Genomic DNA, 111,754 nt, shown 5'->3' with positions numbered 1-111,754 from the left:
GATAAAATTAGCCATGGGTACTGCCTTCCTTAAAGAGGGGTTGTATTCATTTGCGTCGCCAAGATGAGAGTTTGGTTGAGATCCACTCTTGTCTTGGTGACCCTTTCTCCGCTCCAGATAGAGAAGAGAAATTTAAATTACGCGAGGGCAATTTCAACCCCCGCGTCCGTGAAGGCCTCGATGAATTCTCCCGGGGTTGTGACATTCGTCACCAGCCGATCGAAATCTTCAAAATTGGCAAACCTAGCCGGATAACTGGATCCGAACTTTCCAGCATCCGCGAGCAAAAAACGCTCAATCGAATTTTTCATCATGGTCTTTTTCACCATCGCCTCATCCGTATCAAAGGCCGTAACTCCGCCTTGAATAGATATCCCGTTGGTTCCGATAAAACTGGCTACGGCATTGAGTTCAGATAAATCGGACACCGTCTTAGCGCCCACCGAGCTTAGGGTGGCGGGTCTGATTTGGCCTCCGAGAATCTTTACCTTGGTGGAGGTGCCGGAAATTTTATGAGCCAATGTGATGCTATTGGTCACAACCAAAAGATTTGGCCTATCCCTCAGGTGAGGCGCTAGGCACTCGGTTGTGGTTCCACCATCAACAAAGATGCAACCTTCTTTGGGGATGTATGCCGCTGCGACATCAGCTAGGGCCTGCTTTTCTTTCGGGTTGCGGTCATACCGCTCGGGAATCGTGTATTCCTTTGTGAAACGCTCTAAAGCGATAGCTCCGCCGTGCACTCTGCGCACTACCCCCCTGCGCTGAAGGACATCCAAATCGCGACGAACAGTTTCCACGGCCACTGAAAGTTTCGTAGCGGCATCGGTGGCGTCAAGCCGACCCTCTGATCGAGTCCACTCAATCAGCTTGAGTCTTCTCTCTTCCGCCAACATTCTCGAAAACCTCCAGGTTTGCCTGAAACTGCCCGTTTTTATCGGGATTTAGCTCAAGTTAGCAGGGATTTCTCATAAATCTCCACCTAAACGGGCAAAAACTCACATTTTCAAATAACGATTCTATAAACCTAGTTCTCTATTGCGCTCATCCATAACCATTCGGCCCCACAGGTAAAACGCAGCAAGCGCAAAAAATGCCCACTCGAGGGCGTAAAACAGGGTGAGCCAGTTGATCTCAATCCCCTGCTGCCTGATTCCAATTGAAATCTGTTCGAGCCCAACGTCAATACCATCTTGCACAATCAGGTAGATGGGATAAGAGGCAAATGGTTCATTGGAATAGAAATTCACTAGTTGGGCCAAGGACAAAGATCCCAGAGTCTGAGCATCATCGGACACCGCCGGGGCCTCGGATGGCTGGATGTAGCCAGATATTTCTAGTGCCCCAGCTGATAGCTGGGACTTTGCCAGGAGCGCGGCCTCTAGATTTGGAGCAAACCCCAAGGCCAGAGTCAGGCTCACCGGCTCGTTGTCGACCTGGGTAATCGAATTCGCAACCAGCCAGTAGCCAGAAACACTTTCCTCACCCACCAGCTGAAGGCGCTGCTGCACGATGTAAACGTGTTCTTCGTCAACGTCGGTTGTGACAAAGGCCTGGCGATCAAATATAAAAGGCTGCAGGGTTCCTGGTTGCACCAAATCATTCAACGGCACCGGGTCATTTTCCTCGATAACCACCCCAACCACGTTGAAGGTTCTTGAGAGTTGCCACTGCATCAATAGCGAAAACACGACGGCAACCAGCAAGGCCACAAAAAGACCCCCGATCCACTTGGGCCGTTTCGCAACTTGCCAAAAGCTAAGTTTTTTCACTTAGTCGTGCGGGTTCAAGATGATGTCAACGCGCTGGAATTCCTTAACATCCGAATAACCGGTGGTGGCCATCGAGCGCTTCAGCGCGCCAATGAGATTGGCGTGCCCATCGGGGGCATCGGCCGGGCCCAACAAAATGTTTTCAAGCGGGGCGTGAGTGCCTACTCTGACCCTTGCACCGCGCGGTAATTGTTTGCTAACCGCCTCTTGACCCCAGTGCCAACCCCGACCCGGGGCTTCGGCTGCTCTGGCCAAAACAGTCCCAAGCATCACCGCATCTGCACCACAAGCAATGGCCTTTGCTATATCCCCGGAGGTCCCGAGCCCGCCATCGGCAATCACGTGGACATAGCGCCCACCAGATTCATCCATATAGTCTCGTCTTGCAGCTGCGACATCTGCCACAGCGGTGGCCATCGGTGCGTGAATACCCAGCACTTTTCTAGTGGAGCTAGCCGCTCCACCACCAAAGCCGACTAGAACGCCTGCGGCCCCGGTTCGCATTAGGTGAAGTGCGGCTGTGTATGTCACAGCGCCTCCGACCATAACCGGAACATCCAACTGGTAAATGAACTCTTTTAGGTTTAGCGGCTCGACGGTCTTAGAGACGTGCTCAGCGGAAACCGTATTTCCGCGAATCACAAACATCTCGACTCCGGCTTTTAGGACCACAGCGGATAATTCGGCGGTGCGCTGAGGTGAGAGGGCTCCGGCTACCGTCACTCCGGCGGCTCGAATCTCGGCGAGTCTTTCGGTGATTAGTTCAGGCTTGATCGCAGCGGAATAGGCCCTTTGCAAAACAGCCGTCGAGTCCTCTTGTTTGGCGTTAGCAATCAACTCAAGCTGAGCGGTTGGATCCTCATAGCGAGTCCAAAGACCCTCCAGGTCTAGGACTCCTAGCCCACCGAGCTTGCCGAGAGCGATGACTGTGGCCGGGGACATGGCGGAGTCCATGGGTGCTGCAACCACTGGTAACTCAAACTTATAAGCGTCAATCGACCATGAGGTGGAAACATCCTCCGGGTCACGAGTGCGCCTGGTTGGCACGACTGATATGTCGTCAAAGGAGTAGGCGGCTCGAGCGCTCTTAGCGCGACCTATTTCAACTTGATTCATTCTGTTGGCCTCCTAGCGAGTGCCGTAGTTCGGTGCCTCGATGGTCATTTGAATATCGTGCGGGTGGGACTCTCTTAGCCCTGCAGAGGTGATTCTCACAAACTTGCCTTTTTGCTGAAGCTCAGGGATTGTGGCTCCGCCAACATAACCCATGGCAGCTCTAAGGCCTCCGGTTAGTTGGTGCACCACAGAGGCCACGTTGCCGCGGTAGGGCACCCTGCCCTCGATGCCCTCGGGAACCAATTTGTCCTCGCGTAAAACATCGTCTTGGAAATATCGATCTTTGGAAAAAGAGCGGGATTGCATGGCACCTAAAGAACCCATGCCGCGGTAGGTCTTGAACTGTTTACCCCCAACGTATGTGACATCCCCCGGGGATTCATCTGTCCCGGCCAAAAGCGAACCGAGCATTACCGAATTCGCACCTGCGACTAAAGCCTTTGGAATATCTCCCGAATACTGCAAGCCGCCATCGGCGATTACTGGAACTCCCGCAGGCTTAGCGGCCAATGATGCCAAATAAACGGCGGTGATCTGCGGCACTCCCACCCCAGCAACCACTCGGGTTGTGCAAATCGAACCCGGGCCCACTCCAACTTTTACGCCGTCGGCTCCGGCATCCACTATTGCCTGCGCACCCTCACGGGTGGCAACATTGCCGCCGACGATGTCGGCGTGCTTTGCAAAGTGTTCGTTCTTGAGTCTTCTAATCATGTCTAAAACAGCAGAGTTGTGGCCGTGGGCGGTATCCACCACCAACATGTCCACCCCGGTTTCAACTAGCGCCATGGCTCGCTCCCAGGCATCTGGTCCGACACCAATTGCGGCACCTACTAGCAGTCTTCCGGCGCCGTCTTTTGAGGCGTTCGGGTATTTTTCGCTCTTATCAAAATCTTTTACCGTGATTAGGCCGCGGAGCTTGCCGTTGTTATCCACCAGCGGTAGCTTCTCGATGCGGTGCTGAGCCAGCATGGCCATTGCCTCATCGGGGTTAATGCCAACCTTGCCAACAATTAGTGGCATTGGAGTCATCACGTCTTTCACCAAAGTGGTTGTGCGCTGCACCTCTAACACAAAGCGCATATCTCGATTTGTCACTATTCCTACCAGGAGGCCATCTTCATCTATGACTGGAAGGCCGGATACTCGGTACTTGCCGCATAAATCATCCACCTCTTGGATGGTCTTATAGGGGGTTGTGGTGACCGGGTGCGAGATCATTCCCGCTTCGCTTCTTTTTACTAGGTCAACCTGAGTGGCTTGATCCTCGATGGAAAGATTGCGGTGCAAAATACCCAAGCCCCCCTGCCTGGCCATAGAGATGGCCATCCTGGCCTCGGTGACAGTGTCCATTGCAGAGGAAATTAGTGGCACTGCGATTGAAATATTTCTAGAGACCTGGGTTGTGGTGTTCACCCCAGATGGGATGACGTCTGATTGCCCTGGCAACAGGAGCACATCGTCGTAAGTGAGGCCTATCAGGGAGAAGGGATCTTGGTTTTCCAACGACGGCCTCGCTTTTTGATGGGGGATAATTCGCTAACTCAATCCTACCTAGAGCTCAGATTGATTTGTCAGCTCCTTCGGGCCTTTGCGAGGAAGGGTGAAAAGGTTTCGAAAAGATTTCAATTCGGTGACATATTTTTATTTTTCCGCAACACTGCTAAGTTTTTCCAATACTCTTTTTAGAGTCCACAGGGCAAAGTTGCCCTAATGATTTGGAGGACCAGTGCAATTCCTCGACACAACTACGTCGTCACGATTTATGAAATTTAGTCTCGTAATGTTCACGATGTTAATGCTGGGTCTTGGCCTACCCTCAGGCTCGGCGCACGCTGACTCAGTAGGTGAAGAGCTACCCTTTGGAATAAGCGGAAACGTCAAGGTTGATGGCACGGGCGTAGAGGGGGTTGGGTTATTGGTAACTGGAGATGGCTACAGCGCCGACGTCAAAACTGACGCAAATGGCCAGTGGTTTGTTGGGGTGCCAGAACGCACAAATTATTCAGTGACTCTGGATGAGTCCACGCTTCCTGAGGGCATCGCCGTATTAGATGGCGAACCGGTTAGGGAAGTTGAAATCGGTGCCGGTGGCAGAACCGTAATGAACTTTTTTATCGGAGAGGGCGAGCGAAATACGACCTCTTTTACTGACCAACTCATTGCCAGGCTGATATACGGAATCAACTTTGGTCTGATGCTCGGTTTGGCTGCGGTTGGTCTTTCTTTAGTCTTTGGAACCACCGGACTGTCCAATTTTGCCCACGGTGAAATGGTTACCTTCGGTGCTGTCGCGGCCTTGCTGTTTGGGGTAATCCTTGAAATTCCCATATGGGCGGCAATTCCCCTGGCGGTGGCAATGTCAGCGGGCTTTGGCTGGGCACTGGACGCTGGTCTTTGGCGACCCTTGAGGAAACGCGGAATCGGAATCGTGCAGTTGATGATTGTGTCGATTGGACTCTCGCTAACCGTTCGTTACCTGATTCAATTTTTTATTGGTGGAGGCACCGAGCAGCTACCTGGATTTGATGCACCAAAAATTCAGCTATTCGGCTCAGTTTCACTCAGTGCCACCGACCTGATTTCGATGGCAATATCAATCACTGTGATTCTGGCCTTTGCCCTTTGGTTACTGAAGACCAAAACCGGAAAGGCCACCCGGGCAATCTCGGACAATCCCGATTTGGCTGCCGCTTCCGGTATTGATGTTGACAAAGTGATTCGAACGGTTTGGATATTGTCCGCCAGCATGGCAGGTCTATCGGGAGTGCTTTGGGCTTACTTCCGTCCGGGCATCAAGTGGGACATGGGAACGCAGATTTTGCTTTTGATTTTTGCGGCTGTAACTCTCGGCGGGCTAGGAACGGCCTTTGGGGCATTCCTCGGTGCGCTGATAGTAGGAATATTGGTGGAGACTTCGAGCTTGTTCATTCCGGCCGATCTCAAATACGTCGGTGCACTCGTGGTTTTAATTGTGATATTGCTGGTCAGGCCGCAGGGTTTGCTCGGTCGAAAACAACGGATAGGTTAGGCGGTCATCATGGACTGGGGATCAATTCTCAACAACACGCTGGCCGCAATACTCACCCCCACTACCCTGGCGTTTGCGCTTGCGGCCTTGGGGTTGGCTATGCACTTTGGATTTGCTGGACTGTTGAACTTCGGTATCGCAGGCTTCATGGCAATTGGCGCTTACAGCTACGCAATCGCAGTGCTGACATTCGGCTTCCCTTGGTGGTTGGCCATGCTTATGGGCATTGTTGGTTCGATAGCCTTCGCAGTCTTACTTGGAATTCCAACCCTTCGCTTGCGCGGTGACTACCTCGCGATTGCGACTATTGCCGCTGCCGAGATTGCAAGATTGCTCTTTCTCACCACCACATTTACCGATGTCACTGGAAGCGCAGATGGGTTATTCGGCTATAACAACACTGGAGGATTCAATGAGGCGAATCCTTTCCCACCCGGAAGTTACGGGTTCGGCCCTTGGACGTATAACAGGGAAACTCTCTGGGTGGTTGTCTTCGGCCTAGTTATTTTGGCGCTCTGCGTTTGGTTGCTCTGGGCACTCATGAGATCGCCTTGGGGCCGAGTTATCAAGGGTATTCGTGAAGACGAAGACGCCATTAGGGCTCTTGGAAAAAATGTCTTCGCTTATAAGATGCAGGCACTAATTATTGGTGGCGTGTTTGGCGGGCTAGGTGGAATTGTCTACGCTGCATTTGCAAACGTATCTCCCGGGGTCTACGTGACCTCGCTCACCTTTTTCATCTGGACTGCCCTTTTGCTCGGAGGGGCCGCTACGGTCTTTGGTCCAGTAATCGGCTCTATTCTCTTCTGGGTTTTGCAGGCGTTCTTATCGAACGTCCTACCCGCTCTAGCTACCGCTGGAATTCTGCCGGTGAACGGCACCCAGGCATCAACCCTGCGCTTTGTGCTGGTAGGAATCGGCCTGATGCTGCTGGTGATATTTAGACCGCAAGGTATTTTTGGCGATAAGAAGGAGCTGACCTTTGTCAAATAATGAAACTCCGGATAAATCAACCGGACTGCACATTGGAGAGGCCAAGCCAGGCTGTGGCAAAGTTGATCCGATATTGGTGATCGATAATGTCACCAAAAGCTTCGGAGGTCTCACCGCGGTAACGGTTGACCATTTGGAAATTCCGCGCGGAGTTATCACAGCTCTAATTGGTCCAAATGGCGCCGGTAAAACGACATTGTTTAACCTATTGACTGGGTTTGACTCACCAGACACTGGGGCGTGGAGCTTTCTTGGCACATCATTGGCTGGCGTCCCATCTTTTAAAGTGGCTCAAATGGGACAGGTGCGAACCTTTCAGCTCACTAAAGCCCTAAGCCTGCTCACCGTCATGGAAAACATGAAGCTGGGAGCCAAAAATCAAAAGGGTGAATCTCTGCTGCGCTCTTTGGTCCCCGCTCTCTGGCGGAAACAAGATGCCGAAATCGAGCTGAAGGCTCGCAAGTTACTAGAGCGTTTCAAGCTGGATGGCAAGGAAAAAGACTTTGCTGCATCACTCTCAGGTGGTCAGCGAAAGTTGCTAGAGATGGCAAGAGCGCTAATGACCGACCCGGTTCTAGTGATGCTAGATGAGCCGATGGCCGGGGTTAACCCGGCCCTGACCCAGTCTTTATTGGACCACGTGCTAAACCTCAAAAAAGAGGGGATGACCGTTTTATTTGTGGAGCACGACATGCACATGGTCCGTCACATCGCCGACTGGGTGGTAGTGATGGCTGAGGGCAAAGTTGTGGCCGAGGGGCCACCAGAAAGCGTCATGAGAGAGCAGGCCGTGATTGACGCCTACCTCGGTGCCCACCAAGACACCGATCTAGGTGTCGTGACTGGTCGAATCAACATCATTACTGAAGAGGACGAAAAATGACTCTGGTTGTGGAAGTAAAAGACCTTTATGCCGGATACCTTCCCGGAGTCAACATCTTGAATGGCACAAACTTTTATGCTGATAAGGGTGAGCTGATTGGAATCATCGGTCCCAATGGTGCCGGGAAATCAACCCTTCTGAAAGCCATCTTCGGGCTCGTAAAAGTTCGCGAAGGTGAAATCAATCTCAATGGCGAGAGCATCATTGGCCTGAAAGCGAATCAACTGGTCTCAAAAGGTGTCGGGTTCATCCCGCAGTCCAATAACGTCTTTCCCTCGCTGAGCATTGAAGAGAACCTGCAAATGGGTATCTACCAGGATCCCAGCCACTATAAAGAGCGCTTGGAATTCGTAGTCTCCATTTTTGCTGAACTCGGCAAGCGATTGAAGCAACGAGCTGGCTCCCTATCTGGCGGGGAGCGCCAGATGGTTGCTATGGGGCGGGCGCTCATGATGAACCCTGCAGTGTTGCTTTTGGACGAACCTTCAGCCGGTCTGAGCCCAGTTCGTCAGGACGAGGCTTTTTTGAGAGTTTCAGATATCAATAAGGCCGGGGTCACCTGCATCATGGTCGAGCAGAACGCTAGACGCTGCCTACAAATTTCTGACCGGGCTTATGTGCTTGATCAAGGTAAAGACGCCGTCACAGGCACCGGTAGGGAGCTACTGAATGACCCTGCAGTGATCGGTCTCTACCTGGGTACTCTTGGCGCCTAGAAGAAGAGCTTTTGGCACCAGATTCGCCCTTGCCACCACGTTTGGTATTGCGGTGGGGATCATAATCGGCAACCTAGCAATTGGGATAGGCCTTGGTGCTCTAGTGGGATTGGGCCTAGAAATCTTGGGTAAGAAAAAAAGATAGCCGTCCACTTAAAGACTTAGCCCCTCAAGGAAATCCTTGAGGGGCTAAGTTGCTTCGAGGCTAGTTACTAGCCGCGGATGGTTACTGGAACGTTGTTGCCGTCGAACTGCTGGATCAAGATGTTGCCCTTAGTTGGGTCTCCAACATCATTGAACTCGATGGCACCGGATGGTCCATCGTAATCAGCAGTACCGCCACCGTTGATGATGTCGGCACACTCAGCAAAGCTGGTGCACTTGGTTCCCATGCCGGAGCCACCTGAAACCTCCTGGAGCTTGAGAGCCACGTTTGCACCTTCGGTGCTGCGGGCCTCAAGAGCTGCAAGGGCTAGAAGGATGACAGCGTCATAAGACTCTGGACCATAGGCATTGAGCGCTAGGGCTGCATTGCCTGCTGCCTGCCAGTTCTCGTCCATCAGGGTGATGAAGTCGCCGATTGTGGATTCGTTAACACCAGGGTAGGTTCCCTTTGCGTCCATCAAGGTGCCAGGAGCAAAGTCTGCTGAGTAGTCGGTTAGGTTACCGTCCACGAAGTAGAGCTTGTCCGCTGGGAACTGCGATACCAACTCGGGAACGATTGTCTTTGCCTCGTCGAAGGTGATCAGAACGATAGCATCTGGGTCGCCAGCAAGAGCCTCAGCAATCTGAGCGGTGAAGTTAGTGTCTCCGGTGTTGTAGGTCGGGGCTGCAATTACCTCGCCGCCAGCTGCCTCAAAAGCAGTGGTAACGTAGCTCGCAAGTCCGGTTCCATAGGAGTCATTTAGAACGATCAATGAGATCCTCTGGTGACCATCTTCTGCGATTAGGTTTCCTAGAACTTCACCCTGAAGAACGTCTGAGGGGGCGGTACGGAAGTAAAGTCCCTTGTCCTCGTAGTCGGTGAATGCTGCGGAGGTGTTGGCCGGTGAGAACTGAATAACACATTCAGCAATGACTCGGTCGATGAACTGAAGCGAAGTGCCTGAAGACGCAGCTCCAACAATTGCCTGGACTCCGGCGCCTAATAGGCGAGGAATCTCGGTGTCGTAAGCCTTGTTATCGGTGTCACCCGAGTCACCAAGAGTCATGTCAATGGTGATTCCCTTGCCGGCCGCGTTGACTTCGTCAACAGCTAGTGCAACTCCAGCCTCTTCCGGTGGGCCTAGGAATGCCAAGTTACCGGTCAATGGAAGTGCGGTACCCATTTTGAATACTAGGTCGCCATCTTGCTCTGGAGCTAGCTCACAGCCACCTGGAGATATTGTGGCAGGTGCCGAAGTCTCCTCAGCAGCTGTCTCGGTGGTTTCGGGTTCTGCGGTGGCGCAACCGGCTAGGACTACGGCGCCCACCATTGCGATCGATGCAGCGGACAGTGCCCTTCTGGTGAAGGATGACCTCTTGAACTTTGTTGTCATTTTGCTCCTTGAAATAGCAATAGGAAAAACGGATGCGCGCACGAATTTACGCGATCTGAGAAAATCATAACTAGTGCTGAATCAGCCCGCACTGTTGTTTCGCACGATATTCTGCCAATAAACAGTTTCGCACTGCGAAATAGCCCTTATAAACCACACAAACAACGGAATCCGAAGTTATTAAGGCTTGTAGATACGTATTCCGAAGACCCTAAGGGCTTATAAGGAGTGCGTAACAATTATGTTTCAGATTTAGCACTAGGAGTTGGGAACAAGCGGGATCGCAGGCCTTTTGCGAAGCAAGGCGTCTGAAGTTAGCACCACCAAGGAGAGCCAGACCAATGAAAATCCAATCCAGCGAACCGGCGGCATCTCTTCACCCAGAATGAAGTAAGCAGTCGAAAACTGCAACACCGGGGTGAGGTACTGAATAAAGCCAATCATCGACAGCGGAATTCTAGAAGCTGCAGAACCAAACAGAATCAAGGGAATTGCAGTCAGAATCCCGAATCCGATAAGAACGCTTGCCTCAAGGGGGCCCTTGGTGATTTGGATTTCAAGGGTGTTGGCTACCAGCAAAAACTGAAGCACTGCCACCGGCACCAATACTGCGGATTCGATGGTGAAGGACTGCAGTGCACCGATCTTGCCGCCGACTTTATTTTTGGCAAGTGAGTAGGTGGCGAAGCTAATAGCGAGAATGAAGGCGATCCAGGGCGGACGCCCATAATCAAACGTGAGAATCACAACTGCTACAAAGCCAATACCAAGTGCCGCCCACTGGGTGGTTCGCAGCCTTTCTTTGAGCAGTAAAACCGCGAAAAGTATCGTTATCAAAGGGTTTATGAAATAACCGAGAGAGCTCTCAATAGTGTTGCCAGTCGCGACGGCAATTACGTAGACCTCCCAATTAATAAATATAAATAGCGCAGCCACAGCTATCCAGCCCAATTTTTTCGGAGATCTCATAATCAGAATAATCTCGCGCCACTTGCGAGTGATGGTCACCAAAAGGGCTGCGAATAAAAAACCAAAGATGACTCGCCAGGTAACAATTTCCAGTGGGTCGGCGAAATTTGCCGCCACAATAATCAAAGGAAATGAGCCCCAGATTAGATACGCACTAAAGCCAAAAATCAACCCGGTAGTTTTTTTGCTTCTCGCCATCACCATAAAAGCTTAGGGGCTAGAACTTAAAGCAAAACGCCCCGGTCACCCGGGGCGTTTTGATTACGAATTTTATTTAGCGAACCACAATCGCAAGAACGTCGCGAGCTGAAAGTACTAGGTACTCCTGGCCGTCATACTTGAGCTCTGTGCCGCCATACTTCGAGAAGATCACCAAGTCGCCGACTGCAACATCAACTGGGATGCGATCGCCAGACTCATTGAAGCGGCCTGGGCCAACTGCAACTACCTCAGCCTCTTGGGGCTTCTCTTTTGCGGTGTCTGGGATTACCAGACCAGATGCGGTCTTCTGCTCAGCCTCAACTGGGCGAACAACGATTCGATCTTCTAGTGGCTTGATTGAAACCGACACTGAAACCTCTTCTATATCTAAAGTTTTGATTAGCAGTCTCACCTCGTGAGTGCTAACCCAACTTTAGGCCCTAAGAAGCAAGCAGTCAAGATGAGCGCCACCGTCAAACCCGATAGCGTTTGAGGTGTGGAATCAAATATTGCAGAACTACTAACGCCCGAGGCCTTGGCGTTATTGAACAAACTCGGGCCACTGGATTCCAAGGCGGATGTGCTGTCGCTGATCACTAGGCTTCGCAACCAGGGCCACGAGGCTGTATTGGTAACCGCAGTTGTAAACCAGGCTCGGCTTAGGCATCGAGCAAAGGCCAAGTTCGGTGAGTTTGCAAACCACATGCTTTATTCAGAAGCCGGGCTCGAGCAGGCCACTAGATTGCCTGTAGCCGCACTTCACGCCGAACGCTTTAGGCAGGCTGGCATCAAGCGGGTTGCCGACCTGGGTTGTGGGATTGGCGCGGATGCCATGAGCCTTGCGGCCCTAGACATAACTGTTTTGGCAGTTGAACAAGATGAGCAAACCGCCGCTTTGGCAACTTTTAATCTTGCGAGTTTTCCAAATGCAAAGGTGATTCAAGCAGACGCCAAATCACAAGACACTCAGGATATGGGAGTTTTTATCGACCCTGCCAGAAGAGAGATTAATCGAAAAGGCAGAACTCATATTCGTTTGACTCCAAGTGATTTCAGCCCATCACTTGACTGGGTTTTCGAAAAGGCAAAGACCGCACCCACCGCCGTAAAGCTCGGCCCCGCCACAGATCACGAGCTAATCCCTGAGCACTGCGAAGCCCAATGGGTTTCTCATAATGGTGACCTGGTCGAGCTAATGCTCTACTTCGGAAAACTCTCTCGTGGCAACATGCGCTCAGCCTTGCTAATCAAAAATGGTGAGCGAAAAGTATTTGATGGAGTCGGTGAGATCCAGGGTGCAGTGCGCGAACTGAGCGAATTTATTTACGAACCGGACAACTCGCTTATTCGCTCCCACCTGCTCGGTGAGTTTGCCGCTCAATACTCATTGGGGTTGGTCTCTCCAGCGATTGCCTATCTAACCGGTGATCAGAAGCTCACAACTCCATGGCTCAGAGGTTTTCAGGTCAAAGAGATATTGCCACTAGACCCAAAGGCCATAAATAAATATGTGATCGAAAATCAGATTGGGATTCTTGAAATCAAGAAGCGGGGTGTCGACATAACACCCGAAGAGCTTCGCAAGAAGCTCAGGTTAAAGGGTTCGGGCACCGCAACCCTGATTATGACCAAGGTTTTAGGTGCCCGAAAAGCAATTATCGCTAATCCGATCTAGCCCCAATCAAAGCGCATTCCATTTCGCATATCTACGAAATTCATCCAGCTGCCCGGTTCGGAGCCGAGTAGGGAGAAAAGCGCAACCTGAGCAATCACGGCCAAGATGCTGAATAAGAGAATTACTACCAACTGCACGTAGCCCAGCACCACACCTATTAGGGCAAGCTTGCGACCACTTTCCCCGCTGATCTTTAGCTGCGCTAGCGCAATGTGGCCGGTAATCACCGCTACCAAAGATCCGACACCACTAAGCGCAGAAGCAAATGAAACCGCCGATAAAGAGTTGAGTGAGGTCCAATCAAACCCCGGTTTTGAGGGCTCAGCTAAGGCTGCTGGAGTGGCCTTAGGTTTCGAATTCGTAGTTTTCTCCGCGGTTACTTTTTCGTTCTCTGCCATGATTCCTCCTGAATGTTTGGCGAATACCTAACTCAATCATCTCTTATTGAGAGTTAGTCTCACAAATGCTGAGAGTGCCCTGGAGGCTAGTTAGTCTGAACCCGGGTGACCTCGAGGGTTGACTCCGCGCCAAATCCAAGACTCGATGGTGGCTTGCCGGCCATTACCAGCTGGGCTCCCAGTGAAGCAATCATTGCGCCGTTATCGGTGCAAAGGCTAAAACGCGGAATGCGAAGTTCAATCCCAGCTCGATCACAGCGCTCAAGCGCAACCTCGCGAAGCCGAGCGTTGGCCGTCACCCCACCGCCAAGCAGCAGCCTCTTCACCCCGTAAGCCTCGCAAGCATTTAGCGCTTTGGTGAGTAAAACATCCACCACCGCCTCGCGGAAGCTAGCTGCTACATCGGCCTTGGAATATTCTTCGCCAGCGGCATCGAGTTTCTCAACGTGCCTAGCCACGGCAGTTTTTAAACCTGAGAAAGAAAAGTTATAGCGGTTTTTCTCCATGTCTTTTGGAAGCGATAAACCCCTGGGGAAGCGCACCGCTTTGGGATCGCCCGATAGGGCCAATTTGTCAATCTGGGGGCCACCGGGATATGGCAGCCCTAACACCCTGGCAACCTTGTCAAAAGCCTCACCAGCCGCGTCATCGATGGTTTCACCTAAAAGCTCGACATCTTCTAAAAGGTCCCTGACCAAAAGCAAAGAGGTGTGGCCCCCGGAAACCAAAAGCGCAATTGTTGGAAGCTCGACATAGCCGCGTTCCAGAACATCCGCACCAACGTGACCAACCAGGTGATTTACCGCGTAGATCGGCAAATTATGCGCTATCGCTAAGCCCTTGGCTGCGCCGATGCCAACCATTAACGCTCCGGCCAAACCTGGGCCATTGGCCACCGCAATCGCATCCACCTCTTGCATCGTTATGCCGGCTTCTAATAAAGCTTTTTCTAGAGTCGGGGTCAATGCTTCCAGGTGTGCCCTTGCCGCAACCTCGGGCACCACCCCACCATATTTGGCGTGCTCATCCATCGAGCTGTGCAGAGCGTTGGCCAAAAGTCGATTACCCCGCACAATTCCAATGCCCGTCTCATCGCAGGTTGATTCAACTCCCAAAATAATTGGCTGCTTGATTTCAAGGCGCATAATCAAAGCGTCAACGTTATCCGGCTGGTAGTAGCGCTTTCGAAGATCTACCGGCAAGAAACCAAGGGATTCATAAAGCGAAATAGCTATTGGGTTATCACTTCGCACCTCGAGCATGACCTGCTCCGAACCTAGCTTTTTAGCGTAAGCCAGCAGCTCCAGCATGAGTTTTTTGCCCAAGCCTTTGCCGCGCTCACTCAGCGCGATGCCAATTGTTTGAATATCACTAGAAAAAGACCCGGCCACAGTGCTGAGGCCCCCATAACCCAGAAGGTCATGATCAAAATAGCCCAGGTAGTAGCTGTGCTCAAAACCAAGTTCGGTTCGCATGGAGCGCTCTGACCAAGCGTCATTGGCAAATAGCTCTAGCTCCAGAATCATCACCTGGGCAATATCCGCCGGGGTTAGCCTTCTGGAGATCATCAGCCACTCACCTTTTTACCCGGAGATGGCGCAACATCCGGAGATCTTAGATAAAGCGCCGAGACATCACTCAGATCGATGCCTAGACCAAGGGCTTGGTGAGCGTAAAGGCCAACTAGCCTGGCATCGCAAGGCATGGTGACTGCCTCATAATCACTAAAACGCTCGAGCTCTGTCGGCTGAATAACTTCTGGGCCGATTGTCCTAACGCCCAATTCATAAGCGGCCAGAAACAATTCTTTACGCTTGGCATCTGCAACCACGTAGAACTTCTTGCTTGATTGGCTAAGAGCAATCGCATCTAAAACCATGACGCCGTAAAAAGGTATTCCTCGGCTCATCGCGAAGGCAGTTCCGGTCGCCATGCCGACTCGCAGCCCGGTATAAGGAGCTGGCCCCCTGCCAACAGCAACCGCAGTCACATCGCTAGCCAAGATACCCGCTTGACTCAGAGCCTGCATAATTGCCAACCCGATGTTTTCCGCATGCCCAAAGGGGTCTTCGAAGAGGCTAAAACCTAAAAGCTTTCCATCTTCTAAAATCGCGGCTGATGTGCCGGCTGAGGTGTCAATCGCCAAAAGCAATGGTTACTCCTTCATAGCGAGCGCCGTGGGGCAAAAGCGTAACCAGTCTTGAGTCGTCTTCACTCTCACGATTGATCTGAATCTCTAGCCAGGATTCGGCAATGCCATCCACATAGTCCCGAGCCCACTCCACGACAACAATGCTGTTCGCAAAATCTATATCGAGGTCATCCAGCTCTAGAGCTGAACCCAAGCGATAAGCGTCCACATGAACAAGTTTCGGCCCGGTCGTAGTTTTATGAGTTCTAGCCAAAACAAAGGTTGGCGATTGAACTGTTCCCAGAGCCCCAAGGCCCTCGCCAATCCCTCTGGTCAAAGTTGTCTTACCGGCTCCTAAAGGACCATTGAGCAAGACCATGTCACCGGCCCGGAGGTGCCGGGCAAGTTGGATGCCGAACTCGTGCATCTTTTCAGGAGACTCGATTAGAAAATGCATACTCAGATTTTATAAACCCTTGGCGCGCGGCCACCGATTCTGGTAACCACCTCGTAGTTGATGCTTCCCGAAGACTCCCCCAGACTCTGCGCCGTTGGCTCTCCTTTTTGGCCATCACCAAAAATCACCACTTCATCGCCGATTCGGATTTTGGCATCAGAGACATCGACAATAAATTGATCCATTGCCACACGCCCGACCACCGGGTAAAGCTTGCCCTGAATCAAAACCTCATGATTCTCTGAGATTCTTGGCATCCCCTCCGCATAACCGAAGGGCACCAAGACCAAAGTGGTCTCCATCTTGGTCACATACCGATACCCGTAAGAGACCCCTTGCCCCTTGGGCACGCGCTTCACGTTCACCACATTGGCCACAACTCGCATCGCCGGCTGAAGTAAACCGGGGTCGACCGGCTCGTCCTCAAAAGGACTCAGCCCATAGACCGCTATGCCGCAACGAACCATGTCGAAGTGCATTTGCGGGTGCTTGAGGGTCGCCGCAGAAGCGGCCAAATGCCTCAGTTTGAAATTAACGCCCTTTTGCAAAGCCATCACATTCGCTTTTTCGAATAGCTCAAGCTGGGCCAAATCATCACCCTCGGAGGCATTCGAAAGGTGTGAAAAAAGCCCCTCCGGATAAAGCTTTGACTCGGCCAAAAACTCAAGTGCTTTCCCAAAATCTCCCTGTGTGAATCCGTTTCTACCGAGACCGGTGTCTACCTTGAGGTGTACTTTCGCGCCTTCGGGTAGCCCTTCCAAAACCTCCAAACTTGAAACTCCAAGCTCAATGTTTTGAGAAACAGCTAACTCAAAGTCATCCTCGGGACTCAAAATCCAGCACAGGATATTGGTCTTAATGCCCGCCATTCGAAGCTCGAGTGCCTCGTTTAGATCTGCCACACCTAGATAGTCGACTCCGGCGTCATCCAGCGCCTCGGCTACTTCGTGCATACCGTGCCCATAGGCATTGGCCTTTACAACCGCCATCACAAGTGAGCCACTCGCCAGCTCTTTTAGTTTGCGATAGTTCTTTAGGATGACAGCTAAATCGATTTGAATCTCTCGCACTTAGCCGCCCTCCAAAATCACGGTTGCAAAGGCAATGCCGCCGTCATGACTAAGGCTCAAATGAATCCTTTGAACCCCGAGCCCATCCAGCACATCCCTTGACTTACCAGACACTTGCATCTGAGGTTTCCCCAAGTGGTCATTGAGAATCTCCACATCTTGAAAGCTCAGCAGGCCCGGGTTTCCGACGGCTTTGGCAAGTGCCTCTTTGGCGGCAAATCTAACGGCTAGCGACTGATGACCGAGAGCCGATTCGGCCGAGGTAAAGAGTCTTTCCCTGAGCTTCGGCGAGCGCTCGATTGACTCCGAAAAGCGCTCGATTGAGCAAACATCCACACCCAACCCGATAATCACCTATTCGACCGTCACGCTCTTGGCTAAGTTTCTCGGTTGATCAACATCTAATCCCTTCGCATTTGCCAATTCCATCGCAAAGATTTGCAAAGGAATGACAGCCAACACCGCGCTCATTATTGGGTTGGTGGGCGCTATTTCAAAGACCTCATCGGCAGATTCCGCGACCAACCGATCTTCTTTTTCTGCGATTGCAATCACCACTGCTCCACGGGCCTTGATCTCTTGGATATTGGATATCACTTTGGGGTGCAGCGAGTGGTTGCCCTTTGGAGAAGGGACCACGACTATGACGGCCTGGCCCTGTTCAATTAGAGCTATCGGGCCGTGCTTTAGCTCGCCCGCTGCGAAACCCTCCGCATGAATGTACGCCAGCTCTTTGAGCTTTAGCGCACCCTCAAGAGCAATGGGGTACCCAACGTTTCTTCCCAAGAACAGAATCGACTTGGCTCCAGAAAGCCTCTTGCCCAAGAACCGCATTCGTTCCACCGATTCCAATACCTCCTTGACATGCCGCGGTAACTTTAAAAGCTCCAAGCCGAGTTCTCTCAGTTCTACCGCGCCCATCGATTTGCGCATAGACGCCAAAGCCAGTGCTACCAGAAAACCAGCGGTGAGTTGAGCCGTGAAGGCCTTAGTCGATGCCACCGCTACCTCTGGGCCAGCATGGGTGTAAATGGTGGCATCAGATTCTCTTGCCAAAGTAGCGCCCTGGGTGTTACAAATGCTTAAGACTTTGGCGCCCAACTCCTTCGCGTGGCGAACCGCCATCAAGGTATCCATCGTCTCGCCAGATTGGCTGATTGCTAAAACAAGCGTTTGCGAATCTAGCACCGGGTCGCGATAACGGAATTCGTGAGCGAGCTCTACGCTCACAGGAATCTTGGCCCACTTCTCAATTGCGTACTTAGCTACTTCACCAGCGTAAGCCGCCGTGCCGCAGGCGATGATGATGATGCGATTCATCTCCGTCAAGCTAGACAGACCCGAGAATTCGGAGAGCTTCACCGAACCGTCGGAAGAAAGCCGCCCCATCAAAGTGTCACCCACTGCTTGCGGCTGGTCTGCAATCTCTTTGGCCATAAATGATGGCCAACCTCCTTTGGACGCGGCAGATGCATCCCAGCTGACCTCAAAAGTCTCCGGGATTATTTCAGCACCCTCGAAGCTGGTAATTCGAACGCTATCCGCTCTGAGTTCGACAATCTGATCCTGGCCGACCGCGACGGCCTTTTTGGTGAACTCGACAAAGGCCGCCACGTCCGATCCCAAGAAGTTCTCACCCACGCCAAGCCCGATAACTAGCGGTGAGTTTCTCCGTGCGGCCAAAATTAGATCCTCGTAATCCTCGTGGATGCACAAAAGAGTGAAGGCCCCCTGTAGCCGGCGGACAACATTTCTAAAAGCCTGGGTTAGGTCATTGACCGTCTCATATTCGCGAGCCACTAGATGAGCGGCGACTTCTGAGTCGGTTTCTGAGGAAAACTTGACTCCAAAGTCAATCAACTCTTTTTTTAGTTCCGAGAAATTCTCGATTATGCCGTTGTGGATGAGAGAAAGTTTTAGGTGCTCGCCACCCAAGTGAGGGTGCGCATTTATGTCGTTTGGAGCACCGTGAGTTGCCCAGCGGGTGTGCCCAATGCCAATGTGGGTGTCAGGCAGTGGGGACAGCGCGAGGTCATCCACCAAAACCTTTAGCTTGCCGGCTCGTTTTCTAGTTTGCAGGCCTTTTTCTTGATCAATAACGGAAATTCCCGCAGAATCATAGCCCCGATATTCAAGGCGTTTTAGACCAGAAAGTAGAACATCCAGGGATGACCCTGGGCCCACATATCCCACGATTCCACACATGCTCACTAATCTACGGCAGAATAGCCAATTGTGAGCGAAGCCAAGGCCCAGGAGGGCATCTCCCCGTATTTGGCCATTGAGCGCGCCGACTGGGCCGAATTGGGAAACGCATCAGATTTGCCGTTGACCGAAAAAGAAATCCAAAACATCACCGGACTGGGCGATGTTTTGGACATCAAAGAGGTCACCGAGGTCTATCTGCCGATTAGTCAACTGCTGAGTCTTTATGCCTCGGGCGCTCAGGGGCTGCATCGCACAACCTCTGATTTTTTTGGCGATCGAGCCGCGAGAACGCCGTTTATCATCGGCATCGCAGGCTCGGTGGCCGTGGGTAAATCAACCGCCGCAAGGCTGCTGCGTGAACTCATGAAGCGTTGGAGTGGAACGCCAAAAGTTGAGCTAGTCACCACCGATGGTTTTTTATACCCGAACGCAGAACTCGAGCGGCGTGGCATCATGCACCGTAAGGGTTTTCCTGAAAGCTACGACCGCAAGAGGCTGTTGCAATTTGTCTCTGACATTAAATCAGGCCAATCAAATGTCGAAGCCCCGGTCTACTCACACCTGAGTTATGACATCGTCGAAGGTGAGGTTGCAAGGGTCACCACTCCAGATGTGCTAATTCTGGAGGGTCTGAATGTCTTACAGCCACCAAGTGCCGGGCAGGAATTAGCACTGAGTGACTTCTTTGATTTCACGATTTACATTGATGCCAATGTAGAAACCATAAAAAGCTGGTACCTATCGAGGTTTGAACAGCTATTTGATTCGGCATTCACTGACCCGCGCTCCTATTTCCACACGCTAACCACCGAACTAACCAAGGACCAGGCGCTTGAGCGGGCCGAAGGTTTTTGGCGAGACATCAACCTTCCTAATTTAGAAGAGAACATTGAGCCGACTAGGTCAAGGGCAACTTTGGTGATGCAAAAAGGTGATGGTCACCGCGTAAGTCAAGTTCTGCTCCGCAAGCTCTAATCAATCCATAAACTTCTCTCATGCGCATTAAAGTTATTGACCATCCCATCCTCAGGCAAAAAATGAGCTTGATGCGGGAGATCAAAACCCCACCACCGCTCTTCCGCCAGCTGGTCAGGGAGATCTCCGGCCTTTTGGCCTACGAGGCCGCACAGGAAATTGCTTTCACAAAAATTCAACTCGAAACCCCGATGGGCAAGACTGAGGGTCTTGCGATAGCCAAGCCCTACCCGCTTGTGGTGCCGATTCTGCGCGCAGGACTCGGAATGCTGGAAGGCGTATTGGATGTTGTGCCGGTGGCTGAGGTCGGTTTTTTAGGCATTGCACGCGACGAAGAGACCTTGATGCCGGTGACCTATGCGAATCGGCTGCCGGATTCACTAGCTGGTCGCCACGTGATTTTAATTGATCCAATGCTTGCCACCGGTGGAACGCTGAACGATTCGATTGATTATGTCAAAAGCCGAGGGGCTCAGAAGGTGACCTGCATTTGCATGCTCGGTGCTCCAGAGGGTATCAAAAAAGTGCAAGATCACATCACAAAAAACTGGGACCCCCAAGACTTCAGCATCTACCTCGGTGCGCTCGATGAAAAACTAAATGAGGTTGGCTACATTGTCCCCGGCCTGGGCGATGCCGGTGACCGAATGTATGGTTTGGCTAAATAAGCTCCGAGACAAAGCTCACATGTTTTTGAACGATGCAGTCTGGGTAGGTTTCGAAAGCCTTATTCCGAATCGCCGAAGCATCGTATTCGGCTTGAATCGCTAAAAAACCCGCCTCGTCGGTGGGCAGCGAAACTGCCCAAATGAATTCATTCTTCTCAACATCGATGTAGCGCCATTCGGCCTCAAAGCCAAAGGAGTACCGGACCGGCATTAGATCTTGATCGATCCAATGCAGAAATTCGCTCATCTTCCCGGGGGTAATTTCGTACCTTCTAAGCTGGATGGTTTTCAATCTTTACCAAGCTTTCGAGTTACCGTGTTTGCAATTCGCTCTGCCCAAGACTGCGCGGTGCCCTGGTCCTTGGCCTCCACCATAACCCGAACCAGTGACTCGGTGCCAGAAGCTCGCAATAAAACCCTGCCTTGATTACCAAGGTCGGCCTGGGCCAACTGCACCATCGACTGAACATCCTGATCGGAATCGACCAGATGTTTATTAACCTCTGGAACGTTTATCAAAACCTGAGGGAAATTAGGCATCACGGCTACCAGCTCTCTGAGCGTTTTGGAAGAAGAAACCATTCTGGCTGCAATCTGCAATCCGGTGAGAAGACCGTCCCCAGTGGTAGCGAATTGGCTAAAGATAATGTGACCGGATTGCTCGCCACCCAGTGAGTAGCCACCCTCACGCATCGCCTCAAGAACATATCGATCCCCAACCTTGGTCTCGATAAATTTAATGCCGGCGGCTTCAAGGGCAACCCTGAGTCCCAGATTGCTCATCACGGTCGTGACTAAAGTATCGCGGGCTAGGGTGCCCGCCTGCTTCATGGCAATGGCCAAAACCACCATCAGGTGATCCCCGTCAACTATTGAGCCCTCGTGATCAACAGCCAAACAGCGATCAGCGTCACCATCGTGGGCAATGCCAATATCCGCCTTATGTTCCAAAACTGCCGACTGCAAGGCAGATAAGTGAGTGGACCCATATCCCAGGTTAATGTTGTTGCCGTCGGGATCGGCGCCGATGACGATTACCTTGGCTCCCGCATCCACAAAGGCCTGGGGAGAAATAGCGCTTGCCGCGCCGTTAGCGCAGTCAACAACTACCTTTAGCCCATCCAGCCGGTTCGGCAAAGTGCCAAGCATATGAAGCAGGTAGCGGTCCTCAGCATCCGCGAAGCGAATTACTCGGCCAACTGCCGAACCCAAGGGAGTGAGCGCCTGCCCCATGGCAGCCTCTATCTCATCCTCAACAATGTCTGGCAGCTTATGCCCGCCCCGCGAAAAAAACTTAATGCCGTTATCGGGAGCAGAGTTGTGGCTAGCCGAAATCATCACGCCAAAATCTGCATCAAGGTCGGCGGTTAGATAAGCTGCTGCCGGAGTTGGCACCACGCCCGCATCAAAGACATCCACGCCCGAAGAGGCGAGTCCTGCCGAGACGGCGGCTGAAATAAAATCCGATGAGATTCTGGGGTCATGGGCGATTACCGCCCTTGGACGATCTCCTCGTTCTCGAGCCTGGCTGCCTAATACCCAAGCCGCAGCCTGCGCCAAATTAAGTGAGAATTCAGCCGTGATTTCTTTATTCGCGGTTCCGCGAACTCCATCGGTTCCGAAGAGCCTGCCCATCGGCTAAGCCTAGGGTTAGCGCTTAGAGAACTGAGAAGCCTTGCGGGCCTTTTTCAAACCGGCCTTTTTGGACTCGATAATGCGAGAGTCGCGACGCAAGAAACCAGCCTTTTTTAGCGGGGCACGGTTGTTCTCTTCATCGATCTGGTTCAAGGAACGGGCGATGCCTAGGCGAAGTGCGCCAGCCTGACCGGCAACTCCGCCACCAGTGATTTTCGCAATAACGTCGTATGCGTTCTGCAGCTCAAGCACGGTGAATGGGTCGGTGATTAGCTGCTGGTGCAGCTTATTTGGGAAGTAGTCCTCCAGGGTGCGGCCGTTCACGACGATCTTGCCAGTTCCTGGCATGATGCGTACCTGAGCGATGGCCTCCTTGCGGCGACCGGTGCCAGCACCTGGCTGGGTTAGGTTGCCACGTGAGCGCACAGCCTTTGCAGGGGCTGACTCGGTGGAGTAAGTGGTCTCTTCAACTACCTCGGTAGTTTCGGTGGTTGTTTCTTCTGCCAAGGTCCTGGTCCTTTACTGGGAAATCTGATCGATTAGGAAAGTCTTAGGCTGCTGCGCCTCGTGAGGGTGAACCGCACCCTTATAAACCTTTAGCTTGGACAGCTGCTGAGCACCCAGGGAGTTCTTTGGCAACATCCCTCGGATTGCCTTTTCTACTGCGCGCTCTGGGTTCTTTTCCAATAGCTCGGAGTAGGTGGTAGCGGTTAGGCCACCCTGGTACCCGGAGTGGCGGTAGGCCTTCTTCTGAGCAAGCTTTGACCCTGTTAGGGCAACCTTCTCAGCGTTAATAATGATGACGAAATCTCCGTTGTCCATGTGGGCTGCGAAGGTTGGCTTGTGCTTGCCACGTAGCAAGACCGCTACGTGAGATGCAAGGCGGCCTAGGACCACATCGGTGGCGTCAATGACAAACCACTCATGGCTCAGCTCACTGGCCTTTGGCGAATAAGTACGCACGCTAAATTACCTCATAGTTTCGTGTTGTGTGATTCCGTGGAATACCACGGCTTCAAACGCATTCGGCAATGCCGAACCAAGGGTTGAGTCTAGGGGAAGATAGCCCCAATGGTCAAACAGAAATTTCCCCCAAATCCCTTCTTTTTCTGGCATTTTGCGCTTGAAAGCCCATTTTTTTATCAGGCGGGTAGGAAACCGACTCCAAAGACAACCCGCGAGGGGCGACAACTCGGAATTTTGAGGTCCGTTTGGCCCCTTTCTGGACACGCTCCAGCTCCTCCACGCTAAGCCTTTGTTCCGCCACTGAAACAATCGCACCGACTATTGCCCGCACCATGTTGTGGCAAAAGGCGTCGGCCTCGAGAGTGATTTGAATCAAGCCGTCCCTGTGTCTCACAACCTCAAGTTTTTTCAAATTTCGAATCGTCGTTGCCTTGGCTCTTGGCTTACAAAAAGCCCCGAAGTCTTTGAGCCCCACGAGCTTGGCTGCAGCCTCGGCCATAACTTTCTCATCTACCACTCGAGGAAGAGTGAGTACAAAGCGGTTGCGCTTTGGGTCAGGCTTGGCACTTTGATCTGCAATCAAATAGTGGTATCTGCGTCCCGTTGCAGAAAAGCGAGCGTCAAAGCCATCCGGAGCCAAGGCCACGGACAGTATCGCTATCTCAGGAACCAAAAGGCTGTTCAGGCGCTTAGTGCTAAGCGGTGTTCTGCCCAGGCGCTTAAGCTGAGCACTTGTGATGTCGATGTGGCAAACCTGATGACCCGCGTGAACACCGGCATCGGTTCGACCCGCCACTCGCATCCCAAAGCCATCTTGAGACTCACCGAATAACTTGGTGAGCGCGACCTCTAAGTCGCCCTGAATGGTCCTATGACCCGGCTGCTTAGCCCAGCCGGAAAAGTCAGTGCCGTCATAAGCCAAATCAACCCGGAAACGAGAAAACCCGCCGGGTACACCAGCGGGTTCACTCATGAAATTACTTACTCAGCCTTTGGGGCAGCCTCTTCAGCAGCGGCTTCAGCTACTGCTTCGGTTGCCTCTGTTTCAGCAGACTCAACTGCCACAACATCCTCGGCCTGAACTGCAACCGAATCCTCAGCCAGTACTTCTTCAACTAGCTCTGGAGCTGCTACCACAGCTGCTCCGGTAGCAATGTTGTTAGTTAGTCGAACCTTATTGGTCTTTGGCTTTGGGTTAACTGGCTCTAGCACTAGCTCGATGACTGCCATTGGAGCGTTATCGCCCTTTCTGAAGCCAAGCTTTGTAATGCGGGTGTAGCCACCCTGGCGTTCTTGAACCAGCGGTGCGATTTCAGCGAAAAGCTCGTGAACCACTCCTTTGTCCAGGATTGACTGCATCACGCGGCGTCGAGCGTGCAGGTCACCGCGCTTTGCGAAAGTCACAAAACGCTCGGCCACTGGACGCAGGCGCTTGGCCTTGGTCTCGGTGGTTACGATGCGCTTGTGCTTGAAAAGCGAGGTAGCCATGTTGTTGAGCATTAGTCGCTCGTGGGCTGGTCCGCCTCCGAGGCGAGGGCCCTTTGTTGGGGTAGGCATTTAGTTTCTCCTTGGGTTTCTAAGCTTTAGATCTGGTCTTCATCGAATCCGCCACCGAAGTAGGCGCCATCGAATCCTGGAACTGCATCCTTGAATCTAAGGCCCAAAGAAGCAAGCTTCTCGCGGACCTCATCAACGGACTTGGAACCAAAGTTACGGATGTTCATTAGCTGGTCTTCGCTAAGTGCGATCAGCTCTGAAACGGTGTTGATACCTTCGCGCTTCAAGCAGTTGTATGAGCGCACGGTTAGGTCTAGGTCTTCGATGGGTGTTGAGAGCTCATTAGAGGCTGCGACCTCAACCGGGGCCGGCCCAATCTCGATACCTTCAGCCTCGTTGTTTAGCTCCTTGGCCAGGCCAAATAGCTCAACAAGGGTGGACCCTGCAGATGCAACGGCATCCTTTGGCTCCATTGACGGCTTGGTCTCAACATCAACAATTAGCTTGTCGAAGTTGGTGAATTCCCCGGCACGAGTAGCCTCGACGCGGTAGGAGACCTTGAGAACTGGGCTGTAAATCGAGTCAACCGGAATAACGCCAGCTTCGGCATCTGGGTTGCGGTTCTGGTTTGCCTGAACGTAACCGCGCCCACGCTCAATGATGAACTCAATTTCGAGCTTGCCTTTTGCGTTTAGCGTTGCAATTACTAGCTCTGGGTTGTGAACCTCAACACCGGCAGGGACCTGAATGTCCGCTGCGGTAACTGGACCGGCAGCTGACTTAGATAGGTGGGCCACTACTGGCGCATCGTGCTCGGAAGAAACGACGAGGTTCTTGATGTTCAGGATTACCTCTACAACGTCTTCTTTCACACCCGGGATGGTGGAGAATTCGTGGCTGACACCCTGGATCCGAATGTTGGTAACCGCGGCACCTGGAATCGAACTTAGTAGGGTTCGACGCATCGAGTTGCCAAGGGTGTAACCAAATCCTGGCTCTAGTGGGTCAAGGATAAAGCGAGAACGGTTCGGTCCTAGGACTTCTTCGTGAAGAGTTGGGCGCTGTGCAATTAGCACTGTTGTGTTCCTTTCATCTGAGTAACCACTATTTGCTACTCGTTTTGACTCATCCAGGCGGGCACCTGGATGCGTGAATCTTTAGTTATTGGAAAGCTATTTAGACGCGGCGGCGCTTCGGTGGGCGGCAACCGTTGTGAGCCTGTGGAGTCACATCGGAAATCGAGCCAACCTCAAGGCCTGCGGCCTGAAGCGAACGAATTGCAGTCTCGCGACCAGAGCCTGGGCCCTTCACGAATACATCAACCTTCTTGAGGCCGTGCTCCTGAGCCTTGCGGGCTGCAGATTCGGCCGCCATCTGAGCGGCATAAGGGGTCGACTTACGTGAACCCTTAAACCCGACATCGCCCGAGGAAGACCAAGAGATAACTGCTCCGGTTTGATCGGTGATGGTGATGATTGTGTTGTTGAATGTCGAGCGGATGTGAGCCTGACCAAGTGGAACGTTCTTCTTGTCCTTGCGGCGGGGCTTGCGGGCCGCTGCGGATGTCTTAGGTGCTGCCATTTTTTATCTCCTAGATCCCTGAGCCGCGACTAGCGGGCAACCTTTTTCTTACCGGCAACCGTGCGCTTTGGACCCTTGCGAGTGCGAGCGTTGGTTTTGGTGCGCTGACCGTGGACCGGTAGGCCCTTGCGGTGACGAATTCCTTGATATGAACCAATCTCAACCTTGCGGCGAATGTCGGCTGCAACTTCACGACGAAGATCACCCTCAACCTTGTAACCCTTTTCGATTACTTCACGAAGAGCGATGAGCTGATCGTCGGTGAGGTCCTTGACTCGAAGTTCTTCTGAAATCTTGGTGGTCTCGAGAATCTCGGATGAACGAGTTCGACCAATGCCATAGATGTAGGTAAGGGAGATAACCACTCGCTTATCGCGAGGAATATCTACTCCAGCAATACGTGCCATTTTAATTCCTTGTTTTTATAGAAGGTCTTTGGCATCACGGTCTCAATCTGGCTAGATCAAGCCCCGGCCTTCTACCGGGGGCGAAGTCTTACAACTTTGCAATGCCTTGCTATTTAGTTATGGGTAGGGCTTATTAGCCCTGGCGCTGCTTGTGACGAGGGTTCTCGCAAATGATCATCACGTTTCCGTGACGACGAATAACCTTGCACTTATCGCAGATTTTCTTAACGCTTGGGTTAACCTTCATGCTCTTACTCTCTACTTGTACCGGTAAATTATGCGGCCGCGAGTCAGGTCGTAGGTAGAAAGCTCAACAATCACGCGGTCCTCAGGGAGGATGCGGATGTAGTGCTGTCTCATTTTTCCTGAGATGTGAGCAAGGACTAGGTGTCCATTGGTCAGCTCCACACGAAACATTGCGTTCGGTAAAGCTTCTACGACCGAGCCTTCGATCTCAATTACGCCGTCTTTATTGGCCATGCACTCACTTATTCGCTACTTTATTGTTAGCGTCACGAACACGCAGAAACAAAAACCAGAAAAAACGGAAGTTGTATTTGCGCAGAAACACCAAGATGCAATCCTAGGGGCTATTTGCACCAAGCGCCAGTGGAATCTTTGCAAAATGCCGCCCAATTACCGATGAATTAGCTAATCTCAGCCAGAATTCTCCCTCGCGAGCGCATAAGCCGCCCGATTGGCACCGCGGGGTACCCCCGATAATCGGCGAATCGCTAATTTCAGAGCTAAAGAACTACCGGCACCACTCCAAAAGGAGCCAGTCCGGCCACTCCGCCATCAACCGCAGTTAGAACCCAGATGCCTTTGGAGTGAACCGCGACCGAATGCTCCCAGTGGGCCCCATCGCCGCCGTCTGAAGTCTCGACGGTCCAGTCGTCTTTTGCCACGAATGTCTCTTGGTCACCCGCGGTGATCATGGGCTCTATCGCAACGCATAACCCGGGCTCCACCTTTGGACCTAGATCACGAACCCGGTAGTTGAACACTGCCGGGTCCTCGTGCATCGAACGACCAATGCCGTGACCGACATATTGCTCCAAGATGCCAAAGTTGCCCTTCGAGCCTACGAACTCTTCAATCGCAACGCCAACTTCGTTGAGCCGCTTAGCCTTGGCTAGGGCAGCAATCCCTGCCCAGAGTGAGCCCTCACAGGCATCAGAGAGTTCTTGGCGCTTTTTAGCTAGACCTGCATCCCCACCGGGGACTATGAAAGTGAAGGCACTATCGCCGTTCCAACCATCAACCTCAGCACCACAATCCACCGAGATCATGTCTCCAGCTTTTAGCGTCTTGGAAGAAGGTATTCCGTGGACTACCTCGGCGTTTATCGAAGCGCAGATGGTGTGGGAGTAGCCTGGCACTAACTGAAAGTTTGGGATTCCCCCGCCATCACGAATTGTCTTTTCAGCAATTCGATCAAGCTCCAGGGTCGTGACTCCGGGACGCATTGCAGCTTTTACGTTTTTGAGAGCTTCAGCTGTGAGCAGCCCGGCGATTCGCATCTTGCGAATCTGGTCCTCCGATTTAAGTTCGTATTTTTTACGCATCTAGTTCTAGGCCGCGGGCGTTCAAGGCCTCGATAATGCGCTTGGTGACCAATTCGATCTCCCCCAAGCCATCAATCATCGCAACAAGCCCTCGGGAAACATAGATATCAATCAGTGGAGCAGTTTGCTCGTCATAAACATCGAGCCTTCTGGCGATCACATCGGGGGTGTCATCGCCCCTACCCTCAACCTCGGCGCGATGCGCCAAACGGCGCACAAGTTCCTTATTGTCAGCTCTTAGCTGCACCACGACATCGAGTCTGGCGGAGCTCTCGACAAGGATTTTATCTAATTCAGCTACCTGATCCGCGGTTCTTGGATAACCATCTAGCAGGAAGCCTCTTTTAGCATCCGGTTGCGAAAGTCGGTCCCTGATCAGTGCGTTGGTGAGAGTGCTCGGCACATATTCGCCGCGATCCATATAGCCCTTGGCCTCAACGCCCAGCGGAGTTTCATTTTTCACATTAGAGCGAAAGATGTCTCCGGTTGAGATTGCTGGAATACCAAAGTGCGCTGCCAATAAAACTGCCTGGGTCCCCTTCCCGGCACCCGGGGGGCCGATTAGTAGGAGGCGGGTCATTTCAGCAAGCCCTCATAGTTACGCTGCTGCATCTGGGCGTTGATCTGCTTGACGGTCTCCAAACCGACACCCACAATAATCAAGATTGAGGTACCGCCGAATGGGAAGTTTTGGTTGGTCCCGATTGCGGTAAAGGCAACTAGCGGAATTAGGGCGATCAGACCCAGGTAGATAGCGCCGGGAGCTGTGATTCTAGAGATTACGTATTGCAGGTACTCAGTGGTCGGTCTACCGGCACGAATACCTGGAATAAAGCCACCGTACTTCTTCATGTTGTCGCTTATCTCTTCAGGATTCAAAGTGATAGCCACATAGAAGTACGTGAATCCAACAATCATGAGGAAGTAAATCGCCATGTAAAGCGGGTTGTCACCACTGACCAAATAGGTAGAAATCCAAGTGACCCAAGGGGCAACCTGACCATTGGCATCTGGCTGCGAGAACTGGGCCAGAAGCGCCGGCAAATAAAGCATTGAGGATGCGAAGATAACCGGGATAACACCCGCGGTGTTGACCTTCACTGGAATGTAGGTTGACTGACCACCGTAGGCCTTGCGACCAACCATGCGCTTGGCATACTGAACCGGGATACGGCGCTGGGACTGCTCAACCAACACAACCAAAGCAACTACTAAGAATCCAACAGCCATCACGATGATGAAGATCTCGATTGAACGAGTCTGAAGAATCTGCAGTAGCGAAGCTGGGAAGGTAGATGCGATGGAAGTAAAGATTAGAAGAGACATTCCATTACCAACACCGCGCTCGGTGATGAGCTCACCAATCCACATGATCAAACCGGTTCCAGCAGTCATGGTCATGACCATCAGAGAAATTGCCAGCGGTCCGGTGTCAACCAGAATCGGGAGGGTACAGTCCGCACCAAATAGCGCGCCCTGCCTGGCCACCGCAATCAAAGTAGTTGCCTGCAATAGACCCAAGGCGATTGTTAGGTAGCGGGTGTACTGGGTAAGTTTTGCCTGGCCCTGTGGTCCCTCTTTGTGAAGGGTCTCAAAGCGAGGAATAACAACGCGCAACAGCTGAGTGATGATGGAGGCTGTGATATAAGGCATGATGCCCAGTGCAAAGATCGAAAGCTGCAGCAGCGCGCCGCCGGAGAAGAGGTTCACGAGTTCATATAAGCCAGATGTTGACTCGCTCTGAGCCAAACATTGCTGAACATTCGAGTAGTCAACGTTTGGGGTCGGAATAAACGAACCCAAACGGAAGACTGCAATCATGCCGAGCGTGAAAGCTAACTTATTGCGCAAATCCGGTGTCCGGAATGCGCGTGCAATTGCACTAAACAAAGTGAACCTACTCCCCTTGAATCAATTATGCGCCGACGCTACCGCCGGCAGCTTCAACCTTGGTCTTGGCTGACGCAGAAACTTTGTCAACATTGATGTCCAGCTTAACTGAGATGTCGCCGTTACCTAGGACCTTTACAGGCTCGCCCTTGCGAACTGCACCCTTTGAGACTAGGTCGGAAACTGTCACAGCGCCACCCTTGGGGTAAAGCTCACTGAGCTTCTCAAGGTTAACCACCTGGTACTCCACCCGGAATGGGTTCTTGAAACCACGAAGTTTAGGGGTACGCATAACTAGGTTCACGCCTCCACCTTCGAAGCCAAGACGAACTGTGGTGCGAGCACCGGTTCCCTTGGTACCACGACCGGCAGTCTTACCCTTTGATCCTTCACCAAGACCCTTACGAGTCTTATCCTTCTTGGCACCCGGTGCCGGGCGAAGGTGGTGCAACTTCAGGATCTGAGATCTATCAGCCTTTTCCTGGTCAGTCTTTTTTGGAGTCGACTTCTTTGCCTTTGGGGCAACGGCAGCCTTCTGAACCACCTTCACCGCTGGCTTTGCAGCAGCAGTTTTTGGCTCAGCTTTGTCGGCTGCTGGCTTTGCAGCAGCAGTCTTTGGCACAGCAGTCTTTGGTGCGGCAGCTTTAGCGGCTGGTGCCTTTGGGGCTGCGGCCTTAACAGCTGGCTTTGCAGCAGCGGTTTTTGGTGCGGCCTTTGCGGCTGGCTTCTTTTCTTCGGCCATTAGTCAATCTCCTCAACCTTGACGAGGTGGGCGACGGTGTTTACGAGTCCGCGGACACTCAAGGTGTCCTCACGAACTACGATGTCACCGATTCGCTTGAGACCCAGGGTGCGAAGTGAATCGCGCTGGTTCTGCTTGCCACCGTTTGAACTTTTTAATTGGGTAACTTTTAGACGAGCGGCCATGATTAGGCACCTGCCTTTTCGACCTTAGGCAATAGGCGTGGTGGTGCTACCTCTGCAAGTGTCTTGCCGCGACGCGCTGCAACAGCTGCTGGCTCTTCGAGCTGGCGCAATGCTGCAACGGTTGCGTGGACGATGTTTAGGACGTTTGTGGATCCCAATGACTTTGAAAGCACATCGTGGATACCCGCACACTCGAGAACTGCTCGAACTGGACCTCCAGCGATAACACCGGTTCCCTCAGAAGCTGGGCGCAATAGAACCACACCGGCAGCCTTCTCTCCCTGAACCGGGTGAGGAATTGTTGATCCGGCGCGGGGGACATTGAAGAAGTTCTTCTTTGCCTCTTCGACACCCTTTGCGATCGCGGCAGGAACTTCTTTAGCCTTGCCGTAACCAACGCCGACTACTCCCTCACCGTCTCCAACCACAACTAGTGCTGTGAAAGAGAAACGACGACCACCCTTGACCACCTTGGAGACGCGGTTGATGTGAACAACGCGCTCTAGGAACTGGCTCTTAACCTCTTCACGGGCTCCGCGGTCATTACGGGGACCACGATCACGCGAACCACGGCGGGCTTCACGCTCGTTGGGATCAACAGTTGTTGTGACCTCCGGGGTAACAACAGTTGCTTCCACTGCTGCTAATTCGGTTGCGCCCACAGTAGCTTCTGCCACGGTTGTCTCTTCCTTCTTGTCTTGGCTCACAGTACGAGTCCTTCCTCGCGGGCTGCGTCAGCAATTGCTGCGACGCGACCTGCATAGCGGTTACCGCCACGGTCGAAGACAACCTCGGTGACCCCGGCCTTTTTTGCACGCTCGGCAATCAACTTGCCAACCAGTGCCGACTTATCGGTCTTGGTGCCATCCGCCTTGCGAAGTTCAACTTCCATGGTCGAAGCCGATGCCAGGGTGTGACCCTTGGAATCATCCACTACCTGAACGAATACGTGGCGGGCGCTGCGTGTTACGACCAGACGTGGGCGGCTTGCGCTGCCCTCAATCCGCTTACGTAGTCTTGCGTGACGACGGCCGCGAGCCGCTGCCTTTGACTTGCCTCTAGTTCCTAGACCCATGATTACTTACCAGCCTTTCCAGCCTTGCGACGGACGCGTTCGCCTTCGTAGCGAACACCCTTGCCCTTATAAGGCTCGGGCTTGCGCAGCTTGCGAATATTTGCAGCCATCTCACCAACGGCCTGCTTATCTACACCGGAGACAACAATCTTGGTGTTTCCCTCGACGGTCAAAATGACGCCTTCGGGTGGAGTGACAACTACCGGGTGGCTAAAGCCAAGCGCCAACTCAACTGTTGCGCCCTTAGCTGCTGCACGGTAACCGGTACCCACGATTTCTAGAGTCTTTGTGAAGCCAATAGAAACACCGTGAACGTTGTTTGCAATCAGAGTTCTTGAAAGACCGTGAAGTGACTTGGACTTGGCCTCGTCATCTGGACGCGAAACCAAAACCTCGTTCTCCTCGAGTGCAACCTTAATTGGCTCGGAGATGACTAGGTGAAGCTCTCCCTTGGGTCCCTTGACTGCAACCTTCTGGCCATCGATTATGACGGTAACGCCCGCTGGAAGCGAGATTGGCATTTTTCCAATACGTGACATATCTACTTACCAGATGTAGGCGAGGACTTCCCCACCTACTCCCTTCTTAGAAGCCTGGCGATCGGTTAGAAGACCGCTAGAGGTGGACAAAATTGCAACTCCAAGACCACCGAGAACGCGTGGCATTTCAGTTGACTTCGCGTAGACGCGAAGACCTGGCTTGGAGACGCGCTTGATACCAGTGATGCTGGATTCGCGCTTCGCACCGAACTTTAGGTGGATGGTCAGTGTCTTACCAACCTTGGCGTCTTCAACCTTGAAATCAGCGATGTAACCCTCTGACTTCAGAATCTCCGAGATTGCACCCTTGAGTTTGGAATATGGGAGGCTCAGCGAATCGTGCGAGGCACTATTCGCATTGCGTACCCGGGTCAGAAAATCTGCTACCGGATCTGTCATTGTCATTTATGCATCTTCTTTCTCGAGGTGGTTTCCAAAGGCGCTTTACAAGCTCCTGGACCTTTCTCAATCGGGGGTTTTAGGCCTTGAACGGGAAGCCGAGAGCTTTTAGAAGCGCTCTACCTTCATCGTCGTTGGCCGCGGTGGTCACCACGGTGATGTCCATTCCGCGAACGTGGTCAATCTTGTCGATGTCGATCTCGTGGAACATTGACTGCTCCGACAAACCGAAGGTGTAGTTACCGTGGCCATCAAACTGAGTAGCTGAAAGCCCGCGGAAGTCGCGAATACGAGGTAGGGATAGCGAAAGCAAGCGATCCAAAAATTCCCACATCCGGTCACCACGAAGGGTTACGTGTGCACCAATTGGCTGCCCCTCGCGAAGCTTGAACTGGGCAATTGACTTACGAGCCAAGTTAACCTGAGGCTTCTGGCCGGTGATGGCAATTAGATCGCGGATTGCTCCCTCGATCAGCTTGCCCTCTTTGGCAGCCTGTCCAACACCCATGTTCACAACGATCTTGGTCAAACCAGGGACCTGCATCGGGTTGTTGAACTTGAATTCTTCGGTTAGGTGAGCCACGATTTCGCTGCGGTAGCGAGTCTTTAGCCTTGGTGCAATTTTCGCTGACTCTGCAGCCTTCTTGGTTGCTGTAGCCATTAGATTGCCTTCCCAGTCTTGCGTGCGACTCGGGTCTTTTTGATTTTGCCAGTGGTGGCGTCTTTTTCCAGCAAGTAACCAACCTTGGTTGGCTTCTTGGTCGATGGATCGATCAATGCCACGTTGGAAATGTGGATTGGCGCCTCAATGGTGATGATGCCGCCAGTCTTCGAACCACGATCGGTCTGCCCAATCTTCTGGTGCTTCTTGACTAGGTTTACGCCTTCAACGATGACCTTATCGGTCTCTTTGATAACGGCTAAAACTGTGCCCTGCTTGCCGCGATAGCCACCTCGTGCTGTCGTGGCACCGGTCATGATCTGAACTAGATCGCCCTTTTTAATGTTCGCCATAATTTATAGCACCTCCGGGGCAAGTGAAATGATCTTCATGAACTTCTTATCGCGAAGCTCGCGGCCGATTGGGCCAAAGATGCGGGTTCCGCGTGGTTCGCCATCGTTTTTGATGATGACGGCTGCGTTCTCATCGAATTTGATGTATGAGCCATCTGGACGACGGGTCTCTTTTTTGGTGCGAACGATTACTGCCTTGACGACCTCACCCTTTTTGACGTTACCGCCCGGGATCGCATCTTTCACGGTAGCAACGATGGTGTCGCCTAGACCCGCGTAGCGGCGCATTGAACCGCCCAATACACGAATGGTCAATAGCTCCTTGGCGCCGGTGTTGTCGGCAACCTTCATCCTGGATTCTTGTTGTAGCACTTTATCTCCTTGTTATTGAATAACGATTACCGACCGCTATTCCTAGGTTTGTTACTTGGGTTTTATTACTTAGCTCGCTCGAGGATCTCGACCAGGCGCCAGTTCTTGGTGGCGGATAGTGGACGGGTCTCGTCGATTACGACTAGATCTCCAATACCTGCAGTGTTGTTCTCATCGTGAGCCTTGACCTTTTTGGAAACTCGAAGCACCTTGCCGTAAAGCGGGTGCTTCTTGCGGTCCTCAACCAACACAACAATCGTCTTGTCCATCTTGTCGCTAACCACATAACCACGACGGGTCTTGCGGTCACCGCGATCTAATGCGACAACTTCTTTAGCTACTTTTGCGACCTTTGGCTTTGCAACCTTGGGTGCCGCAGCCTTGGCTGCTGGCTTCTTAGTCTCTTCGGCCATTTTTATGCCTCCTCAGCTGGCTTAGCAGCTGCCTTTTTAGTGGTCTTCGGTGCTGCGACAACCGGCACAGGCACGGCACGAATGCCAAGCTCGCGCTCGCGAATAACGGTGTGGATGCGAGAGATGTCACGCTTCACTGCCCTTACTCGGCCGTGGTTGTCAAGCTGTCCAGTTGCGGACTGAAAGCGCAGGTTAAATAGCTCTTCCTTTGCCTTGCGCAACTCTTCAATCAGCAGGGAGTCTTCGATCTTGTCGAGGTCCTGCGGAGTCAGGTTTTTGGAACCAATCATTATGCGTCACCTTCTTCACGCTTGATGATGCGAGCCTTTAGCGGAAGCTTGTGGATCGCACGAGTCAGTGCCTCTTTGGCAACAATGTCAGAAACCCCGGCAAGCTCAAAGAGCACGCGGCCAGGCTTCACGTTTACTACCCACCACTCAGGAGAACCCTTACCGGAACCCATGCGGGTTTCGGCTGGCTTCTTGGTTAGTGGGCGGTCAGGAAACACGTTGATCCAGACCTTGCCGCCACGCTTGATGTGGCGAGTCATTGCAATACGTGCAGACTCAATCTGACGGTTGGTTAGATACGCAGGAGTCAAAGCCTGAATACCCCACTCGCCAAATGACACTACGGTGCCACCAGTAGCGTGGCCCGAACGCTTCGGGCTGTGCTGCTTGCGGTGCCTAACTTTTCTAGGAATCAACATTATTTGGCTTCACTTCCTGCTGCAGCGGGGGCAGCCTCGTTGCGTGGGCCACGACGGCCTCCGGCAGCAGCTGGGCGAGGACCGCGTTGGTTGGCCTGCAAAATCGCAAGCTCCTTCTGGGTCATGTCACCCTTATAGATCCAAACCTTGACACCGATGCGACCAAAGGTCGTCTTGGCCTCGTAGAAGCCGTAGTCAATGTTGGAGCGAAGAGTGTGAAGTGGCACGCGGCCCTCACGGTAGAACTCGCTGCGCGACATTTCAGCGCCACCTAGCCGACCCGAGCACTGGATACGAATACCCTTTGCACCGGAACGAAGTGCCCCTTGAATTCCCTTACGCATTGCGCGGCGGAAAGCCACACGAGCAGCAAGCTGTTCTGCAACGCCCTGGGCGACTAGCTGAGCATCCTGCTCTGGGTTCTTGACCTCAAGAATGTTCAGCAAGACCTGCTTGCCGGTTAGCTTCTCCAAGTCGGTACGAAGACCCTCAGCCTCTGCGCCACGACGGCCAATGACCAGTCCTGGACGAGCGGCGAAGATATCAACCCGAACTCGGTCGCGGGTTCTTTCTAGCTCGATACGAGAGATTCCCGCACGATCTAGCTTCTCCTGCAAGTAAGCGCGGATGTTGACATCCTCGATTACGTAATCTGAATAGCGCTGACCCTTTTTGGTTGAGTCGGCGAACCAGCGTGAGCGGTGCTCAGTGGTGATGCCTAGGCGGAAGCCGTAGGGATTTACTTTCTGGCCCATTACTTACCTGCCTTTTTGTTCAACTCGTCCGGGGTAGAAACAACCACGGTGATGTGGCTGGTGCGCTTATTGATTCGAAATGCACGACCCTGAGCACGCGGGCGGAAACGCTTGAGCGTCACACCATCATCCACAAAAGCCTGCGAAATAATTAGGTCGTCCTGGTCCACAATGGCACCGACTTTTTCGCCCTTGACCTTGGCGTTTGCAACCGCAGCGGCAACGAGCTTATAAATTGGCTCAGATGCTGCTTGGGGGGCGAACTTCAAAATCCCTAGGGCCTCAGTGGCCTGCTTTCCGCGAATCAAGTTGACGACGCGGCGAGCCTTCATTGGGGTCACGCGGATGTTACGCACTTTGGCGGTAGCTTCCATCGATCTTTCCTTTACTCTCTAGACGCCCCGGCTTAGCCGCGGCGACCCTTCTTGTCGTCCTTCACGTGACCACGGAAGGTTCTGGTTGGTGCGAATTCTCCAAGCTTGTGACCAACCATGTTTTCGGTTACGAAAACTGGGATGTGCTTGCGTCCATCGTGAACTGCAATGGTGTGGCCCAGCATGGCTGGAACAATCATCGAGCGGCGTGACCAGGTCTTGATCACGTTCTTGGTGTTCACTTCGTTCTGAACTCGCACCTTTTTCATTAGGTGCTCGTCTACGAAAGGACCCTTCTTCAAACTTCTTGGCATCTACGGATCTCCTACTTCTTGCCGGCGTAGCGACGACGAACGATTTGCTTATCAGATGGAAGGTTCGGCTTACGCGTGCGTCCTTCTTTCTGACCCCAAGGGGTTACCGGGTGACGACCACCGGAGGTCTTACCCTCACCACCACCGTGTGGGTGGTCTACCGGGTTCATGGCTACACCACGAACGGTTGGGCGAACGCCCTTCCAGCGCATGCGGCCAGCCTTACCCCAGTTGATGTTGGACTGCTCGGCGTTGCCGACCTCACCTATGGTTGCTCGGCAGTTGGCATCAACGTTGCGGATCTCACCGGATGGCAAACGCAGCTGGGCGTTAGGGCCATCCTTGGCGACTAGACGAACCGAAGCTCCAGCTGAGCGGGCCATCTTGGCACCGCCGCCTGGCTTTAGTTCGATAGCGTGGATAACGGTACCGACTGGGATGTTCTTCAGTGGCAAGTTGTTACCCGGCTTGATGTCTGCCTGTGGTCCCTGCTCGATAACATCGCCCTGTTTTAGCTTATTTGGGGCAATGATGTAGCGCTTGGCGCCATCGATGTAGTGGATCAGTGCAATTCTTGCGGTGCGGTTCGGGTCGTACTCAATGTGAGCGACCTTGGCCGGGATGCCATCTTTATCGTGACGACGGAAGTCAATCACGCGGTACTGGCGCTTGTGGCCTCCACCGATGTGGCGAGTGGTGATGCGGCCAGTTGAGTTGCGACCACCAGTTTTTGGCAGCGGCCTCAAAAGTGACTTCTCGGGAGTGGAGCGAGTGATCTCTGCAAAGTCTGCAACAGATGACCCACGACGCCCTGGCGTGGTTGGCTTGTACTTACGAATACCCATTAGTTAGTTATCCCCTTAGCCGATGTAGGTAAAGATGTCGATGGAGCCGGACTTGAGTGACACAATCGCACGCTTGGTGTCCTTGCGCTTTCCCATGCCGAACTTGGTCTTGCGGGTCTTGCCCTGACGGTTCAGCGTGTTGATGGTGTCCACCTTCACGGTGAAAATCTGCTCAATAGCCTGCTTGATCTCGGTTTTGTTCGATCGTGGGTCCACCTCGAAGGTGTACTTACCCTGATCGATCAAGGAGTAACTCTTCTCCGAGATGATTGGCTTGATGATTACGTCGCGTGGGTCTTTTTGAATTGAACTCATGCGCTGACCTCCTCATTTCTGGTGTTTGCCTCGACAAAGGAGCTAAGCGCCGCTGCGGTGAACACGATGTCATCCGAGTGCAGTACGTCATACGCGTTGAGCTGGTCAACTGGCAAAACGTGCACCATTGGAAGGTTGCGCAGGCTCAGATAAGAAACCTCATCCTGACGATCCAGCACCACAAGAATGTTCTTCGAGGTGGCGATCTGGGCCAAGAAGCTCTGCGCGGCCTTGGTTGAAGGAGCAGTTCCAATTGCGAACTGGTCAATTACCGAGATGCGGCCATTACGAGCACGGTCACTGAGTGCACCGCGAAGCGCTGCAACAATCATCTTCTTGGGGGTGCGCTGTGAGTAGTCACGAGGCTTTGGACCGTGGATAACTCCACCACCGCGGTGCTGTGGCATCCGGATCGAACCCTGACGAGCGCGACCGGTTCCCTTTTGCTTAAAAGGCTTCTTACCGCTACCGGAAACCTCTCCACGACGAAGCGTGGACTGGGTTCCCTGACGAGCTGCTGCAAGCTGCGCAACAACCACCTGGTGAATTAGTGGGACGTTGGTCTGAACATCGAAAAGCACCTCTGGGAGCTCAACGGTGCCTGACTTTTTACCCTTTACGTCGATTAGGTCAACGGTAGCCATTAGTTGCTCTCCTTAACGGCGTTGCGAACAAACACCAACTGGCCCTTAGGACCTGGGACGGCACCCTTGATTAGCAGTAGGCCTCTTTCAAGGTCAACACCGTGCAGGGTTAGATTCATTGTGGTGACTTGGTCCCCACCCATCCGGCCAGGCATCTTCTTGCCCTTGATGACCTTGGATGGTGTGGTACCGGCACCGATGGAGCCGGGCTTACGGTGGTTCTTGTGCGCACCATGGCTAGCGTGGATACCGGAGAAGCCGTGGCGTTTCATAACACCGGCAAAACCCTTACCCTTTGAAGTTCCAACTACGTCTAGCTTCATGCCGACCTCGAAGATATTCACACCGAGGGTCTGGCCCACGGTGTAGCTGTCTGCGTCTGAGGTGCGAATCTCGGCCAGAAAGCGACGAGGTGTTGAGCCCGCTTTGGCAAAGTGGCCAGAAGTTGGCTTATCAACCTTGCGTGGGTCGATAGCTCCATAAGCAATCTGAATCGCTAGGTAGCCGTCTTTTTCTGAATTCTTTATTTGAGTGATGACGTTTTCGCCAGCCTCAACGACTGTGATTGGAACAATCTTGTTGTTTTCGTCCCAAGCCTGAGTCATGCCTAGCTTTTTGCCCAGCAGACCCTTCACGTTTCTAATCCCTATGCTCATTTTCGAATCCTTAGAGTTTGATCTCGATGTTGACATCGGCTGGGAGGTCCAAGCGCATCAGCGAATCGACTGCCTTAGGCGTTGGGTCGATAATGTCAATGAGGCGCTTGTGGGTACGCATCTCAAAGTGCTCACGGCTGTCCTTGTACTTATGCGGTGAACGAATCACCGTAATGATGTTCTTGTCGGTGGGCAGTGGCACTGGGCCTACTACCTTTGCACCGGCGCGGGTGACCGTGTCGACGATTTTGCTCGCCGAGGCGTCGATGATCTCGTGATCATACGACTTCAGTCGAATGCGGATTTTGTTAGCCGCCATAGTGACTCGCTTCCGTATCTATCTAGGTGGTCTTTTACGCCACACAGGTTTTGGAGCCAATTCGATTTGCGAGAACGCAAATACCCTTGACCGCCGTAATGCTGATGCACTGTTTTTATGTCAACGCCCTATTTCTAGGGCACGATCCGAGCTCGCACTCTGAATGGCAAACGAATTTCACAACTCGCAAATCACCCAGGAATTTAATCTCAGATAAATTTTTTGGTTCTTAGCTGATAGCCGGCCCAGTTTCCTGTGCAAGGACCATCAGTGGTCCACACCAAACGATGTGAATACTCACGAACTCTTCAATACTGCCATAGTCCAAGGTGACAGTGCAAGTTAAAGGCGGCTTGTTTTTTGGGTAATTTTCATGCGAGGCGTCCTCGAGCTCAAACTTGAGGCTATCTAGCCTGAAGCCTTACTCCGGGAAGCTCGGGTGCTGGGATCCAGCCGCCAATTTGATCTTCGAATTCTCCGAAACGATATGACCGAGTGTTCCAAGCCTCGCGAGCATCAACAACATCTTGATGACTTCGGCCAATGAAGTTCCACCACATTATTATCTTCTCCTTCAGTGGAACACCTCCCAGAAGCATCAAGGTTGCGCCCGAACTGCTCGAAATTTCAATTGTGCTCTCCCCTCGCGCCACATAAAGCAGGTCTGACACAGCTAAATCCTCACCCTGAGCCTTGGCAGTTCCAGCTATCAAAACAAACCCATATTCATAATCAGTCCGCAGCTCGATCCGGTGCGTACCAGGTTCAATAATCAGCTCCGCGCCAACCAGGTCTGTGAAGCTGGTGGCAGGACTCTTTATGCCCAGCAACTCGCCAATCAAGACCGTAGCTCGAAACCCTGCTGCAGTAACTACTGGCAGCTCCACGTGATGCTCGAAACTTGGAGCAATGTTCAATGACTCCTCTGGGAGTGCTATCCAGAGCTGCACCGCATGCAAAGAATCAGTTGTAGCTAAAGAGAGCTCACTGTGGGAAATGCCAAAACCGGCGGTCATTAAATTAAGTTGACCCGGCCGAATTGCTTGATTGCTACCGATGCTGTCTCGGTGCTCAATTTCACCTTCGAAAAGCCAGGTAACTGTCTGAAGACCAGTGTGCGGATGCGCCGCTACGACCATGGCTTCAGTTTGCTCTGTGGGGCCGAAGTGATCGACAAAACACCAAGCTGAGATGGTCTTTAGGTTTCGATGTGGGATTGTTCGACTCACCGTAATACCAGTTCGGGTGCTCAATTTCACTGGCCTTGAGTTAATTAGCATCCGTAAAGCCTAAGTCGGTTCATATCTCAGAGTGTCTAGCAGAAAATTGCGATGTCCACTATGACGGATGAGCTTCCATCAAATTGGACTCCACTTTTTTGAAGGCGCCTTCCGCAACCGCGAGGTTTGGTCCCCACCCGTTGGCCGGGAAGCTGGGCGCACAGCGACTCGAAAAACTCACCGCAGCCAAGCGGGGCGTGATTCTCTCTTAAACAAATAAACCCCACAGATCGCTCTGCGGGGTTTATTTGAAGTGATCTAAAAGATTACTTGTTGATCTTTACTACGGTTCCGGCACCTACGGTACGGCCACCCTCACGGATAGCGAACCGAAGGCCCTCTTCCATGGCGATTGGCTGAATCAGGTCTACGGTCATCTCGGTGGTATCACCAGGCATAACCATTTCAGTACCGGTCGGCAAGGTGATAACACCAGTGACGTCGGTGGTACGGAAGTAGAACTGTGGGCGGTAGTTTGCGTAGAACGGGTTGTGACGGCCACCCTCATCCTTGGAAAGGATATAGACGTTGCCCTCGAAGTTGGTGTGAGGAGTGATCGAGCCTGGCTTGCAAACAACCTGGCCGCGCTCTACATCTTCACGCTTGGTGCCACGTAGCAATAGTCCAACGTTCTCGCCGGCCTCTGCGTAATCCAAAAGCTTGCGGAACATCTCGATACCGGTAACGGTGGTCTTCTGCTTGTCGCGGATACCAACGATTTCGACCTCGTCGGAAACCTTTACGGTACCGCGCTCGATCTTGCCGGTGATAACTGTTCCACGACCAGTGATTGTGAAGACGTCCTCGACCGGCATTAGGAATGCCTTCTCTAGGTCGCGCACTGGCTGTGGAATGAACTCATCACAAGCATCCATAAGCTTCATGACCTGCTCGCCCCAGTGAGCATCGCCCTCTAGAGCCTTTAGGCCGGAGACGCGCACCACTGGTGCGTCATCGCCTGGGAATTCGTACATGGAAAGAAGTTCGCGAACCTCCACCTCTACTAGCTCCAAAATTTCTTCGTCATCAACCATGTCGGCCTTGTTCAGAGCCACAACGATGTAAGGAACACCAACCTGGCGAGCCAAAAGCACGTGCTCCTTGGTCTGCGGCATTGGGCCGTCGGTTGCAGCAACTACAAGAATTGCTCCGTCCATCTGTGCCGCGCCGGTGATCATGTTCTTGATGTAGTCAGCGTGGCCCGGTGCGTCTACGTGTGCGTAGTGGCGCTTCTCGGTTTGGTACTCGACGTGTGAGATGTTGATGGTAATACCGCGTTGCTTCTCCTCTGGGGAGTTGTCAATCTGGTCGAACGCAAATGCAGCGTTCAGGGTTGGGAACTTGTCGTGAAGTACTTTTGTAATTGCCGCAGTCAGAGTGGTCTTACCGTGGTCTACGTGACCAATGGTTCCGATGTTGACGTGCGGCTTTGTGCGCTCGAATTTCGCCTTAGCCATTTGGGTCCTCCTGATGGATCCTTTGTAAATCATCGACCAGGTGGCCGACTCTGATTTGGTTTTTTACAGACTTACTATTGTAGTCAAATTTGAGGGGCTACGCCTTACTCGCCTTTGGCCTTCTGAACGATCTCTTCGGCAACGTTCTTCGGAACCTCTGCGTAAGTGCTGAATGTCATTGAGTAGACAGCACGACCGGAGGTCTTGGAACGTAGGTCACCGACGTAACCGAACATTTCCGACAGCGGGACCTGGGCGCGAACTACCTTCACGCCTGAAGCATCCTCCATCGATTGAATCTGCCCACGACGCGAGTTCAGGTCACCGATTACATCACCCATGTATTCCTCAGGGGTGCGAACCTCGACGGCCATAATCGGCTCGAGCAGAACTGGGTTGGCAAGACGGGCGGCTTCTTTGAATACCATCGATCCTGCAAGCTTGAAGGCCATTTCAGATGAGTCAACATCGTGGTAAGCGCCATCCAGCAAAGTTGCCTTGACGCCAACTACCGGGTAACCAGCTAGCACGCCGGACAGCATTGCGTCCCTCATACCCGCATCTACCGAAGGGATGTACTCACGAGGAATACGGCCACCAGATACTCCGTCAACAAACTCATAAATCTTGTCGCCTTCAACCGGGATTGGCTCAAGCTTGATCTGCACCTTCGCGAACTGACCTGAACCACCGGTCTGCTTCTTGTGAGTGTAGTCGTGCTTTTCCACCGTGCGGCGAATCGTCTCACGGTACGCAACCTGTGGCTTACCAACGTTCGCCTCAACCTTGAACTCGCGACGCATCCGGTCTACCAGGATGTCCAAGTGGAGCTCACCCATGCCCGAGATAACGGTCTGACCGGTCTCGTGGTTGTGCTCAACGCGGAAGGTTGGGTCCTCTTCGGCTAGCTTCTGAATCGCTAGCCCCAGCTTCTCCTGGTCGGCCTTGGTCTTTGGCTCAATAGCAACCGAAATAACTGGCTCGGGGAACGTCATGTTCTCCAGAACAATTTGGTGGTCTGGATCACAAAGGGTGTCACCGGTTGTGGTGTCCTTCAGCCCGATGGCAGCGTAGATGTGACCGGTGGTTACCGAATCAACTGGATTCTCTTTATTGGCGTGCATCTGGAAAAGCTTTCCAATACGCTCCTTGCGACCCTTAGTCGAGTTAATGACCTGAGCTCCAGAAGAGGCGTGCCCAGAGTAAACCCGGATGTAAGTAAGCCGGCCAAAGAATGGGTGTGTCATTACCTTGAAGGCTAGCGCCGCAAAAGGCTCGTTGACATCTGGCTTGCGGTGCAGACGCTTCTCCTCGTCGCGAGGATCGCCTCCCTCAACCGAATCCACATCAAGCGGTGATGGCAAGTAGTCAACAACCGCGTCCAGCATCGGCTGGACGCCCTTGTTCTTAAAAGCCGAACCACAAAGAATTGGGTACATCAAAGAACTAACGGTCAAGTGGCGAATGCCGGCCTTGATCTCGGCAACGGTCATTTCCTCACCGTTGAAGAATTTCTCCATGAGAGCTTCAGAGGTGTCGGCTACCGCCTCAAGAATCTTGGCGTGGTATTCCTTCGCCATTTCCAGCATGCTTGCAGGAATCTCTTCGATTTCATACTTGGCACCCATTTCGACATCTCCGCGATAGGTAATCGCGCGCATCTGAACTAGGTCAACCATGCCTTCAAAGGCGCTCTCGGCACCAATCGGTAGCTGAATAACTAGCGGCTTAGCGCCTAGGCGGTCAACAATGGTCTTGACGGTGAAGTAGAAATCTGCACCCATCTTGTCCATCTTGTTGACAAAGCAAATCCTTGGTACGTCGTACTTATCGGCCTGACGCCAAACGGTCTCAGACTGTGGCTCAACACCCTCTTTAGCGTCGAAAACCGCAACTGCACCATCAAGCACACGCAATGAACGCTCTACCTCAACGGTGAAGTCCACGTGGCCCGGGGTGTCAATAATGTTGATCTGGTTTGTGTCCCAGAAACAGGTGGTAGCTGCCGAGGTAATGGTGATACCGCGCTCTTGCTCCTGCTCCATCCAGTCCATGGTCGCAGCACCGTCGTGCACCTCACCGATCTTGTGGGTGATACCGGTGTAAAACAAGATTCTCTCAGTGGTAGTTGTCTTACCAGCATCGATGTGAGCCATGATGCCGATGTTACGAACCTTGTTCAGGTCGGTGAGCACTTCTTGTGCCACGTTTGCCTCCGAATATAAGTGTTTCAGTTGGTTGTTAAGTGGTGCATCCGTCTCAATTCGCTGCCAGAGCAGCGAAATCGACGGATGCGGTAGCGCTTACCAGCGGTAGTGCGCGAATGCCTTGTTGGACTCTGCCATCTTGTGAGTGTCCTCGCGACGCTTCACAGCGGCACCCAGGCCGTTGGATGCATCAAGGATCTCGTTCATTAGACGCTCGGTCATTGTCTTTTCACGACGCTGCTTAGCGTATGAAACCAACCAACGCATTGCCAAAGTGTTGGCGCGGTGGCTCTTGACTTCAATTGGAACCTGGTAGGTCGAACCACCAACACGACGAGAGCGAACCTCTACGGTTGGGCGAACGTTGTCCAAAGCTTTCTTCAAAAGAACTACTGGGTCGTCGCCGGTCTTGCGGTTGGTGCCCTCTAGGGCGCCGTAAACAATTGACTCCGCAATGGACTTTTTGCCATCGAGGAGGATCTTGTTTACCAACTGAGAAACTACTGGGGAGCCGTAAACCGGGTCATTAACAACCGGGCGCTTTACTACTGGGCCTTTACGTGGCATCTAACTTACTTACCCTTCTTAGCGCCATAGTGGCTACGAGCCTGCTGGCGACCTTTTACTGCCTGGGTGTCTAGTGCACCGCGGACAATCTTGTAACGAACACCCGGTAGGTCTTTCACACGGCCACCGCGCACCAGCACCATGGAGTGCTCCTGCAGGTTGTGGCCCTCGCCTGGGATGTAGGCGGTTACTTCGACACCGTTTGAAAGCTTGACACGTGCTACCTTGCGAAGCGCCGAGTTCGGCTTCTTTGGGGTAGTGGTGTAGACGCGGGTACACACACCGCGCTGCTGTGGGTTCGCCTTTAGAGCGGGCGCCTTGGTCTTGATGACCTTTGGGCTACGACCCTTGCGAACCAACTGCTGAATTGTTGGCACTAGTACTCCTTGTTCTAGTTTCCTTCGGCACGCCAGAAAAGGCTTTTGCAGAAGTTTTGTTGACCGGCGCCTCAGCGATTGCGAGGGCTTGGGTCTAATTCACGCACTTACATGAACCTTTACAAGCATACAGACTCCACTGGGCTAGGGTCAAATGTTTTTATGACGCAAAAAATCTCCTTTCATAGGATGTCAAAAACGGTAAGTATTAATTTTCTCTTTTATAAGCAAAAATGCATTTATCTGTTTATGCTTATAAGTATGAGTCAACTTGGGTCAGACTTCACTCTGGGTGAGGGAATCGACATGTTGCGGGGCCAAGGGGTCATCATCGAGGCGCTCGGTGCCGACCGGCTATTGATAGGCGGCAGGTTAGCTAAAATATATCTGCGACACACCGTCCCGTCGCCCGCCCAGATCGCTTCTTTAAAAACAGCAGTCTCTCTCTATGTGATTCCAAAAATCACGCCCGGGTTGCGTGTTCTGGCTTCTAGAGATTCGAGACTCGGCCTAATTGCTCTAAGAACCGGTGAAATTTGGCTGCACGGAGCTTGCTTGACCACTGGGACCCAATCCGCTAATACTGATTTGAAGCGCCCCGCAATCAAATTTCCATGGGTTAGGTTCGGGCTGCTCCGATCGCTGGCTCTGCGGAGCACTCCCCGGTCTCAGGCTCAGCTTGCTCAAGAACTCGGGGTGAGTCAACCCGCAGTTTCAGCTGCGCTCAGCTCGCTGAGAGAAATTGTGCATAAGACTAAAGGCGGCTGGGTCGCCAATAGCTTTCGAAGCGTTACCGACGAATTTCTTCTCAACTACCCGGGCCCTGGGGGGATTCGAAGGCACTGGTTCTCGTTGGATCCAATCATGACTCAAGGTGCGCGGATAGCTCAAAACCGACCAAGGGCATTAATCTCCGGTGATCTGGCTGCGGACCAGCTGGCCCCTTGGAAGACTCCACGCACCGGGGTTGTCTACTCGCCATCTGAGCTCGGTCTGGGAGAACTCGGCTTCGCCGAATCAGACCCAGTCGCCGGAACGCTGATCGAGGTGATTCCCGGTGATCCAACCGTCTGGACACTTTCAAAAGCACTTGGGCACACCCGACTAGCTGATGCTCTACTGATTGCATACGATCTCGATAACTCCAAGGGCGCCGATTCCCGGGAGGCAGTCTCGACACTATTGGCCGAATTAGAAAAAAGACGGGATTCGAATGGGAGCTAAAGTTATAAAGCTTATTTCCACCAGCGCAGCCGATGATTTGGCCTACTGCGCCCTCAGAGATGCTTGTGCAATTACAGCACCGCACAACGTGCGGATTGTGGGCGGCCAAATGGTTGATCTACTCATGCATTTGTTCCCGACTCCTGGCCAGGTTTTGCGCAGAACAGTCGACGCAGATCTGGCGATTGATATTTCGATGGCAGCTTCGGGTGCGCTCCATGCTGAATTCGAGGCCGCTGGCTAGAAGGCCACTTATGGCAACTCTTACATCATGAGCGGTCAACAAATAGACCTACTCGTACCATCTTTCGACGGTAAATTCTCGCAAGAAATACTGGGAGCCCGGGCCTTCGATGCGGTGCCGGGGATTTATTTAGCGTTGAGTGCAGCGCCGATTTTGATTCGAGCCCATGCGGTTCTTACCAATAATCAAACCCTAGAATTTGAGGCCCGAGTGCCAAGTGTCGAAATAGCGCTGGTAATCAAAGCACTCGCCTTCCAAAGCCGATTGGCTGATAAGGATTTGGTTGATATTTATAATCTTTTGCAGATCGCCCACAGCTATCAGCCCGAATTTCAGGACACCTGGACACTGTCCAAGCCAAGCCAAGCTGCGAGGTTTGACGCACAGGTGTCACTTCACAAACTCGCGGATCGAGTGGGTTCTCAGCGAAAGCCGAGCGTTGCCGAAGTGAAACCAGAGGTTCTAGTTGCTCTGATCAGAAAACTTATCGCGTTACCCAGTTAGAAATGCCCGGGGTTATTAAATGTAAAAAGGGCCCACCGTTAATCGGTGGGCCCTTTTCTAACTAATGCTTATTAGTTCTCATCGATTGCGAATGGATCCGCAAGCGACAGTGAGAGCTCTTGGGATTCTAGATCGGTTGCATCAAATGCTGCATCAGACCAGATCCGGTTTGGATAGCGCTCTGCCTTTGCCTCTTCGGTGCCATCGACCTCGAAGTTGCGGTAGGTGGCAAGACCGGTACCAGCTGGAATTAGCTTTCCAATGATCACGTTCTCTTTTAGACCTACCAGCTTGTCTTCGCGCTTATCCAAGGCTGCTTGAGTTAGCACTCGAGTGGTCTCCTGGAAGGAGGCCGCCGATAGCCAAGACTGCGCTGCCAATGAGGCACGGGTCATACCCATAACCTCCTGGCGAGCAGATGCTGGGCGCAAGCCCTGGGCAACTGCGGCACGGTTCTTGACGGCAAAACGCTGACGGTCAATAACCTCACCTGGCAGCATCTCGGTGTCACCAGAATCGATAACGGTCACCTTGTTTAGCATCTGACGAACAATAACCTCGAGGTGCTTATCGTGCAGTGGCACACCCTGAGAACCATAGATCGCCTGAACACCGCGGATGATCTCGGCTGCCGCTTCACGGGCACCCTTGATCATCAATACCTCGTGGGGAATTGGAGTTCCATCCACTAGGTAGTCTCCGGCTTCAACGCTGTCACCCTTTTCAACAACCAAGTCGCCCAGTGAGCTAACCGTGGTGATTGGAAGGAAAGGAGAGAGCTTTTTGAAGGTCTTTGATGCGGTGCGGGAGAAGCTGTACTGCAAAGCCAATGACTCGGCTTCTTTCTCAGCTGCCTCACCCTGCGGGCGAACATAGACCTCGTAGCTCTTGGCTCCGGTTAGAGAGACCTTCTCCACGATGTCAACCTGACCATTCCAGAAGGCCATCACGGCGACCTTGCCAGCCTGACGCCAACCAACGCGGGCTTCCAAGAGGTCGGTAACACCGTTTAGGCCCTGGGTGATGTCATAGGAAATCAGACGCTCAACACGAACCTTCTGACCACCGATTGACTTCAAAATGGTCTGCTTCTTAGCCGATGACGCTGCACCACCGGTGTGGAAGGTACGCATTGTTAGCTGAGTACCCGGTTCACCGATTGACTGAGCAGCGATAATTCCGATGGCTTCACCAACGGTTACCTTCTGGTTGGTCGCAAGTGAAACACCGTAGCAAGCTACACAAATACCGGCTTCAGCCTCACAGGTCAAAACGCTGCGAACCGTAATGGTCTCGTGTCCAGCTTCCTTGATTCTGCGAACTGCAGCGTGGTCGATGTTTTCGCCAGCCTTGTGAATGATGTTCTTACCGTCTTTGATGTCGATCAGGTTTGTGCGGCCGACAATCGACAGCTCAACTTGGTCTTCATCTAATAGGTCCTTATCGAGACCGCGGTTGGTACCGCAGTCATCGATCTGGATGATGACATCCTGCGCCACGTCAACCAACCTACGGGTTAGGTAACCGGCGGCAGCGGTCTTCATAGCGGTGTCGGCGTTACCCTTACGGGCACCGGTCGCGTTAATGAAGTACTCGTGCGGGGTTAGGCCAAGTAGGTAGTTTCCCTTTACCGGCATCGGTGCAAAGTCACCAGAAGATGTCGCAACCGGTCCACGCATACCCATGATCGAACGAATCTGCAACCAGTTACCACGAGCACCGGAGGTCACCATCTTATAGATGGTGTTGTCCTTTGGAATCGATTCGCGCAATAGCTGCTCGATCTCACCGGTCTCCTTGAACCACAAGGCGCCAAGCTCGTCACGACGCTCCAGGTCAGACTTTAGACCGTTGTCAAAAGCTTCCTGAATCTTGGTGTGAGCCTTTTCAGCCTTCGCAATCCTAGAAGCACGCTCCTTATCGAAGGTGCCCTTCGGGTCAAAGTTTGCATCCGAGATGGCCATCGAAACACCCGAACGGGTGGCCCAGTAGAAACCGGCATCTTTTAGCATGTCAAGCGACTGAGCTACCTGGGTGCGAGAGAACATCTCGACCATGTCAGAAACAATCTGACCCAGCTGCTTTTTGCCAACCTGCATCTCGACATACGGGTATGCCTCGGGCAGTGTCTCGTTGAATAGCGCGCGACCAAAGGTGGTCTCCTTCAGCTCTGATCCAATGCGAATCCGAACCTTGGCACCAAGGTTTAGGCCACCAAGGTCATAAGCCATTTGAGCCTCGCCCATCGAAGTAAAGGCGCGGCCCTCACCCTCTGAACCCTCAAGATCAGCGGTTAGGTGGAATAGACCAATGATCATGTCCTGGGTCGGAGTTGCAACCGGACGACCATCAGATGGCTTCAGAATGTTGTTCGAAGCAAGCATCAAGATGCGAGCTTCGGCCTGAGCCTCAACCGATAGCGGCAAGTGAACTGCCATCTGGTCACCATCGAAGTCGGCGTTGAACGCAGCACAAACTAGCGGGTGAAGCTGAATCGCCTTACCCTCAACTAGCAGCGGCTCAAAGGCCTGTATTCCCAAACGGTGCAGGGTAGGAGCACGGTTTAGTAGCACCGGACGCTCGCGGATTACCTCTTCAAGGACTCCCCAAACCTGTGGGCGGGAACGCTCAACCATGCGCTTCGCGCTCTTGATGTTCTGAGCCAGACCCAGATCAACCAGACGCTTCATCACATAGGGCTTGAATAGCTCAAGAGCCATCAACTTTGGCAGACCACACTGGTGCAGCTTCAGCTGCGGACCAACCACGATTACCGAACGACCCGAGTAGTCAACGCGCTTACCCAATAGGTTCTGACGGAAACGACCCTGCTTACCCTTTAGTAGGTCAGACAGTGACTTGAGGGCGCGGTTACCGGTTCCGGTAACAGCGCGGCCACGACGACCGTTATCGAACAGCGCGTCAACCGCTTCTTGAAGCATGCGCTTCTCGTTGTTCAAAATGGTCTTTGGCACGGCACCTAAGTCAACAAAGCGCTTTAGGCGGTTATTGCGGTTGATTACCCTGCGGTAAAGATCGTTTAGATCGGAGGTCGCAAAGCGGCCACCATCTAGCTGAACCATTGGGCGAATCTCTGGAGGCAAGACTGGCAATACCGATAGCACCATCGAAGTCGGTGGGGTTCCGGACTGGTAGAAGCTGTTCACAACCTTCAAGCGCTTAATGGCCTGAGTCTGCTTGGAACCCTTGGTGGTTGCAATCTCAGCGCGAAGCTGAGCTGCAGCACCTTCAAGATCAAAAGCGGCCAAAACCTGAAGCACTGCCTCGGCACCAATTGAGGTGATCACATAGTCGGAGAAGTAGTAGTCGAAGTGGTCAAAGACAACATCGTTTGGCATTAGCTGACCAACCGAAGCCGAAAGGAACATTCTCCAAGCCAACTGCTCCTTGTGGAGGTTTGCTGGGCGCTCTAGGCGAGCGTATTCGCGAACAATCTTGTCGGTCTTCTTCTTGTAGTCAGCCAGAAGCTTCTTGATCTTCTTGGCCTCATCGGTGGTGCGAACCACAGCGTCATCACCATCAGTGTCTACTTCGATAGCCAAAGCCTTTGGAGACCAGAATGCGTCAACATCCTTTTCCTCAGCAATGATTAGCTGCTCGACGGCCTTGGAGAACTGCTTCTCGATCCAGCGCGGTGCTTCCCAGAACTTATTGGAGATCTGCATCTCTAGTCCTAGTTCGCGAAGCTCTGCCATCTCTACAGAGGCTGCGGCCTCGAACTCTTCCTCGCGAGAATCAATCAGTGTGCGAATACGGGATACGTACTCCTCGCGCACTAGGTCGTATTCGCCAGTCTTGAGCTCATGATCGATTTCCATGACGCGGTAAGCGGCAAAGTAAATGATCTTCTCTAGGTCTTTTGGAGCCATGTTGAGTAGGTAACCCAAACGCGATGGAACACCCTTGAAGTACCAGATGTGGGTAACCGGAGCGGCAAGCTCAATGTGACCCATGCGCTCACGACGAACCGAAGACTTGGTTACTTCAACGCCACAACGCTCACAAACGATGCCCTTGAAGCGAACGCGCTTGTACTTTCCACAAGAGCACTCCCAGTCCTTGGTTGGACCGAAGATCTTCTCGCAGAACAGGCCGTCTTTTTCAGGCTTGAGAGTGCGGTAGTTGATGGTCTCCGGCTTTTTTACCTCACCAGATGACCAGGAACGGATGTCCTCGGAGGTCGCTAGACCAACCCGAAGTGCACTGAAGTTTTCTACTTTAATAGCCATAGTTATTTATTTCCTTCTGAAAAATTCGGTCGCTGATTACTGGTAGGTGTTGAAATCGGATTCAGCACTTAGGTTCTCATTGCGAGAAAGATTGATGCCTAGCTCTTCAGCTGCACGGTCGGTCTCGAACTCTTCGTCCTTGAGAACAACCACATTGCCCTTGGCATCCAGCACCTCGACATTTAGACCTAGAGACTGCATCTCCTTGGCCAAAACCCTGAAGGACTCTGGAATACCCGGAGCCTGGATGTTTTCACCCTTGACGATTGCCTCATAGGTGCGAACCCGGCCCTGAATGTCATCGGACTTGATGGTTAGAAGCTCCTGGAGCGTGTATGCCGCGCCATAGGCCTGCAGGGCCCAAACTTCCATCTCACCAAATCGCTGACCACCGAACTGTGCTTTACCACCAAGTGGCTGCTGGGTAATCATCGAGTAAGGACCAGTGGATCGAGCGTGAATCTTGTCGTCAACCAAGTGGTGCAGCTTCAACATGTACTTCACGCCAACCGCGATTGGCTCTGGATATGGCTCACCGGAGCGGCCATCGAACAACCTCGCCTTACCGGACTCGTCGATCAAGCGCTTTGGCTTTGAGCCATCCTTATTGATTGAGAAGGTAGGGGTCGTGTGGTTCAAAAGGTTCGCAACCTGATCCTTGGTTGCCCCATCGAATACCGGAGTGGCTACCTTGGTTCCAGCATCGCCCTGGAATAGCTCAGAAGCCATTCCATCGGCCCACTTGGCAACTCCCTGAACATCCCAACCCTGGCGGCAAACCCAACCAAGGTGAGACTCAAGTACCTGACCAAAGTTCATGCGACCCGGAATACCAAGCGGGTTTAGGACGATGTCAACCGGAGTTCCATCTTCCATAAACGGCATGTCTTCCACCGGAAGGATCTTGGCGATAACACCCTTATTACCGTGGCGACCAGCAAGCTTGTCACCCTCGGTAATCTTGCGCTTCTGAGCAATGTAAACCACCACGCGCTTGTTAACGCCAGCACCGAGCTCGTCGCCCTCGGCCGCGTCAAACACCTTGACGCCGATGATGGTTCCCTGCTCACCGTGTGGCACCTTCAAAGAGGTGTCGCGAACTTCGCGAGACTTCTCGTTGAAGATGGCGCGCAATAGACGCTCTTCTGCCGAAAGCTCGGTTTCACCCTTAGGGGTTACCTTTCCAACCAGGATATCTCCTGGGCGGACCTCGGCACCGATTCGAATGATTCCAAACTCATCAAGCTGAGCAAGCGCTTCGCCTGAGATGTTTGGCAGGTCAGCGGTGATCTCTTCGGCACCCAACTTGGTGTCGCGAGCATCAACCTCATATTCCTCAATGTGGATAGAAGATAAAGTGTCGTTCTTCACGATTTCTTGAGACAAGATGATCGCGTCCTCGAAGTTATAACCCTCCCATGGCATAAATGCCACCAAAAGGTTCTTACCCAATGCCAACTCACCGTTTTCGGTGGATGGGCCATCGGCCAAAACTTCTCCGGCTTCAACTCTTTGGCCAACCTCTACCACAACGCGCTGGTTGATTGCAGTTCCCTGGTTGGAGCGGTCAAATTTGCGAAGCTGGTAGCTCGAGTAGCTGCCATCATCATTCATGATGGTCATGCCGTCAGCATCTATCTCCTGAATCACACCGGCCTTCTCGCTCAGGGTTACTGCTCCCGAGTCAATAGCGGCTAGGCGCTCCATACCGGTTCCAACATATGGGCTCTCTGCGCGAAGCAGTGGAACTGCCTGACGCTGCATGTTGGCACCCATAAGTGCACGTGACGAGTCATCGTGCTCCAAGAATGGAATCAGAGATGTGGAGACTGAAGCTAGCTGGCGTGGGGAGATGTCAATGAAGTCAACATCCTCAGCCGCAACCTCAACCATGTCGCCACGGAAGCGAGTAAATGCGCGTGGGCCAACCAGAGTGCCATCCTCATTCAAAGGAGTGTCTGCTCCGGCAATAACCTTGCCGTCTTCGCTTGCTGCGTCTAGGTAAACAGTCTTATTGGTGACCTTGCCGTTTTTGATCTCGCGATAAGGGGTTTCAATAAAACCAAAGGTGTTAATGCGGCTGAATGCGGTTAGCGATCCAATCAGACCAATGTTCGGGCCTTCCGGAGTCTCAACTGGGCACATGCGACCGTAGTGCGATGGGTGAACATCGCGAACTTCCATCTGAGCACGCTCACGAGCGATACCACCCGGTCCAAGCGCAGACAAACGACGCTTGTGGGCCAAGCCTGCAAGCGGGTTGTTCTGGTCCATGAACTGCGATAGCTGGCTGGCTCCGAAGAACTCCTTGATTGCAGATACCACTGGGCGAAGGTTGATCAGGGTCTGAGGAGTAATTGCCTCGATGTCCTGAGTCGACATGCGCTCACGAACCACGCGCTCCATGCGAGAAAGCCCGATGCGCACCTGGTTCTGAATTAGCTCGCCTACCGAACGAATTCGGCGGTTTGAGAAGTCATCGATGTCATCTGGACGAACTACCAAAGGAGTCTTCTTGCCATTCATCTTGACGGTGAAGTCGAGGTTTGAGGCGGCTCCGTGGCCATTAGCCAAAGATAGGTCAAACAGCAATAGGTACTTCAAGGTTGCCACGATGTCGGCGTTGGTCAAGGTGGTAACCTCGGCGCCCTGGTCAACGTGAAGCTTGCGGTTTAACTTGTGTCGACCCACTCGGGCTAGGTTGTAGCGCTTGCCCTCAAAGTAGGTGGAACGAAGCCATGCTTCAGCAACCTCGGCACCGGCAGTCTCGCCGCGAACCTTGCGGTAGACCTCGCGAAGCGCGTCTTCTTTAGAAAGAATTGCGGTTGCGAATACCTTAGATTCGTCATATTCCAAAGTGCGCTCGATGATGTCCTCATCAAAACGCATACCCAAAGCGCTGGCTTCAACAGCTGGCTTTAGGTCGGAGAACTCGGCGCGAATTTCTTCTTTAGACATACCAAGAGCTTTTAGGAAGATGGTTGCAGAGACCTTGGTCTTGCGGTCCACCTGGACCTGCAAGATTGGCTGGCCGAAGCGAGCCGCAGGCTTGCGCTCGTCCTTGACCCACTCGGTCAAAAACTCTAGGTAGGAACCACGAGAAGGAATGATCTGCGCCTTGTTGTTGCGCACATCCAAGTTTCCGGTGGTGTTGGTTGATACCGAGAAGTAAACACCCGGGGAGCGAACCAGCTGAGACACAACAACACGCTCGGTGCCGTTGATGATGAAGGTGCCCTTGCCGGTCATCACTGGGAAATCTCCCATAAAAACGGTCTGAGACTTGATTTCACCGGTTAAGTAGTTGGTGAACTCGGCCTTGATATAAAGCGGCTTGGTAAAGCTCTTGCCCTTTTCCTTGCACTCATCAGGAGTGTAGGGCGGGTCAAATAGTTCTGGGTCTGAAAACGAGAGGCCCATCTTTGCGTCCTGAGCAGCGTTTGAGCTGTCCTCAATTGGGCTGATTTCCTCAAAGACCTCATCTAAGCCGGTGCGGGCTTCCTTGCCGGCAAGCTCGCGCCATGCTGGTGCACCAACCAACCAGTCAAAGCTCTCAGTCTGCAATGAGAGCAGATCTGGGATTTCAATTGGGTCTGGGTTTTTTGCGAACGTGGGCCGCATAGTTGCGCGGCTGTTCTTTGCGGATTTTACGGACTTTACGTTTTTCGCAGCTGCCAAAGTGAATACCCCTAGGGAATCGATAGTTTTTTAGGCGGGAAATTCGCAAAACCTAGACCGTTATATCCGCTATTTGACAATAGCCAACCACCGAAATATGAGGAAGGCAAGGATTAGGAACGCGACTCTCTATTCTAAGGGGTCGGTATTATCCTCCGCAAGTTAAGTTTGGGTGGGATTTTTATAACTTTGTTACCTAGTCAATCGATTGCTCTAAGAGCGGATCCCAAGTGGCGGGCGGGTTCCCAGCCCCTAACATCTTGGCAAACACCAGATAGGCATCAAATTTTGAACCATATTCTCGCAAAGTATCCTGGTTGTTGACCCAGCCGAAAATTATAATCCTGGCATCGGAGTCGAATCTAAAGAACACTCGATACTGTGAACCAAACTTGGCCCTGCGCCATGCTCGATTGGCTTTGCCGAGTGTGTTGCCCAATAAGTATCTGGCGTCCGTGGGATCCTGCGGAATTAGCTGAAACACCAAACGATCCAGCGCACCTAGTCGTTTTATCTTGTCGCTTGAAAGATAGGTTTCCGGATGTTTGCTCTCTAAGTCCTTTGTCGCTTTGAGCCAAATCGAACATTGATCTTCGAAGTGCGGATGGGCCAGTAAAAGCCAGCCTTTGTAGTACCCGAGTTTCAAGCTATTTGATCGTCATCCAGCCAACCCGTTAGGTCAACGCCCTGCAGAAGCCTGTCTGAGTCGGGATCTCTAAGCAGCACGCTCAGCTTGCTTGGCAGCGCAACCATGTCTTTTTCTAAAAACGTCAGGTAAGCAGCGACCGTCTTGTCTCCCGCGAGAACCTCTACCTCCTTGAATAGTTCAACATTGCCTGAACCACTGATCTGAAAGCAGATTTTGTCACCCTCCCCGATGTCCAATGCCTTGCGAACCGCGATTGGGATCGTGGTCTGATTCTTGCTAGTTAGCTTTGAAGTGGCTTTTATTAGAGACATTTCAAAAGCGTAAGGAAATTTCCTTACGCTGTCAATGAATAGTTTTGTGAACTCTAAAAGATTCTTTCAACCTAATAGGCAATAAAAAAGACCGAACGAATTGGCTCGCCGAAGACTGACTACTGGAATTTATTAAAGATGACCTGCCGATTAATGAAAAGACCTAGGTCTCGCGGTTCTTAACCTCGCGCACGGCCTTATTGATCTCGCGCTTAGCGTCACGCTCTTTGAGCGTTTGACGCTTATCGAATTCTTTTTTACCCCGAGCAAGCCCTAGCTCAACCTTGGCATAGCCGTCTTTGAAGTAGAGGCTCAGCGGAATCAAGGTATAGCCGGACTCCCGAACCTTGCCATAAAGCTTGTCTAGCTCTTTGCGGTTTAGTAAGAGCTTGCGCTTACGCCTAGTGGCATGGTTGGTCCAAGAGCCTTGAAAGAACTCGGGGATGTGGACGTTCTCCAACCAAGCCTCACCACGCTCAATACTGGCAAACCCGTCAATCAAAGAGGCGCGCCCTGCGCGCAAGGTCTTGACCTCGGTTCCAGTCAGCACAAGCCCAGCCTCGACAACATCCTCAATGTGATAGTCGTATCGAGCCTTGCGGTTACTGGCCACAACTGATTGGCCGCGCTCCCTGGGCACCTGGTTCTCCTAAATAAAAGTTAGAGATTATTCAATCTCTCAAAGAGCCAAGGTTACCACCGCAGGTAAGAAGCTCCTAGGAAAATGAGGTGCGGTGGCGCTTAGACCTTCAGATGCCTTCGAATAGATACCCCAGAGGCCAATACCGCCAACACAAAACCAATCAAAAGCAAATAGGGGGCAACCTGCCAGGCTTCAGCCATCCCGATAAAGCTTGTGAAGGGGACCTGAGTGGCCAAAACATCCTGAACCACAAAGCGCACGATCCCAAAGGTTGCCCCAACAGATAGAAGTGCCCCAATCCCGGTTGCAATAATGCCCTCTAGCAAAAACGGCGCTTGGATCGAGAAGTTCGAAGCACCAACCAGCTTCATGATTCCAATCTCGCGCCTTCTAGAAAAAGCACTTAGCCTGATTGTTGTGGCAATCAATAGGGTTGCGCTCAAGAGCATGATGGCTGCAATCCCACCAGCTGCCAAGCTGGTGAGATTCAAAAAGGCAAAGATTTGATCAAGATAACCGCGCTGGTCCCTAACTTCTTCAACCCCATCAAGCCCCGAGAAGCTCTCAACAATCAAATCGCTTCGCTCTGGGTCAATCAAATTGACCCAGTAGGCCTCGTTGAGTTGATCAGCGGTCAAATACTGAGCAGCCTCAACATCTTGAAACTCGGTGAGGAACTTCTCATAAGCATCCTGTTGAGTCTCAAAGTAGTAAGTATCGATATATGGCGCGAGCGTCTCAGACTTCAGCTGGGCGGCGACAGCAATTCTCTGTTCATCCGTCACCGCGCCCGAGGGGCAAGCTTCCTCGGGAGAAAAGTCGGTGCATAAATAAACCGCAACCTGAGCCCGCTCATACCAATAGGTCTTCATCTGACCAATCTGCAGTTGCAGCAAAGCTGCAACTGAGACAAAGGTCAGCGATATAAAAGAAACCAAAATAATGGAGACCACCATCGAGAGGTTGCTGCGAATACCAGCCCACATCTCTCCTAAAACAAAACCTAATCTCATGCGTCACCGCGCGGGTCTTTGTTTTCACCATTGCCGAAATCTTCAACACTCTTTTTGAACTCTTCGATAATTGGAATTTGATCAGAAGGTAGCTCTCGGTAGCTACCGCTTTTAGCATCGCGAATAATCACGCCGTCTTTAATCTCAACGACCCGCTTTTGCATTCGATCCACGATTGAACGATCGTGAGTGGCCATCACAACGGTGGTGCCAGAAAGATTAATGCGCTCAAGAAGGTTCATGATCTCTTGACTGGTGGTCGGGTCAAGGTTTCCGGTTGGTTCATCAGCAATCAATATCTCCGGCCGATTCACCAGGGCCCTGGCAATTGCAACCCTTTGCTGCTCACCGCCAGATAATCCAGCCGGAAGCCGGCTGGATTTCTCATCGAGACCGACAAGCTTCAACACGTCCGGCACGGCGGTCTCGATAAAGCCCTTTGATCTCCCAATCACCTGCAATGCGAATGCCACGTTCTGATAAACCGTTTTATTTGGCAATAACCTAAAGTCTTGAAACACCACGCCCAGCTTCCTGCGCAGCTGAGCCACTCTTCTAGAAGAAATCCGATTGAGGTTCTCCCCCAAGACCAAGACCGTGCCCTGGTCTGCTTTTTCTTCCCGCAGCATCATGCGCAGCATGGAGGATTTGCCAGAGCCCGAGGACCCCACCAAAAAGACAAACTCACCGCGTTGGATATCTATCGATACGCCGCCAAGCGCTGGCAGGCCAGCGCCCTTATATGTTTTTACTACTTCTTCTAGCCGAATCATTGTTTCTAAAGCCTAGATGGCACATAGAAAAACCAGGCTCTCACAACGCTGTGTTAGCCATTCTCTTGCTGCTTGCGCCACTTAATTCCCGCGGCAATAAAGCCATCAAGTTGCCCGTCAAACACCTGAGCGGGGTTGTTCTCCTCGTAGTTGTTTCTCAAATCCTTCACCATTTGATAGGGCGCCATTACGTAACTTCTCATCTGCTCACCCCAACTTGCTTTCACGTCACCAGCAAGTAATTTCTTTTTAGCATCCTCTTCTTGGCGCTTGAGATCCAGCAACCGAGAAGCCAGAACTCGAAGCGCAGCTGCTTTATTCTGCAGCTGACTCTTCTCGTTTTGGCAAGAAACGACTATGCCGGTTGGAATGTGAGTTATTCGCACCGCAGAGTCGGTGGTGTTCACCGACTGGCCCCCGGGTCCAGAAGACCTAAAAACATCAACCCGAATATCGGCATCTGCAACCTCAACCGAGTCGGTCACCTCAACCAAAGGAACAACCTCGACAGCGGCAAACGAAGTTTGCCGCTTACCAGCAGAGTTAAATGGACTCATCCGCACCAGGCGGTGAGTTCCAGACTCGACAGACAAATTACCAAAGGCGTAAGGAGCATCAATTTCGAAGGTGGCGCTCTTGATTCCAGCACCCTCGGCAAATGAGGTGTCCAGAACACTCGCCTTCATGCCGTGCTTCTCGGAGTATCTCAGATACATCCGCATCAGCATCTCGGCAAAGTCTGTTGCATCATCGCCGCCAGCTCCAGAACGAATAGTCACGATAGCGCCACGAGAATCAAATTCACCATTCAGCAAAGTTTCAATCTCTAGGGCATCAATCTGAGTCTTGAGCTTCTCTAGCTCTCCCTTTGCTTCTCGCTTAGTGTCAGCGTCATTCTCTGCATTGGCCATCTCAATTAGAACCCCTAGGTCTTCAAGGCCAGTAGCGGCAGCCATCAACTTATCCCGCTTGGTCTTGAACCTAGATAGCGAACTGGTCACCACCTGGGCTCGCACCTGGTCTTCCCATAAAGACGGATCGGCTGCAGATTCCTCAAGAGAAATAATTTGGGCCTCAATGGCTGGCAGATCGCTAACGATCAGCACGGATTCAAGAACTCCCTTGAGTTCTTGAATCTCTTGGTCCAGGTCTAGATCTGCCATCTGAATTACCGAGAACACCTGCTCGGCAGTGCCTTTCAATCTGAAGGAATTTGGCGGTGACGGTGGGATTTGAACCCACGGTGGGCTTTCACCCACACAACTTTTCGAGAGTTGCACCTTCGGCCGCTCGGACACGTCACCGCGTTGAAGTCTAGAGCAATCAGCTCATAAGAAAATAGGCAAAATCCAAAGCGGAGAAAACTACCAGCTACCTAGGTTTTTTTAGTCAAAGACAGACTCGATGCGAGTACCCTGCCCTCTGGATCTAAGTCAACCTCTAGGCGAAGAGCACCAAGACTCACGGCGGTTTCATCGCTGGCGATAAAATTGTAGTTTCCAGTCACATCACCAATCAAAAGATCGGTCGCGATGTAACGAATCTTTACAGAGCCATCCGCGAAAACTTCTTTTTGTGCAAGATCAACCCTGGGCACAGCCACAAACTCATTGCCACCCAATTCAATGGTGAACCAGGTGTACTGAATACCATCGGCCGTTGCTAGATCGTAGGAAAGGTTTGCCGTTAGACCGGAGTTGTTGGTGATTGTCAGATTTCCCTGGGAGCCACTCGAGGAGCTCAGAACGCGACCAACGCTGTCCCTCGAAAGAATCCCAACCGCATCAGAATCTAAAGCGTCGTTGAAGAAGCCTTCCATCATGACTCGCTCGAGATCCACAGCCACTATGGGGGACTGGCGCGGTTCCGGAATTGCGGTGGGGATAGCGGTCACAATGTCGCTAGAAACTAGAGCAAATTCTGATTCGGCTTGTTGAGAATCGGCTATTGCAAACTCATCGACCGAGTCAGTTCTTTGAGCTTGCGAACCTTGACCGGTTGCTTGGGGTTGGAGCAGGTCGCCAGGGGCTTGGTCGGAGGATGCAATGCCGGCATCATTTGGGCTAGTGGCCTCGGCTGAGGCAATCGTTGGCTCAGACAGTGCAATTTGGTCATCTGTCACCGCACCAGAAAGGTTCGGTAGAACACCGATTGAAATTGCAAGAACCAGCAAAAAGGCTCCGGCTGCTGAAATGAACTTGCCGCTTTCGGCACGAGCCTTGCGAGCCGCAATCGAAAGGATCTCCGCCATCGAAAGGCCGGCCGTCTCGGCTTCACCAATGAGCGCTTTCTTAAACGAAGATCGGGCTCGGAACAAAAGCTGCCGGAAAGCGTTGTCGCTCAAGCCCATCTGGGCTGCAACTAATTCGGAGCTCTTCTCTTCATACATAGTGGCAATCAAAGCCTCGCGATGACGGGGCTGCAGTTTAGCTAGCGCCAAACTAACAATCGCCGCATCCTCAGCTCGCTCGAGCTCTTGGCTAATCTCAGGCATATCAGCTTCGATGTCGGGCTGTTCGTCCAAAGGAGCCATGCTCACTTTGCTATTAATGCGAATTACATCCAGTGCCAATAGCCTGGTCTTCCACTTCAAAAACTTCAATACACCGAGTTCTGAATCAAGCTCAGGCAGGGTGGTCATCAAATACAAAAACGCGTCTTGAACTACTTCTTCAACCTGGGATGGGTTTACTAGAAACCTTTTGGCATGACGCTCTAGGTGCGGGCGAAAGCGCACGTAGATGGAGGCGAAATCCTTTGCCGACCAGTCCTTGAGAACTGCCGGGGTGAGTGAATCTGCAAAGTGGTCTCTGAATCTAGGCAGGCCAAATTCTTCGTCGCTGACTTCGTCTAGAAGAGCTTCGAGAGGATCCTCGTGGGTGGGATCTTTTTGGTTTGGAGTTTCGGCCATCGCTTCTACTATACGCAGGCTGTCAATAGCCGTTACGGCTAAGGGATTCTTTGGTTATTCCTAAGTAAACTCGCCCATGATGAAAGTTTCAGTTATTGGTCTTGGATACCTTGGCGTAACCCATGCGGTTGCCATGGCGAAACTTGGCCATCAGGTGCTGGGCATTGAGCCGGATGCGACCCGGCTCGAGGCTCTAGAACAAGGTATTCTTCCTTTCCACGAGCCGGATTTAGGCGAAGGGCTCAAAGAGGTTATAGCCAGCGGCCTGTTGACCTTTTCGGCTAATCACTCAAAAGAATCATGCGCTATTGAGCTGCATTTCATTTGCGTTGGGACTCCGCAGCTGGCAGTCAGCCAAGCTGCCGACACCTCTTATGTTGAAGCTGCTGCCAAAGAGCTTGCACCCTGGCTATCAGAGACTGCGGTGGTGGCCGGAAAGTCCACGGTCCCGGTTGGTACCGCTCAAAAACTCAAAGATTCGATGTCGGCGGTGTCGGGCTTCGAGGTCCACTTAGTTTGGAACCCGGAGTTCTTGCGCGAAGGAACAGCCCTGGAAGATTCGCTAAAGCCCGACCGCATCGTTATTGGCTCCTGGAGTCAGCACGGCTTCGATGTGATGCGAAAGGTTTATCGGCCAATCATTGAGATTGGAACACCATTTCTTGAAATGGATGTCCCGACAGCAGAGCTTGTGAAAGTGGCGGCCAACTCGTTTTTGGCCACCAAGATCAGCTTTATTAACGCCATGGCCGAAGTGGCCGAAGTCTCTGGGGCTGATGCTGTTGCGCTAGCCAAAGCCATCGGTTATGACGAACGAATCGGCAATCAGTTTCTGCGCACCGGGATGGGCTTTGGTGGGGGCTGCTTGCCAAAAGACATTCGCGGGTTTGTGGCTCGAGCGCAGGAGCTAGGGGTCGGTTCAGCGGTCGATTTTTTGAAAAATGTTGACTCAATAAACATCCGCCGCCGCGACAAGGTGGTTGAGCTCGCGCTCAGCGAACTAGGTGAACTAGGTAACAAGAACATCACCATGCTCGGTGTTTCTTTTAAACCCGATAGCGATGACCTAAGGGACTCTCCAGCTCTGGAAATCGCCCAGCGCCTTCAGGCCCTTGGCGCGAAGGTAACCGTGCACGACCCAGTGTCGCTCGAAGCCTTGGTCACTCGCAGTCCAGAGCTTGGCCAGGAGCAAGATCTCCTTGAAGCCTGCGCAAATGCAGATCTACTAATTCTTGGAACCGAGTGGAAAGAATATAAAGACGTAGATCCACAAAAGATAGCCGAGCTCGTTGCCACCAAAACCGTTATTGATGGCCGCAATGTGTTGAATGTTGCAAAGTGGCAATCAGCCGGATTCAAAGTTATTGCGCTGGGGAGAAACATCCACAATGGCTAAACCTCTTAGAAACATTTCCTTTGTCATGCCGGTGCTAAACGAACAGCAGTACCTGGGGAGCGCCGTTAAATCGGTGTTTGAGCAAAGTGTGCCTGGTGAGATGGAGTTAGTCCTAGCACTTGGGCCATCGGGAGACGGAACCGATGATGTCGCCAAGGCACTGAAAAGAAAATATGGGACCAAGCTGATATTGGTGAAAAGCCCCACCGGACTCACCTCGGCCTCACTGAACCTGGGGATAGCCAAAAGCCAGCACGAAGTGGTGGTTCGAGTGGACGCCCACTCCGAACTCCCCGAAGGTTATGCGGCACTCGGGGTCAAGATTTTGAACACAACAGGCGCCGCCAATGTTGGCGGAATGATGGTTGCAAAAGGCAAAACCAACCTGCAAAGTGCGGTCGCCTACGGCTACAACAACCGCATTGGGCTTGGTGGGGGCTCCTTTCACGTAGGAGGCCAACCGGGTGCGGTGGATAGTGTTTATTTAGGAATATTTAGAAAATCTGTCTTGGAGAAACTCGGAGGTTTCAGTGAGACCTGGGTGCGCGGCCAAGACTGGGAACTGAATCAAAGAATCCGTGCTGCAGGTTTAGTGGTTTGGTTTGACCCGAGACTCAAGGTCGGTTATTACCCACGTTCGAACATCAAAGCCCTGGCCAAACAGTTCTTCAAGACCGGGTTTTGGCGGGGCGCTTTGACTAGAAAAGCCCCGGCAGAATCGGCAATTAGGTATTGGATTCCCCCACTACTGGTCTTAGCGAGCTTGTTCTGGTTTCCGTTCTGGATTTACATATTTACTATCTCGATAGCCTCACTTTGGGCCAAAGAGCTCTCCCTGGATCAAAAGCAGTGGCTAGTGGTCGTCTTGCCGGTTATGCACTTTGGTTGGGGAATCGGATTTTGGTGGGGGCTAATAAGAGGAGCAAAATCGCTCTAGCTGATAGATTTTGCCCCGTGACTAAACGCGAAGTAGTGATCTGCAGCTTTTATACCCCCGATGAGTACTACGGGGGTCACGCTCGCGAGCTTCGAGCTCAGCTACAAGAGCTCGGACTCGAGCACGAACTCCTGGAGATTCAAAAGCGTGAGGGTGAAGACTGGGCCGATGTCACTCGCCGCAAGATCGGATTCATCCGAGAAATTTGCCATAAACATCCAGACAAAATGGTTTTTTGGATCGATGTGGATTGCCGGATCACCAACCTGCCAGATTACATAGCTAATACCACCGCTGACTTTATTGGCTTTCAAAGAAGCTTCGGGTCCCCCCTGCAAATCGGATATCACAACCGCACTAGGTTTTGGGAGCCAAGCTTCTGGGGCGTGAATGCTTCCGAACAGGGGCGCAAGCTGGTGGAGGATGCGTACGAGCTTGAGAAGCGCGCTGAGATCAAGGCCACAGACGACTACTTTCTCGAAGAAGCTTGGCGCGCAAACGCTAAGAAACTAACATTTCAGATGATCCCTGCCACCGCGATAGTTCGGGACCGCAAACTGGCTGAGCCCGGCAGCAGGGAAGCATTTTTTATATTCGGCTCCTCCGGTAACGTGGCGGATTTCAAAGACAAGGTTGTTCAGCACGGTACTGGCAAAAAAGTTGGAACCAAAAAGAAGCTGCTGAAAGGTGCCAAGAAGTTCGAAAAGTCTTTACCTGATTCAATAAAAAAACCGCTCCGCAGGATTGCTGACTCGTCCGGCATAACCGGTATCTTGACCTCGGGGCAAGCTAAGAGCATCGACCCGGAACGTTCGCGAATGATGGGCGAAATGCTTGGCGGCGGCATCAAGGGTGACGCACTGTTATTCGCCAACGCCAGAAGCTCATTTGATAAGAAATATATCGCTAGCTTCGGTGAGCAGTCGATTATCACGGCATCGGAAGCATTCTTAAATTACAGCGCCAAGGAGTCTCAAAGCACCGTCCGGTTGGCCTGGTGGTCAAAACCTTTTCCTGGCAACTTTGGCGATTGGCTTGCGCCCCTGATGATTTCGCACTCCACGGATGCGAGAATTATTTTGCAATCTCCGGTGAAGCCGACCAATAAAAAACACCTCATTTCGCTCGGATCAATCGGTCGGTTTATCAAATCGAATTCAGTTGTGGTCGGAACCGGGATCTCAACCGATGATCTTGAGCTCAACCGAAAAGCGGATTATGTTTCGGTCCGCGGACCCATTACTGCGAGGGTGCTAAAGAATTCTGGCGGACCGGATATCCAGGCTTTTGGTGACCCTGGTTTGGCCTTGTCTCGAGTACTACCCATTTCTCGCGGCGAAACAAACGGAAAAATCGCGTTTATCCGGCACTTCTCCCACACCGCTATCCCCATAAGACTGCCTGAAAATATCGAAGAGCTATCGGTGATGATGTCGAAGCCCGACAAAATAGCCGAGTTTGTGGGCAAACTTGCAACATACGATTCGGTGATTACCTCCGCCATGCACGTGATGATCACTTGCCAAAGCTATGGGATACCTTGCGCCCTAGTGACCTTTGAGGGTTCCGAAGAGAATGTCCATGGTTCTGGCATTAAATATGAGGACTATGCGCTTGGGGCCGAGGTAGAGGTCATGAACCCCAAGGTGGTGCCCGTTGACCTAACTAAGCAAAATTTCGATAACCTGATTCGAGACATAAAGGTAACTGAAGCCAAAAAAGATGAGGTCCTAGAGCACATTCGGATAGGCCTCGAGAGAGTTGGAAGGCGATAGCGATTGCTCAAAATCTTCCGCGAGCTCCTAGCCTCTTCAAAACTGCTGGTTCCAAAAGGTAAATACCGCTGGCAGCTGGTTATTTTGGTCTTGATAGCAGCGGCGATCCCGGTAACCGAACTCTTAGTAGCAAAGCTCTTTACCGACCTGGTAGTAAACGGAGCCTCGAGGCCAATAATCGAGATTGTGATGGCAGGTGTATTTTTCGCGGTCTTGTTCGCCGGAACCAGATTTGCTAACTATTTGCAGAAAACCTACCGAGTGAAGTTTTTCGATAAGGCTTTTGGTTCAGACACCAGAGAGCGCTCCGGCACCAAAGAGGCTTGGGAATGGGCAATGGGGCTTGAGTTGGTAAACGTGTTGTCATTTCTAACCCAGTTATTTGTGATTGCCGGCTTCTTCTTTTTGCTCAGCCCCGGTTTTGCGGGAATGAACATGCTACTCATCTTCGGCTTTTTGCAATTAGTTGGTGTTTTATTCAAACGCCAGCTAATCAAACAGCGTGGGTTTGTTGAGAAAAAACGAGCCAAGGGCGTCGTCACTCCAGCCGAGCGGCTCGGATCGAGGATTCAGCAGGCTGAGTTCGCGAGTCTTTTGGCAAGCTTCGGGGTTGTAATTCTTTTGGGTATTTTGATTTGGTTCAGCCTCGAGGGCTGGGTGACGCTCTCAAACACCATCGTATTTTTCTTGGGGCTAAGGATTCAGAACACCACTTTCAGCTCAGTCTCATCCTCCCTCATGCGCTTCGCAAGAGCCAAGGCAAATAGCTTCTGATGTCGCCCAAACTAACCCTTGGCTACTCGACGCTAGCGATGCGGGTGGGCAACATCATTTTTCCCTTAGAAAGAGAAGACTGGGACTGCTTAGTACTAATACAGAACCCCACCGCCATCGCCTGGCGAGGTGAAGGGCTTGCAAGCCTAATTATGCGCGAAGATGTCAGCCTCGAGGAGCTCTCAACAATGGGGGTCGCCAAATCTCGCAATCGTGCCATTTGGCAAGCCAAGGGCGAATACCTAGTTTTTAGTGACGATGACATCGAGTTCAATGTTCAAGGCCTCGAGACGGCCATCGAATACCTAGACAATCACCCGGAGCTCTCGCTTTTGCTTGGGCAAGCCAAAGACCCCACAGGAACCCTTCGAAAGCGCTACCCAAAAAAGCCAGAGAAGCTCACCAGAATGAATTCCGCCAAGGCCGCCACCTACGAAATGATTATTCGCGTGGAGGCCATCAGGCAACTCGGGGTGTTCTTCGATGAGGAGTTCGGTGCTGGTTCTAAAAACTATTTGGGAGATGAATACATTTTTATTGTCGACCTTCTAAAAGCGGGCGGCCAAGGTTCATTTGTTCCAATCACCATTGCCACTCACCCCAAGGAGTCATCCGGGTCACGGTGGGGCACGCCAGAGGACCGCAAAGCCAGAGCCAATGTCTTTAGCCGAGTGTTTGGCCCCTTGGCGCCATTGATCAGGCTCGGTTTTGGAGTCAGGCGCCTGAGGGAGCTTGGTTCGATTAATAACCTCTGGATATTTGTAGTGGGTAAATAGTTTTATTTGGTTGTTGTGGTGGAGGACTTCAACAGAACCCCGTCTATGTAAACCTCAACATTAACCAAAAAGCCCGCGCCAGTATTGCGCTTTACCAGAGAGTAGCTTTTGCCGGGCGCCGAGGCAATCGAATCGACTTTCAGCCATCTACCGGCGACTTTGGCGGTGAGCCTACTGCCCTCGTGCCCCCGGGTGTAGATAGCGATGAAGCCGTTGAAGGTGCCAACGGTTACTTTTTGAGTTTCGGTTTGGGCGGGTGTTTCAGCTGTATTCCCCTGCAGACGCGTCAAAAGAGCCTGGGTGGCAGCTACATCCACCATTGGAATGTCCTTACGAATGATGTCATCAATCTTTTTGCCAGCTGATTTCATCGCAGCCAAAACGGTCTCGGCAGAAAGCTGAGGAAACTGCTGGCGCATCAGAGTAAAACTGGCTGCTGCAATTGGCGCTGCAGCAGAGGTGCCGCTTGATGTGCCGTATCCGATAGTGCCAGCCGATATTGGATAGTCGGGAGCCAAAAGCTCGACCTTGCTCGACATGGTGTTGTAGGACGCGACGCTTCCCAAAGTGTTTGTCGAGCCCACCGAGACCGCTTCATCCAAACAGGTTGGCGCCCAAGATTCGGCAGAGTTCAAGTAGTAGCCATTGCCCGCTGCGGCAAAAGGAATGACTCCAGCATCTCTGAGCTTTTTCAGGGCCTGTCGCACCTCTGAATAAACCGGGTTGGTGTTGCAGTTCAAAAGATCTGCCCTCGAGGTCAGCCCCAAAATTCCAAATGACATCGAGACTGCCACGATGTTGTGGGTTTCGCGATTGTCGTAGATGTAGTTCAGCGCAGTTACCACCGAGCTTGGCTGCATGTCGGTGTTCGCCATCAGAATCTTTGCAAATGGTGCAACGCCCCCGGGGGCAAAGTTATTTGGGTTGCCGGCGACAATGCCCGCCACCATGTTGCCGTGGCTCTCGTCATCAACCAGTGCACCATTTTCGATACGCTGCGAGGCCGCAGCGATGCCAGTTTGCAGCCTGGACCCATTTGGGCACCTCAAGTTGGAGCGGGCTTGGTAAACGCAAATTCCGTCAATGACCTGATCCCTGAAGTATTCGTGCTGAAGGTTTAGCCCCTGATCAATCAGGGCAATTGTCATACCTTGGCCTTTGATGCCTTGACTCCATGCGGAATCGAGGTTGATTGCGTTATAAGCAGGCTCTGAAGTGGCAGCTTGGGCTGGCGAGCTCAAGCCGGCGGCAATTAGTGCAGCTACGGCTACTGCTGCACTCAAACGTTTAGACAAAAAAACCCCGATCGATCATCAATTGGTTGAACACTAGCCAGCGAAGTTATTTGAAAGCTGATAGTTCCAGTCTAGGCTTGAGCAATGACCCAGAAGCGTTACTCAGTCAGCAAGGCGGTTATTCCCGTCGCAGGACTCGGCACCAGATTTCTCCCGGCAACCAAGGCAATGCCCAAAGAGATGCTTCCGATTGTAGATAAGCCTGTTATCCAATATGTGGTTGAAGAGGCCGCTGCCGCGGGTCTTCACGATCTACTGATGATCACCGGTAGAAATAAGAATGCACTTGAAAATCATTTTGACCGGGTATCAGAGTTAGAAGAAGTGCTTGCCAAAAAAGGGGACGAGAAAAAACTTTTTGCGGTTCAAAAATCCAGCCAACTAGCCGATATCCACTACACCCGACAAGGGGACCCCAGGGGCTTGGGTCATGCAGTTCTTCGAGCCAAGAGCCATGTTGGCGAAAACAGTTTTGCGGTTTTGCTTGGCGATGATGTGATTGACCACCGCGACCCAATTCTCAAGCGCATGCTTGAAGTTCATCAAGAAACCGGCGACAACATTGTCTTGTTGATGCAGGTCCCAAAAGACCAGATTCACCTCTACGGTTGCGCAGTTATCGAAGAGACAAATCAGCAGGATGTGGTTGTGGTCACCGGGTTGGTCGAGAAACCAAAAACCGAAGACGCTCCTTCAAACCTGGCGGTCATTGGCCGGTATGTTTTGCGACACGAAATGTTTGAGATTCTAGAGAACACGGCCCCTGGGGCAGGTGGAGAGATTCAGCTCACCGATGCCTTGGAATACGCCGCCAAGCACCCGCAGATTGCTGGCGGGGTTCGCGGTGTGGTGTTTAGCGGTCGCCGCTATGACACCGGGGACAAACTTGATTTTATTAAAGCAACCCTGAAGATTGCAATCGACCGGGCTGATATCGGCACAGACCTTCGGCACTGGCTCAAGGACTTCGCCAAAGAAATCTAGCTATTCGACCTTTACTCCAGTCACAGTGAGGGTGGATTTAGGCAAATCCATCATTTCTACCCAAGTATTGCCAATGGCGAGCTTGATCGGTTCGCCCAAATCGGTGGTCAAAATGATTGGCTCGTCAATCGCACCCTTTGACCAATTGGCCTTGAGATAAAAGCCGTCCGAGAAAATGTGAGCCACTCCCTTATTGCCAACGATCTTGGCCTTTGGAATTGCTCCGTATTTTGGATCCACAAAACTTAGATCGTGACTCACTTCCATCACAACGACGTTTTTTGCCACAACCCTTGCACCATCGGCCTGCAGGTGCTCCTTTTTATCCATGGTGCGAAGCCAAGCGCGCTCAGCCGTTAGGCCCCAGGGGAAGGTTGAAGTGCCAAGCTCCCAGCTCGAGCGAAGCCCCGGGTACTTAATTTCTAGGGCCTCAACCGGGCTTCCGGCGGTCGCGGCGGTTGGGATAACCGCGAATTCAAAGCCAGCCCTGGGCAGCTCTTGCTCCGGGTGATCCTGTTGAAGTTTTGCCGCTCTAAAAAATAGGTTCCAAGGAGCCGAGCGAGAGCGCTCCCTGAAATAGTTGTCATTATTCATCTCGGTGTCTTCATCGCTCATCACCAAGCCGGTGGCTTTAGCGGCAGCTTTGAATGGGGCTTGGCCCCCAGAGAAAATAAACACCCCGTTATAAGGAGCAATGATCGAAGCATCGACCGGGCGAACCGAGCGAACCGGGCCAATCTCCTTTGGAACCCTCGAGTGCCAAACCGCAACCAGCCTTGTGAGGCCGGCCTCAACTCGCGAAACATAAACCACATCGGCATCATTTAGAGCCAGCTGCGGCCGGCCGAGGGATGTGTTGTCGATCTTTGCGCTAATCGCGGGAAGCAAAAGACTCGGGTTAGAGCCCTCAAGGTATTCAACTCCGGTCAGCGGGGCCGAAACAAAAACCGGTTCCGGCTCGGGCTCAGGGGTCTGGGTTTGAGATGAGACAGCGCTTGCTGCGGGGGCCGGAGTCGAGCTGCAGCCACTCAGGGCTAGAAGAGAAATCAAGGCGAGGGTGGATAACCGAAGTGAAGTTTGCATTTTCATAAGTTTAGAAGCCCATTTGCAATCAGAGCTGTTAATTTGGATTGCTAGCTGCATATTGATTCGGCTGGAAGCATTCCTTGAGTCGACTTGTTAGTTAGCAGGATGACTAATTCAGAAATAATTCAAAAGCCAGCCGAAACAAAGGTTCCAATCTCAGCGATTCTAAAGAATCGCTGGAGTCCCCGGGTCTTTGATGAAAGCCACGAACTTGATTCCCAACAAGGGCTCGCCCTGATGGAAGCCGCCCGCTGGGCTCCATCATCTAGCAACCGGCAACCTTGGAAATTTGCGCTTTTACTGCGCGACACCGATGTCTTTGATGCATTGGCCGCCGAAGCACTGATTGGCTTCAACCAGTCCTGGGCTCCGAGTGCATCGGCACTGATCGCCGTTATGGCCGATAAGAAATCTGCAAAAGGCGAGGATCACGAGCAGGCTGGCGTTTTTTATGATGCCGGGCTAGCTTCTGCACAGATCGTTTTTCAAGCCGAGTCCATGGGTCTTAGGGCTCACTACATGGGCGGCTTTGTCCAAGACAAAGCCCAAGAGGTTTTGCAGGTTCCGGATGTTTGGGTGGTCTGCATCATTGCGATTGGTAAGCAGGGCGATGTGAGTAACCAGCCAGAATCGATTCAAGAGCGCGAGCGGCTGGTTCGGGATCGCAAGGATCTCAGTGAGATTGTCAGCCACGGCCTTGGGTAGAATTTCGCTATGCCCACAGTTTTGATTCGGTCCTCTGCGACCGAGACCATAGTTGGCTGGTTCGACATAGTCGGCCCAATCATGTTTTATGTTGCTGTTTTTGGTCTGGTTTTTGCGGGCACTGGTTTATTTATTGGAGCCTTCATTCCCTTTATTACCGGTGACTCACTGATTTTTGCCGGAGGCCTAATTGCCGCCGCTCACCCCGAATCAATCAACATCTACTTCATGGTGGTCGGGGTCGGGGTCGCGGCCTGGTTGGGCGATCAGGTGGGCTACACATTGGGCCGGCACTACGGGAGACCTTATTTAGATAAGCGAGAAGGCCCCTGGCTCACTAAGGCGATTGCTCGCTCCGAGCAGTTCTACCTGCGTTATGGCTGGTGGTCGATTGTTGTGGCCCGCTTCATACCGTGGGGCCGAGTAATCATGCCGGCATTGGCCGGCATTGGAAAGATGAACTACTACAAGTTTTTTAGCGCAAACCTAACCGGGGCAATGCTCTGGGGTTGTGGGCTGACCCTCGCGGGCTACTTCACCTACACGATCCCTTGGGTTCGCTCGATGGTCTATGTGATTGCGATTGTTGTGATTACGCTCAGCCTCATCGCAGGGGTCAGAACCTGGAGAGCGAACCGAGTTAGCTAATTGACTACTAGGTAGTCAGCCAGCTTGGGGCTTGATTCGGTTTGATAAAATTCATCCTCTTGAGCCGCCCAGATTCCCCAAAAACCATCAAATGCTTTGCCGTCTCGATTTGAGAAGCGCTCTTTTCTTATTGTCGACTCCGATTCGACCCAAACACTTAGCTGGGTAAGCTCAGCCGCCTGTCTGCTGAGTGCCCCGCAACCTTCGATGATCAGAAGATTCCCGCCATCAAACTCTCGCCAACCATTGCCAGATTCCAAACCACTTCCTCTTTCACCCAACTCCCAATCCCAAACCTGCCAGCTTGCGGCTTTGCCAGAATATAGCGGGGCAAGAATCTGTTGGGTTAGGTAATTAGAGCCTGCTCTTAGGCCCTCCCAGCCCGGGTAGAGATCATCCATGTGGATGATCTTGGGGAGTTGTTTATCGGCCTGAAATACCGACTCGGCCAATTGATTTGCGAGGCTGGTTTTGCCGGCAGCGGCTCTACCGTCTATCAGGATGATTGGGGTTGGGACCTTGTCCTTTAGATCTAGCGCAAGATCCGTCAGCTTTTGAAGAGCGCTGGATTCAGAAAGTTTCACCTGGGCCATTTTTTTCCTATAGCTCTTCAATCAAAACATCGGGGTGCTTATCAAAACGATAGCCGCTGCCGCGAGCGGTGCGAACAATATCCTCATAGCCCGAGATCTTAGAGCGCAGCCTGCGCACGTGAACATCGATGGTCCTGGAATTAAGCTTGGCTTCACCGCAGCGCTCTGAGATCCCGGCGATCTGCGATCGAGTCACCGTGCTGCCCTCGTTCTCGATTAGAAATGCTAAGAGTTCGAATTCTTTTGAAGTCAAATTTGCGCTTCTGCCATCAACAAAGAGCCTTCTTCTAATGAGGTCAACCACGATTCCCTTAGCGGGCTTGGTGGCCTGGGGTGCTGGCGCTATCGCCCTGGTGGCCTTGGGTTCATGAAGAGCTAGGCGGGTAATAGCGAGGTTACTGCCGGCGGTGTTTACCGGAGCCAAAGCAATCGCCGCATAGGTTTCATTGGCCTTTTGCGGCACCAGCTCGGCCACTCTTTGGCGCAGCTCCTGGGCAAGCTGGGCTAAAGACAATCCCGCGGCTTGAGCCTCCTGCTCGGAGATGCCAACGTAGAGAGCGAAGCCACGAGCTTGGGTTTCGGTTTTAGTGATTAATGACATTTTTCGAATTCCTTTTTTATGTGCGGATGGGATAAAGGCACGAATCACGTGCGTTTGTCGGGATGCTGGTGCCTGGGGGTGATCGAAAAACTAAGAGTTTTCGATTACAGACACGTGCGCATGCACATACACATCGGGCAGGACATCATTGCGAAGCTTTGCTTCGCTAGAGAGGCGGCCCGAGTAGTCATTGGGAAAAGAATGCGGGATAAAACCCGGATTGTCAATTTATTACCAAAAATGACAACCGGTTTTATTAGTTCTAGGCTCTGATGCGTGAACAATCTTGAGTTTATGCAACTGGCTCTGATAGAGGCCGCTAAGGCAGGCGAAGACGTGCCAGTGGGGGCAATTCTGATCAATGCCCAGGGCGAGGTCATCGCACGCGGTCACAACCGCAAAGAGGCCCTAAAAGACCCCACCTCACACGCTGAAATCGAGGTTATTAGACAGGCCACTAGAAAACTACATGACTACCGACTGATCGGTTGCACGCTCATTGTCACCCTGGAGCCTTGCGCGATGTGTGCCGGGGCAATCATTGCCGCCAGAATCCCCAAGGTGGTCTTTGGGGCCTGGGATCAAAGAGTTGGTGCTGCAGGCTCGATCATGGACCTACTAAGAGACCAAAGACTTGGTAAGCCAATCGAGGTTATCCCCGGAGTTCTTGAAAAGGAATGCTCAGCAATACTGAAAGAGTTCTTTGACAAAAAACGCTAACGCGCCTTTTTAGCAGCTATTTTTTTGGCGATGCGAGTTCTCAGAATCTCAATTGGCAGCAACATGGTGGTGAAAACGATGATGATAATCACAGTGATTTCTAGGTGGTTCTTGACCAACGGGAACTGCCCCAGCCAATAGCCGGCAAACATAAATAACCCAACCCAAATCGTGGAACCCAGGGCGTTGAGTTTGGTAAAGCGCTTGGAATCCATTTTTGAGATTCCAGCCAACATCGGGATCAAGGCTCTAAGAATTGGCAAGAACCTTGCCATCACAACCGCCCTGGCGCCGTACTTTTCAAAGAACTCGTGGGTTTTATCCAAAACCCTTTGATTCAATAGGAAATTACTATTTCGCTCAAATAATGGCGGGCCAATTTTGTATCCAATCCAGTACCCGACCTGGCTGCCAAAAAAGGCAGCCATCCAGATCAAAATAAACCCAAGCCAATCTGGCAACCAGCTTTCGCTAGTTGCCAAGGCAAGGCCGGTGAGAAATAGCAGCGAGTCGCCAGGCAAAAAAGATGTCAGGATGAAGGCTGTTTCTAGAAAAATTACCGCGGCTACGGCTATTGCTGCCCAGTCGCCAAAAGAGTTGATGATGTGTTGCGCATCAAGCCAGTTCAATCAAATCCGCCTAAATTTATTGCCGCGACCACCCAGGCGGGAATACCCCAAAAGTGTACGCCAGAAACAGGACAGTTTTCAGTGTGAAAGCTGTGAAGCATTGACTATTTTTCTTTAGCGTCAATCCGAGAGATTAGGGCCTCAACTAACGCTCTAATTTCGTTGCGAATCGGCCTGACAAAATCCACTCCCTGGCCGGCTGGGTCTTGTAGCTGCCAATCCAAATAAACCTTCCCGGGATAAAACGGGCAGGCATCTCCGCAGCCCATGGTTATTACATAATCGGAATCTTTGACATCTTGATTGGTAAGCACCTTGGGCGTGTTTTTCGAAATATCGATGCCCTCTTCAGCCATGGCCTCAACCACCGCAGTGTTGACCGAATCAGCCGGGGCTGTGCCGCTGGAGCGCACCTCAATCCGATCACCTGCCAGGTGACTCAGATAACCCGCTGCCATTTGGCTGCGACCCGCATTATGAACACAGACGAACATTACCGAGGCGATCATTTTTGCTCCTTAGTTTTTGGATAGAAAAATATGAAAACTATTAGGGCTAAAAGTGCACCTAGAATCTGAAACACCACAAAGCCCGGCACTGAATCCCAGTGAATGCCCGAAATTGCATCCGTGAAACCGCGACCAAAAGTCACGGCCGGATTGGCAAATGAGGTCGAGGATGTGAAAAGGTGCCCGGCCAAAACCCAGGCACCCACCACCGGAGCAATCAGAACGGCTCTGTCGATTCGAATCAAAACCAAAATGGCAAAAACCAATCCAAAACTAGCCACCAGCTCACCAATCAGTTGGCCACTGCCCGCCCGCAACAAATCGCTTCGGCCAATCAGGGCTTTCTCAAACATTGCGTTTGCGATTACGGCACCGACAAAGCCACCCAACAACTGAAAAACGACATACCAAAAGGCGTCTCTGGCAGGCATCACTCTTTGAATAACAAGCACCATTGTCACCACGGGGTTTAGCTGAGCCCCGGAGACGCCAATCAGAGTCGTGATTAACACGAACAGCACCGCACCGACGGCCAAAGCTGCCATCAAAAGACTAAGGGCCGGATCGGCCCTTAATTCGGCAGCCATAAAACCCGCACCAATTACCGTCGCAACTAAAATCGCAACTCCCAAAAACTCCGCAAGATACTTGCGCGCTTTAATAATTAGCACTTGATTTCCTGACTGAATGACTTAGGCTTAGGTTGAGCTTATAGATGATTGTCTATCTAAGGAAGTGAACTTAAAGTGAATAACCTGAGGCTGGAACTGCTGGAGTGCGCTCCCGGCGCGGAGTCCTCGCTGATGGCAAGAACCAAAGCCGAGGAATTCTCGGAGCTGCTAAAAGCGGTAGCCGACCCAACCAGGTTGCAGATCTTGGCAATGATTGCCAAGTCTGACCAAAAAGAAGCTTGCGTCTGCAATCTAACCGGCCCACTCAGGCTCAGCCAGCCAACCATCAGTCACCACCTCAAAAAACTCTCCGAGGTTGGCATCATCAACCGCGAGCGCCGCGGCACCTGGGTCTGGTATTCGCTCAATACCGAGCGTTGGGGCCAGATTGCAAAGTTATTTTCATGACCATTACCCAAACCTCATTCGGGGTAATGATCCCCGATCATGATTTCGCAGTGTTCAATGAAAGAGCAGTGCGAGCCGGTGCCGGCCTGCTCTTTGTCTTTGGCTTCTCTGGTTGGCTGATTGCCGCAACCTCAGGGGACTTTGACCTTCTGAGAGCCTTCGGTGCATTTTTTATGTTTGACATGTTCATGAGGTTATTTTTTGGCCAACGCTTTTCGCCAGGCTTGGTAGTCGGTGGTTTCTTTGTCAGGAACCAAAGACCCGAATGGGTTGAGGCGAAGCCCAAGCAAACCGCCTGGGCCATCGGCTTTGGCATGGTCGTGCTTGCCTGTTTCATGACAGGTTGGCTGGGGCTGCAGGGCTCCCTAACTTTAGCCCTGTGTGCAGTTTGCATGGTCTTTTTATTCGCCGAAGCGGCCTTCGGTTTTTGTGCCGGCTGCTGGCTGCACCAAAAGTTTTCCAAAGACAAGCCCAGGCTTCGCTCGGGCGATCTTTGCAATTACCACCCGGAAGGAAAATAGAAAATGAGCAAAATCGAAATCAGCATCGAGGGCATGACCTGTGGTCACTGCTCCAAAAGCGTCACCGAGGAACTAGAGGCCATCACTGGCGTGAGCCAAGTGAAGGTGGACCACGAGACTGGCAAGGCAGTGCTTGAGGCGGATAACGTAACAAACAATCAGCTTGTTGAAGCGGTAGCCGAGGCTGGTTACACCGCGAAGAGTTTTGCAACCCTCGATGCCTAATGCGCCTCTAGAACTCGAGATTGAGGGCATGACCTGCACGGCTTGCGCCCGAAGGGTCGAAAAGAATCTCAATAAGGTCGAGGGGGTCAGCGCCTACGTGGACTTTGCAACCGAGAAGGCGCACCTGAGCTTTAGCTCTGCGGTGGATTTGGATGTTGTAAAAAAGGCGGTCTCCGACGCCGGCTACACGGTTGGCGCCGGTAAGCCCGAACTTGCCAAGCTCAGGCCCAGAATCTTTATTGGCTCGGTTCTGAGCGTTTTGGCGATGGCCTTTGCGATGATTCCAGCGTTTTTCTTTGACGGCTCGGTTTGGCTAGTGGCCGCCTTTGCCACGCCCGTTTATTTCTATGTGGCCTTCCCTTTTCACCAAGCGGCCATCAAGAACGCTCGGCACTTTGACTCAACGATGGACACTCTGGTATCGCTTGGCTCAACCGCGGCATACTTCTACAGCGTATTTTTGCTTTTCGACCACGGCATGCACTCATATTTTGAGGTGGCGGCGGTTGTGCCAACAGTGGTTTTGATCGGAAGATACATCGAGGTTAGGGCTAGAAGAAGCGCCACCGACTCGGTGCGAGCGCTCTTGAGCGCGCTGCCCGAAACCGCCACCGTTGAAAGGGATGGGGTTCGACAAGAGGTAGCGAGCCACCTGATTCGATCCGGTGACTTGGTCTTTGTGGCATCGGGAGAAAGAATCCCGGCCGACGGTATTTTGCTTTCCAACCACGCCTCGATTGATAACTCCACCCTGACCGGTGAGTCACTGCCGAGTGAGCTTGAAAAAGGTGCGGTGCTAAGTGCCGGGGCAACCTCGCTCTCTGGTGAAATCAAACTCGAGGTCACCGCGTCTGCGGCAACCTCGAGGCTCTCGAGAATTGCGGATTTGGTTCGCGAGGCAACGGCTCAGAAGACCAAACTCAGCTCACTCACCGACCAGATCTCCTCGGTGTTTGTGCCGATTGTGATTCTGATTGCCATCGGAACCTATCTGGTTTGGAACTTTGTACTGGCCGATGGTGTCACGGGCTTCGAGGCCGCGATTGCAGTTTTGGTGATCGCCTGCCCTTGCGCTTTGGGGATTGCGGTTCCGATGAGCTTGGTGGTGGCAACCTCGGTTGGCACCAAGCGCTCAGTGGTTATTCGCAACCCCGATTCACTGCGTCTCTTGGCCAAAATAAGGCGGGTGGTTTTTGATAAGACCGGAACGCTCACAGATGGCGAGCTACGGGTCGTGAACTCGGTTGGCCTTGGCGGTGCCGGCACCGCAACAATGCTGGCTTATGCCGCAGCCATCGAAGCTGGCTCCAAGCACCCGGTGGCCAAAGCAATAGCAAAACTTTCGAGTGCCAAAACTGCCACCGACATCAAAGAAGTCCCCGGAAGGGGCATGTTCGGTCTAATCGACTCCCTAGAGGTCTTTGTTGAAAAACCGGGCAGCTATCAAAACCAAGCCGAGCTTGATGAAGCGATTTCCAAGGCCGGACCCAATACCCTGGTGGTTGTTGCTTGGGAAGGCTGGGCGCACGGTCTAATCGAGCTCAGCGACCAGCTTCGACCAAACGCAAAAGCGGCCGTAGCTACGCTTTCTAAAGCGGGTATAAGTTCGATGCTCTTATCCGGAGACAACCCCAAGCGAGTGGAATACATCGCAGGCGAACTCGGCGTCACAGAGTTCGAGGGGCACATCACACCCGAGGGCAAGCTTGAATATTTGCAAAATGCCACAGTTCCAACCGCCATGGTGGGAGATGGCATCAATGACGTCGCGGCACTTAGCGCGGCAAGTGTTGGTATCGCCATGGGGTCTGGCGCCCACGCGGCTCAGGCCGCCAGCGCTATCACCATTTTGGATGATGACCCAAGAGCAATTCCTTTCGCTTTGCGCTTGGCGAAGCGAACCTATGCCAACATTATGCAAAACCTGGTCTGGGCCTTTGGCTACAACATTGTGCTGATTCCAGTCGCGGCACTTGGGCTCCTAAACCCGATGCTCGCAGGTCTAGCAATGGCCTTTTCGAGCGTTTCGGTAGTTGCAAATTCGCTTCGTTTGAGGTGGCAAGTCTAAGTATTCCGCGAAGGAGTGTTTGATGACTAGCCAAGCCGATGGGCAAAGGGTTTAGGCCTTGTCACGAACACTCCCTAGATAAATGAAGCCCGGGTTGAGGGTTATTTCTACCCGCCAACGGTTCTGAGGTCCGTGCCCGGAAACTGTGACATTTTGTCCAACGAAATCTCTGGACCGGTGGCTCCAATTTACAACTTCAAAGATTCGAATCAAGCGATGCGGCTGGCGAACAACACCGAATACGGCCTGGTTGCCTAAGCCTTCACCAAGGACCTGAATCGCGGCCTGCGACTAGCTAAGCGATTAGCGGTTGGGGTGTTTAGGCTGAACACCGGAATCGTCTCTAACCCTGCCGGACCATTTGGTGGGTAAAGCAATCCGGCATCGGTCGCGAGGGCTCCCAAGGGGGCATCGAAGGGCACATTGAGACCGGTTATGTTGGCATCTCAGACTTGATGGCCTAAAGACTCAGGTCTATTACAAAGTCCAAGCCAGCCTCGATGATAGTTCGGTCTGAGGTAACAAATCCCATCGAAGCCGCGCTGGCTTGGCCAAGCAGCATCAGGTCAAACGGGTCTTTTATCGCCGCGGGAAGCTCAAGGGCCGCCTCGGAGGCTTCGAGTGAAAAGGCCATCGTCTCAAAGCCAAGCTCCGCAAAACCATCGAGGCTAGGCAAACTGGCCTCCCGCTTTGATCCTCTTTGCATCAAGCCGATTTCAAAGAAACTAAGTGGTGAAAGAGAAAGTGATATCGCTGACTCGAGGAGGCTCTTAGTCTTTTTCCCGAATCGTTTACCGCCCTGGAAGTAGAAAACAAGCGCACTTGTATCAAGTAGCAAAAGCTTGGTGCTCAAAGATAATCTTTCCAAATCTTTGGATTCAAGGCATCAAAGTCCTCGGGAATCCAAATATCCAGCGGCTCAAACTCCCCGAGTTTGGGCCTGGGCTTTGGCCTCACAATCGTTAGCTCAACACTCGGCTTCCCAGCCCGTGCAATGACAATCTTCTCGCCCGCCTCGGCCAGCTTAACGAGCTTCGATAAATTGGTCTTAGCCTCGTGCATGTTATAAACGTGAATCATGGCCCAATTATTGCTTAGCTAACCTTAGCTAGGCAACAGGAAAAAAATCTGTGGATAACCTGGGCCTCATGAATTTGATTACCTAAGCTGATTCTGTGAACCGAATCCTCTTTCTCCACGGCTACACCAGTAAGCGACCCCTAGGTCACTGGATGCGCCATAGTGCAGCTGAACTCAGAAATAACGGCAACCAGGTTTGGTACCCGCAGTTTCCCAACCCCGAATTTCCCGATACCGCCGACTGGCAAGAGCTCTTGCAGCAGGAGTCCGCCATGATGGACGAGGTTTCAGGTGGCGAAAAAATCGCCATCGCACACTCTCTCGGCACCGTCAACTGGCTGCTGGGCGCCCTCACAAATCAGTTTCTAAAGCCGTTTGATCGGGTGCTGTTGGTGGCGATTCCAGACCCCGCCATCACCTCTCAAGCCTCGGGAATTAAAGGCGAGGCGCTCGAGTATCAACACCCGAACCTGGTGCCTCAAATGCATAAGTGGGCCCGCTCCATCACAGTGCTTGCCAGCGATCAAGACCGTTGGCAACCCGAGGGTCCCGGGTTCTACGATTCCTTGGCTCTTGAGACATTGATATTCCCAGGCGCCGGGCACTTCTCTCTTGATGACGGGTTTGGTCCCTATTCAGGCATAGCAAAGTGGGTCAAAACCTCCAACCCCCTGGATTTACTCAGTCACTAATCGGGGCTATTTTTCGCAGCTGTGCTTTGCGAATAAACGAAAGCCAGACTAGTAAAGCGGTGGCACCAAGCCCCATGCTCATGGTTGTGATGATGGCAAGCGTCGGGTCTCTGACAACCAAAATCGTCAGCAGCAGCGGGCTTGCGGCTCCCACAATCTTTGAGAGCATCATGATGTAGCCCTGACGCTGACCAAAGTCTTCCGGACCAAAAAACAACAGTGGCAGCGTCCCACGGATAAATGGATCGAGCCCAACGGAGATGCCGTGCAGGATGACAAACGGCACCAGCGCATCCACGCCTAAAAGCAAAATCAAAACCACACCGGCCGGGTGAGCCAAAAAAGCCACCGCCGCTACCCGCATCGGTGACATGACCTTGCCCAACACCACAATCAGCACCCGCGCCAAAACCTGAGATGGTCCCAAAATAGCTGCGGCAAATAAAGCCACCTGAGCTGAAGCCCCGAGCTCTCCCAAGAGGTAGGGCAATGTGGTGTTTACCGAAGCGACCATGAAGCCCTCGAGGGCAAACATCACCGCAAAAACCACAATCAGTAAATCGAAGCGAACGCGAGCTTTAGCCAACCTAGGTTTTGGCTTCTGGGCTACCGCCTTGATTCGAGGTTCTGATTTTGGAATCGTGAGGTTCAGTGGCAAGCCGATTATTAGGTGCGCAACGGCCCAGATCAAGACCGCACTCTGCCAGCCGTAGTTGTCACTTACCCAGGCGTTTAGCGGCCAAGATATTGTTGAAGAGAACCCAACAAACACAGTGATTCCAGCAATGACCTTATTGGCATCATTGCCAAAAAAGTTCACCGCGGTTGCGAAAGCGGCGTCGTAGTTACCCATTGCCGCACCAACGCCTATAAGTAGCCAGGCGATAAACAGCATTGGCACACTAGTGCTGAGAGCCAAAACCAAAAGGCCAGCTATAAAAAAGAGGTTTCCAAAGGGCAATACTTTTCGCCCGCCGAGAAGATCAATCCACTTACCGATCACCGGTCCCAAAAACGCAGATACTAAAAGCGCCATGGTGAAGGCCCAGAAGAATATTTCGGTTCCGATGCCCAGTGATTTGGATATTGGCACGGCCAGGATGGCCGGTAGGTAAAAACCCGAGCTCCAGCCGATGAATTGGGAGATGCCCAACCGAATCGTAAGGCGGGTGCTTGGTTGCAATCGGCACTTCCGATCTTGACTAAGGCCTCGCTAAGTGTATTGCCGTTTCACTGGCTCCCAGGCTGGCAAAAAATAAAGCTCTTAAAAACCCAGCTGCTCTAGTAATGTTTTGAAAGTGCTGCCCCTAAAGTGGCGCTTTTTTGCTTCACAGGGGCGATTAGCAAAAGGCAGTTGGATAAGAATTACATTAGGAGAGCAGTGCAGCTCAAGCAAAAGACCGCGATTATCACCGGAGCGAGCTCCGGATTAGGCCTAGTCTCAGCCCACGCCCTGGCCCAAGAGGGCATGAACCTGTATTTGATCGCTAGGGGTGAAGAGCGGCTTCTCAAGGCGGCAGAAGATCTCCGCCAAAAATACCCAGACGTGCAGATTCACGAGCGGGTACTGGATATCTCTAACCTGGATCTTGTGCGCAGCTTTGCCGCAGAGATAAAAGAGCCAGTCGAAGTGTTGATGAACAATGCGGGCCTGATGGGGCCGGATTTCTCACTCTCAATTGAGGGCATCGAGTCACAGATGGCAACCAACCACATCGGCCACTTCTTGCTTACCTCGCTGCTATGGAAAAACTTAGAAAAAGGCGATGCCCCGAAGGTGATTTCCCTCAGTTCAATCGTGCATCGAAGGGGAAACCTCAAATCGGCGAGCATCGCAGAGATTAGAGGAAGCGACCCGAGTAAATACCATCGCTGGCAGCGCTATGCAGACACCAAGTTGGCCTGCCTTTATTTTGCTCGCGAGCTAGAAATCCGCGGTCGGCTTCATGGTTCAAAGACCAGATCAATCGCCGCTCACCCCGGCTGGGCACTTACCGGCCTGCAGGGTGGAAACCCAACCCCTTGGGACCGCTTTGCGCAAAGCGCTGAACAGGGCGCTCGCTCTCAAATTAAAGCGGTGCTGAATCAAGAAATTTCAGGTGGGGATTTTATTGGCCCGAAATGGGAAATGTGGGGGGAGCCAAAGACCATTCGAGGTAGCTCTAGATCCAAGAAGCTCGACACGATGCAGCGGCTCTGGCTAACCAGTGAAGAGCTGACCGCCACAAAATTCCTACCTCTAGACTCATAGGGTATTTCTTCTAGGAGTGAAGTTGCCCAATTTTGAACCAGAGGCTTTAGTTGGCTCACGCATAACTAATCAGAGCCTCAAACGCTGGCTTTATTCTTTGCCGGGCGTAGATAAGGTCGGGCTCGAAGCGCGTGCCGCAAGCCTCGCTACTAGATCCATCAAAACCACATCCAAGGCCTGGGCGCTGGACATGGCAATCAAGATGATGGATCTGACCACCTTAGAAGGTAGCGACACCCCACAAAGAGTTAGATCACTCGCTCTCAAGGCCATAACTCCAGACCCAACCGATTTAGCCTGCCCGTCTCCAGCCGCAATTTGCGTCTATGGGGACATGGTTGCTCATGTGAAAAAGGCGTTGGGGAACTCCAAGATTCACGTGGCAGCAGTAGCCACCGCCTTTCCTTCCGGCCGAGCATCGATGCCGGTGAAGCTTTTGGACACCAAGGATGCGGTAAAAGCTGGCGCCGATGAGATCGATATGGTGATTGACCGCGGGGCTTTTCTGGCTGGCAATTACCTTGAGGTTTATAAGCAAATTCAAGCCACCAAAGAGGCCTGTAAAAGAGCCGATGGTTCCTACGCGCACCTAAAGGTCATCCTCGAAACTGGTGAGCTTCAGACCTACGACAATATCCGTCGGGCGAGCTATTTAGCCATGCTGGCTGGCGGCGATTTCATCAAGACCTCGACCGGCAAGGTGACCGTGAACGCCACCTTGCCAATCACACTTTTGATGCTCCAGGCGGTTAGAGACTGGCACGACCAAACCGGGCACCTGATCGGCGTGAAGCCAGCCGGTGGCATTAAAACAGCCAAAGACGCCATCAAGTACCTGGTGGTTGTCAAAGAGGTAGCCGGTGAAACTTGGCTCACCCCGGATTTATTTAGGTTTGGTGCCTCAAGTTTGCTAAACGATGTTTTGATGCAAAGACAAAAGCTAAAAACCGGAAACTACTCCGGCCCCGATTATGTGACCGTGGACTAGAGGTAGAAATGTTTGAGTATGCACCAGCACCTGAATCCAGGGCGATAGTTTCTTTTAAACCAAGCTACGGGTTATTCATCGATGGCAAGTTCACCAAGCCGCACGACACCTATCAGACCATCTCCCCCGCTACCGAAGAAGTACTGGCAGAGATCACAACCGCTTCGGTGAAGGATGTTGACCTAGCCGTGAAGGCGGCAAGAAACGCCTTTGAAAAAACCTGGTCAAAACTTTCAGGCGCTGAGCGCGGCAAATACCTCTACCGAATCGCCAGAATTATTCAGGAGCGAGCCCGCGAACTAGCGGTGGCCGAGAGCCTGAATAACGGCAAGCCAATCAAAGAATCCAGGGATTCCGACATCCCGATGGTCTCAGCCTGGTTCTTTTACTATGCCGGCTGGGCCGACAAACTCGATCACGCAGGCCTTGGCGCAAACCCACAACCCCTAGGTGTTGCAGCCCAGGTCATCCCTTGGAACTTCCCCCTAATGATGCTGGCTTGGAAGATTGCCCCGGCTCTTGCAGCTGGCAACACTGTTGTTCTAAAGCCTGCCGAGACCACACCGCTTACGGCGTTGCTGTTCGCTGAGATTTGCCAGCAAGCAGGCTTGCCAGACGGTGTTGTGAACATCATCACCGGTTTCGGAGAAACCGGTGCGGCGCTTGTAGGTCACCCGGATGTCAATAAGGTCGCCTTCACCGGCTCCACCGAGGTTGGCCGCAGGATTGCCAAGCAGATTGCCGGCACCGATAAGAAGGTGACCTTGGAACTTGGCGGCAAGGCCGCCAACATCGTGTTTGAGGATGCGGCCTTGGACCAAGCGGTCGAAGGCATTATCAATGGAATCTTTTTCAATCAGGGTCACGTTTGCTGCGCGGGCTCGAGACTGTTGGTCCAAGAATCCATCCACGACGAACTAATCAAAAAGCTGAAGCGCCGAATGGAGACCATTCGGATGGGCGACCCGCTTGACAAGAACACTGATATCGGTGCCATCAACTCAAAAGAGCAGCTTGACCGCATTACCGCAATGGTCCAACAGGGTGTGAAAGAGGGCGGCGAAGCTTGGGCCCCAAATTGCCCAATCCCTAAAAACGGCTTTTGGTATGCCCCGACAATCATTACCGGTGTGGCTGCCACCAGCACGGTTGCCCGTGAAGAGATCTTCGGCCCGGTGCTATCAGTCATCACCTTTAGAACTCCGGCCGAGGCGGTTGCCAAAGCCAACAACACCCCATACGGCCTATCAGCCGGCATCTGGAGCGAAAAGGGCTCGTTGATTTTGAAGGTAGCCGACCAGCTCAATGCCGGAGTCATCTGGGCTAACACCTTTAATCAATTCGACCCGGCCAGCCCTTTTGGAGGCTTTAAAGAGTCCGGGTACGGCAGAGAAGGTGGCCGTCACGGCCTCATGGCTTATTTGAAGGAAGGCAACTAATGCGTCTAGATGTCAAAAAGACCTACAAGCTTTTTATTGGTGGCAAGTTTCCCAGAAGCGAGTCGGGTCGGGTCTACGAGCTTAAAAGCCATAAGGGCGAATTCTTAGCCAATGTCGCTAAAGCCTCTCGCAAGGACGCCCGCGATGCGGTTGTTGCGGCCCGCGCAGCCCAGCCCGGTTGGGCTGGTGCTACCGCATATAACCGCGGCCAGATTCTTTACCGAATCGCCGAGCTGCTCGAGGGTCGTCGTGAACAATTCGTTAGTGAGATTAAAGAACAGACCGGTGTTAGTGAAAAAGTGGCCAACCTAGAGGTTGACCATGCGATTGACTCCTGGGTTTGGCACGCTGGCTGGTCCGACAAAATTGACTCGGTTGCCGGTTCCATGAACCCGGTTTCAGGTCCATTCTTTAATATCTCCACCAACCAGCCAACCGGTGTTGTGGCAGCCTTTGCTCCCCAACAAAGCGCCCTGGTTGGCCTGGTGAACACGATCGCTCCGGCGATTGTTTCGGGGAACGCGATCGTGGTTGTGACCTCGGAAGCTTTACCACTTTGTGCAATCACTCTCACCGAGGTTTTGGCCACCAGTGACCTGCCGGGAGGTGTGGTGAACGTGCTAACCGGCAATGAAGCAGAGATTTCTCCCTGGCTGGCTTCGCACCAAGATGTGAATGCGATTGACCTCGAGGGTACGGCCGACTTTGTCAACCTTGAGATTCAGGCGGCTGAAACCCTCAAGCGCGTGATTCGTCGCGGCAGCTACCAGAGGCTCCTTGCAAAAGGAAACCTGCAACACATTTTGGCCTTCATGGAAGTCAAAACCGTATGGCATCCCAAGGGGCACTAGCGAATCAAGCGGCACTGAAAAAGCCCTTTAACTGGAAGTTGGTTTCAGGGATATTCATCGCCGCCGCCGGCTTTTTGGGACTGATGGCAATTGTCATTTGGACCATCAACACTCAGGGCCAAAGTGTTCCACAGGGTTTTCCCAAAGCCAGCCTGTTTGCCGGGGTCTTATATTTACTGTTGGCACTTTTAGCCTTCGCTCGACTGCTGGGATATAAAAAAGCCCCCTCACCCATCGGTGTCGTTATCGCAGCGTTTGCTTTATTGCTCTTAGTGGAGCAAATTTGGGGGCCCGAAGCCGATTCTCTGGAAAATCCACTGACCTGGCACACCGCCTTGGGATTTGACCACTCCGCTTTTCCCCCAGTCTTAACCATCCTCGCCTTGTTGGCACTGGCTTTGTCGTATAGCTTTACTCATCCGGACGGCAGAGAACGCAACGTTTGGGTGCTGTTTTTGAGCTACGTAGCACTTTTAGTGCCATTTGCCGCCACCTACGGCTACCTCTTATCGACGCCCATCGATTATGAGTTTGGCAACCAATCGGGGGTGACGATATGGTCAGCAATCGCCCTAACCTCATTGGCAATTGCCCAAATCATGATCGCCTCAAATCACTCACTTAAAAGGTTTAAAAAGATTGCCCTGGCAAATCCATTCCGAATCTCTTAGGGCCTGCCGCCAGATTTAGTAGTGGCTAAAGCCGCAAACCTCGAGGCGGCTAATTGGGCTTGTGCAAGGGTCTTGCCACCTAGCAGCTCTGCCAAGAGCTTGGCGGCAAAGGCATCCCCGGCTCCGGTGGGGTCGATGGCGAGGACTTGTGTGGGTTCAATAACAAACCGCTTGCCCTTCTCAAAGCCGATCGAGCCTTGGGGTCCAAGAGTCAGAACCACCTGGTCGAAGTTTCTAGAAAGCGAATCACCAATTAGTTCGGGCGCTAGCTCGCCAGCTAGGACCTTGCCTTCTTGAAGCGAAGGCACCAATAAACTCACGCCCGCAAGCGAATTGAGGAACCTTGAGGCTCCATGGTCTTGAATAAACCCGGCACTGCCGGGATCGCACATCACAATACCTTTTTTTCTAGCGTCCTTGATAAGTGACAAAAGGGCTTCGGGTTCTGAATCAAAAACGCTGTAACCGGAGACGTAGAGGGCGTCCGATAACAGGGCTTTGTCAATTGCGCCAACGTCTAGGTTTTGATTTGCTCCGCGATCGGTCAAAAAACTTCTGGTGTCACCCTGCACCAGGACAATTATCTTGCCGGTTTCTAAAAGGTCATCAGCCTGCAGGTGCGGAGTCACCCCCACATTTCTGAGTGCGACTGAGTGTCGCTCGATGTCTGCCCTGCCGACTCGGCCGACAAAATCCACTTCAGCCCCAAGACTCGCGAGCCAGGCGGCGAAATTGGCTCCCGAACCACCTGGGCTTGAAAAGATCTGGCTTTGGGTATCGGTATCGACCCTGATTGCGCCATCCGGGGTCACCAGAATGTCGTCAATCACATCCCCGATAACCAAAACCCTAGGCATTAGTCCTGACCGAGGTTCGCCCAAGCCAGCGCTATATCTGCTGCGACCAAGACGTTATTGCGAGCCAGGTTTAGATTCACATCAAGCGAAACTCCATCGGAGGCTTCAACAATAAATTGCAGTAAAAACGGAGTTACCTCCTTGCCGGTGACCTTGGCTTTTTCGGCTGCCGCAAAGGCCAGCTTCAACACACGGTCGTGTTCGGATTTTTCCCAGGCCTCAGCCTCGGGCACCGGGTTCGCAATGACGATTCCACCACCCTCGCCAATCAAATCCTGCGCGAGCATCATTTGGGCAACCTCCAGGGCTGAATCAACCCGGTATTCCAAGCTGAATTCTGATTCCCTCAGCCAAAAACTCGGGAAGTTGTTGGTTTTATACCCCACCACCGGGATGCTTAGAGTTTCGAGACGCTCCAAGGTGGCCGCAATATCCAAGACGCTTTTCACACCCGCACTCACCACTGTGATTGGGGTATTTCCTAAAACCGATAGGTCTGCAGATTCGTCAAAAGACTCCGCGGCACCGCGGTGAACCCCGCCTAGGCCTCCGGTGGCAAAAACCCTGATGCCGGCTAGGGCTGCCAGGTGAGCGGTGGCTGCCACGGTGGTGGCACCCGAGAGCCCCTTAGCAGCCAGAATCGGCAGGTCTCTGACCGAGGCCTTTGCAATGTCTTGATTTGAAATTAGCTCGATGCCGGCTTCATCTAACCCGATGTTTGCCACGCCATTAATCATGGCAATCGTGGCGGGGATTACGCCTTTATCGCGCAAGATCTTCTCGAAGCCTTTAGCGGCTTCGTAGTTTCTTGGCCGGGGTAGGCCATGGGAGATGATTGTTGACTCTAGGGCAACAACAGCTCGGCCTTCGTTGATGGCTTTTTGGACTTCGGGCTGAATTTTCAAAAGGTTTTTTTGCACCCACTAAGGGTAGCCAATGATTTGGTAGTTAATCATTAGTCACTGTCGTTGATCAATTTAAATAAATTCGATTGACACCCGACACCAAAGATTTGAATTTGCAGTGTGAAATGCACCAACGCGGGGCGGGTTAGGTGAACTTATAAAAACCACAATAAAATGTTGCTGTCACAAGCAATTTCAGATGAGCCCTGATTTAGGCGCAGATGTTCCATGCTGATCGAAGAAGATTTGAGGAAAAGTTGAAAAAGCCCTGGTTGGTTTCCCAAATGGGACAGCGTTTAACCGTTTGGCTGGGCGGGCTCTTGGCATTGCTGTTGCTTTTGAGTTTGATTCCTTTTGTGACTGCGGTTACTCTCCCCCGAACAGACCTGCCGCAGCTAGACACTGGCAACGTTACTTACTGCGAAATTAACACTTGTGATTTACAGAACTCGCTTGGGTTGAAAATCCGTGACATCAGTGTCAGTGAGAATGAGTTCGAAGCTACCATCTCGATTGAACTTGTTAACGAAAAGCGCTGGGATGGCGAGCGAGAGGCTTGGATGCAATTTCGCACGAAAACAGGAGTTCTGATCGAAATGGCGAAGGGTGAAATGATCCTCAACGACAAGACCGCCACGCTCGAATTGAGCTTCACCGGGAGTATTGCCGAGCTAAACGACCTCCAATGGTTCCTGGGCCTCTGAGTTCGTTACCAAAACGTTATCACTGTCAGGAACTTGCCAGACTACCTTTTCGTTCTACACTTAGATGAGTAATGCAGATGGCTCGAAACAAAGAGTGGGGATTAAATCCTCTTCGAGTTTTCTTAGTTCTATCAGCTCTTAACAAGTCTCAACGAAAGGGTTCACTCATGGATTTATCCGCTGGCGGCTACTTAGTCGTTTACAACGTGCTCTCGCTTGGAATCGCGAGCATGCTTTTCACCACAATCTTCTTGTTCTTCGCGAAAGACCGCGTACTTCCTAAGTACCGGATGGCAATCATGGTTTCCGCTACCGTTACCGGTATCGCGGCTTACCACTACTTCCGTATGTTCGACAACTTCATTGAAGTGTTCGGTCCAGAAGCAGTTGACGGCGCAACCTACAACGTGGGCTACCGTTACGTCGACTGGTTCCTAACTGTTCCACTGCTACTGGTTGAGACCATTGCGGTTCTAGCACTAGCTGCTGCAGTTCAGCGCTCATTGCTAGTTCGCTTGATCCCAGCAGCGGCGCTGATGATTGGTCTTGGTTACCCAGGAGACGCTCGTCTAGACCTTCTTTACGAAGGTGACGCATCACTCTGGGGTCTATTCTCGACCATCCCATTCCTTTACATCCTCTACGTACTATTCGTAGAGCTTGGCAAGTCACTAGAGCGTCAGTCAGCTCCAGTACAGCGCAGGATCAAGGAACTACGTTTGTTGTTGTTGGCAACCTGGGGTGTCTACCCAATCGCCTTCATCTTCAACATGGGCGCAGTTGCGTCAGAGGGTGGCTTCATAGCTCGTGAGGTTGGCTATTCAATAGCCGACATCCTGGCTAAGTGCCTCTTCGGTCTAATGATCTTCTCCATCGCTCGCATGAAGAGCGCTGAGGATGACGCCGAGTTCGCAAAGGTAGAAAACCGCGAACACGCTTAAACCAAACTAAAAAGAAGGGCTGGTGTGAAAACACCAGCCCTTCTTTTTTACCCCGAATCTACCGAGTAGCATGTTAGAGAGGCAAAGGAGAAGAAAATGAAAAAGATTGATTGGGACCTAGTCCAAATCTGGGTGCTCACCCTAACCATTCCGGTGATGATAATCATCGGTGCGCTGTTGCCCACGGTATTCGCTAACTACCGCTAAGGATCAACTAATCCATCCGCTTTGCTCTGGTTAGCACCTTATAAACCTCAAACCATAAGATGCTCGCCACCGCCAGCACAAACCCGAGCGCCCAGTCCCACACCGTCGTGGGGCCAAGGTTGAAGGCTTGAGCAGCCACCTCGATTTGAGTAAGCAAGAACAGTCCCAAAAGAGTCAAACCAAGAATCCACTTCACGCTCGGGTTTTTCCGAGTCAACATGGTTTTCACAAGGCTCAAATTCCAAGAGCGGTTCGTCAGAATCAGCGCCAGATTCGACAGCACCATCAGAATCAAAGTGGCGCTTCTAACCTCGTCCGCTGGCCGGCCTAAAGAGACCAGCCAAAAATACTGAGCCAGCACGGCCAGCAAAACCACTACCCCCTGAATCAAAGAGATGCCCAGCGTCTCAAAGTTGAAGAGCGACTCCCCAACTGGTCTGGGTTTTCTTTGCATAATCTCGGGCTCTGCAGGCTCAGCCTGAAACGCAATGGTGCAGGCCGGGTCAATGATGATTTCCAAAAATGCCACCATCGCCGGCAGCAGGATTATTGGCCAGTCCAAAGTAAGAATCGGGATCAAAGCCATGCCTAACAGCGGCACGTGCACCGCGATTATGTAGGCCACCGATTTACGGATTCCCGCATAGATCGCCCTACCTCTTTTGATGCCAGCAACTATCGACGTGAAGTCATCGTCGGTAATGATAAGAGTTGCAGCCTCACGTGCCACGTCAGTGCCCCTGAGCCCCATGGCGATTGAAATGTCTGCCGTCTTGAGTGCCGGGGCGTCATTCACACCGTCCCCGGTCATCGCAACAACCTCGCCGTTTGCTTGCAAAGCTTTGACTAGCCGCAACTTATGAGCCGGTGTCATTCGAGCACACACGCTAAGCGTCTTCACTCGAATAGCTAGCTCTTCATCACTTAGCGAATCAAGCTCAGCACCGGTTAGTTCACCAGTGTCCGCTAACCCCACCTCGGCAGCAATCTCACGAGCTGTGCCAATAAAGTCTCCGGTGATCATGATCACCCGAATGCCAGCTTCGTGGCACTGAGCTATCGCCCCTGGGACTCCAGGTCTAACCGTGTCCCGAAGGGCAACTAAACCTTGAAATTTTAGCTTGAAGTCCGACTGGTCTTTGGGCAGCTCTCCTTTTGGAATAACTAGACCCGCAACCCCGATTATCCTCTTGCCACCGGCACTTGCCAGCTGAACCTCTTGAAGCACGTTCTGAGCATCAACCCCGCAAAGTTCAGCCACCGTCTCCGGAGCGCCCTTCATGGCAACCAGGTAGTTATCACCCTGATCCCAAACCATGGTCATAGCCGGAGTGTCAGCAGTCATCGGATATTCTTTGACCAATGAGCGCCCCGTGGCCCCTTCGGCCAGGTCACTAAAAGCCCGGTCAACAGCGTCCACCGAGTCGATCGGGCTGGCAAGCCCTGCGAAGAGTTTTAGCTCGGTTGCCGATGGGTCCTGAATTAGCTCGTCCACCGACAGCTGATTCAGGGTGAGGGTTCCGGTTTTATCAACGCAAATCACGGTTGCCGAGCCCAGGGTTTCAATTACCGCAGATTTTCTTGTGAGCACCTTTTCCTGCGACATCCGCCAAGCTCCAATGGCAAAGAACAGGGTCAACACAACCGGTATCTCTTCGGGGATCATCGCCATCGCACTAGCGATCCCAGCCAGAACGGCATCCAGCCAGCTGGTGCGGGTGAAGCCAAGAATCAAAGTGATAGCAATGGCCAATAGGCCTGCAATCACCCCGACAATCTTCACAATCTTGTTCACGTCCTGCTGCAGCTGAGTTTGGTGATCAGGGGCTTGGGAGATCGAAGCTCCTATTTTGCCCAGCTCGGTTTCTTGCCCAATCGCGATTACTCGACCGATTGCCCGCCCGGTGTTCACCAAAGCTCCGCCGAATGCCGACTCGGAAACAGTCTTGGCCACTGGCAAAGACTCTCCGGTGAGCATTGACTCATCAAGTAGCAAATTTGTGGTTTCAAGCAACTCGACATCGGCTGGGATTCGATCACCCTCGTGGATGCGGCAAATATCCCCCACCACCAACTCCCTGGCAGGCAAGGTTTCCCATTCCCCATCCCGTAGCACATTTGCCTTCGGGGCGGCTAATTGACTAAGGGCTCCGAGGGCTTTTTCAGCTCTGCCTTCTTGGTAGATGGTGATTGCCATGACTCCGAAAACCATCACCAATAGCACCGCCGCATCAAGCGGCTCAGCCAGAATCATGCTCACAACTCCAGCAATGATCAAAAGCAAAAACATCGGCTGAGTCAGGATTCTAAGAATCCTGATAATTGGACTTCTAGCCTTTGCGCTTGAAAGTTCATTGAATCCCCCGCTGGCGCGAATTCGCACCACATCGGCCGCACTGAGGCCGGCAATAATCTCTTGCACGTAATCAAGCTACCACCCGATAAAACACCAACATCTGGCGTAGATTCTTTTCATGCCCAAAAGCCAGTTAGAAGCCCAAGCCTTTAGCGAGTTCGCTAGCTCGAGAAGAACCACGAGAGACTTTTTGCCCACCCCGGTTCCCCAAGAATTGCTGGACCAACTACTAACCGATGCCATGAGCGCACCATCATGGTCAAACACCCGCCCGTACCTTATTGGCATCGCTCAGGGGGAGAAACTGCAGCGCATTAGCACTGGCTTTCTAAGTCGCTGGGCAAAGGCCTCTGCGGGGCTCTCAGGGGGCTTATGGGCAAAAGCCAAACTCTTCATCACCCGCGATGGTCTGCCCACCAGTGATTACAAAATGACCCTGCGCTACCCGGCAGACATTCGGCCAAGAAGCCAAAAGGTTGGCTCTGAGCTCTACGGGATGTTGGGCATAGAAAGAAGCGACCGAAAGGGTCGCGATGAGCAATGGGGCAAGAACTACGAGTTTTTTGGAGCCCCCGTTTCGCTATTTATATTCACTCACTCTGGCATCGGGGTCCACTCGGTTTCTGATGCTGGGTTGTTTATGCAAAACCTCATGCTTTCGGCCCACGCCCATGGTCTTGGCAGCTGCGCCCAGGGCGCATCGGCAATTTGGGCCGATGTGGTGAGAAAGGAATTTGACGTTCCAAAAGACTATAAATTACTTTGTGGGATAGCTATTGGATACCCAACAGATGCAAAAGTAAACGGCTTTGAAGCCGAAAGATTAGACATTTCACAAATCAAGCTCAAGGGATAAACATGCTGGACCTAACAAACCAAGACTTTATTAACGACCCCTACCCGGCACTCAAAGAACTTCGCAAGGAGGGTAGACCGATCTGGCACGAACCCTCCGGGATGTTTCTGGCATCTAATTACCACCACGCCAATGCAGTGCTTCGCACCAGAACCCTGGGCCGCATCTTCACCCCAAAGGAGCCCCAGGAAGCCTGGGATGCCTTCAACTGGCTGCACGCCGACTCGATCTTGGATTCCGAACCACCAAAACACACCAGACTCCGCTCATTGGTCATGAAGGCCTTCAACCCCAAGAAGATTGACAGCCTGCAACCCGATGTCGAGAGAATCACCAGAGAGCTAATTATTCAAGCCAAGGCCAAGCAGGCCGAAACCGGCAGCTTCGATTTAATTGCCGATTTTGCCGAACCACTGCCGGTGAAGGTAATCGCCGCCATGCTCGGATTCCCCGATAAGGATGAGCACCTACTCAGGCCTTGGTCTCAAGCCATTGTAAGAATGTATGAGGTTGCCCCAAGCGAGGAACACAAGGCTCAAGCCCAGCTCGCTGCCGATGAATTTGCCCAATACGTAGAAAATCTCATGCACGAGCGCAAGCGCAACCCCGGGGCCGATTTGATTACAGAGCTCGCCATGGTTGAAGAAGATGGCGAGAAGCTAAACACCCACGAACTAATTGCCACTTGCGTGCTGCTATTGAACGCCGGCCACGAGGCCAGCGTGAATGGCTTTGGCAATGGCTTTGTTGCAGCACTGAATGCACCAGCCGAAATGACTAAGCTCGAAGCTGACCCCTGGGGCATTGCATCAACTGCGGTTGATGAGTTCTTGCGCTTTGATGCACCACTTCACTTATTTGACCGAACCGCGACCCAGGACACCGAGATTGGCGGGGTGATGATCAAAGAGGGTCAGAAGATTGCTTCGCTACTGGGCTCAGCGAACCGCGATGAGAGCATCTTTGAAGACGCCGACCAGTTGAATCTTTCGAGGCACCCAAATCCCCATATCGGCTTTGGCGCCGGAATTCACTTCTGCATTGGCGCGCCGCTGGCGCGCATGGAGATGACCACATCGTTACCGATGCTCATCGAAGCATTCCCAAACCTAAAACTCGTGCAAGAGCCGGTTAGAAGAATGACATTTGTGCTCCGGGGTTATGACTCGGTTCTAATCTCAAACTAGCAAATGCCGACCCCAAAAGGGTTTTTTAGCAGCTAGAAAAAGGGTGAGTAACTAACCCTTGGTTGCACCAAGGGTAAGGCCTGAGACAAACTGCTTTCTCAAGACGAAGAACACAATCAGCGTCGGAAGAGCTGCGATCATCGCGCCGGCTGCCAATAGGTTGTAGTCGGTAACAAACTCACCCTGCAATCGACCCAAGGCCGAAGTGATGGGTCGCTTCTTGTCGGTTGACATCAGGACCAGCGCCCAGAAGAAGTCGTTGTAGATCCAGGTGGTCATTAGCACGCCAAGCGATGCTAGTGGCGGCCTAAGTAGAGGCAACATGACCCTGAAGAAGTGGGTGAATACCGAAGCGCCATCAATCTGTGCGGACTCGGAGATTTCTTTTGGAATGGTCTTCATATAAGAGCTCAATACGAAGGTGGCAAAACCCATCTGGAAGGCAACGTGAATCAGAATCACACCAAGTGGAGAATCATAAAGAATCCTGCGGTCACCAACCAGGTCACCGATTGCCAAATACATCTTGAAGACCGGGATAAACACTAGCTGCGCGGGCAACAGGTTGCCGGCCGTGAACAAAAGCAGCATCGCTACGTTGAATTTGAAGGAATACCTGGTGACGATAAACGCCATCACCGAACCCAAAAGCAAGATCAAAAATACCGATGGCAACGTAATCAAAGCGGTGTTGAAGAAATATGTCGGAAGCTCCATGCGGCTGATTGCCTCAACATAGTTATCTAGGTTGAGCACCTTTGGAAAAGAGAAAATGCCATTGGCGCGAATCTCGGCGTAGGGCCTCAGCGAGGAGTACATGGTCCACAAAATCGGGAACAACCAAACCAGCGCGAATATACCGATAAAACCGGAGATAAAGCGATCTTTAATCTTTTGAGTGTTGCGGCGTTTTTGGAAGACTGCTTTTTCGTCGATGGGTTCCAGGGTGGCGGTCATTACTTCACATCCTCCCTAAACTGCTGCCTCAAATAGGCGATGATCGGAACAATTGATAACAAGAACAAAATAACCGCGTAGGCGGCGCCCTTCATTGAAGCGCCTTCACCGGCGATGTTCTGGAACACCAGCACACCAAGAATCGGCAAACCACCCGAGCCACCATAAATGATATATATCAAGTCGAAGGCTCGCAAAGATTCAACAATCGTGATCACAATAACGATGATGTTCACCGGCTGCATCGCAGGGAATACCACCTTGCGGAAGGTCTGCCACTCGGTAGCGCCATCAATAGATGCCGCCTCGCGAAGCGCCATATCCACTGCCTTGAGACCAGCTAAATACAAAAGCATGATGTAACCGATGTGACGCCAAGACGCCATGATCAGAATTACCCAGATGTTGTAGCGATCATCACCAAAAAATGAAACCGACTCGCTAATCGGAAGCCCTAAGGCTCCATTCACAAAGCCGTCTGGGCGCAATAGGAAGTTCCAGATAACACCAATCACAGCTAGCGATAAAACTACTGGTAGGTAATAAGCGGTCTGGTAAAACTTGTGCCCACGTATCTCGCGGTCAATCTGGTAGGCCAGCAAGATACCCAGTGGGGTGGCAATAAGTGCAAACCAGAAGAGCCAAATTACGTTGACCCGAAGCGCGTCCCAAAAAATTGGAGTGTTGAAAAAGATGTTTTCGTAGTTGTCAAGCCCCGCCCAAGTAATGTCCTCAATTCGAATACCTGTCCAATAGGTAAAGGAGAGCAAAATGGTGGCGAATGCCGGGAACCAAACAAGAGCTACGTGTAAAAATGTCGGAATGCCTATGAAGAAGCCGAGGGTTACTTTGTCTCTGCCTGAAAAGTTACGACGACGGACAGATTTCTTAGGTCTGTCCGTCATCGTAGCCATAATTAATTCAGTTTCCCACTTACCGACCGCTTATAGCGGAGGAAGTGCGTCCCACTGGCTCTGCAGGGAATCGAGAATCGAGTCTGTAGAGGATGGGTCCTTGAACCAAGCCTGGAATGCTGGCCCAATAGCTGGGGTAGCAAAATCCGGACGGGTGTCGCGGTCTAGGAATTGGGTGATGTACTTGGCCTCATCCATAACAGCTAGCTGAGCCAACTGGAATGCGTCGTAGGTTGAGGTGTCCTGACCCTTATTCGCACTGGTCATTGGAACACCGGTGTCTAGCATTGCCTGAACACCTTCCATGTCACCTGCGAACTTGATGAAGTCCTTACCAACGGATGGGTTACCACCGTTTGATGCTACGCAGAAGCCATCAAGTGGGGCATCGATGGTGTCGCGAGCGTGGTCAGGGTTCATCTCTGGCCAAGGAATGATCATTAGGTCTTCGTAGTCAGCATCTGACTGCTCCTTGAAGTTGCCACCGAACCATGAGCCCATTAGGAAGAATCCGGCCTGCTTCTGCAGCAATAGCTGCATAGCGCCATCCCACTCGAGGTCTAGAACGTTGGTGTTCTGGTAAGGAAGCAGCATCTCCCAGTGACGGAAGACCTCCTTAACCCTGTCATCGGTCCACTTCTCGCGGCCAGCCAAAAGGTCAACGTGGAATTGGTAACCGTTTAGACGAGCGTTCAGAATGTCGAAAGTACCCATTGCTTCCCAGCCACCTTTGTCGGCAGCTGCAAGTGGCACTAAGCCCTGGCCCTTGAGCTCTTCTAGAGCTCCCATGAAGTCATCCCAGTTATAAAGGTCTTCTGGCTTCATGCCGATTTCGGACATCATGGACTTGCGGAAGTGCAGACCCCATGGGTACCAGCTCTGTGGCACGAAGTACTGCTTGCCATCTAGGCCTGTAGAGGCGATCTTGTAGCTGTCCGAGTACTGGCTTCCGATGTCATTCCAGACATCTGAAACATCCTCCAACAAACCCTGCTCTGCAAAGAACTGCATTCGGAATCCGGCCATCCACTGGAAGCAGTCGTCCGGAGTTCCCTGAAGGTACTGAGAAAGGTTGTTCTGGAAAGCGTTTGACTCGGTTGCGTTATAAGAAACCTCGTTACCCGACTTTGCAGTGTAAGCAGCTACTAGAGCTTCCAACTGCTTTGTTGGGGATTCGTCAACGGTGCGAGCACCGAATGACATTGGGCCTGATGCAGCCGGCGCACAGCCAGCCAACATTGTTGCTCCTGCGACACCTAAACCACCGGCTGCAGCACCTTTTAGCAGAAGACGACGGTCAACTTGGTGACCTGCAATCTTGTTCAACATTGAACCTCCTATGAAAAAACGAATGAATGTGACCAGACTAGTTGGGAGTTTAGCCCCAAGAACGCCAGTTTGATAACGAAATAATCACAAACGAACATTTCTGAACATTCACGAACATTTTGGCTTCAGCCAAATACAAAGGTGAATCTCCTGCAGGCCAGTAATTTACAGGATTTTAGCTATATTTTTAGCAAATTCTTCACCCTGGGAACCACCTGAGTTGCATACAGCTCAATGCACCGCATCAGCTTTGAGTGCGGCATTGGCCCGGTGGAATATTTCAAATCAAACCCGGTAGCCCCAAGGCTGGTAATCGCATAAGCAATCTTGTTGGCAACAGTCTCCGGGGAGCCAACATATAAAGACCCGCCGCGAACCTCAGCCAAAAAGTGCTCCTTGGTGATTGGTGGCCAACCGCGCTCTTCGCCCACTCGGCCAAAAGCCACTTCGTGATGCGGCCACTGGGTCTCGATGGCCGATTCATCGCTTTCTGCTACAAAACCAGGAGAGTGAATCGAGATCGGCAATTCTGCTTTCCCTAACTCGGCCAATTTTTGCCGATAAAGATTGGCAAATGGTGCGAATCTCGCTGGGTCGCCGCCAATGATGGCAAGCGCCATTGGAACACCCAATCGAGCAGCCCTGATCACCGACTCTGGTGACCCGCCAACCCCAACATGAAGCGGGATTGGGGTTTCGGTCTTCGGGTAGACCTCTTGGTTTCTGAAACTCGGGGTGTGATTCCCGGACCAAGTAACAGGCTGCTCTTTTAGTAACTCCAATAAAAGCTCGAGCTTCTCCTCAAATAAATCGGCATAGTCGCTTAGTTCAAAGCCAAACAGCGGAAACGACTCGATGAACGAGCCTCGGCCAGCTGTTATCTGCGCCCTGCCATTAGATATCGCCTGGATGGTCGCAAAGCGCTGATACACCCGCACCGGGTCCTCTGAAGATAAAACAGTGACGCCGGTGGAGAGCTTTATGTTCTTTGTCACACTCGCAATTGCTGCCAAGAGAGTGTCAGGGGCAGAAACCGAGTAGTCATCTCGGTGGTGCTCACCGATCACAAAGGTATCTAACCCCAATTCATCAGCAAGCTTGGCTTGCTCAACCACATTGCGAAGCACCTGCCCAAACGATTCCGGGTTGCCCTGATCATCCAGGGACATATCTCCAAAGGTGCCAAGGCCAAATTTTATGTTTTGCATAACTCAAGGCTAAGTGCTGCCGCCAGGCAAATGCGAGTTGGAGTTCTCTGATGAGCGAAATAAAAAATCCAAAATAGCAGGTTTCACACTACAACTGCGTTTGCATTTGCCAGGGCTCAGTCAGCCGCAGCCAACTGGCCGCAAGCCCCATCGATCTCCTTGCCGCGAGTATCGCGCAAGGTGGTGGGGATGCCGGCGGCTTCGAGCCGGTCAATAAATATGTCGGTGATTTCTCTAGTAGAAGCTGTCCAGACTGAACCCGGGGTCGGGTTCAGTGGAATTGGGTTCACATGAACCCAGCCCTTACCTCGATCATTTAGCTTCTTGGCCAACAACTCGGCTCGCCAGCCGTGGTCGTTCATGTCTTTTATGAGCGCATATTCGATAGACACTCTTCTGCCGGTTTTATCAAAGTAGGCCTTAGCTGCATCTAGTGCTTCATCGACCTTCCACTTCGAGTTCACTGGAATCAGCTCGTCCCGCAAGTGGTCATCTGGGGCGTGCAGAGAAAGAGCAAAAGTAACTGGGATGCCCTCTTCGGTGAGCTTTTTTATTGCAGGCACTAAACCAACGGTAGAGACCGTGATGTTTCTAGCTGACATACCCAAACCATTGGGTTGCGGTTCGACCATCGTGCGGAGTGCCGAAACCACCTTGGCGTAGTTGGCTAATGGCTCGCCCATCCCCATAAACACAATGTTGGAAACTCGCTCCGGGCCTTCGGAACCGGCTTTGCGCTTACCCCCCAGTTCGCCATCGGCAATAACCCGATTGGCTTGCACGATCTGATCAATAATCTCAGCCGAGGACATGTTTCTGGTGAGGCCGGCTTGACCAGTTGCACAAAAAGGACAGTTCATGCCGCAACCGGCTTGCGAGGAAACACAAAGTGTGATTCTTCCCGGGTAGCGCATCAGAACTGACTCGACCAGAGCCCCATCAAAGAGTCTCCACAAAAACTTAATGGTGTCGCCATTATCGGTTTGCAGTCTTTTGACTTCAACTAACATCGGCGGCAGCACCTGGGCCACCAACTCTTCCCGACCTTCTTTTGGAAGGTCGGTCATGTGCTCTGGGTTGGCGGTGTAGTGGGTGAAGTAGTGGGTGGAGAGCTGCTTGGCCCTAAAGCCTGGGATACCAAGTTCTTTGATCCGCTCGGTGCGCTCAGCTAACGTCAGATCCGCTAGGTGAAGCGGGGGTTTGCCGCGCTTGACTTCGGCAAACTGCAAGAGCGGTTTGCCCTTTTCGTCGAGCTTCTGGGTCCAGCCCTCGGTCCTTGGTTTTACCTGTTTGATTTCCACTTGTGTAAGTCTAGGTTGTGGCGTCAAGCACCCAATCAAAACCCATGGCAAGGATCCTGCTATCCGAAGTAATTAATTTTTTATTATTAGCAGTGGCCGCTGCCATGATCATACGATCAAAGGGGTCAGGAACCCAATCCCTCGAAAAATCACTAAAAGCCATTGCGGCCTTATTTTCAAAGGGGAGGCAAGCAAGTCCTTGGGAGTGCCACTGGTCTATCGCTTTTTCATCGAACCGCAGTTTATTAAGCGACGCTTTCATTGCTAGCTCAGCCACAGAGACGGCTGAATAGCTCAGCTTTGCCCGTCCCAAAATTCTGGCGGTTTCCCGGCCAATTCGCTTCTTGTCGCTTGAGAGCCAAACCAGCACCTGAGTGTCTAGTAAGTACTCAGTTGTCATCTAGGGATTCCGAATACTTCCACATCGAGAGAATCTCTTTGTCCATGGCTGCCCACTCCTCATCCGACACTTCGGAAATCAGCCCTTTTAGGCTGCTGAAGTCCCGCTCAGGTGCTTCAGCCGGTTCGAACTTGACAAGCTTCATAATTGGAACTCCGTTTCTCGCTATTAAGATTTCTTCTCCTTCTCCCACTCTTTTGGCGAGCTTGGAAAACTGAGTCTTCGCTTGGTGCATGTTGAATATGTTCTCCATAAACTACAAGTTAGTCCAGTTAGTCCGTCTTGGCTAAAACCAAATCTGTGGATAAGTTCGTTTAGGCTTACTAAGTGCTAAAACGCCTATTCATAATCTCTCGGCCCGTGCTTTGGGTCAACACCATTGGCACGAGTGTCATGGGCATGTGGCTGGCCGGTTTTATCTGGGATTGGCGCATGCTGCCAATCCTGATTTGGGTGACCTTCCCCTTTAATCTTTTGATCTACGGCATCAACGACATCTTTGACCAAGAAACCGACAACATAAACGCCCGTAAGGGCGGTTATGAAGGTGCTCACATCTCCCCCAAAGAGGTAAAGCCGATTTGGATTGCAGTAATCGCAACCAATGTTCCCTTCTTGATCTACTTCGCAATCACCCTGCCACTGGCTGCAGTTTTATGGATGCTGGCCTATTCACTGTTTTTCCTGTTTTATTCGGCACCGCCCTTAAGATTCAAAGCTCGAAAATACCTGGACGCTTTTTCAAACACCGACTACGCCTTCCCACTGGCATTTGTGCCACTGGCACTGGGTGTTGAGCCAGTGTGGTGGGCGGTTATCGGCTTAATGGCTTGGTCGATTGCCAAGCACGCTTATGACGCGATTCAAGACATTCCACAAGACAGCGACACCGGCATCATCACCACCGCAGTTCACCTCGGCGCAAAAAAGACAGCCGTTTGGTCCGGCATTTGGTGGTCGGTGTCAACCATCTGTTTTGCGATAGTGAATATTCCAGTGGCGATAGCCAATGCCGTCTTGGCATTCTTATTGGTTTGGGGGGTTTATAAAACCCCCACTCCCGAAAAAGCTCATTCTTTATATAAGTACTCAATTGCGTTTCCTTATGTCGCAGGGACCGTGGCGGGGGTTCAACTGGTTTTTGCAATCTCGATGGGTTGGTACTAAATGCCTAGACAAGTCGTAGTTATCGGAGCCGGGCTCTCGGGTCTTGCGAGCGCCGCTCTGATAGCCAAGGCCGGCAGCCCGGTAATTCTTCTAGAAGCCAACTCCTGGATCGGTGGCAAGAGCCGAAGAATAGAGCTTGGTGGTCAGATTATTGATACTGGTCCCTCGCTTCTAACCTTCCCCGAGGTCTTAGGGCAGATTCTAGAGACCTATGACAACCTCGGCACCAAAACAAAAACCGATATGCCCGAGCTTTTGGCTTTAGCCGAGGTTGGCAAATACTTTTATAAGGACCTTGAGGTCACCCTGCCAATTCTTGAGGGTCAGCCCTTTGCCGAAGATTGGAAAAAGTTTGAGAGCTCGCACTCGGATCTAAGTGCTGCGATTCTCAAACTTCTAACCAGCTCACCCAATGACCTAAGCACTCTGCCCGCATTAGGCAAACTACTAAAGGTCTATGGGGTCAACCTCAACGCCCAAAGCTATATAAACTCACTTAGCTGGATGGATAAAGATCTCAAGGAGATCATTGCCATCCACACCCTCAATGCAGGTGTTGCCCCCAAAGACACCCTTGCCCTGTTTGCGACCATCACCGCAATCATGGCTCACGAGGGAATCAGGGTTCCCAAGGGCGGCATGAACATGATTGCCCAGCTATTAGCAAGGATTGCTAAAGCAGCCGGGGTCGAAATAAGGCTAAACGAGCCGGTCACAAAGATTGCTCAGGGCATGGTCACCACAACCCTTGGTAGATACCGTGCAGATATTATCGTCAGCTCACTTGATGACGCCATGACGAACTCACTCATCAGAGAGCGCCCAAGCAAGATTGCGAAGCGCAGGAGTTGTTCTGGGGTTGCAATCTATGCCGTGCTCTCTAAGCCACTGCCCGAAGGAACCGTAACCCACTCTGTTGTGATGCCCGATGATGCCAATGAGCTTCATAAATCACTGACAAGTTTTAGACAACCAAATCAAACCATGGCATTTGTGAACTACTACAAACCCAATGACATCTACCAAAACCAAAAGCCAACGGTTGGCATATTGCTAACAGCGGCCTCCGATGGCAAAAGCTATAACCTTGAATCAGACTGGGTTAGAAAAGAGCTGGATCGCATCAGTAAGCTAATCGGTCTCGAGCAGCCCATCGATGAGTATTTTGAAGAATATAAGATTCTGGATCCCGAATACTTTGGCTCATTCGGTGGCGGCAATGGCGCCCTCTATGGAGCCACAAGACCACTCTGGCAAGCAGGACCGTTCAATATTCCAGCCGCCCATAACCCGCTTAGGTCTTGGCTCTATCGCGTTGGCGCATCCACCCATCCCGGTGGCGGCATGCCGGCTGTTTTAGGTGGCGCGCTAGTGACTTCAAAGAAGATTATTTCGAGGCTTCGCTAAAAAACTATTCTTTTATGTCTTTCATCAGCTTTTTCCACCAGTTTGCTACAACATAAAACCGGCTGTGAGAGTTGCGCTTTAGCTCTTTGATAACCAACTTGCGCTTTTTGCGAGTGGTGTAGCTTGTTTGAGCTTTGCAAGTTGGGCAGGTTGTTGAATAGGGCAACTTGCCCATGTATCGAATATCTTGCACCGAGACCGTCTTGCAAAAATCACACTTCAGTTCAGCGGGCTCGGAATCCGTTGATTCAGAATCCTTAGCACCTTCGCTCATGAGGCAGTTCCTAAAAGTGGCCTGAGACTAAAGACCCGCTTTATCCTGGATAACCCGAAGCTGGTAGATAGTTTGGGTTTCATCAAGATCAACATCTTCATAAGTTACTAAATGATCAATCGGAAGATCGCGCTTAGCCACTGCACCCTGCAATAAACCAATCGGTACCAAGTTCTCACGCTTAGCGTCTTCAACTCGGTCGGCTACTCCGCGAGCGGAGAACCCGCCAATAGCATCAAAGCGCTCGCCGGCTTTATGGGCACGCTTGGTGCTAGCTATTACTTCGGACATCCTGGTGCCGCTGACAAAGCTCGAGCGCTTATCAACCAGCATCTTGGCAACGGTTAGTGGTGCTTCCACACTCGCCAAGTGGTAGGGGCGATAGATGGCAAAATAGGGACCCTTGCCCATTGATAGATAGCTCATCTCCTCGGAGACATAAGGCGAATCGGTGCGCACAACCACAAATACCCCGGGGGCCACATCTCCGGTGCAGTAATCAACAACTCCGGCTTCAGAGAGCACTCCGCCATCTTCTTTGAGCGCGTAGGTTTCGGAGAGCTCTTTGACCGAAGTCTTTGGCCCAATCATCGCGCGTTGTGAGAGCTTGAGCCCGGTGGCATTAGCCAAAGCGGCCATCTCAATCATGGTCTTGGAACCATCGGTGAAAGAGGCCAGCATCTTGGGGTTCATGTTCTTTTTGGCAGCCCGCTCGGCCACGGTGTCGGGGTTTGAGTGCGGCTCAAAGGGGTTGTTCTTACCCTTGCCGGCACAAATAATCTCAAAGGACAGATCTAGTGCAAAATCAACTAGCTCTTTTGCTTCAATTGGCTCATCGCCGTGGCAGACCGCATAAATCACATCGTTTTCAATAGCGGTGTCGCGAAGAATTGGCCCAACCGTCACATCGCACTCCACGTTCAAGGTGGCAACGTGCTTTTTAGCCCTGAGTGCGTTGTATATAACCTTCGCACCGATCTCGGCAACCCCGGTTGCCTCGACCACTACGTCGACATCCAATAATGGAACTAGGTCGATGTCTTGGGCTCCGCAGGGCTTACCCTGAGATATCAAAGCATTGAGCTCTGCGGCGTCACTCGAAATCAAAGGGAGCTCGCGGCCAATGTCTTGATAGGTCTGGTTGATCCGATCGGCTGAGATGTCAATAACTACTGCGACCTCAAGACCCATGCGGTGGGATTGGTTGGCAAAACCGCGGCCCATTTGGCCCGCCCCAACCATTGCGATGCGAAATGGTCTCCCCTGGACTTTTGCTAGCTTTGCTAATTCTTCGCGGTAACGCATGAGTGGCTACTTTCTAATTATTTGAATCTTGCTGCCCACCGCTACCGGTGGCAGCTCACCTATTGCAACGCAAACATCCCCTGGCATTTCGGCAATAAGGTTGCCGTCTGCCTTGATGTTCATGTGACCTAGGTTCATGAGGTTTTCGTTTGCTACCGAGCCAAGTGCGAGCACCTCAAGATGGTACTCATCAATTTGTATCACGTCACCTACGTTCAAAACCCCCGACTGATGCTCAACTTTGTGCATTATGCAAAACTCGTGAAGTTCCTCTGGGGCGGACTCGCCAAAAAAGACCAGGATGCCCTCAGCCACAAAGCTGGAGACCAAATCGCCAATCCCAGTTACCTCACTCCGGTAGAGGAGCTCAGCCATGATTACTCAACTGGAGTGACGTTGGCTGGCTTCACACCGGAGACAAAGAGCTCCTCGGTGATGAACATTGCCAACGGGCCTGCGGGTGAAGTCGCGTGGATGTCCACGGTCAAACATTTTTTCATCGGATACACGCCGATCCTGGCGGTTCCACCGCAGTCGATGACTGCAACCGCAATCTTGTCAAAAGGTGCACTTGATTTAAAGCCGTCGAATACTTGACCGCCGGTTAGATCTGCAATGTGCTGGGCAAGTGGGTGAATGCCACCGCCAGTGACGCAGTAGATCAATGGCCGTTCATCGGTTGGTAATACAACTAGAGGTCCACCCCAGCCGCCGTAACCTTTTTCGATGCGTACCGCTTTGTACTCGCCCATTTACTACTCCTTAGTTTGGCTTCGGTTTTGAGTAAATCAAAGGGTGAACTGTAAAACAGTTCACCCTTTGATTGTTACCCCTATTTTAGGATTCTTCTTTTTAGCTCTGATACATGCCGAATGATGCAAAGTATGCAATCACAACGGCTAGTGGGCCAGTGATCAAACGGGAGAACAGTACGGCAGGTACACCGATTTCTACTGTCTCTGGTTCCGCTTCACCAAGTGCTAGACCCACTGGGATAAAGTCGCAACCAACCTGTGGGTTGATCGCAAATAGTGCTGGAAGTGCATACTGTGGTGGGATGGTTCCCTTACCGATTTCTACACCCAGAAGGGTTCCAACAATCTGAGCAATAACAGCTCCTGGGCCCAACAGCGGGCTCAAAAGTGGAATTGCACAAACGATTGAAACAATCAATAGACCAACTAGCGAGCCAGCTAGCCCCTTGATTCCGTTAGCAATAAAGTCTCCAACGCCAGTTACTAATACCAAACCGATGATGAAAGAGATGAATGCCATAAAAGGCAGGATGTTGCGGATAACGGTCTCGACGCTGTCGCGTCCAGCCTGATAAAGCGCTCCAACAACTCCACCGACGCCGCGGCCGATTTTCACAAGAAGATTATTCATTATGCAGCCACCTTTCTTGCCATCATGCGCGAAGTAATGAACTCAGTCACAACTCCACGGATGAAGATAACTACCAAACCAACTAGTAGGAAACGAATGGCTAGGTCGCCAAGACCGAATCCAAGAGTCGTGATACCCGCTGCGATACCCAGGTAAACAAAAAGCTCACCGGCGTTAGCGTGGGGGAACAGACCCGTAATTGGGTGCACGAACGAAACAGCAGAGTCGTAAAACGCTGGCTTGAATCGCTCTGGTAGGAACCTACCGATGGTGTAAGCCATCGGGTTGGTTAAAAAGAACACTGCGAGAACTGGAAGCACGATGTATCGAACTGGGTACCAGATCAATCCAGGCTGTCCAGCTTTTTTACCTAGGTTCTCGATTTTCTCTGGTCCGATTAGTCGAATCAGAGCATTAACTGCGGTTAGTAGAACCAAAAGCGTAGGAATGATTCCTGTTACGAGACCTGTTAGGACCGCGCCGCCTTCGTTGAATATTCCGATGAAATATTCCGCTCCACTAGCTATCGCACCCCAGACACCGGTTGGTGCGCCAACCGTTGCGTCTTCGGCAAGTAGTGAAAACATCAACCCTCCTTTGGATCGAAGCACAATCATCTGTGACCATGCTTGCCAACACGCTAGTGCAATAAAAAAGGTGAAGTGGAGAGTTAGTTACGCACGTTTGTGCATTTCATTTTTGAGACAGAGTCTCCGCTGCATTGACCGCAGCCAGCGCAATCTTCTTTTTTACCCCCGGCATATTTTCAATGTTTAGTAGGTCCTTTACCAAGCGACCCTCAAGGCTTGGGAAGGGCTTCGGATTGGAGAGCACGCTCAGACCCGTGAGCACCCGCACACCGGTCACCACACCGTCTTTTTGGGCCAGTGCGACAAAGGCCCTACCCCCTTTATACCTAAACCCGCCAAGCCCAATCGCGGTGGTGGTGCCTTCGGTTCGGATGGCTTTCACGCTGTCTTGAAAGCGCTGGGATTGCTTCACTGTGAGATACAGCTGAAATACCCACATTCCTGCGATGAGCAAAAAGATCCAAATCAGTACTTCCACGGCTATCTCACTTTCCTAAGGCTTGCCAGCAAGTTCTAGCACACGCCTTGCGCATTCACTGCTGGTTATCAAGGTGGAAACCAAGTTACCTCGAAGTGCGCCTAAAACACCAGGTGGCTTGTCATCGCCAACCGCAATGCCAATCACCTTTTTTATCTTTCTAAGTTCACCAAGCTCAAGACCAACTGTTCGAGACTCCAACCCCTGGTCCACCGGTTCGCCATTCTCACCGTAGAAACGGCAAGCGATATCCCCAACCACGTTTTTAAATAACGGCCTGTGGGTTGCCTCCTGAAGGCCAGCGGCCTCAAGAATGTACTGCGAAGAGGTAGATCCCTTGGAGCCGATTCCCACAAAAGCGATGTCCGCATTCTTGGCAAGCTCAATTACGCCTTTGATGCTCGGCTCACTCATAAAAGCCGACTTCACCGCAGAGCTCTGCACAATTGTTGGCGAGTGCAAAATCTTGAAATCAGCCTTAATCCTGGAGGCCAAAACCCTGACTAGATTCTCACCATTGATTGCAGCCGGGACTTCCATCATCCCGCCAATCAGCGGGATGATCGTCAGATCGGGCCGATTATTCTCCGCTATCTCTTCAACCATCGCCTCTAAGGACCGACCCCAGGAAAGTGCGATCTTGGCATTGGGCTTCATGTGATTCAAAAATACCTGCGCTGCTATTTGCCCAACCGCCTGATACTCATCTATGCCCTCGGGCACCTTTGCAACATAAGCAGTTCTAAGCCCGAAACGTGCGACTAGCTGTTGTTCTAGATCGGTATCGCGCTTGGAGTGCTCAACCACCTTGAATTCGACAATGCCCTTTTTCTTGGCCTCGGATAATATTCGCGAAACGTTCGAGCGACTGGTGAGTAACACCCGAGCAATTTGATCCTGCGACATGTCCTGCTCGTAATACATCCTGGCCACATTAACAATCATTGAGCGGTCTCTGACGGTTGCCACTACAAAACCTCGTTCAACGCTCTTTCGAACTCTGCTAACACCTCGGCTGCATCCCCGGGATCCGCTATTCGGTGGTCAAAGACTACTGTCACATAGAGACTTGTTCCGTTATCCGTTGCCCTGGGGCTGCCGATGTTCAATCCCGAGGATTGACCCGGCAGCAATAAGGTATTCGCCTGGTCGATTAGGTATTCACTCAAATCGGTTATTGCCGTTGTAGCGCCCGAAAGATTAGCTAGCGGAATCTTGTTGTGAGAAGCGGATTTCAAAACCCGATCAACCTCATCACCCCAGGTATCCAAAGTCGTATCAGCTAAAGAAATAACCGGAGACACAAAACCAAGCGAAGTCTTTAGCAGCACTGCAGCCTTGATTTCAGTGACCAGCACAATGTCCTCTTGCCATAACTGATTCACCTGAGGCATGGCTTTTAGGGTATTACCCCAAGCAATAAGCAAAGCTTTGATCCTCGAGTCAAAGCTCTTTGGCAAATTGCCATAGAGCGATATCTCTTTGGAGACCGAGAACTGCGGAATCAGTAATGAACCCTCCAACACCTTGGCAATGAGCTTCTTGGCCCGAAGGGCCCGCTCAGGGTCCTGCTTCACGGCCAAGTCAGTTACCTTGATGACCCCAGACTCACTCTTAGGGGTCACAGTACCTAAATCAACATTGAGCTCTTGAGCAAGCTTCCTAGCCCCGGGCATCGCAAGAATCTCCTGCACTGGCACCTGAGCAATCGGCGCCAAAGGCGCAGCTTCTGTGACTTCACCAACGACCTCGGCTTGCGGCTCGGCGGCAGCTTCTGAAGCCGAGTCACCAAACAAATCAGCCAAGAGGTCTTCGCTCTCGGTCTCTAGGACCATAAGCGGTAAGCCAACATCGATCACAGCACCCGGGGTTGAAGATATCTCCAGCACCTCGCCTTCGATATCCGACTCGACCTCCATGTTGGTCTTATCGGTGCCGACCATTGCCACCACATCGCCAATCGAAACCTTTTGACCGACAACTACGTAGTACTCAACAACTTCACCCTCGGTCATAGTCATCGACATCTTGGGCATCACAATTGCGGTTTTTGGCATTAGACGCCCTTCATCAGCTCTTTGGCTGAAGCGATGATGCCATCAAGCTGCGGCACCGCGGCTTTTTCAAGCTGCGGGGCGTAGGGGATTGGAATATCCAAACCACACACTCGCATCACCGGCTCCAAAAGCGAGTAAATCGCAGGGCCCTCGGCAATCCGAGCGGCAATCTCTGCCATATAACCAACGTGCTTTGGGGCTTCTTGAATCAGCATCACTCGACCTGTTTGCTTCACGGCCTCGTTGATTGGTGCCATATCCAGCGGGCTGAGAGTCCGAACATCAATCACTCCGGCATCAATCCCCTCTGCTAAGAGTTGCTCTCTGGCTTCAAGGGCTCTTGAGACCATGATGCCGGTGGCAACCATGGTCATGTCCTTGCCGGTTGCCAAGACATTTGGTACTCCAATTGGCGAGCGGTAAGGCTCCTCGGGGACCTCGCCAGAGGTCCGATAGAGCAATTTGTGTTCAAGAATAATTACCGGGTTCGGATCATCCAAAGCCGCTAGCAATAGCCCTTTTGCCTCGTAGGGGCTTGACGGCATAACCACCTTTAGCCCCGGCACGTGAGCAAACCAAGCCTCTAGGCTCTGGGAGTGCTGAGCCGCAGCACCTGTTCCAGAGCCGGTTGGCGCCCGAAGCACCATTGGCACCGAAAGCTCGCCACCCAGCATGAAGTGGATCTTGGCGGCCTGGTTCACAATCTGATCCATGGCCTGGGCTGTGAAGTCAGAGAACTGAATCTCAACAATTGGCTTCATACCAACCAAGGCGGCACCAACCGCAGCACCAACAATGCCGAGTTCTGAAATAGGGGTGTCCCTGATGCGCTCGGGACCAAAGCGGTGGATCAGGTCACCGGTGACTCCGAATGCCCCACCGTAAATACCGATGTCTTCACCGAGCATGAACACGCTCGGATCAGCCTCCATTGCCTGGCCAATCGCTTCGCGGATTGCCTCGGCATAGGTGATAACTCTGGATGACATTTAGACCGCCCTAAAAACGCTAGATAGTAGTTCTGCTGGATCGGAGTCGGGAGCGCTAGTTGCATCCCTTATGGCCGAGCGAGTGTCCTCACGAACCTTCTCGCGCAAAGCATCAATATCAGCCTGGCTTATGCTGCCGGCTTCTAGGGCCTTGGTCTCGAAGCGACCAATTGGGTCATTGCTCTTCCACTCTTCAATTTCTTCTTTGGTGCGGTATAGGTTTTTATCAGACTTACTGTGACCCTTATGGCGATAGGTAATCGCCTCAATCAAAGTTGGGCCGCCACCCGAGCGAGCTTTGTCCACAGCCTTTTTGGCGGCTAGATAAACCTCATCAACATCGTTGCCATCAACGGTGACACCCTCGATGCCGTAGGCAGCGCCTCGCTCCGAGATGAACTTGATCTTCATCGATTCTTCAATCGAATTAGACATGCCGTATTTATTGTTCTCGCATACAAAAATCACCGGCAGATCCCAAATCGCGGCCAGGTTCAACGCTTCGTGGAAAGCGCCCTCATTGGTTGCACCATCTCCAAAAAAGCTCACGACGACATTGGATTTGCCCTGCATCTTTTGCGCA

At 52.1% G+C, this 111,754-nt stretch carries 130 protein-coding genes, 1 tRNA gene and 2 pseudogenes (2 of these 133 only partly in view); 37 read left to right on the top strand and 96 right to left on the bottom strand.

The window, feature by feature from the left end:
• The 5 genes from BLP47_RS02960 to guaB all read right to left on the bottom strand — a co-directional run.
• Positions 1-15, bottom strand: the start of a protein-coding gene (locus BLP47_RS02960; RefSeq protein ID WP_172807170.1) for a PTS mannitol transporter subunit IICB. Its footprint begins 1,104 nt before the window's first position; the window shows 15 of its 1,119 coding nt (coding positions 1-15); it begins with the start codon at positions 13-15; its stop codon lies beyond the left edge, outside the window.
• Between the two features lie 122 nt (positions 16-137).
• Entirely contained in the window at positions 138-896 is a 759-nt protein-coding gene (locus BLP47_RS02955; protein ID WP_091850220.1) for a DeoR/GlpR family DNA-binding transcription regulator, read from the bottom strand.
• A 123-nt stretch (positions 897-1,019) separates the two neighbouring features.
• Entirely contained in the window at positions 1,020-1,772 is a 753-nt protein-coding gene (locus tag BLP47_RS02950) for an SURF1 family cytochrome oxidase biogenesis protein (RefSeq protein WP_091850217.1), read from the bottom strand.
• On the bottom strand, positions 1,773-2,888 hold the full coding sequence (locus tag BLP47_RS02945; protein ID WP_091850215.1) for a GuaB3 family IMP dehydrogenase-related protein: 1,116 nt from the start codon (positions 2,886-2,888) through the stop codon (positions 1,773-1,775).
• Between the two features lie 12 nt (positions 2,889-2,900).
• Entirely contained in the window at positions 2,901-4,394 is a 1,494-nt protein-coding gene (gene guaB / locus BLP47_RS02940) for an IMP dehydrogenase (RefSeq protein WP_091850214.1), read from the bottom strand.
• 277 nt (positions 4,395-4,671) lie between these two features.
• Here guaB and BLP47_RS02935 point away from each other — a divergent pair, with 277 nt between their 5' ends.
• From BLP47_RS02935 to BLP47_RS08445, 5 genes are read left to right on the top strand one after another with little or no spacing between them, the layout of a single operon-like run.
• The gene (locus BLP47_RS02935; RefSeq protein ID WP_091850212.1) at positions 4,672-5,919 is read left to right on the top strand and encodes a branched-chain amino acid ABC transporter permease; all 1,248 of its coding nucleotides are present in this window, start codon (positions 4,672-4,674) and stop codon (positions 5,917-5,919) included.
• Positions 5,920-5,928: 9 nt separating this feature from the next.
• Positions 5,929-6,912 (top strand): branched-chain amino acid ABC transporter permease, encoded by a 984-nt coding sequence (locus BLP47_RS02930; RefSeq protein ID WP_091850211.1) that lies wholly within the window; start codon positions 5,929-5,931, stop codon positions 6,910-6,912.
• Positions 6,902-7,795, top strand: a complete 894-nt coding sequence (locus tag BLP47_RS02925; protein ID WP_091850210.1) for an ABC transporter ATP-binding protein — start codon at positions 6,902-6,904, stop codon at positions 7,793-7,795. Before BLP47_RS02930 ends, BLP47_RS02925 begins: the two co-directional genes overlap by 11 nt.
• Positions 7,792-8,511 carry an ABC transporter ATP-binding protein gene (locus BLP47_RS02920; protein WP_091850208.1) on the top strand — a complete coding sequence of 240 codons (720 nt, stop codon included), beginning with the start codon at positions 7,792-7,794 and terminating at the stop codon, positions 8,509-8,511. Before BLP47_RS02925 ends, BLP47_RS02920 begins: the two co-directional genes overlap by 4 nt.
• Entirely contained in the window at positions 8,501-8,656 is a 156-nt protein-coding gene (locus BLP47_RS08445) for a hypothetical protein (protein ID WP_157671431.1), read from the top strand. Before BLP47_RS02920 ends, BLP47_RS08445 begins: the two co-directional genes overlap by 11 nt.
• Before the next feature lie 67 nt (positions 8,657-8,723).
• Here BLP47_RS08445 and BLP47_RS02915 read toward each other — a convergent pair whose 3' ends face one another.
• From BLP47_RS02915 to groES, 3 genes are all read right to left on the bottom strand, one after another.
• Positions 8,724-10,049, bottom strand: a complete 1,326-nt coding sequence (locus BLP47_RS02915) for an ABC transporter substrate-binding protein (protein ID WP_197672389.1) — start codon at positions 10,047-10,049, stop codon at positions 8,724-8,726.
• Between the two features lie 258 nt (positions 10,050-10,307).
• Positions 10,308-11,216, bottom strand: a complete 909-nt coding sequence (gene rarD / locus BLP47_RS02910) for an EamA family transporter RarD (RefSeq protein WP_091852852.1) — start codon at positions 11,214-11,216, stop codon at positions 10,308-10,310.
• A gap of 76 nt (positions 11,217-11,292) precedes the next feature.
• Positions 11,293-11,589: a co-chaperone GroES gene (groES, locus tag BLP47_RS02905; RefSeq protein WP_091852849.1), complete on the bottom strand. Its 297-nt coding sequence runs from the start codon at positions 11,587-11,589 to the stop codon at positions 11,293-11,295.
• Between the two features lie 126 nt (positions 11,590-11,715).
• Here groES and BLP47_RS02900 point away from each other — a divergent pair, with 126 nt between their 5' ends.
• The gene (locus tag BLP47_RS02900) at positions 11,716-12,894 is read left to right on the top strand and encodes a class I SAM-dependent methyltransferase (RefSeq protein WP_091850206.1); all 1,179 of its coding nucleotides are present in this window, start codon (positions 11,716-11,718) and stop codon (positions 12,892-12,894) included.
• Here BLP47_RS02900 and BLP47_RS02895 read toward each other — a convergent pair.
• From BLP47_RS02895 to glmS, 8 genes and pseudogenes are all read right to left on the bottom strand, one after another.
• Entirely contained in the window at positions 12,891-13,292 is a 402-nt protein-coding gene (locus BLP47_RS02895) for a DUF4190 domain-containing protein (protein ID WP_091850204.1), read from the bottom strand. The genes BLP47_RS02900 and BLP47_RS02895 overlap by 4 nt on opposite strands.
• 86 nt (positions 13,293-13,378) lie before the next feature.
• Positions 13,379-14,437, bottom strand: coding sequence for a tRNA (adenosine(37)-N6)-threonylcarbamoyltransferase complex transferase subunit TsaD (tsaD, locus tag BLP47_RS02890; RefSeq protein ID WP_249883414.1), 1,059 nt, complete (start codon positions 14,435-14,437; stop codon positions 13,379-13,381).
• A gap of 9 nt (positions 14,438-14,446) precedes the next feature.
• Positions 14,447-14,818: pseudogene (locus BLP47_RS08565) on the bottom strand (GNAT family N-acetyltransferase); the annotation flags it as partial.
• A 41-nt stretch (positions 14,819-14,859) separates the two neighbouring features.
• Positions 14,860-15,444 carry a tRNA (adenosine(37)-N6)-threonylcarbamoyltransferase complex dimerization subunit type 1 TsaB gene (gene tsaB, locus BLP47_RS02885; RefSeq protein ID WP_091850200.1) on the bottom strand — a complete coding sequence of 195 codons (585 nt, stop codon included), beginning with the start codon at positions 15,442-15,444 and terminating at the stop codon, positions 14,860-14,862.
• Entirely contained in the window at positions 15,428-15,880 is a 453-nt protein-coding gene (tsaE, locus tag BLP47_RS02880; protein ID WP_091850198.1) for a tRNA (adenosine(37)-N6)-threonylcarbamoyltransferase complex ATPase subunit type 1 TsaE, read from the bottom strand. Before tsaE ends, tsaB begins: the two co-directional genes overlap by 17 nt.
• A 2-nt stretch (positions 15,881-15,882) precedes the next feature.
• Positions 15,883-16,950, bottom strand: a complete 1,068-nt coding sequence (gene alr / locus BLP47_RS02875; protein WP_091850196.1) for an alanine racemase — start codon at positions 16,948-16,950, stop codon at positions 15,883-15,885.
• Positions 16,951-17,304, bottom strand: coding sequence for a holo-ACP synthase (locus tag BLP47_RS02870; protein WP_091850194.1), 354 nt, complete (start codon positions 17,302-17,304; stop codon positions 16,951-16,953).
• Positions 17,305-19,155 (bottom strand): glutamine--fructose-6-phosphate transaminase (isomerizing), encoded by a 1,851-nt coding sequence (glmS, locus tag BLP47_RS02865; RefSeq protein WP_091850192.1) that lies wholly within the window; start codon positions 19,153-19,155, stop codon positions 17,305-17,307.
• A 30-nt stretch (positions 19,156-19,185) separates the two neighbouring features.
• On the opposite strand from glmS, the gene coaA reads away from it, so the two are divergent.
• Positions 19,186-20,133 (top strand): type I pantothenate kinase, encoded by a 948-nt coding sequence (gene coaA / locus BLP47_RS02860; protein ID WP_091850190.1) that lies wholly within the window; start codon positions 19,186-19,188, stop codon positions 20,131-20,133.
• A gap of 20 nt (positions 20,134-20,153) precedes the next feature.
• Positions 20,154-20,801, top strand: a complete 648-nt coding sequence (gene upp, locus BLP47_RS02855) for a uracil phosphoribosyltransferase (RefSeq protein WP_091850188.1) — start codon at positions 20,154-20,156, stop codon at positions 20,799-20,801.
• On the opposite strand, the gene BLP47_RS02850 is transcribed toward upp, so the two are convergent.
• The 39 genes from BLP47_RS02850 to rpsL form a co-directional block, all read right to left on the bottom strand.
• A complete protein-coding gene (locus BLP47_RS02850; protein WP_172807169.1) occupies positions 20,794-21,093 on the bottom strand; it encodes a hypothetical protein in 300 nt (99 codons plus the stop codon). The genes upp and BLP47_RS02850 overlap by 8 nt on opposite strands.
• A complete protein-coding gene (gene glmM / locus BLP47_RS02845; protein WP_091850184.1) occupies positions 21,090-22,436 on the bottom strand; it encodes a phosphoglucosamine mutase in 1,347 nt (448 codons plus the stop codon). Before glmM ends, BLP47_RS02850 begins: the two co-directional genes overlap by 4 nt.
• Before the next feature lie 15 nt (positions 22,437-22,451).
• Positions 22,452-22,943: a 30S ribosomal protein S9 gene (gene rpsI, locus BLP47_RS02840; protein ID WP_091850182.1), complete on the bottom strand. Its 492-nt coding sequence runs from the start codon at positions 22,941-22,943 to the stop codon at positions 22,452-22,454.
• A 12-nt stretch (positions 22,944-22,955) separates the two neighbouring features.
• Positions 22,956-23,399 carry a 50S ribosomal protein L13 gene (rplM, locus tag BLP47_RS02835; RefSeq protein ID WP_091850180.1) on the bottom strand — a complete coding sequence of 148 codons (444 nt, stop codon included), beginning with the start codon at positions 23,397-23,399 and terminating at the stop codon, positions 22,956-22,958.
• A 112-nt stretch (positions 23,400-23,511) separates the two neighbouring features.
• Complete coding sequence (truA, locus tag BLP47_RS02830) at positions 23,512-24,375, bottom strand: tRNA pseudouridine(38-40) synthase TruA (RefSeq protein ID WP_091850178.1); 864 nt, start codon at positions 24,373-24,375, stop codon at positions 23,512-23,514.
• Positions 24,376-24,383: 8 nt separating this feature from the next.
• The gene (gene rplQ / locus BLP47_RS02825) at positions 24,384-24,959 is read right to left on the bottom strand and encodes a 50S ribosomal protein L17 (RefSeq protein WP_091850176.1); all 576 of its coding nucleotides are present in this window, start codon (positions 24,957-24,959) and stop codon (positions 24,384-24,386) included.
• A 26-nt stretch (positions 24,960-24,985) separates the two neighbouring features.
• Positions 24,986-25,975 (bottom strand): DNA-directed RNA polymerase subunit alpha, encoded by a 990-nt coding sequence (locus BLP47_RS02820; RefSeq protein WP_091850174.1) that lies wholly within the window; start codon positions 25,973-25,975, stop codon positions 24,986-24,988.
• A 100-nt stretch (positions 25,976-26,075) separates the two neighbouring features.
• Positions 26,076-26,480, bottom strand: coding sequence for a 30S ribosomal protein S11 (gene rpsK, locus BLP47_RS02815; protein ID WP_091850172.1), 405 nt, complete (start codon positions 26,478-26,480; stop codon positions 26,076-26,078).
• A gap of 29 nt (positions 26,481-26,509) precedes the next feature.
• Complete coding sequence (gene rpsM, locus BLP47_RS02810) at positions 26,510-26,887, bottom strand: 30S ribosomal protein S13 (RefSeq protein WP_091850170.1); 378 nt, start codon at positions 26,885-26,887, stop codon at positions 26,510-26,512.
• A 133-nt stretch (positions 26,888-27,020) separates the two neighbouring features.
• On the bottom strand, positions 27,021-27,134 hold the full coding sequence (gene rpmJ / locus BLP47_RS02805) for a 50S ribosomal protein L36 (RefSeq protein WP_091850168.1): 114 nt from the start codon (positions 27,132-27,134) through the stop codon (positions 27,021-27,023).
• A gap of 11 nt (positions 27,135-27,145) precedes the next feature.
• Positions 27,146-27,367 (bottom strand): translation initiation factor IF-1, encoded by a 222-nt coding sequence (infA, locus tag BLP47_RS02800; RefSeq protein ID WP_091850165.1) that lies wholly within the window; start codon positions 27,365-27,367, stop codon positions 27,146-27,148.
• A gap of 266 nt (positions 27,368-27,633) precedes the next feature.
• Complete coding sequence (map, locus tag BLP47_RS02795; RefSeq protein ID WP_091850163.1) at positions 27,634-28,455, bottom strand: type I methionyl aminopeptidase; 822 nt, start codon at positions 28,453-28,455, stop codon at positions 27,634-27,636.
• Positions 28,448-29,035: an adenylate kinase gene (locus tag BLP47_RS02790; protein WP_091850161.1), complete on the bottom strand. Its 588-nt coding sequence runs from the start codon at positions 29,033-29,035 to the stop codon at positions 28,448-28,450. Before BLP47_RS02790 ends, map begins: the two co-directional genes overlap by 8 nt.
• Positions 29,032-30,345, bottom strand: coding sequence for a preprotein translocase subunit SecY (secY, locus tag BLP47_RS02785; protein WP_091850159.1), 1,314 nt, complete (start codon positions 30,343-30,345; stop codon positions 29,032-29,034). Before secY ends, BLP47_RS02790 begins: the two co-directional genes overlap by 4 nt.
• 25 nt (positions 30,346-30,370) lie before the next feature.
• Positions 30,371-31,087, bottom strand: a complete 717-nt coding sequence (rplO, locus tag BLP47_RS02780; RefSeq protein ID WP_091850157.1) for a 50S ribosomal protein L15 — start codon at positions 31,085-31,087, stop codon at positions 30,371-30,373.
• Positions 31,087-31,272, bottom strand: a complete 186-nt coding sequence (gene rpmD / locus BLP47_RS02775; RefSeq protein WP_091850155.1) for a 50S ribosomal protein L30 — start codon at positions 31,270-31,272, stop codon at positions 31,087-31,089. Before rpmD ends, rplO begins: the two co-directional genes overlap by 1 nt.
• Positions 31,273-31,274: 2 nt before the next feature.
• The gene (rpsE, locus tag BLP47_RS02770) at positions 31,275-31,979 is read right to left on the bottom strand and encodes a 30S ribosomal protein S5 (RefSeq protein WP_371325796.1); all 705 of its coding nucleotides are present in this window, start codon (positions 31,977-31,979) and stop codon (positions 31,275-31,277) included.
• Complete coding sequence (rplR, locus tag BLP47_RS02765) at positions 31,976-32,347, bottom strand: 50S ribosomal protein L18 (protein WP_091850153.1); 372 nt, start codon at positions 32,345-32,347, stop codon at positions 31,976-31,978. The genes rpsE and rplR overlap by 4 nt, the downstream gene beginning before the upstream one ends.
• Positions 32,348-32,349: 2 nt before the next feature.
• A complete protein-coding gene (rplF, locus tag BLP47_RS02760) occupies positions 32,350-32,886 on the bottom strand; it encodes a 50S ribosomal protein L6 (RefSeq protein WP_091850151.1) in 537 nt (178 codons plus the stop codon).
• Positions 32,887-32,892: 6 nt separating this feature from the next.
• A complete protein-coding gene (gene rpsH, locus BLP47_RS02755) occupies positions 32,893-33,291 on the bottom strand; it encodes a 30S ribosomal protein S8 (RefSeq protein ID WP_091850149.1) in 399 nt (132 codons plus the stop codon).
• A gap of 73 nt (positions 33,292-33,364) precedes the next feature.
• Positions 33,365-33,946 (bottom strand): 50S ribosomal protein L5, encoded by a 582-nt coding sequence (rplE, locus tag BLP47_RS02750; protein WP_091850147.1) that lies wholly within the window; start codon positions 33,944-33,946, stop codon positions 33,365-33,367.
• On the bottom strand, positions 33,946-34,299 hold the full coding sequence (gene rplX, locus BLP47_RS02745) for a 50S ribosomal protein L24 (RefSeq protein WP_091850145.1): 354 nt from the start codon (positions 34,297-34,299) through the stop codon (positions 33,946-33,948). Before rplX ends, rplE begins: the two co-directional genes overlap by 1 nt.
• A 3-nt stretch (positions 34,300-34,302) precedes the next feature.
• Entirely contained in the window at positions 34,303-34,671 is a 369-nt protein-coding gene (gene rplN, locus BLP47_RS02740; protein ID WP_091850143.1) for a 50S ribosomal protein L14, read from the bottom strand.
• A gap of 65 nt (positions 34,672-34,736) precedes the next feature.
• Entirely contained in the window at positions 34,737-35,084 is a 348-nt protein-coding gene (rpsQ, locus tag BLP47_RS02735) for a 30S ribosomal protein S17 (protein ID WP_091850141.1), read from the bottom strand.
• 2 nt (positions 35,085-35,086) lie between these two features.
• Positions 35,087-35,377, bottom strand: coding sequence for a 50S ribosomal protein L29 (gene rpmC / locus BLP47_RS02730; protein ID WP_091850139.1), 291 nt, complete (start codon positions 35,375-35,377; stop codon positions 35,087-35,089).
• Positions 35,374-35,793: a 50S ribosomal protein L16 gene (gene rplP / locus BLP47_RS02725; protein ID WP_091850137.1), complete on the bottom strand. Its 420-nt coding sequence runs from the start codon at positions 35,791-35,793 to the stop codon at positions 35,374-35,376. Before rplP ends, rpmC begins: the two co-directional genes overlap by 4 nt.
• The gene (rpsC, locus tag BLP47_RS02720) at positions 35,793-36,548 is read right to left on the bottom strand and encodes a 30S ribosomal protein S3 (protein ID WP_091850135.1); all 756 of its coding nucleotides are present in this window, start codon (positions 36,546-36,548) and stop codon (positions 35,793-35,795) included. Before rpsC ends, rplP begins: the two co-directional genes overlap by 1 nt.
• Complete coding sequence (gene rplV / locus BLP47_RS02715) at positions 36,548-36,922, bottom strand: 50S ribosomal protein L22 (RefSeq protein WP_091850133.1); 375 nt, start codon at positions 36,920-36,922, stop codon at positions 36,548-36,550. Before rplV ends, rpsC begins: the two co-directional genes overlap by 1 nt.
• 32 nt (positions 36,923-36,954) lie before the next feature.
• On the bottom strand, positions 36,955-37,236 hold the full coding sequence (gene rpsS / locus BLP47_RS02710; RefSeq protein ID WP_091850131.1) for a 30S ribosomal protein S19: 282 nt from the start codon (positions 37,234-37,236) through the stop codon (positions 36,955-36,957).
• An 11-nt stretch (positions 37,237-37,247) separates the two neighbouring features.
• On the bottom strand, positions 37,248-38,081 hold the full coding sequence (gene rplB, locus BLP47_RS02705; protein WP_091850129.1) for a 50S ribosomal protein L2: 834 nt from the start codon (positions 38,079-38,081) through the stop codon (positions 37,248-37,250).
• Between the two features lie 15 nt (positions 38,082-38,096).
• Positions 38,097-38,396 (bottom strand): 50S ribosomal protein L23, encoded by a 300-nt coding sequence (gene rplW, locus BLP47_RS02700; protein ID WP_091850127.1) that lies wholly within the window; start codon positions 38,394-38,396, stop codon positions 38,097-38,099.
• Positions 38,393-39,040: a 50S ribosomal protein L4 gene (gene rplD, locus BLP47_RS02695; RefSeq protein WP_091850125.1), complete on the bottom strand. Its 648-nt coding sequence runs from the start codon at positions 39,038-39,040 to the stop codon at positions 38,393-38,395. Before rplD ends, rplW begins: the two co-directional genes overlap by 4 nt.
• The gene (rplC, locus tag BLP47_RS02690; RefSeq protein WP_091850123.1) at positions 39,040-39,696 is read right to left on the bottom strand and encodes a 50S ribosomal protein L3; all 657 of its coding nucleotides are present in this window, start codon (positions 39,694-39,696) and stop codon (positions 39,040-39,042) included. Before rplC ends, rplD begins: the two co-directional genes overlap by 1 nt.
• A 10-nt stretch (positions 39,697-39,706) precedes the next feature.
• Positions 39,707-40,015, bottom strand: coding sequence for a 30S ribosomal protein S10 (gene rpsJ, locus BLP47_RS02685; protein ID WP_091850121.1), 309 nt, complete (start codon positions 40,013-40,015; stop codon positions 39,707-39,709).
• A 404-nt stretch (positions 40,016-40,419) separates the two neighbouring features.
• Positions 40,420-41,295, bottom strand: coding sequence for a pirin family protein (locus BLP47_RS02680; RefSeq protein ID WP_091850119.1), 876 nt, complete (start codon positions 41,293-41,295; stop codon positions 40,420-40,422).
• A gap of 266 nt (positions 41,296-41,561) precedes the next feature.
• A complete protein-coding gene (gene tuf / locus BLP47_RS02675; RefSeq protein WP_091850117.1) occupies positions 41,562-42,752 on the bottom strand; it encodes an elongation factor Tu in 1,191 nt (396 codons plus the stop codon).
• 104 nt (positions 42,753-42,856) lie between these two features.
• Positions 42,857-44,959: an elongation factor G gene (gene fusA / locus BLP47_RS02670; protein ID WP_091850115.1), complete on the bottom strand. Its 2,103-nt coding sequence runs from the start codon at positions 44,957-44,959 to the stop codon at positions 42,857-42,859.
• A gap of 96 nt (positions 44,960-45,055) precedes the next feature.
• Positions 45,056-45,526, bottom strand: a complete 471-nt coding sequence (gene rpsG, locus BLP47_RS02665) for a 30S ribosomal protein S7 (RefSeq protein WP_091850113.1) — start codon at positions 45,524-45,526, stop codon at positions 45,056-45,058.
• Between the two features lie 5 nt (positions 45,527-45,531).
• A complete protein-coding gene (gene rpsL, locus BLP47_RS02660; protein ID WP_091850111.1) occupies positions 45,532-45,903 on the bottom strand; it encodes a 30S ribosomal protein S12 in 372 nt (123 codons plus the stop codon).
• Positions 45,904-46,164: 261 nt separating this feature from the next.
• On the opposite strand from rpsL, the gene BLP47_RS02655 reads away from it, so the two are divergent.
• Genes BLP47_RS02655 through BLP47_RS02645 form a run of 3 tightly spaced genes read left to right on the top strand, consistent with a single transcriptional unit; the run spans position 46,165 to position 47,875 of the window.
• Complete coding sequence (locus BLP47_RS02655; protein WP_091850109.1) at positions 46,165-47,127, top strand: helix-turn-helix domain-containing protein; 963 nt, start codon at positions 46,165-46,167, stop codon at positions 47,125-47,127.
• On the top strand, positions 47,117-47,371 hold the full coding sequence (locus tag BLP47_RS02650; protein ID WP_091850107.1) for a hypothetical protein: 255 nt from the start codon (positions 47,117-47,119) through the stop codon (positions 47,369-47,371). The genes BLP47_RS02655 and BLP47_RS02650 overlap by 11 nt, the downstream gene beginning before the upstream one ends.
• 27 nt (positions 47,372-47,398) lie before the next feature.
• Complete coding sequence (locus tag BLP47_RS02645; protein ID WP_091850105.1) at positions 47,399-47,875, top strand: hypothetical protein; 477 nt, start codon at positions 47,399-47,401, stop codon at positions 47,873-47,875.
• A gap of 71 nt (positions 47,876-47,946) precedes the next feature.
• Here the strand turns inward: BLP47_RS02645 and rpoC are convergent, their stop codons facing one another.
• From rpoC to BLP47_RS02595, 10 genes are all read right to left on the bottom strand, one after another.
• Positions 47,947-52,125, bottom strand: a complete 4,179-nt coding sequence (gene rpoC, locus BLP47_RS02640; protein ID WP_157671429.1) for a DNA-directed RNA polymerase subunit beta' — start codon at positions 52,123-52,125, stop codon at positions 47,947-47,949.
• Between the two features lie 36 nt (positions 52,126-52,161).
• The gene (locus tag BLP47_RS02635; RefSeq protein WP_091850103.1) at positions 52,162-55,803 is read right to left on the bottom strand and encodes a DNA-directed RNA polymerase subunit beta; all 3,642 of its coding nucleotides are present in this window, start codon (positions 55,801-55,803) and stop codon (positions 52,162-52,164) included.
• 196 nt (positions 55,804-55,999) lie between these two features.
• Positions 56,000-56,449, bottom strand: coding sequence for a type II toxin-antitoxin system YhaV family toxin (locus BLP47_RS02630; RefSeq protein ID WP_091850101.1), 450 nt, complete (start codon positions 56,447-56,449; stop codon positions 56,000-56,002).
• Entirely contained in the window at positions 56,446-56,763 is a 318-nt protein-coding gene (locus BLP47_RS02625) for a type II toxin-antitoxin system PrlF family antitoxin (RefSeq protein WP_091850099.1), read from the bottom strand. Before BLP47_RS02625 ends, BLP47_RS02630 begins: the two co-directional genes overlap by 4 nt.
• 163 nt (positions 56,764-56,926) lie before the next feature.
• Positions 56,927-57,403 (bottom strand): SsrA-binding protein SmpB, encoded by a 477-nt coding sequence (smpB, locus tag BLP47_RS02620; RefSeq protein WP_091850097.1) that lies wholly within the window; start codon positions 57,401-57,403, stop codon positions 56,927-56,929.
• Positions 57,404-57,504: 101 nt separating this feature from the next.
• Positions 57,505-58,419, bottom strand: a complete 915-nt coding sequence (ftsX, locus tag BLP47_RS02615) for a permease-like cell division protein FtsX (protein WP_091850094.1) — start codon at positions 58,417-58,419, stop codon at positions 57,505-57,507.
• Positions 58,416-59,192: a cell division ATP-binding protein FtsE gene (ftsE, locus tag BLP47_RS02610; protein ID WP_091850092.1), complete on the bottom strand. Its 777-nt coding sequence runs from the start codon at positions 59,190-59,192 to the stop codon at positions 58,416-58,418. Before ftsE ends, ftsX begins: the two co-directional genes overlap by 4 nt.
• A 53-nt stretch (positions 59,193-59,245) precedes the next feature.
• On the bottom strand, positions 59,246-60,355 hold the full coding sequence (gene prfB, locus BLP47_RS02605) for a peptide chain release factor 2 (protein ID WP_091852839.1): 1,110 nt from the start codon (positions 60,353-60,355) through the stop codon (positions 59,246-59,248).
• 51 nt (positions 60,356-60,406) lie between these two features.
• Positions 60,407-60,496, bottom strand: a tRNA-Ser gene (locus BLP47_RS02600).
• A gap of 71 nt (positions 60,497-60,567) precedes the next feature.
• Positions 60,568-62,103 carry a sigma-70 family RNA polymerase sigma factor gene (locus tag BLP47_RS02595; protein WP_091850090.1) on the bottom strand — a complete coding sequence of 512 codons (1,536 nt, stop codon included), beginning with the start codon at positions 62,101-62,103 and terminating at the stop codon, positions 60,568-60,570.
• A 76-nt stretch (positions 62,104-62,179) separates the two neighbouring features.
• Here BLP47_RS02595 and BLP47_RS02590 point away from each other — a divergent pair, with 76 nt between their 5' ends.
• Genes BLP47_RS02590 through BLP47_RS02570 form a run of 5 tightly spaced genes read left to right on the top strand, consistent with a single transcriptional unit; the run spans position 62,180 to position 67,761 of the window.
• Positions 62,180-63,499, top strand: a complete 1,320-nt coding sequence (locus BLP47_RS02590) for a UDP-glucose/GDP-mannose dehydrogenase family protein (RefSeq protein WP_371325795.1) — start codon at positions 62,180-62,182, stop codon at positions 63,497-63,499.
• Positions 63,492-64,436: a glycosyltransferase family 2 protein gene (locus BLP47_RS02585; protein WP_157671427.1), complete on the top strand. Its 945-nt coding sequence runs from the start codon at positions 63,492-63,494 to the stop codon at positions 64,434-64,436. Before BLP47_RS02590 ends, BLP47_RS02585 begins: the two co-directional genes overlap by 8 nt.
• A gap of 17 nt (positions 64,437-64,453) precedes the next feature.
• Positions 64,454-66,211, top strand: coding sequence for a polysaccharide pyruvyl transferase family protein (locus BLP47_RS02580; protein ID WP_157671425.1), 1,758 nt, complete (start codon positions 64,454-64,456; stop codon positions 66,209-66,211).
• 3 nt (positions 66,212-66,214) lie between these two features.
• Positions 66,215-66,985 (top strand): hypothetical protein, encoded by a 771-nt coding sequence (locus BLP47_RS02575; RefSeq protein WP_091850084.1) that lies wholly within the window; start codon positions 66,215-66,217, stop codon positions 66,983-66,985.
• Complete coding sequence (locus BLP47_RS02570; RefSeq protein ID WP_091850082.1) at positions 66,985-67,761, top strand: glycosyltransferase family 2 protein; 777 nt, start codon at positions 66,985-66,987, stop codon at positions 67,759-67,761. The genes BLP47_RS02575 and BLP47_RS02570 overlap by 1 nt, the downstream gene beginning before the upstream one ends.
• A 2-nt stretch (positions 67,762-67,763) precedes the next feature.
• Here BLP47_RS02570 and BLP47_RS02565 read toward each other — a convergent pair whose 3' ends face one another.
• A complete protein-coding gene (locus BLP47_RS02565) occupies positions 67,764-69,056 on the bottom strand; it encodes a S8/S53 family peptidase (protein WP_157671423.1) in 1,293 nt (430 codons plus the stop codon).
• An 84-nt stretch (positions 69,057-69,140) separates the two neighbouring features.
• On the opposite strand from BLP47_RS02565, the gene galU reads away from it, so the two are divergent.
• Positions 69,141-70,040 carry a UTP--glucose-1-phosphate uridylyltransferase GalU gene (galU, locus tag BLP47_RS02560; protein WP_091850078.1) on the top strand — a complete coding sequence of 300 codons (900 nt, stop codon included), beginning with the start codon at positions 69,141-69,143 and terminating at the stop codon, positions 70,038-70,040.
• On the opposite strand, the gene BLP47_RS02555 is transcribed toward galU, so the two are convergent.
• Positions 70,041-71,123 carry a DUF3048 domain-containing protein gene (locus tag BLP47_RS02555; protein ID WP_157671421.1) on the bottom strand — a complete coding sequence of 361 codons (1,083 nt, stop codon included), beginning with the start codon at positions 71,121-71,123 and terminating at the stop codon, positions 70,041-70,043.
• Positions 71,124-71,231: 108 nt separating this feature from the next.
• On the opposite strand from BLP47_RS02555, the gene BLP47_RS02550 reads away from it, so the two are divergent.
• Both BLP47_RS02550 and BLP47_RS02545 read left to right on the top strand, forming a co-directional pair.
• Complete coding sequence (locus tag BLP47_RS02550; protein ID WP_091850074.1) at positions 71,232-71,831, top strand: nitroreductase family protein; 600 nt, start codon at positions 71,232-71,234, stop codon at positions 71,829-71,831.
• Positions 71,832-71,840: 9 nt separating this feature from the next.
• Positions 71,841-72,479 carry a DedA family protein gene (locus tag BLP47_RS02545; RefSeq protein WP_091850071.1) on the top strand — a complete coding sequence of 213 codons (639 nt, stop codon included), beginning with the start codon at positions 71,841-71,843 and terminating at the stop codon, positions 72,477-72,479.
• Here BLP47_RS02545 and BLP47_RS02540 read toward each other — a convergent pair.
• Positions 72,476-73,072 carry a hypothetical protein gene (locus tag BLP47_RS02540; protein WP_091850069.1) on the bottom strand — a complete coding sequence of 199 codons (597 nt, stop codon included), beginning with the start codon at positions 73,070-73,072 and terminating at the stop codon, positions 72,476-72,478. The two genes, BLP47_RS02545 and BLP47_RS02540, sit on opposite strands and share 4 nt — an antisense overlap.
• Positions 73,073-73,079: 7 nt before the next feature.
• The gene (locus BLP47_RS02535) at positions 73,080-73,673 is read right to left on the bottom strand and encodes a winged helix-turn-helix domain-containing protein (protein ID WP_091850067.1); all 594 of its coding nucleotides are present in this window, start codon (positions 73,671-73,673) and stop codon (positions 73,080-73,082) included.
• A 276-nt stretch (positions 73,674-73,949) separates the two neighbouring features.
• Between BLP47_RS02535 and tadA the strand changes: the two genes are divergently transcribed.
• Positions 73,950-74,393: a tRNA adenosine(34) deaminase TadA gene (gene tadA, locus BLP47_RS02525; RefSeq protein WP_371325794.1), complete on the top strand. Its 444-nt coding sequence runs from the start codon at positions 73,950-73,952 to the stop codon at positions 74,391-74,393.
• Here the strand turns inward: tadA and BLP47_RS02520 are convergent.
• From BLP47_RS02520 to BLP47_RS02510, 3 genes are all read right to left on the bottom strand, one after another.
• The gene (locus tag BLP47_RS02520; RefSeq protein ID WP_091850061.1) at positions 74,390-75,022 is read right to left on the bottom strand and encodes a DedA family protein; all 633 of its coding nucleotides are present in this window, start codon (positions 75,020-75,022) and stop codon (positions 74,390-74,392) included. The two genes, tadA and BLP47_RS02520, sit on opposite strands and share 4 nt — an antisense overlap.
• Before the next feature lie 104 nt (positions 75,023-75,126).
• The gene (locus BLP47_RS02515; protein WP_091850059.1) at positions 75,127-75,531 is read right to left on the bottom strand and encodes an arsenate reductase ArsC; all 405 of its coding nucleotides are present in this window, start codon (positions 75,529-75,531) and stop codon (positions 75,127-75,129) included.
• A complete protein-coding gene (locus BLP47_RS02510; RefSeq protein WP_157671419.1) occupies positions 75,528-76,202 on the bottom strand; it encodes an aquaporin in 675 nt (224 codons plus the stop codon). Before BLP47_RS02510 ends, BLP47_RS02515 begins: the two co-directional genes overlap by 4 nt.
• 75 nt (positions 76,203-76,277) lie before the next feature.
• Here BLP47_RS02510 and BLP47_RS02505 point away from each other — a divergent pair, with 75 nt between their 5' ends.
• From BLP47_RS02505 to BLP47_RS08635, 5 genes and pseudogenes are all read left to right on the top strand, one after another.
• The gene (locus BLP47_RS02505) at positions 76,278-76,610 is read left to right on the top strand and encodes a metalloregulator ArsR/SmtB family transcription factor (protein ID WP_249883385.1); all 333 of its coding nucleotides are present in this window, start codon (positions 76,278-76,280) and stop codon (positions 76,608-76,610) included.
• Positions 76,607-77,131, top strand: coding sequence for a DUF4395 domain-containing protein (locus BLP47_RS02500; RefSeq protein ID WP_091850054.1), 525 nt, complete (start codon positions 76,607-76,609; stop codon positions 77,129-77,131). The genes BLP47_RS02505 and BLP47_RS02500 overlap by 4 nt, the downstream gene beginning before the upstream one ends.
• 3 nt (positions 77,132-77,134) lie before the next feature.
• Positions 77,135-77,356 (top strand): heavy-metal-associated domain-containing protein, encoded by a 222-nt coding sequence (locus tag BLP47_RS02495; protein WP_091850052.1) that lies wholly within the window; start codon positions 77,135-77,137, stop codon positions 77,354-77,356.
• Positions 77,349-79,424: a cation-translocating P-type ATPase gene (locus BLP47_RS02490; protein ID WP_091850050.1), complete on the top strand. Its 2,076-nt coding sequence runs from the start codon at positions 77,349-77,351 to the stop codon at positions 79,422-79,424. The genes BLP47_RS02495 and BLP47_RS02490 overlap by 8 nt, the downstream gene beginning before the upstream one ends.
• 99 nt (positions 79,425-79,523) lie before the next feature.
• Positions 79,524-79,888: pseudogene (locus BLP47_RS08635) on the top strand (aldehyde dehydrogenase family protein); the annotation flags it as partial.
• On the opposite strand, the gene BLP47_RS02480 reads toward BLP47_RS08635, so the two are convergent.
• On the bottom strand, positions 79,885-80,277 hold the full coding sequence (locus tag BLP47_RS02480) for a type II toxin-antitoxin system VapC family toxin (protein WP_091850048.1): 393 nt from the start codon (positions 80,275-80,277) through the stop codon (positions 79,885-79,887). The pseudogene BLP47_RS08635 and the gene BLP47_RS02480 sit on opposite strands and share 4 nt — an antisense overlap.
• Positions 80,274-80,504 carry a type II toxin-antitoxin system Phd/YefM family antitoxin gene (locus BLP47_RS02475; RefSeq protein WP_091850046.1) on the bottom strand — a complete coding sequence of 77 codons (231 nt, stop codon included), beginning with the start codon at positions 80,502-80,504 and terminating at the stop codon, positions 80,274-80,276. The genes BLP47_RS02480 and BLP47_RS02475 overlap by 4 nt, the downstream gene beginning before the upstream one ends.
• A gap of 95 nt (positions 80,505-80,599) precedes the next feature.
• On the opposite strand from BLP47_RS02475, the gene BLP47_RS02470 reads away from it, so the two are divergent.
• On the top strand, positions 80,600-81,196 hold the full coding sequence (locus BLP47_RS02470) for an alpha/beta hydrolase (protein ID WP_091850044.1): 597 nt from the start codon (positions 80,600-80,602) through the stop codon (positions 81,194-81,196).
• Here the strand turns inward: BLP47_RS02470 and BLP47_RS02465 are convergent.
• Entirely contained in the window at positions 81,186-82,349 is a 1,164-nt protein-coding gene (locus BLP47_RS02465; protein ID WP_157671417.1) for an MFS transporter, read from the bottom strand. The genes BLP47_RS02470 and BLP47_RS02465 overlap by 11 nt on opposite strands.
• Before the next feature lie 228 nt (positions 82,350-82,577).
• On the opposite strand from BLP47_RS02465, the gene BLP47_RS02460 reads away from it, so the two are divergent.
• The 5 genes from BLP47_RS02460 to BLP47_RS02440 are packed head-to-tail and all read left to right on the top strand — an operon-like array spanning position 82,578 to position 87,396.
• Positions 82,578-83,447 carry an SDR family NAD(P)-dependent oxidoreductase gene (locus BLP47_RS02460; RefSeq protein ID WP_157671415.1) on the top strand — a complete coding sequence of 290 codons (870 nt, stop codon included), beginning with the start codon at positions 82,578-82,580 and terminating at the stop codon, positions 83,445-83,447.
• 22 nt (positions 83,448-83,469) lie between these two features.
• A complete protein-coding gene (gene deoC, locus BLP47_RS02455) occupies positions 83,470-84,435 on the top strand; it encodes a deoxyribose-phosphate aldolase (RefSeq protein ID WP_371325793.1) in 966 nt (321 codons plus the stop codon).
• Between the two features lie 8 nt (positions 84,436-84,443).
• Positions 84,444-85,874 carry an aldehyde dehydrogenase family protein gene (locus tag BLP47_RS02450; RefSeq protein ID WP_091850036.1) on the top strand — a complete coding sequence of 477 codons (1,431 nt, stop codon included), beginning with the start codon at positions 84,444-84,446 and terminating at the stop codon, positions 85,872-85,874.
• Positions 85,874-86,725: an aldehyde dehydrogenase family protein gene (locus BLP47_RS02445; protein ID WP_091850034.1), complete on the top strand. Its 852-nt coding sequence runs from the start codon at positions 85,874-85,876 to the stop codon at positions 86,723-86,725. The genes BLP47_RS02450 and BLP47_RS02445 overlap by 1 nt, the downstream gene beginning before the upstream one ends.
• On the top strand, positions 86,704-87,396 hold the full coding sequence (locus BLP47_RS02440; protein ID WP_091850032.1) for a hypothetical protein: 693 nt from the start codon (positions 86,704-86,706) through the stop codon (positions 87,394-87,396). The genes BLP47_RS02445 and BLP47_RS02440 overlap by 22 nt, the downstream gene beginning before the upstream one ends.
• Here BLP47_RS02440 and BLP47_RS02435 read toward each other — a convergent pair.
• Positions 87,393-88,253 carry a carbohydrate kinase family protein gene (locus BLP47_RS02435; protein WP_091850030.1) on the bottom strand — a complete coding sequence of 287 codons (861 nt, stop codon included), beginning with the start codon at positions 88,251-88,253 and terminating at the stop codon, positions 87,393-87,395. The two genes, BLP47_RS02440 and BLP47_RS02435, sit on opposite strands and share 4 nt — an antisense overlap.
• The gene (locus tag BLP47_RS02430) at positions 88,253-89,173 is read right to left on the bottom strand and encodes a pseudouridine-5'-phosphate glycosidase (protein WP_091850028.1); all 921 of its coding nucleotides are present in this window, start codon (positions 89,171-89,173) and stop codon (positions 88,253-88,255) included. The genes BLP47_RS02435 and BLP47_RS02430 overlap by 1 nt, the downstream gene beginning before the upstream one ends.
• Before the next feature lie 269 nt (positions 89,174-89,442).
• Here BLP47_RS02430 and BLP47_RS02425 point away from each other — a divergent pair, with 269 nt between their 5' ends.
• Complete coding sequence (locus BLP47_RS02425) at positions 89,443-89,862, top strand: hypothetical protein (RefSeq protein ID WP_157671413.1); 420 nt, start codon at positions 89,443-89,445, stop codon at positions 89,860-89,862.
• Between the two features lie 167 nt (positions 89,863-90,029).
• The gene (locus BLP47_RS02420) at positions 90,030-90,803 is read left to right on the top strand and encodes a bacteriorhodopsin-like (RefSeq protein WP_091852831.1); all 774 of its coding nucleotides are present in this window, start codon (positions 90,030-90,032) and stop codon (positions 90,801-90,803) included.
• A gap of 214 nt (positions 90,804-91,017) precedes the next feature.
• On the opposite strand, the gene BLP47_RS02415 is transcribed toward BLP47_RS02420, so the two are convergent.
• Complete coding sequence (locus BLP47_RS02415) at positions 91,018-93,432, bottom strand: cation-translocating P-type ATPase (protein ID WP_091850024.1); 2,415 nt, start codon at positions 93,430-93,432, stop codon at positions 91,018-91,020.
• Positions 93,433-93,484: 52 nt separating this feature from the next.
• On the opposite strand from BLP47_RS02415, the gene BLP47_RS02410 reads away from it, so the two are divergent.
• Entirely contained in the window at positions 93,485-94,222 is a 738-nt protein-coding gene (locus BLP47_RS02410) for a nitroreductase (protein ID WP_091850022.1), read from the top strand.
• A 2-nt stretch (positions 94,223-94,224) separates the two neighbouring features.
• A complete protein-coding gene (locus BLP47_RS02405; RefSeq protein WP_091850020.1) occupies positions 94,225-95,409 on the top strand; it encodes a cytochrome P450 in 1,185 nt (394 codons plus the stop codon).
• Between the two features lie 51 nt (positions 95,410-95,460).
• Here the strand turns inward: BLP47_RS02405 and BLP47_RS02400 are convergent, their stop codons facing one another.
• The 7 genes from BLP47_RS02400 to BLP47_RS02370 all read right to left on the bottom strand — a co-directional run bounded on the left by BLP47_RS02400 (position 95,461) and on the right by BLP47_RS02370 (position 101,771).
• A complete protein-coding gene (locus BLP47_RS02400) occupies positions 95,461-96,366 on the bottom strand; it encodes a carbohydrate ABC transporter permease (RefSeq protein WP_091850018.1) in 906 nt (301 codons plus the stop codon).
• Positions 96,366-97,280, bottom strand: coding sequence for a carbohydrate ABC transporter permease (locus BLP47_RS02395; protein WP_249883382.1), 915 nt, complete (start codon positions 97,278-97,280; stop codon positions 96,366-96,368). The genes BLP47_RS02400 and BLP47_RS02395 overlap by 1 nt, the downstream gene beginning before the upstream one ends.
• Positions 97,281-97,310: 30 nt before the next feature.
• A complete protein-coding gene (locus BLP47_RS02390) occupies positions 97,311-98,609 on the bottom strand; it encodes an ABC transporter substrate-binding protein (protein ID WP_091850014.1) in 1,299 nt (432 codons plus the stop codon).
• A gap of 179 nt (positions 98,610-98,788) precedes the next feature.
• Entirely contained in the window at positions 98,789-99,817 is a 1,029-nt protein-coding gene (locus BLP47_RS02385) for an Atu2307/SP_0267 family LLM class monooxygenase (RefSeq protein WP_091850012.1), read from the bottom strand.
• Between the two features lie 116 nt (positions 99,818-99,933).
• Positions 99,934-101,118 (bottom strand): 23S rRNA (adenine(2503)-C(2))-methyltransferase RlmN, encoded by a 1,185-nt coding sequence (gene rlmN / locus BLP47_RS02380; RefSeq protein ID WP_091850010.1) that lies wholly within the window; start codon positions 101,116-101,118, stop codon positions 99,934-99,936.
• A 10-nt stretch (positions 101,119-101,128) separates the two neighbouring features.
• Positions 101,129-101,518, bottom strand: coding sequence for a type II toxin-antitoxin system VapC family toxin (locus BLP47_RS02375; RefSeq protein ID WP_091850008.1), 390 nt, complete (start codon positions 101,516-101,518; stop codon positions 101,129-101,131).
• Complete coding sequence (locus BLP47_RS02370) at positions 101,508-101,771, bottom strand: type II toxin-antitoxin system Phd/YefM family antitoxin (protein ID WP_091850006.1); 264 nt, start codon at positions 101,769-101,771, stop codon at positions 101,508-101,510. Before BLP47_RS02370 ends, BLP47_RS02375 begins: the two co-directional genes overlap by 11 nt.
• A 74-nt stretch (positions 101,772-101,845) precedes the next feature.
• Between BLP47_RS02370 and BLP47_RS02365 the strand changes: the two genes are divergently transcribed.
• Together BLP47_RS02365 and BLP47_RS02360 are read left to right on the top strand one after the other, a co-directional pair.
• Positions 101,846-102,685 carry a UbiA family prenyltransferase gene (locus BLP47_RS02365; protein WP_091850004.1) on the top strand — a complete coding sequence of 280 codons (840 nt, stop codon included), beginning with the start codon at positions 101,846-101,848 and terminating at the stop codon, positions 102,683-102,685.
• Positions 102,686-104,092 carry an NAD(P)/FAD-dependent oxidoreductase gene (locus BLP47_RS02360; protein ID WP_091850002.1) on the top strand — a complete coding sequence of 469 codons (1,407 nt, stop codon included), beginning with the start codon at positions 102,686-102,688 and terminating at the stop codon, positions 104,090-104,092. It begins immediately after the preceding gene.
• Between the two features lie 4 nt (positions 104,093-104,096).
• Here BLP47_RS02360 and BLP47_RS02355 read toward each other — a convergent pair whose 3' ends face one another.
• The 11 genes from BLP47_RS02355 to BLP47_RS02305 form a co-directional block, all read right to left on the bottom strand.
• A complete protein-coding gene (locus BLP47_RS02355) occupies positions 104,097-104,366 on the bottom strand; it encodes a hypothetical protein (RefSeq protein ID WP_091850000.1) in 270 nt (89 codons plus the stop codon).
• Between the two features lie 27 nt (positions 104,367-104,393).
• Positions 104,394-105,671, bottom strand: a complete 1,278-nt coding sequence (locus BLP47_RS02350) for an NAD(P)H-dependent oxidoreductase (RefSeq protein ID WP_091849998.1) — start codon at positions 105,669-105,671, stop codon at positions 104,394-104,396.
• A gap of 6 nt (positions 105,672-105,677) precedes the next feature.
• Complete coding sequence (locus tag BLP47_RS02345; protein WP_091849996.1) at positions 105,678-106,046, bottom strand: PTS glucitol/sorbitol transporter subunit IIA; 369 nt, start codon at positions 106,044-106,046, stop codon at positions 105,678-105,680.
• Positions 106,047-106,048: 2 nt separating this feature from the next.
• Positions 106,049-106,423, bottom strand: coding sequence for a PTS sorbitol transporter (locus tag BLP47_RS02340; RefSeq protein ID WP_091849994.1), 375 nt, complete (start codon positions 106,421-106,423; stop codon positions 106,049-106,051).
• 100 nt (positions 106,424-106,523) lie between these two features.
• A complete protein-coding gene (locus BLP47_RS02335; RefSeq protein WP_091849992.1) occupies positions 106,524-107,057 on the bottom strand; it encodes a PTS glucitol/sorbitol transporter subunit IIB in 534 nt (177 codons plus the stop codon).
• Complete coding sequence (locus BLP47_RS02330; RefSeq protein WP_091852829.1) at positions 107,057-107,644, bottom strand: PTS glucitol/sorbitol transporter subunit IIC; 588 nt, start codon at positions 107,642-107,644, stop codon at positions 107,057-107,059. The genes BLP47_RS02335 and BLP47_RS02330 overlap by 1 nt, the downstream gene beginning before the upstream one ends.
• Before the next feature lie 106 nt (positions 107,645-107,750).
• Positions 107,751-108,125: a transcriptional regulator GutM gene (locus BLP47_RS02325; RefSeq protein ID WP_091849990.1), complete on the bottom strand. Its 375-nt coding sequence runs from the start codon at positions 108,123-108,125 to the stop codon at positions 107,751-107,753.
• Positions 108,126-108,140: 15 nt separating this feature from the next.
• Entirely contained in the window at positions 108,141-109,094 is a 954-nt protein-coding gene (locus tag BLP47_RS02320; RefSeq protein ID WP_091849989.1) for a sugar-binding transcriptional regulator, read from the bottom strand.
• Positions 109,094-110,182 carry a biotin/lipoyl-containing protein gene (locus BLP47_RS02315; protein WP_091849987.1) on the bottom strand — a complete coding sequence of 363 codons (1,089 nt, stop codon included), beginning with the start codon at positions 110,180-110,182 and terminating at the stop codon, positions 109,094-109,096. Before BLP47_RS02315 ends, BLP47_RS02320 begins: the two co-directional genes overlap by 1 nt.
• The gene (locus BLP47_RS02310) at positions 110,182-111,171 is read right to left on the bottom strand and encodes an alpha-ketoacid dehydrogenase subunit beta (protein ID WP_091849985.1); all 990 of its coding nucleotides are present in this window, start codon (positions 111,169-111,171) and stop codon (positions 110,182-110,184) included. The genes BLP47_RS02315 and BLP47_RS02310 overlap by 1 nt, the downstream gene beginning before the upstream one ends.
• Positions 111,172-111,754 carry the 3' portion of a thiamine pyrophosphate-dependent dehydrogenase E1 component subunit alpha gene (locus BLP47_RS02305; protein WP_091849983.1) on the bottom strand. Its footprint extends 425 nt past the window's final position, so only the last 583 of its 1,008 coding nucleotides appear in the window; its start codon lies beyond the right edge, outside the window — the gene reads right to left on this strand; it ends in the stop codon at positions 111,172-111,174.

Source organism: Candidatus Aquiluna sp. UB-MaderosW2red, from assembly GCF_900100865.1.
Lineage (GTDB): Bacteria > Actinomycetota > Actinomycetes > Actinomycetales > Microbacteriaceae > Aquiluna.
This window is presented reverse-complemented; position numbering and strand designations above follow the sequence as displayed.

Bases quoted from the DNA above. Each gene is read 5' to 3' on its own strand.
- BLP47_RS02955 (WP_091850220.1), bottom strand. From the start codon at position 896: ATGTTGGCGGAAGAGAGAAGACTCAAGCTGATTGAGTGGACTCGATCA.
- BLP47_RS02945 (WP_091850215.1), bottom strand. From the start codon at position 2,888: ATGAATCAAGTTGAAATAGGTCGCGCTAAGAGCGCTCGAGCCGCCTAC.
- BLP47_RS02935 (WP_091850212.1), top strand. From the start codon at position 4,672: ATGTTCACGATGTTAATGCTGGGTCTTGGCCTACCCTCAGGCTCGGCG.
- BLP47_RS02930 (WP_091850211.1), top strand. From the start codon at position 5,929: ATGGACTGGGGATCAATTCTCAACAACACGCTGGCCGCAATACTCACC.
- BLP47_RS02920 (WP_091850208.1), top strand. From the start codon at position 7,792: ATGACTCTGGTTGTGGAAGTAAAAGACCTTTATGCCGGATACCTTCCC.
- BLP47_RS02915 (WP_197672389.1), bottom strand. From the start codon at position 10,049: ATGACAACAAAGTTCAAGAGGTCATCCTTCACCAGAAGGGCACTGTCC.
- rarD (WP_091852852.1), bottom strand. From the start codon at position 11,216: ATGGCGAGAAGCAAAAAAACTACCGGGTTGATTTTTGGCTTTAGTGCG.
- BLP47_RS02895 (WP_091850204.1), bottom strand. From the start codon at position 13,292: ATGGCAGAGAACGAAAAAGTAACCGCGGAGAAAACTACGAATTCGAAA.
- tsaD (WP_249883414.1), bottom strand. From the start codon at position 14,437: ATGCGCCTTGAAATCAAGCAGCCAATTATTTTGGGAGTTGAATCAACC.
- tsaE (WP_091850198.1), bottom strand. From the start codon at position 15,880: ATGCATTTTCTAATCGAGTCTCCTGAAAAGATGCACGAGTTCGGCATC.
- glmS (WP_091850192.1), bottom strand. From the start codon at position 19,155: ATGTGTGGAATCGTGGGATATGTGGGCCCAGGGTCATCCCTGGATGTT.
- upp (WP_091850188.1), top strand. From the start codon at position 20,154: ATGCGCATTAAAGTTATTGACCATCCCATCCTCAGGCAAAAAATGAGC.
- glmM (WP_091850184.1), bottom strand. From the start codon at position 22,436: ATGGGCAGGCTCTTCGGAACCGATGGAGTTCGCGGAACCGCGAATAAA.
- truA (WP_091850178.1), bottom strand. From the start codon at position 24,375: ATGAGTGAACCCGCTGGTGTACCCGGCGGGTTTTCTCGTTTCCGGGTT.
- rplQ (WP_091850176.1), bottom strand. From the start codon at position 24,959: ATGCCTACCCCAACAAAGGGCCCTCGCCTCGGAGGCGGACCAGCCCAC.
- rpsK (WP_091850172.1), bottom strand. From the start codon at position 26,480: ATGGCAGCACCTAAGACATCCGCAGCGGCCCGCAAGCCCCGCCGCAAG.
- rpsM (WP_091850170.1), bottom strand. From the start codon at position 26,887: ATGGCACGTATTGCTGGAGTAGATATTCCTCGCGATAAGCGAGTGGTT.
- rpmJ (WP_091850168.1), bottom strand. From the start codon at position 27,134: ATGAAGGTTAACCCAAGCGTTAAGAAAATCTGCGATAAGTGCAAGGTT.
- infA (WP_091850165.1), bottom strand. From the start codon at position 27,367: ATGGCCAATAAAGACGGCGTAATTGAGATCGAAGGCTCGGTCGTAGAA.
- map (WP_091850163.1), bottom strand. From the start codon at position 28,455: ATGCGTAAAAAATACGAACTTAAATCGGAGGACCAGATTCGCAAGATG.
- BLP47_RS02790 (WP_091850161.1), bottom strand. From the start codon at position 29,035: ATGACCCGCCTCCTACTAATCGGCCCCCCGGGTGCCGGGAAGGGGACC.
- rplO (WP_091850157.1), bottom strand. From the start codon at position 31,087: ATGGCCGAAGAAAAGAAGCCAGCCGCAAAGGCCGCACCAAAAACCGCT.
- rpmD (WP_091850155.1), bottom strand. From the start codon at position 31,272: ATGGCCGCTCGTCTAAAAGTTACCCAATTAAAAAGTTCAAACGGTGGC.
- rplR (WP_091850153.1), bottom strand. From the start codon at position 32,347: ATGGGTCTAGGAACTAGAGGCAAGTCAAAGGCAGCGGCTCGCGGCCGT.
- rplF (WP_091850151.1), bottom strand. From the start codon at position 32,886: ATGTCACGTATTGGAAAAATGCCAATCTCGCTTCCAGCGGGCGTTACC.
- rpsH (WP_091850149.1), bottom strand. From the start codon at position 33,291: ATGACAATGACAGATCCGGTAGCAGATTTTCTGACCCGGGTACGCAAT.
- rplE (WP_091850147.1), bottom strand. From the start codon at position 33,946: ATGGCTACAGCAACCAAGAAGGCTGCAGAGTCAGCGAAAATTGCACCA.
- rplX (WP_091850145.1), bottom strand. From the start codon at position 34,299: ATGGCGAACATTAAAAAGGGCGATCTAGTTCAGATCATGACCGGTGCC.
- rpsQ (WP_091850141.1), bottom strand. From the start codon at position 35,084: ATGGCCGAAGAGACTAAGAAGCCAGCAGCCAAGGCTGCGGCACCCAAG.
- rplP (WP_091850137.1), bottom strand. From the start codon at position 35,793: ATGTTGATTCCTAGAAAAGTTAGGCACCGCAAGCAGCACAGCCCGAAG.
- rpsC (WP_091850135.1), bottom strand. From the start codon at position 36,548: ATGGGCCAGAAAGTAAATCCCTACGGCTTCCGCCTAGGCATCACCACT.
- rplV (WP_091850133.1), bottom strand. From the start codon at position 36,922: ATGGAAGCTACCGCCAAAGTGCGTAACATCCGCGTGACCCCAATGAAG.
- rpsS (WP_091850131.1), bottom strand. From the start codon at position 37,236: ATGCCAAGAAGTTTGAAGAAGGGTCCTTTCGTAGACGAGCACCTAATG.
- rplB (WP_091850129.1), bottom strand. From the start codon at position 38,081: ATGGGTATTCGTAAGTACAAGCCAACCACGCCAGGGCGTCGTGGGTCA.
- rplW (WP_091850127.1), bottom strand. From the start codon at position 38,396: ATGAGTTCAATTCAAAAAGACCCACGCGACGTAATCATCAAGCCAATC.
- rplD (WP_091850125.1), bottom strand. From the start codon at position 39,040: ATGGCTACCGTTGACCTAATCGACGTAAAGGGTAAAAAGTCAGGCACC.
- rplC (WP_091850123.1), bottom strand. From the start codon at position 39,696: ATGAGCATAGGGATTAGAAACGTGAAGGGTCTGCTGGGCAAAAAGCTA.
- rpsJ (WP_091850121.1), bottom strand. From the start codon at position 40,015: ATGGCGGCTAACAAAATCCGCATTCGACTGAAGTCGTATGATCACGAG.
- BLP47_RS02680 (WP_091850119.1), bottom strand. From the start codon at position 41,295: ATGCTAATTAACTCAAGGCCAGTGAAATTGAGCACCCGAACTGGTATT.
- tuf (WP_091850117.1), bottom strand. From the start codon at position 42,752: ATGGCTAAGGCGAAATTCGAGCGCACAAAGCCGCACGTCAACATCGGA.
- rpsG (WP_091850113.1), bottom strand. From the start codon at position 45,526: ATGCCACGTAAAGGCCCAGTAGTAAAGCGCCCGGTTGTTAATGACCCG.
- BLP47_RS02655 (WP_091850109.1), top strand. From the start codon at position 46,165: ATGAGTCAACTTGGGTCAGACTTCACTCTGGGTGAGGGAATCGACATG.
- BLP47_RS02650 (WP_091850107.1), top strand. From the start codon at position 47,117: ATGGGAGCTAAAGTTATAAAGCTTATTTCCACCAGCGCAGCCGATGAT.
- BLP47_RS02645 (WP_091850105.1), top strand. From the start codon at position 47,399: ATGAGCGGTCAACAAATAGACCTACTCGTACCATCTTTCGACGGTAAA.
- rpoC (WP_157671429.1), bottom strand. From the start codon at position 52,125: ATGGCTATTAAAGTAGAAAACTTCAGTGCACTTCGGGTTGGTCTAGCG.
- BLP47_RS02625 (WP_091850099.1), bottom strand. From the start codon at position 56,763: ATGTCTCTAATAAAAGCCACTTCAAAGCTAACTAGCAAGAATCAGACC.
- ftsX (WP_091850094.1), bottom strand. From the start codon at position 58,419: ATGAGATTAGGTTTTGTTTTAGGAGAGATGTGGGCTGGTATTCGCAGC.
- ftsE (WP_091850092.1), bottom strand. From the start codon at position 59,192: ATGATTCGGCTAGAAGAAGTAGTAAAAACATATAAGGGCGCTGGCCTG.
- prfB (WP_091852839.1), bottom strand. From the start codon at position 60,355: ATGGCAGATCTAGACCTGGACCAAGAGATTCAAGAACTCAAGGGAGTT.
- BLP47_RS02595 (WP_091850090.1), bottom strand. From the start codon at position 62,103: ATGGCCGAAACTCCAAACCAAAAAGATCCCACCCACGAGGATCCTCTC.
- BLP47_RS02590 (WP_371325795.1), top strand. From the start codon at position 62,180: ATGATGAAAGTTTCAGTTATTGGTCTTGGATACCTTGGCGTAACCCAT.
- BLP47_RS02585 (WP_157671427.1), top strand. From the start codon at position 63,492: ATGGCTAAACCTCTTAGAAACATTTCCTTTGTCATGCCGGTGCTAAAC.
- BLP47_RS02570 (WP_091850082.1), top strand. From the start codon at position 66,985: ATGTCGCCCAAACTAACCCTTGGCTACTCGACGCTAGCGATGCGGGTG.
- galU (WP_091850078.1), top strand. From the start codon at position 69,141: ATGACCCAGAAGCGTTACTCAGTCAGCAAGGCGGTTATTCCCGTCGCA.
- BLP47_RS02555 (WP_157671421.1), bottom strand. From the start codon at position 71,123: ATGCAAACTTCACTTCGGTTATCCACCCTCGCCTTGATTTCTCTTCTA.
- BLP47_RS02550 (WP_091850074.1), top strand. From the start codon at position 71,232: ATGACTAATTCAGAAATAATTCAAAAGCCAGCCGAAACAAAGGTTCCA.
- BLP47_RS02545 (WP_091850071.1), top strand. From the start codon at position 71,841: ATGCCCACAGTTTTGATTCGGTCCTCTGCGACCGAGACCATAGTTGGC.
- BLP47_RS02540 (WP_091850069.1), bottom strand. From the start codon at position 73,072: ATGGCCCAGGTGAAACTTTCTGAATCCAGCGCTCTTCAAAAGCTGACG.
- BLP47_RS02535 (WP_091850067.1), bottom strand. From the start codon at position 73,673: ATGTCATTAATCACTAAAACCGAAACCCAAGCTCGTGGCTTCGCTCTC.
- BLP47_RS02515 (WP_091850059.1), bottom strand. From the start codon at position 75,531: ATGATCGCCTCGGTAATGTTCGTCTGTGTTCATAATGCGGGTCGCAGC.
- BLP47_RS02500 (WP_091850054.1), top strand. From the start codon at position 76,607: ATGACCATTACCCAAACCTCATTCGGGGTAATGATCCCCGATCATGAT.
- BLP47_RS02495 (WP_091850052.1), top strand. From the start codon at position 77,135: ATGAGCAAAATCGAAATCAGCATCGAGGGCATGACCTGTGGTCACTGC.
- BLP47_RS02490 (WP_091850050.1), top strand. From the start codon at position 77,349: ATGCCTAATGCGCCTCTAGAACTCGAGATTGAGGGCATGACCTGCACG.
- BLP47_RS02475 (WP_091850046.1), bottom strand. From the start codon at position 80,504: ATGATTCACGTTTATAACATGCACGAGGCTAAGACCAATTTATCGAAG.
- BLP47_RS02450 (WP_091850036.1), top strand. From the start codon at position 84,444: ATGTTTGAGTATGCACCAGCACCTGAATCCAGGGCGATAGTTTCTTTT.
- BLP47_RS02445 (WP_091850034.1), top strand. From the start codon at position 85,874: ATGCGTCTAGATGTCAAAAAGACCTACAAGCTTTTTATTGGTGGCAAG.
- BLP47_RS02440 (WP_091850032.1), top strand. From the start codon at position 86,704: ATGGCATCCCAAGGGGCACTAGCGAATCAAGCGGCACTGAAAAAGCCC.
- BLP47_RS02435 (WP_091850030.1), bottom strand. From the start codon at position 88,253: ATGCCTAGGGTTTTGGTTATCGGGGATGTGATTGACGACATTCTGGTG.
- BLP47_RS02425 (WP_157671413.1), top strand. From the start codon at position 89,443: ATGGGACAGCGTTTAACCGTTTGGCTGGGCGGGCTCTTGGCATTGCTG.
- BLP47_RS02420 (WP_091852831.1), top strand. From the start codon at position 90,030: ATGGATTTATCCGCTGGCGGCTACTTAGTCGTTTACAACGTGCTCTCG.
- BLP47_RS02410 (WP_091850022.1), top strand. From the start codon at position 93,485: ATGCCCAAAAGCCAGTTAGAAGCCCAAGCCTTTAGCGAGTTCGCTAGC.
- BLP47_RS02405 (WP_091850020.1), top strand. From the start codon at position 94,225: ATGCTGGACCTAACAAACCAAGACTTTATTAACGACCCCTACCCGGCA.
- BLP47_RS02400 (WP_091850018.1), bottom strand. From the start codon at position 96,366: ATGACCGCCACCCTGGAACCCATCGACGAAAAAGCAGTCTTCCAAAAA.
- BLP47_RS02395 (WP_249883382.1), bottom strand. From the start codon at position 97,280: ATGGCTACGATGACGGACAGACCTAAGAAATCTGTCCGTCGTCGTAAC.
- BLP47_RS02390 (WP_091850014.1), bottom strand. From the start codon at position 98,609: ATGTTGAACAAGATTGCAGGTCACCAAGTTGACCGTCGTCTTCTGCTA.
- BLP47_RS02385 (WP_091850012.1), bottom strand. From the start codon at position 99,817: ATGCAAAACATAAAATTTGGCCTTGGCACCTTTGGAGATATGTCCCTG.
- BLP47_RS02375 (WP_091850008.1), bottom strand. From the start codon at position 101,518: ATGACAACTGAGTACTTACTAGACACTCAGGTGCTGGTTTGGCTCTCA.
- BLP47_RS02370 (WP_091850006.1), bottom strand. From the start codon at position 101,771: ATGGAGAACATATTCAACATGCACCAAGCGAAGACTCAGTTTTCCAAG.
- BLP47_RS02360 (WP_091850002.1), top strand. From the start codon at position 102,686: ATGCCTAGACAAGTCGTAGTTATCGGAGCCGGGCTCTCGGGTCTTGCG.
- BLP47_RS02355 (WP_091850000.1), bottom strand. From the start codon at position 104,366: ATGAGCGAAGGTGCTAAGGATTCTGAATCAACGGATTCCGAGCCCGCT.
- BLP47_RS02350 (WP_091849998.1), bottom strand. From the start codon at position 105,671: ATGCGTTACCGCGAAGAATTAGCAAAGCTAGCAAAAGTCCAGGGGAGA.
- BLP47_RS02345 (WP_091849996.1), bottom strand. From the start codon at position 106,046: ATGGCTGAGCTCCTCTACCGGAGTGAGGTAACTGGGATTGGCGATTTG.
- BLP47_RS02340 (WP_091849994.1), bottom strand. From the start codon at position 106,423: ATGGGCGAGTACAAAGCGGTACGCATCGAAAAAGGTTACGGCGGCTGG.
- BLP47_RS02335 (WP_091849992.1), bottom strand. From the start codon at position 107,057: ATGAATAATCTTCTTGTGAAAATCGGCCGCGGCGTCGGTGGAGTTGTT.
- BLP47_RS02330 (WP_091852829.1), bottom strand. From the start codon at position 107,644: ATGTTTTCACTACTTGCCGAAGACGCAACGGTTGGCGCACCAACCGGT.
- BLP47_RS02315 (WP_091849987.1), bottom strand. From the start codon at position 110,182: ATGCCAAAAACCGCAATTGTGATGCCCAAGATGTCGATGACTATGACC.
- BLP47_RS02310 (WP_091849985.1), bottom strand. From the start codon at position 111,171: ATGTCATCCAGAGTTATCACCTATGCCGAGGCAATCCGCGAAGCGATT.